The following is a 100,915-nucleotide window of genomic DNA, read 5'->3' as shown; positions in this document are numbered from 1 at the left end:
GCTGGTTCGAGATGTCGCCGGACAGGTCTTCCACGCCGCCGGAAATCACGGCGAGCGTTGCGATGCCGAGGCCGACGATGGCGGCGGTCAGCACGACCCAGTCAACGGTCACGGCGCCGTCTTCGTCATTGCGGAAGGATTTGATCAGGTTGAAGAGTTTCATGTTGGTCTCCAGAAGGGTGTTCTACCTAAGTTAAGCGCCGCTCCGGATCCGCTCGGGTCGGCCGTTCATTTGACCCGATCCCCTTCCTGGCATGAGCCTATATGGCCACCCGACTCGGGCAGGATTGCGGCGCAGATCGTACGTTTTCGGTGCCCGATCCCACCAATCCTGTGCAATATGCGCGGAATCAGTGAATTGGTGAGGAATCTCCGGGCGCTGCGAACAGCGGGGACGGCTTTCAGCGGAAAGCGGTCCGGATCTGGGAGACGCTGAGTTGGCCTGAGATATCGCCGGACAGATCGCCGACGCCGGTGGAGACGGTCGAGACCACGGCGATGCCGGTGCCCACGATTACCGCAGTCAGGACGATCCAGTCCACCGTCACCGCACCGGAGCATTCCTCTCGAAAGGTGCTGATCCGTTTCAGCAACTGCATGTGGCGTCTCCCTTGCCTCCGTTCGGGCCGAATCATAACCGGCACGAGTGGGTCCGACAAGCGCAGGGGCGGTTTGGTGTGGCCTTTGCACATTGTTTTGCGCGTTTGATGGCTCTGGAAACGCAGTAGGGCTGTGCGGCAGCGACGAAATCTGCGATCCTCACAAAAAAACAAAATCGAGAGCAGGCAAGAACAGGAGGCAGGCAGATGCGCCGCCTTGGATGGACCGCCCTGGTCGCGCTCTGCGTGGCAGCGGCGGCGGCCCCGGCCGAGCAGGCTGAGGGGTCAAAGGATTTTACCTTCAGACGGGTGAAGGTCGGCAGCGGGTTCGCTGGCGCGCGGCGTGGGCTGGTCCAGATCGACCCGATGGAACAAGCGCGGATTCTGAAGCTCAACCCTGCGGTGCCGGCGCCGCCTCCGCCCGGTGCGAAGATCGCCTCCGCGCCGGGGCCGGTGGGAACAGGGGCTCCGGCGGCGGCGCCGTCATCGCATTATGGCTGGTATTGGGATCTCGTCTCTCCGGCGATCTCCGACAGCGGGTCGGGGCGTTTGGAAATGGCAGAGGCGGCGCTCAGGCTCGGGCCAGCGGGAGCGACCGTCAAGGCGCCGCGGCTGGCCAGCCTGCAGGCGATCGCCGACCGGCACGGGGCAGACATACTCAAGGCGACGATCGGCACGAAGGTCTCGCCGGCGCTGGTGCTCGCGGTGATGGGGATCGAGAGCGCGGGGCGGGTCGATGCGGTGAGCCCGGCCGGCGCGACGGGCCTTATGCAGCTCATGCCGGCGACGGCGGAACGCTTCGGCGTCGCCAACAGGACGAACGCGGCGGAGAACATCCGCGGCGGCGTCGCCTATCTCGACTGGCTGCTGGATCATTTCGACCGCGACCCGATCCTCGCCCTGGCCGGATACAACGCAGGGGAGAACGCGGTGCGCAGCAATTCCGGCGTTCCTCCCTATGCCGAGACCCGCGACTACGTGCCGAAGGTGATTGCCGCGTGGAGCGTGGCCAAGGGGCTCTGCCTCACGCCGCCGCAGCTTGTTTCGGACGGCTGCGTGTTTCGGCGCGGGGCGCAGGTGGCACAGGTGGTGCAGAAACCGTGAGTGCGCTGGGAGGCTGGTCGCCCCCGAGATCAGCAATCGACCGACGAAGCCGCGTCAGATCGAAAGCTTGCGGAAGATGGGCTCCGGGACGGCGCGGATGATCATCATGATGTAGCGCCAGAAGAACGGCGTGTAGACGACGTTGCGCCGTTTCGACACGGATTTCAGGATCGTGTCGGCGACGGCCTCGGGTGACGCCACGAGAAACATGCCGTCCAGCCCCCAGGTCATCCCGGTATCGACGAAGCCCGGCTTCACGGTGATCGCATGAGCGCCGGCGCGGCCAAGGCGGTTGCGCAGGCCCGACATATAAGTCGTGAAGCCGGATTTCGCGGCGCCATAGACGTAGTTCCCGAGCCGGCCACGGTCGCCGGCCACCGAGCTCACGCCGACGATGGTGCCGGCACCGGCCGCCTCCAGGAGCGGCGCGAGGCCGTGCAGGAGGCGGGCCGGCCCGGTAAAGCTGTCGGCGACAACGCCGTCGAGCATCGCCGGGTCGTCGTCGATCTCAACCTGCGGTGGCATCGAGCCGACGAAGACGGCAGCGTTTGGCGTGCCGCCGAGCGCCTGCATTCGGGCGAGGATGGGTGGGAAACTCTCGGGGTCGCGCGCATCAAACCGGATCGCTTCGGCCGAGGTTGCACCACGGGCCGTGCAATCGGCGGCCGTCGCTTCGAGATCTTCCATGTCGCGGCCGGCGAGCAGCAGCGTGGCGCCGCGCCCGGCGAGCTTGCGCGCCAGCGCACGGGCCATCGAGGAGGTGGCTCCGAGGATCAGCCAGGTTTCGCGGGCCGTATCGGTCATGGCAGGCTCCTCAGGGACAGGCGGCGGACGAGGTCGGTGGCATAGGCCTCACCGGGATCGATGCTGTGAAGGATCCCGGCCCACTCGGCGCGTTCGGGATACATCGCGTCCATCTGGGAGGCCTCTGCAAAGGCGTCTTTGGCAAGATAGACCCGGCCGCCGGCCTCAAAACACATCGCGATCAGGCGGCGGATCATCTCGGGCGCCTCGGCGCGGGCGGGAAAGTCGATTGCGAGCGTATAGCCTTCGGTAGGGAAGGACATCATGCCGCCGCGCCCGGCGCCCATGCGCTTGATGACGGCGAGCGGGGACGCGAGGCCCGCCGTGCCGACATCCTTGAGCATGGCCCGCAGGATCTCGCGCTCGGCAAGCGGAACGACGCATTGGAACTGGTGGAAGCCGCGCTTTCCATAGAGGCGGTTCCAGTCGTGGATCTTGTCGAGCGGGAAGAAGAAATCCTCCAGCGGCTTGACCACCGTGCGCCCGCGCTCGGGAACGCGGCGGAAATAGGCAGCGTTGAAGCTGCGCACGACTGGACCGGAGAGCGCGGCATGCGGCGCGTCCAGCGGCACGCGCGTGCCGCGCTTGGCGGGCGGCACGAGGCCCGGGCCGGTCTCGCCCTCCTCGAGGATGCCGCGCCCCAGAGCCGCGCCGCGCGCCGTCGCGTCGATCCAGCCGACGGTGTAGGTCGCCTGGCTCGCGTCGAGATGGTCGAAATAGGAGGCGAGATCGGGGATGCGGCGCTCGGTCACCATCATCACGTCGCCGCGGATCTTCTGCATCCGGAGTGTCGCGCGGATGATCGGTCCGGTCTGGCCGAGGCCGCCGATGGTGGCCGCAAAGAGCGGGTCGCCGGGCGCGACCTCGCGCGGTCCGTCGGGCAGGGCGAGGGTGAGAGATTCGACATGCTGGCCGAAGCTGCCGACGTGGTGATGGTTCTTGCCGTGAACATCCATGCCGATCGCGCCGCCCACGGTGGCGAAACCGGTGCCGGGCAGAACCGCGGGCAGCCAGCCGCGGCGGCCGAAATGGGTGACGATATCGGCCAGCTTGCAGCCTGATTCCACCTCGAGCAGGCCGGTCTCCTCTTCGAAGCCGAGGAAACGGTCGAGCCGCTCGGTGAGCAGCGCGCGTCCGCCGTCGTTCAGGCAGCCATCCGCATAGGAACGGCGCTGGCCGATGGCGGGGCAGGGTGTCTGGCTGGCGATACGTGCGAGGGCCGATGCCCGCTCCGGGCGAGCAAGCTCGCCGCGGGCGTGATAGACACGGCCCCAGCCGGTATAGTCACATTGCTTCCAGGTCATGACGCGCCTTTTTTGACTGTCGCTCCGCGATCGGGAAGACAGCCAGTCCGATGAGAATGGCGAACCAGAGGGTGGTGAGCCGGATAACGGCGGTCGCCGGAACCGAGACCTCCAGCGGCACACCCTGCAGTTTCAGCAGGGCGATCATCGCGGCCTCTGCGCCGCCGACACCTCCCGGCGCACCGGTGAGCCCGCCGGCAAGCGTGGAGAAGACGAAGATCGCGACGGCGCTCCAAAGGCCGACCTCGGCGCCCATCCATCCGAGAAGGAGGTGAAAGGCGTAGCCCTCGGCAAGCCAGCCGGCGGTGCCGAGCGCCAGGGCCAGCGTCAGGATGCCGGGCTTGGAGAAATGCCGCAGCGAGCGGGCCGCCTGGCGGATGCGGCCGAAGATACGGGGCCAGCGGCCGAGCGCGCGGTAGGCCTGCGTGACGACCCAGGCCAGCAGGCGCGGATGGGTGGCAACATAGGCGGCGCCAAGCGCCAGCAGAACCACTGGCAGCGCTCCGCCGATTCCGACGGTCGAGAACGCCAGGGCAATGGCAAGGAGAATGCCCATTGCCGCGAGGTCCGACGCGCGGTCGACCAGGACGAGCGGAGCGGTCCGCTCGAAGCTCCAGCCGGTCTCGCGCCGGAGCCAGCGCATGCGGATCAATTCGCCCACCCGGCCCGGTGTCACCGTCATGGCGAAGCCGCCGAGGAAATGGCGGATGTCCTGGACGAGGCGGGTTGGCAGGCCGAGGCTGCGGGCAAAGACATGCCAGCGGGCGCTGCGCAGGAGGTAGTTGCAGAGCGAGAGGCCGAGCAGCGCGGCGACCTGGAGCCAGCTCAGGCGGCGGATCTGCTCCAGCGTTTCCTCCCACCCGGTCGCCGTGGCCAGCCCGGCAAGGCCGGCAAGGAACAGGCAGAGAAGCCCGCCCAGAAGCGCGACGTCGCGCCAGCCCTGGCTGGCGGGGGACTGGGGGGGAGGGAGTGAAGGGCTGCTCATGCTCGGTGTCATTATTTCCCGATTAGAGGGTAACTGAGGCTGTAATGTGAAATTGTTTATGATGGAAAAAGGAATTCCGGGGCGTTTGCTGTGGCACCATGGCGCCTCGTCGGGCCGGCGTAGGCGCTTCGTTCCGGCCGCGACCGGGAAAGAGTGACCCGGTCTCTACGCCTGTCGGTCTTGCGCAGATCGACCCGACGGAGCGGTTTCCGTCGGGCCAATGTCGTGTGCAGGTCTCAGACGATCGTCGCCTCGGTGGCGGCCAGAACCTCCTCGCGGGAGACGCCCGGCGCGAGTTCCTGAATGTGAAGCCCCTTGTGGGTCACGTCGAGCACGCAGAGATTGGTGATGATCCGGTCCACCACGCCCTTGCCGGTGAGCGGCAGGGTGCAGCGGTGCAGGATCTTCGATTCGCCCTTCTTGTTGGTGTGATCCATCACCACGACGACGCGGCCGACGCCGGCGACGAGGTCCATCGCACCGCCCATTCCCTTGACCAGCTTGCCCGGGATCATCCAGTTCGCGAGGTCGCCATTCTCGGCCACTTCCATCGCGCCCAGGATCGCCATGGCGATCTTGCCGCCGCGGATCATGCCGAAGGAGGTCGCCGAATCGAAATAGGCGGTCTGCGGCAGTTCGGTGATCGTCTGCTTTCCTGCGTTGATCAGGTCGGCATCCTCTTCGCCCTCGTAGGGGAAGGGGCCCATGCCGAGCATGCCGTTCTCCGATTGCAGCGTGACCTCGACGCCCTCGGGGATGTAGTTCGCCACCAGCGTCGGGATGCCGATGCCGAGATTCACGTACATGCCGTCTTCGAGTTCCTGTGCGGCCCGAGCCGCCATCTCGTTGCGATCCCAGGGCATCAGGCCTGCTCCTTCTTCCGTGTTGTGCGCTGCTCGATACGCTTCTCGTGCTCGCCCTGGATCAGGCGGTGAACGAAGATGCCGGGCAGGTGGATATGGTCGGGGTCGATCGAGCCGGTGGGCACGATTTCTTCGACCTCGACCACGCAGACGCGCCCGCACATTGCCGCCGGTGGGTTGAAGTTGCGTGCGGTCTTGCGGAAGACGAGGTTGCCGGTCGGGTCGGCCTTCCACGCCTTGACGATGGAGAGGTCGGCGAAGATGCCCTCTTCGAGGATATAGGTCTCGCCGTTGAACTCCTTGTGCTCCTTGCCCTCGGCAATCACCGTGCCGACGCCGGTCTTGGTGTAGAAGCCCGGAATGCCGTGCCCCGCCGCGCGCATCCGCTCGGCCAGCGTGCCCTGCGGGTTGAATTCCAGCTCCAGTTCGCCGGAGAGAAACTGCCGCATGAACTCCGCGTTCTCGCCCACATAGGACGACATCATCTTCCGGATCTGCTTGGTGTCGAGCAGCTTGCCGAGGCCGAACCCGTCGACGCCGCAATTGTTTGACGCCACTGTCAGATCCTTCACGCCGCTCGCCACGATGGCGTCGATCAGCAGCTCGGGGATGCCGCAGAGGCCGAAGCCCCCGGCGGCGATCAGCATGCCGTCGTGCAGCAACCCGTCCAGCGCTTCGGTCGCGCTGCCGTAAACCTTGTGCATGGAGAACCTCCCGTTGTGCCTTGAATCAAGGTTTGTGCCGGGAGAGTGCGTGGCTGTCAAATGAATGCTGCAATGCGGCGGTGCGCGGGTCGGGGCGAACCAGGCCGCGCGCCGTTTAAACCGCCATGTGATCGGGTGGATTGGTGAGCAGGTCGCGCAGAGTGGCCATCGCCGCCTCGAAGCGGTCGAGCGGGATCTGTCCGTTGACGGCGATGCGCACCGAGTGCGGCGCGCGCCCCTCGCGCAGGGTAAATTCCTCCGCCGAGCGGATCCGGATGCCGGCCCGCTCCGCCGCGAGGGAGAATTCCGCCGCGCGCCAGCCGCGCGGCAGGGAGAGCCAGAGAAAGGGAACGTCTTCGTGCCATGTGAGGTCGAACCCGCCCAGCATGTTCACCGCCGCCCGCACATAGGCGCCGACGCGGCTGCGGACGCGCTCGGTGATCGCCCGCGTCTCCGGATCGCTCAACACGATCCGCGCGACTTCCGCGAGCGGTCGGGCGAGGCCGAAGAAGCCGTATTCGGCGGCGCGGCGCAGCTCGGCATAGCGGCCCTCGGGCGCCACGGCGAAACCGATCCGCAAGGCCGGCGTGATGGTCTTGGAGATCGAGGAGATGTACCAGGCGCCCTCGGGCCAGAGCGCGCGGTAGCCCGGCGCGCGGGCCGGGCCGATCCGGTAGCAATCATCTTCCAGGATCTGGACGTTGTCGGCGCGCTGGCAGGCGGTGACGATCGCTTCGCGGCGGGCCCGCGGGGTGTGCAGGCCGGTCGGGTTGTGCACCTCGGCCGAGGTGCAGAGCAGGCGCGCGCCGGTCCGCCGGGCAAGTCGCCCGACCTCTTCGGGGATCAGGCCCTCACTGTCGCACGGAACGCCGACCACTTCGATGCGCAGCATTTCCGCCGCCCGCCGGAAGCCCGCATAGGAAAGATCCTCGACCAGGATGGTTGGATGCGGGTCGCGCAGTGCGGCCTGGAGCACCAACGATATCGCGTTCTGCCCGCCATGGCAGAGAACCACGTCCTTTTCCCCGATGCTGCCCAGCGGCATGTCCGCCAGCCAGGAGACGACCGCCTCACGTGCGGGCCTGAAGCCTGCGCGGTCGGGATATTCGACGAGGTCCTTGACCGGACCATCCGCGACTTCCCGTAACGCGCGCCGAACCGCCGCGACCTGCCCCATGTCGGGGAGGCGGGGGCTGAAGAGATTGATCGTTCCATCGTCCTGAAGCGAGGAGCGCGACCAGATGTCGTCGGCGACCGAGGCCCGCTTCGGCGCGACGAATGTGCCGCGTCCGACGACGGCTTCGAGATGCCCCGCATCAGTGAGCTGACCATAGGCGCGCGCCACCGTGCCCGGTGTAACCCCGAGATCCCAGGCCAGCTGACGCACCGGCGGGAGCTGGTGTCCGACCGGCAAAGACCCATCCTCTATGGATTTTTCAAGGTGGTCCGCCAGCGCCTTGTATTTCGAGCGCCCCGAGAGGTCGATTTCGGCATACCATTTTGTATCCGTCACAATACTTTCCTCGACGCGAGACAATTTCACAATTATCTCGATTGTTGCAGATAATGCAAGAATTGTGTCGATACAATAGGAGAGTCCCATGGCACAAGATTCTTCCACCACGGCAAGCCGGCTCGACAGCCTGAAGGCGTATCGCACGCGACCGCTTGCAGCCGATCTTCTGGTCTTGGTGGCGGCAACTTTGGTGAAATGGGACCGCAACCGACGTTCGCGCCGCGTCCTCGCGCAGCTCACTCCGCATCAGCTAAGGGATGTCGGCCTCACGCCCGAGATGGTCTCTGAAGAGTTGCGCAAGCCGTTCTGGCTGATCTGACGCCGCGCCGTCGGCGCGGCTACTTGGCGGCGTCCCCGGATGCCGCCGGTTTCGCCTTGGCCCCCGCCTTCTTCGGCGCGGCCTTCTTGCGGCCGCCCTTCTTCGATGCCTTGGCGGAAATCAACTCGAGCGCCTGTTCCAATGTGACTGTCTGCGGATCGGTCTCGCTGGGGAGCGTGGCATTGATTTTGTCCCACTTCACATAGGGCCCGTAGCGGCCCTCCATGACATTGACGGGTCCGCCCTTCTCGGGGTGCTCGCCAAGCTCTCTCAACGGCTTGGCGGCCGCGCCGCGCCCGCGGCCGCGCGGATTGGCGCGTTTCTCGGCAAGCAGTTCCACCGCCCGGTTCATGCCGATCTCGAACACCTCTGCGGGGTCCTTGAGATTGGCGTAGACGGGCTTTTCCTCGTCGGGCAGCTGGTGGGCGATATAGGGGCCGAAGCGGCCGAAATTCGCGGTGATCGTGCCGCCTTCGGGATGCGCGCCGATCTCGCGCGGCAGGCTGAGCAGGGTCAGCGCCTTCTCGAGGTCCATATCCTCGGCGCGCCACCCCTTGGGGAGGCTCGAGCGCGGCGGCTTCGGGTTGTCCTCGCTCGCGTCGCCTCGCTGCACATAGGGCCCGAACCGGCCGTCGCGCAGGGTGATCTTGTCGTCCTTGTCGTAGCCCAGAAGCTTGCCGTCCGGGCCGATGCCGCTCTCCTCCGTGCCGGGCGGGCCGAAGGGGCGCGTATAGCGGCATTCGGGGTAGTTCGAGCAGCCGATGAAGGCGCCGCCCGAACGCGCGGTGCGCATCGAGAGCCTACCCGAGCCGCAGTTCGGGCAGGCGCGCGGGTCCGTGCCCTCTTCGTTCGGGGGGAAGAGATGCGGCTCCAGCACCTCGTTGATCTTTTCCAGGACGTCCGTGATGCGCAGCTCGGATGTCTCGGAAATCGCGGCGGAGAAATCCCGCCAGAACTTCGCCAGGACCGCCTTGTAATCGGCGTCGCCGGCGGAAACGTGGTCGAGTTCCTCTTCCAGTCCGGCGGTAAAGTCGTAGCCGACATACTTGCGGAAGTAGTTCATCAGGAAGGCGATGACGAGCCGCCCCTTGTCCTCCGGGAAAAGCCGGTTCTTGTCCTTGCGGACATAGCCGCGCTCCTGGATCGTGGTGACGATCGAGGCATAGGTCGAGGGACGGCCGATGCCGAGTTCCTCCATCCGCTTGACCAGCGTCGCCTCCGTATAGCGCGGCGGCGGCTGGGTGAAATGCTGCTCGGGCGTGATCTCGCGCTTCTCGGCCTTCTCGCCCTGCATGACCTGGGGCAGACGCTTGTCGTCTTCGTCGCCGGTGACGTCGTCGCGGCCTTCCTCGTAGACGCGCAGAAATCCGTCGAAGAGCACCACCTGGCCGTTGGCACGCAGCTCAACCTGGCCGTCGGCGCTGGCCACGTCGACCACAGTCCGCTCGAGCCGCGCCGCTTCCATCTGGCTTGCCAGCGTCCGCTTCCAGATCAGGTCGTATAGCTTGCGCTGGTCAGGCTCGGAGATCCTCAATTCGCCGGCATCCCGCGTCATATCGGTGGGGCGGATACATTCATGCGCTTCCTGCGCGTTCTTAGCCTTGTTCTTGTAGATCCGCGGGCTCGCGGGAACGTAGTCCTTGCCGTAGCGCGCTGCGATCGCCTCGCGCGCCGCGGAGACCGCTTCGGGCGCCATATCGATCCCGTCGGTCCGCATATAGGTGATCAGTCCGGCTTCGTAGAGCCGCTGCGCTGCGCTCATCGTGGCCCTCGCGCCCATCCCGAACTTGCGGCTGGCCTCCTGTTGCAGGGTCGAGGTCATGAAGGGCGGCGACGGGTTGCGGCTGGCGGGCTTGGCCTCGACCCCGGTGACCGTGAGGTCGCGCGAGGTGATCGCCTGCACGGCGAGTTCGGCGGCGGGCGCGTTGCCGATATCGAACCGGTCGAGCTTCTTGCCCGCGAGCGTCACCAGCCGCGCCTCGTAGGTCTGGCCGCGCGGTGTGGCGAGGATCGCCTTCACGGTCCAGTATTCCTGAGCCCGGAACGCCTCGATCTCCATCTCGCGCTCGACGATGAGGCGCAGGCAGACCGATTGCACGCGGCCGGCCGAACGGGCGCCGGGAAGCTTGCGCCAGAGCACAGGCGAGAGGTTGAAGCCGACAAGGTAGTCGAGCGCGCGGCGGGCGAGATAGGCGTCGACCAGCGGCTGGTCGACCTGGCGCGGGTTCTTCATCGCCTCGGTCACCGCCGATTTGGTGATGGCATTGAAGACGACGCGGGAGACCGGCGTGTCCTTCTTGATCGCCCGGCGTTTGCGAAGCGCCTCCTCGAGATGCCAGGAGATCGCCTCGCCCTCGCGGTCGGGGTCGGTGGCGAGGATCAGCGCGTTGTCGTCCTTCAGCGCGTCGGCGATGGCCTTGATATGTTTTCGGGAATCGTTTCCGACCTCCCAGGTCATTTCGAAGTCGTGCTCCGGGTCGACCGAGCCATCTTTGGGCGGCAGGTCCCGGACATGGCCGTAGGACGCGAGCACGGTGAAATCGTCGCCGAGGTATTTGTTGATTGTCTTTGCCTTGGCGGGCGATTCGACGACGACAACGGGCATAAGGAAACCTGCAAGCGAAAGATCTGCGATTGGCGGCGGAACATGTGGTGACATCGGGGGCTTGTCAATGCGCCGCCGCCGCGGCTCGGCGCCACCCTACGGGTGGATTTTTTTGCCGTTCAAGCCGGTCGCGCCAAGAGCCCGCCCGGCTGGCGGTGGATCGCGCCTTCCAGTTCCAGCTCGAGAAGCAGGCCGGACACCGCCTCGCCAGGCAGCGTGAGATCGCGCCGGAGCTGGTCCTCGGCGATCGGCGCCGCGCCGAGCAGAGACAGGATGCGTGCGCGCATCGAGTCGTCCGCCACGGCAGGTGGTGGGACCGCCGCGGCTGCGGTCGCGTCTGGGCAAGCGCTGCGGTTCTCTGCGGCGGCGAAAGGCGCGAGCGCTTCCAGCACGTCCTCTGCGCCACGGACCAGCGTTGCGCCGTCGCGGATCAGCATGTTGCAGCCCGAAGCGCGGCTGTCGAACGGGTGGCCGGGGACCGCGAGCACGTCGCGGCCAAGGTCGAGCGCCTCGCGTGCCGTGATCAACGTGCCGGAGCGGGCGGCGGCCTCGACCACGACCACGGCCGCCGAGAGGCCGGAGACGATGCGATTGCGGCGCGGGAAATGGCGGGCCTGCGGGCGCATGCCGATGGGCATCTCTGACAGGATCAGGCCGTCTTCGGCGATCTGCCGCGTGAGCTCTGCGTTCTCGCGCGGGTAGACGACATCCACACCGCCGGCGACGACCGCGATGGTGCCGGTCTCGAGAGCGGCCGAATGGGCGGCCGCGTCGATGCCGCGAGCGAGGCCGGAGGCGATAACATGACCAGCGCGGCCGAGCCCCTGTGCCAGGGCGCGCGCGGTGCGCAGGCCAAGGCTCGAGGCGTTGCGGGCCCCGACAAGCGCGATTGCGGGGCGCCGTGCCAGGGCGCCGCGGCCGCGGACCCAGAGCATGGGCGGCGGGTCGGCGAGATCGGTCAACGCGTTGGGATAGTCGGTTTCGCCGATGAAGAGCGGCCGCGCGCCACATCTCTCGCCGGCGAGGAACTCGCGTTCCGCAAGCTCCGGCGGACAGGCCGCGTAGCCCGCGACGCCGGCCCGGGCGGCGACACCCGGGAGCGCGTCGAGCGCGGCCGCGGCATCGCCGGCATGGTCGTTCATCAATCTGTAGAAGGTCGCAATGCCCACCCGGCGAGAGCGCAAGAGACGAAGCCAGACCAGCCTGGTTCCTTCCGAGGTGGGTGGTGCGAGGGGGGGTGGGGAAGAAACTTTCTCCAAACCGTCGTCGCTCCATCTCTTGCTGGACCCATGGCTACGGGGAAACGGTTAACCGCCAGTAAATGGCTTCCGGAAAATGCTCGGCCCACCGAAATTTCCGGCCAGCGTCGCGCATTCATTTCGGGAAAACTGGACGTGCCGGCGCTCCGCGGAGTCGACCGCGGGTGTTATCTGGGCCAGGGCGTGTGCGCATGATCAGGCGAGACGCACAAGGGAAGACACCAACGAATGCTCCAGAAGTCGGAGAAGCGGCGGCATCAACCTACGGAACATGTCCAAACGACCAAATGCGTCCCGAGTCGGACGTTTGCGTTCCCGAGCTTGACACAGGTGCCGCGTTTTCACGCGACAACGTTCCCGGATCAGGCGGCTGAGCCGCCCACTGTGAGGCCGCCGATCCGCAGCGTCGGCTGGCCGACGCCGACCGGCACCCATTGCCCGGCCTTGCCGCAGTTACCGATGCCGGGGTCGAGCGCCATGTCGTTGCCGATGGCAGTGATGTGCCGCAGCGCAGTCGCACCGTCGCCGATCAGCGTCGCACCCTTCACGGGCGCGCCGACCTGTCCGTTCTTCACCCGATAGGCCTCGGTGCAGGAGAACACGAACTTGCCGGAGGTAATGTCGACCTGACCGCCGCCGAATCCCACGGCGTAGATCCCGTCCTTGAGGTCGGAGAGGATCTCGGCGGGCGACGCGTCACCGGCGAGCATGTAGGTATTGGTCATCCGTGGCATCGGCGGGTGGGCATAGCTCTCGCGGCGACCGTTGCCGGTAGGGTCCACGCCCATCAGGCGCGCGTTCTGCCGGTCCTGCATGAAGCCCACGAGGATGCCGTCCTCGATCAGCACGTTTCGGGCCGAGGGCGTGCCCTCGTCGTCGATGGTGATCGAGCCGCGGCGGTCGGGGAGCGTGCCGTCATCGACCACGGTTACGCCCGGCGCCGCGATGCGGCTTCCCATCAGCCCCGCGAAGGCCGAGCTTCCCTTGCGGTTGGCGTCGCCCTCGAGACCGTGGCCGATGGCTTCGTGCAAAAGGATACCGGGCCAGCCGGGGCCGAGGACCACATCCATGACTCCGGCCGGAGCAGGCTGTGCCTCCAGGTTGACCACCGCGATCCGCAGCGCCTCGCGCGCGACTGCCTGCCAGTGATCGGGCTCGAGCAGGCCGTCGAGGCCGGCCCGGCCGCCGCCGCCCGTCCCGCCTTGTTCGCGGCGGCCGTCCTGCTCGACGATCACGCTCACGTTCAGACGGCTCATTGGGCGGCTATCGGTCAGGATCGTGCCGTCGGGGCGCAGGATGGTGACTTCCTGAAGCGAGGCCGCAATCGTCGCGGAGACCTGCACGACCCTCGAGTCGAGCGCGCGAGCGAAGGCGTCGATCTCGCGCAAGCACTCAATCTTCACAGGGAATTCGGCGTCGCCGATCGGGTTGCCGTCGCCATAGAGGCGGCGATTCGTGGGCTTGGGGCCGAGAGCGAGCGTTCCGCCGCCGTCTCCGACGGCGAGGCGCGCCGTTTCTGCGGCCCGGGCTAGCGCCGGCAGGCTCACCTCGGTCGAATGCGCATATCCTGCGGTCTCGCCCCGCACGGCGCGCAGCCCAAAACCTTCAGCCGCGTCATAGCTCGCGGTCTTTACCCGGCCGTTGTCGAAGACCAGCGCCTCGGACCGCCGCCGCTCGAGAAAAAGCTCGCCGTCGTCAGCACCTTGGCAGGCGTCACGCAGGACGGCCAGGGCGGCGTCGCGGTCGAGATTGGTCTCGAAGGGGCGGAAAGGTGCATTTTCGGTCGAGGTCAAAGGGATGGCTCCTGCTATCGACATATTCGCAGAGATGCATAATTGGCAAAACTGCGACTTGTGCGGTTTTGCGTAATATGATCTTCTGCCGCGTGGAAACAATGGGCTCCATGCCCCGAAGGTGCGCGCCATCTGGGAGGAGGGTCCGTCTCGGCTTCGGCCGCAACGCGAACGGGACACATATTGATGCGATTTTCGACGCTGAAGAGCGGCCTTGTGGCTGCCCTTGCCGGCCTCTGCACGGCCGGCGCTGCCATTGCCCAGGATGCGGGCTCCCTCGAGGTCAAAGGCGCACCGGTGCCCGGCGGCATCGGATTCCAGCCCGCCGTGACCGAACTGGCAGCTGACATCCACTTCCTGGACGGGCTGCTCAACTGGATCATCTTTGCCATCGTGATCTTCGTCATGGCGCTGATGGCCATCGTCGTCGTGCGCCACAACCGCAAGGCGAACCCGGACCCCGCGCGTTTTACCCACAATTCGCCGCTCGAATTTGCCTGGACGGTTATCCCGATCGTCATCCTGATCTTCATCGGCTCCTTCTCGCTGCCGGTCCTGTTCCGCCAGCAGATCATCCCGGAGGCCGACGTCACCATCAAGGCGATCGGCAACCAGTGGTACTGGTCCTACGAATATTCCGACCACGATTTCGCCTTCGACAGCTACATGATCGGCCAGGATGCGGAGAACAAGCTGACGCCCGAGGTCGAGGCGAAACTGATCGAGGCGGGCTACGAGAAGGAGCATTTCCTGCTCGCGACCGACACGGCCGTTGTGGTGCCCGTGAACAAGACCGTGGTCGTGCAGGTCACCGCAAACGACGTGATCCATTCCTGGACCATTCCTGCCTTCGGCGTGAAGCAGGACGCGGTGCCCGGGCGGCTCGCGGAACTCTGGTTCAAGGCCGAGGAAGAAGGGATCTATTTCGGCCAGTGCTCGGAACTCTGCGGCATCGCGCATGCCTACATGCCGATCACGGTGAAGGTGGTGAGCCAGGAAGCCTATGAAGCCTGGCTCGACGGCGCGATCGAGCAGTATGCCGGCAAGCCGCGGGCGATCGACGTCGCCTCGGCCGAATGATCCTGCGGACAGCGCATGTCTGACACGTCTCTGCATACCATTTCCCGCGGCGCCGAGCCCGAGCTGAGGGACTATTTCGCGCTCATGAAGCCGCGGGTGATGTCGCTCGTTGTCTTCACCGCGCTGGTGGGGCTCCTGGTGGCTCCGGTTCACGTCCACCCCTTCATCACCTTCACGTCGGTGCTTTTCATCGCCCTCGGCGGCGGGGCGTCGGGCGCGCTGAACATGTGGTGGGATGCGGATATCGACCGGAAGATGCGCCGCACGGCGAAACGCCCGATCCCGGCCGGCAGGGTGAGCGAGGGCGAAGCGCTCGGCCTCGGTCTGGCGCTGTCTGGCCTGTCGGTGATGATGCTGTCGCTGTCGGCCAATCTCTTCGCCGCCGGGCTTCTGGCCTTCACCATCTTCTTCTATGTCGTGATCTATACGATGTGGCTGAAGCGCTGGACGCCGCAGAACATCGTCATCGGCGGCGCTGCGGGCGCCTTCCCGCCTATGATCGGCTGGGCCGTGGCCACCGGCGGCGTCTCCGTCGAGTCGCTGCTGATGTTCTCGCTCATCTTCATCTGGACGCCGCCGCATTTCTGGTCGCTGGCGCTGTTCATGAAATCCGACTACGACGACGCGGGCGTTCCGATGCTGACCGTCACCCACGGACATGACTCGACCCGCCGCCATATCCTTGCCTATACGATCCTGCTGACAGCCTGTTCGCTCGGGCTCGCTTTCACCTCGATCGGCGGCCCGGTGTATCTGGTGACCGCGCTGGTTATGGATTTCCGCTTCCTCGTCGGCGCCTGGAAGCTCCTTCGCCGCTCCACCGCACAGGCCGAGGCCGACGCCTATGGCGAGGAGAAACGCTTCTTCAAGCTCTCGCTCTGGTATCTCTTCGCGCATTTCACGGCGCTTCTCGCAGATGCAGCCCTCAGCGCGCTCTTCGGAGGTCTGGCATGATCCGCGCCACGCACGAACTCCACGATCGCCGTCGCGGCCGGAACTTCGGGCTCGGCCTGATCCTCGCCGCTTTCGTCGCCATCGTCTTCGGCATGACCATTGTCAAAGTCGGCGGCGGGCAGGACGTGCTTGGCACAGGCATGGTCTCGAAGGAGACGCCGCAATGATGTTCCCGCGGCTCACCGGCGCCCGACGTACCCTCGCCCAGACCCTGGGCGTGGTGTTGCTCATGGGCTCACTCGCCTGGGCCTCGGTGCCGTTCTACGATTTTTTCTGTCGGGTGACCGGCTATGGCGGCACGACCAACACGGCCGAGGCCGCCTCCGACCTGATCCTCGACCAGACAATCAAGGTGCGGTTCGATGGCAATCTCGCCGACGGCATGCCTTGGGAGTTCCGGCCGGTCGAGCGCGAGATGGAGATCCGCATCGGCGAGACCGGTTTGGCCTTTTACGAGGCGCACAACCCGACCGACCACCCCGTCGCGGGGCAGGCCGCCTACAACGTGGCGCCGTTCGATGCCGGAAATTTCTTCGTCAAGATCGAGTGCTTCTGCTTCACCGAACAGGTGCTGCAACCAGGCGAGACGGTGCTGATGCCCGTCTCCTTCTATGTCGACCCCGAGATCGTGAACGACCGCGATGCGAAGTTCACGCCGAGGATCACGCTCTCCTACACATTCTACGAAATCGACCTGCCGCAAGAGCAGGCGGCGCTGGACCTTCAGAACTGACGTCCGGCTCCGGCAAGAAACGCGCAAGGGACACGAACATGGCTCATACCAAGAACCACGACTACCACATCCTCCAGCCCTCGATCTGGCCCTTCGTGGGAGCGGTCTCGGGCTTCGTCATGCTCTTCGGGGCAGTCATGTGGATGCACGACATCACGCCCTTCATTTTCTTCATCGGGCTGGCGGGCGTGATCTACACGATGGTCGCCTGGTGGGGCGAGACGATTCACGAGGAGGAGGCGGGCGACCATACGCCGGTGGTCCTGATCGGCCTGCGCTACGGCTTCATTCTCTTCATCCTCTCCGAGGTGATGTTCTTCTCCGCCTGGTTCTGGATGTTCTTCAAGCACGCGCTCTACCCCGGCGGGCCGGAGCAGCCGGCGGAATATCAGACCTGGCCCCCGGCCGGGATCGAGACCTTCGATCCCTGGCACCTGCCGCTCATCAACACGCTGATCCTGCTGCTCTCGGGCTGCGCGGCGACCTGGGCACACCACGCGCTGGTGCACGAAAACAACCGCAAGGACATGGCAACAGGGCTGCTTCTCGCCGTCGTGCTCGGACTTCTGTTCACCTTCTTCCAGGCCTACGAATACAGCCACGCCGCCTTCGGCTTCTCCGGCAACATCTACGGCGCGACCTTCTTCATGGCCACCGGCTTCCACGGCGCGCATGTCATCATCGGGACGATCTTCCTGTTCGTGTGCTACCTGCGCGTGCGGGCGGGCCAGTTCACGCAGGAAAGCCACGTCGGCTTCGAGGCCGCGGCCTGGTACTGGCACTTCGTCGATGTCGTCTGGCTCTTCCTCTTCTTCGCCGTCTATATCTGGGGCAGCTGAGCCCACGACTCCCGCCACAGGCGGAGGTCGTCAGAAACGGAAGATGACGGGGCGCGGCGCGGGTCGCGCCCCGCTTGCATGAAACTGGGAGAGTCCGGTGAGACGCTACATCGCTCCGCTCCTCATCGGGCTCGTCGGAGCAGGCATCCTTGTCGCGCTCGGCCTCTGGCAGCTCCAGCGGCTCGCGTGGAAGGAAGCGATCCTCGACGAGATCGAGACCCGGATTCACGCCGCGCCGACAGCCATTCCGGCCGTGCCCGACCCGGCCCGCGACCAATACCTCCCGGTACGCGTCACCGGAACGACAGGACCGCGCGAGCTCGATGTCCTCGTCTCCACGCGCATGCTCGGCCCCGGCTTCCGCATCGTGACGGCGCTCGAGACGGAGGACGGACGCCGTCTGCTCCTCGACCGCGGCTTCGTGCCGGCCGAAGCCAAGACGACGCCACGTCCGCCGACCGTTCTCGAGGTGACCGGCAACCTCCACTGGCCCGACGAGCGCGACCGATTCACCCCCGACAACGACCCGGCGTCGAATTACTGGTATGCCCGTGAGGTCGACGTGCTCGCCGATGTCCTTGGCACCGAGCCGGTTCTGGTCGTCGCCCGCGCCACCGTTCCTGCCGATCCCGCCATCACGCCACTTCCGGTCGACACCGCTGGCATCCCCAACAACCATTTCGGCTACGCCATCCAGTGGTTCGGCTTCGCGGCTGTCTGGTTGGGGATGACAGCGCTGCTTCTGTGGCGTATCTCACGCCGGACTCCCTGATCCGCCCGGAAAGGCGCCGGCCCGCCAGCTTCTTCTGTTCCAAAATATCCCCGCCGGAGGCTCCTTTACCCGCACCCCGCAGGACGGTTTGGGGCGGACGCGCTCCGCGAACCACGAGAAAGACGCGATGAAATACATCTCCACCCGCGGCCAGGCGCCCGCCCTCAGTTTCGAGGAGGCCATGCTCACCGGGCTCGCCCGTGATGGCGGCCTCTATGTCCCCGAGTCGATCCCGGTGATGCCCGAAAGTGACATCGCGGCCCTCGCGGGCCTGACCTACGAAGAGGCCGCCTTCCGCGTCATGTGGCCCTTCCTTGGAGAGAGCTTCGGCGAAGCCGAGTTCCGCGCGGCCATTGGACGCGCCTATGCCGGTTTCGGCCACCCGGCCCGCGCGCCGCTCACCCAGCTCGGGCCGAACCATTTCCTGCTGGAGCTGTTCCATGGGCCGACGCTGGCCTTCAAGGACTTCGCCATGCAGCTCATCGGCCAGCTCTTCGAGGTGGCGCTGAAACGGCGCGGCGAGCGGGTCACCATCGTCGGCGCCACTTCCGGCGACACCGGCTCCGCAGCGATCGAGGCTTTCCGCGGTCTCGACGCGGTCGATGTCTTCATCCTCTTTCCGCACGGCCGCGTCTCCGAGGTGCAGCGCCGCCAGATGACGACGCCCACCGAGTCCAATGTCCACGCCCTCGCCGTGGACGGCGATTTCGACGCCTGCCAGGCGCGGCTGAAGGACATGTTCAACCATTTCGAGTTCCGCGACGAAGTGCGTCTCGCGGGTGTGAACTCGATCAACTGGGCGCGGGTCCTGGCGCAGGTCGTCTACTACTTCACCTCTGCCGTGTCCCTCGGCGCGCCGCACCGGCCGGTGTCCTTCACCGTGCCGACCGGCAATTTCGGCGACATCTTCGCCGGCTACATCGCCGGCCGCATGGGTCTGCCGATCCGGCAGCTCACCATCGCCACCAACCAGAACGACATCCTGCACCGCGCGCTGACCTCTGGCGGCTATGTCACTTCCGGTGTCACGCCGTCGATCAGCCCGTCGATGGATATCCAGGTCAGTTCCAATTTCGAGCGGGCGCTCTTCGACGCCTATGGCCGCGACGGCAATGCCGTCGCCCAGCTCATGGACGAGTTGAAGGGGCAGGGCGGCTTCACCATCTCGCAGGGTGCCATTGATATCCTGCGCGAGACCTTCGCCTCCGGCCGCGCCTCCGAGAATGAGACCTCGGCCGCGATCGCCACCACCTTCGCCGAGACTGGCGAGATTCTCTGCCCGCATTCGGCGGTTGGCGTGAAGGTCGCGCAGGAACAATCGGTCGACACGCCGATGATCACGCTGGCCACCGCCCACCCGGCGAAGTTCCCCGACGCGGTCGAGGCCGCCACCGGCCAGCGCCCGCCTCTTCCCAATCGCATGGCGGATCTGTATGAGCGTCCGGAGCGCGTCACCCGCGTCGCCAACGATCTCGACGCGCTGGAAAAAATCATCAGGGAAGGGCGCGCTTCTTGAGCGTCAGACTGGACAAGCTGCAAAACGGGCTGCGCATCGTCACCGAGCCGATGCCGGGCCTGGACAGCGCCTCGATCGGCCTCTGGGTCAATGCCGGCGGCCGCCACGAGCGGGTCGATCAGAACGGTATCGCCCATTTCCTCGAGCACATGGCTTTCAAGGGCACGAAACGGCGCACGGCGCTGCAGATCGCCGAGGAGATCGAGGATGTCGGCGGCTATCTCAACGCCTATACCTCCCGCGAGGCGACGGCCTATTACGCCCGCGTGCTCCGGGCGGATGTGCCGCTGGCGCTCGATATCGTCGCCGATATCGTCCTGAACCCGGTGTTTCACCCCTCCGAGATCGAGGTCGAGCGGGGCGTGATCCTGCAGGAAATCGGTCAGGCGCTCGACACGCCCGACGACATCGTCTTCGACTGGCTTCAGGAAGCGGCCTATCCGGACCAGCCGCTCGGCCGTACCATCCTCGGCCCCAGCGAACGCGTCAGCCACTTTGCGCGGGACGATCTCGCGCGATTCGTGGCCGAACATTACGGGCCCGGCCAGATGGTTCTGTCGGCCGCCGGCGCGGTCGATCACGACGAGATCATGCGGCTGGCGGAGACGGCCTTCGGCCACCTGCCGGCGCTGACGCTGAGCCGTCATGACCAGGCCCGCTTCCTCGGCGGCGAACGGCGCGAGATTCGCGATCTGGAGCAGGTTCACTTCACCTTCGCCCTCGAAGGCCCGGCCTATGACGACGAGGATGTCTACACCGCGCAGATCTATGCCTCGCTCCTGGGCGGCGGCATGTCCTCGCGGCTCTTCCAGGAGATCCGTGAGAAGCGCGGCCTCTGCTACTCGATCTTCGCCCAGGCGGGCGCCTATGCCGATACCGGCATGCTGACGCTCTATGCGGGCACCTCGGCCGACCAGATCGACGCGCTCGCGACGCTCACCGTCGACGAGCTACGGCGCGTGGCCTCCGACGTCACCGATGCCGAGGTCGACCGCGCCCGCGCTCAGATGAAGGCGGGCCTGCTGATGGGGCTCGAGAGCCCGTCTTCGCGCGCCGAGCGCCATGCGCGTCTGGTCGCAATCTGGGACCGGGTTCCGCCGCTGGAGGAGACGGTGGCCCGAATCGACGCGGTGGACCGCCAGGGTGTGCGCGACTTCGCCGGCAAGCTCATCGATTCACGGCAAGCGGCGCTGGCGCTCTACGGGCCGGCCGCACATGCGCCCGATCTGGGGACGCTGAAAGAGAGGCTCGCGGCCTGATGCGGCTCGGCCGGAAAAAGCTGCGGATCGTCACGGAGCGGATGCTGCTGCGTCCGCCAGTCCATGCCGACTTCCGCGCCTGGTCCAGCCTGCGCTCGGATTCGCGCGATTTCCTGGAGAAATGGGAGCCGCTCTGGGCGCCCGACCATCTCGGTCGCAAGGCCTTTACCAACCGCGTCTACTGGGCGCAGCGCGCGCTCTCCGCCGGCTCGGCGCTGCCGCTCTTTCTGATCCGGCGCGGCGACGAGGCGCTGCTCGGAGCGATCACGCTCGACAATATCCGCCGTGGCCCGGCCCAGGCCGGCACGCTCGGCTACTGGGTGGGCGCACCTTTCGCGCGGCAGGGCTACATGCGCGAGGCCATTCTGGCCGTCACCCACCATGCCTTCACGTCGCTCGATCTCAGCCGCGTCGAGGCAGCTTGCCTGCCCGAGAATGCCGCCTCCCGCGGCTGCCTCGAAACCTGCGGCTTCAAATACGAAGGTGTGGCGCAGAGCTATCTGCAGATCCACGGACGCTGGCGCAACCATGTGCTCTACGCCAATCTGCGCGCCGACCGCCGGGGCCGTTCGTCCGCAACCTGACCCCGCCCGCCGCGCCGACGCCCCGCCCGCGACTCTCGTGCGCGCACCGAGCACACGAATTTGTCATGCGGCGCCGCGGCCAATCCGTGGAAGACTTCGCCTCGCACACCTGAAACCAGACCAGTGAGACGTCTCCATGGCCCGATTTCTCGCCTGCCTCGCCGCCCTTCTTCTCGCAACGGCCGTTCACGCGCAGGATCGCCGGCCGAGCCACTGCATCGCTCTGGTCGAGAACACGCACGGACTCGAGGTGATCTGGCGCGCGGGCTACCGCGATCCGCTGCCGGAAGACACCGTCCGCCTCAGCTATATCGACCACTCGATGTATCTCCTGCAGACTCCGGGCGGCCTTGCGGCGGTGACCGACTACAACGGCTTTATCGGCGCGGACCCCCTCGTGCCCGACGTCGTCACCATGAATCATTCCCATTCCACCCACTGGACGGCGGCGCCGGACCCGGAGATCCCGCATGTGCTGCGCGGCTGGGACCCGATGGGCGGTCCGGCCGAACACCATCTCGACCTCGGCGAAATGCTGGTGCGCAACGTGACGACCGACATCCGTGGGCGCTTCGGAGGCGCGCCCGAGCCCGACGGCAATTCGATCTTCATCTTCGAGGTGGCGGGGCTCTGCATCGGCCATCTCGGCCATCTGCACCAGGTGCCTTCACCCGAGCAATACGCCGCCATCGGCCGGCTCGACGTGGTCATGGCGCCAGTCGATGGCGGCATGACCCTGCCGATACCGGTGATGATCGAGGTGCTGAAGCAGTTCCGCTCCTCGATCGTGCTGCCGATGCATTCCTTCTCCTCGGGATCGCTCGCGACCTTCCTGGCCGGCATGTCGGATGCGTTCCGGATCGACATGCGCAGGGAGCGCGCGCTCGAGGTCTCGCTCCGTAGCCTGCCCTCCGAGCCGACCGTGGTCGTGCTCGAGCCGCGCTTCCTTGGCTACGACGACGCTGATCTCTAAGCCATTCGGACCCTTGCGCCCTCCGCACCGGCGTGATTGACCGTTCCGGTGAAGGAGGCCCCGGCGATGCTGAACCCGGCCAGCGACAGCTTGGAAGATGACCTGCGCGCGGCGCTGCCCGCCGCCTGTTTCCGGCCGCTCGAATCGCGCTATCTCGACGAGCTGCGCGGCCGGTTCCACTGTGCCGACGCGCTTCTGGTTACACCGGGGACGACCGCCGAGGTCTCCACGGTCCTGCGCCAGGCTGGCGCGGCGCGGGTGCCGGTGGTGCCCTATGGCGGTGGCACCGGGCTGGTCGGCGGGCAGGTCGGAGAAGGGGTGCCGAGGCCGATCCTGCTGTCGATGGAGCGGATGGACCGGGTCCGGTCGGTGCATCCCGAGGAGCAGCTGCTGGTCGTGGAGGCCGGCGCGATCCTCGCCAATGTCCACGCGCGTGCCGAGGCGGCGGGCCTGCTGTTTCCGCTTTCTCTGGCCTCCGAGGGCAGCGCGCAGATCGGCGGGTTGCTGGCCACCAATGCCGGCGGTGTCAACGTGCTGCGCTATGGAAACGCGCGCGACCTCTGCCTCGGAATCGAGGCAGTGCTGCCGGACGGCGCGGTCCTCAACGGGCTCAAGCGGCTCCGCAAGGACAATACCGGATACGATCTGCGCAACCTGTTGGTCGGCTCGGAGGGTACGCTTGGCGTGATCACCGCAGCCTGCCTCCGGCTCTTTCCACGGCCGCAATCGGTCGGCGCGGCGCTGATGGTGGTTGCGGGGCCGCAGGCGGCGCTCGATATCCTCGCCATGGCGAAGGCGCGGCTGGGCGAGGGAATCACCGCCTTCGAACTGATCCATCGAACCGGGCTGGACTTTCTCGCCGAGACTATGCCGGAGCTGCACCAGCCCTTCGCCGATCCGCCGGAATGGAGCGCGCTGGTCGAGTTCGGCCTCTTTGCCGGGCTCGATGCCGATTCCGAACTCGAGGCGCTCTTTGCCAAAGCCGCCGAGGCCGGTCTTGCCTCGGATGGCCTGATCGCGAGATCGGAGGCGCAGCGCGCCGCCTTCTGGCGGATGCGCGAGGCGATACCGGAGGCGAACCGGCTGATCGGCGCGACCTCCTCCCATGACATCTCGGTTCCGATCGAGACCATTCCCGAGTTCATCCGCCGGGGCGACGAGATGATGGCCCGGCTGGGGCCGTTCCGGGTCAATTGCTTCGGCCATCTCGGCGACGGCAACCTCCATTACAACACCTATCCGCCGAAGGGTCACAGCCGCTCGGAGTTCCTTGGCAGGCGCGACGAGATCAGCCGCCGGATCCACGATCTCGTGCATGACCTTAACGGCTCGGTGAGCGCCGAGCATGGGATCGGCCGGCTCAAGGTGGGTGATCTCGAGCGCTACGGCGACCCGGCGCGGCTCGCCGCAATGCGGGCGATCAAGCAGGCGCTCGATCCGGCCGGCATCATGAATCCCGGTGCGGTGTTGCGCATGAAGTGAACGCGGGACCTCCGCCTCAGTCGCCCTCGAACTCGCAGAGCGTGTGGACGTCCATCCCCATCGCCTCGAGCCTTGTCCGGCCGCCGAGCGCTGGCAGGTCGATGACGAAGGCGCAGCCGATGACCTCGCCGCCGAGCCGCTCGACGAGCTTGATCCCGGCCTCGGCCGTGCCACCCGTCGCCAGCAGGTCGTCGACGACGAGCACGCGCGCGCCCGGCTCGATCGCGTCGTCGTGGATCTCCACCACCGCTTCGCCATATTCCAGCGTGTAGGCCTCGGAAATCACCGGACCGGGCAGCTTGCCCTTCTTGCGGACCGGCACGAAACCGATGCCAAGCTGGTGCGCCACCGCGCCTCCGAGGATGAAACCGCGCGCCTCGAGGCCGACGACGCAGTCGATCGGCGTGCCGGCATAGGGGTGCAGCAACTGGTCGACGGCGATCCGCAAGCCTCGCGGGTCGGCAAAGAGCGTCGTGACATCGCGGAACATGATCCCTTCATGGGGGAAGTCGGCGATGGTGCGGATATAGTCCCTGACCGATTTGTGATTGCCCATGGCGCGCGCTCCTTCCCGGTTTGCCGTCGCGTGATTGGCCGGCATCACTCAAGCGTCTTTGCGCCTTGCGAACAAGGGTGTGGCAGTGGATCGGCGACGCATTGCGCCACTGTGACGCCGGTTGCGGCGGCTCAGACCTGCTCGCCGGGCCGCGGCATCGAGAAGACCTCGGTGATCCGCGCGAAGTCGCGATACCCCATTCGGGTCAGCGGTTGGTAGCGCGTGACGTCGAAACGGCCGTCGACGATGCAGTCGTCGCGCAGGTGGACACCGACCACCTCGCCGAAGGCGACGAGGTTCGCCGGCCCCTCAAGCTCGACGATCTGCCTCAGCCGGCATTCGAGCGTTGCCGGCGCCCCGGCGATGCGGGCGCAATTGATTTCCTGGCACTCGGCGCGCTCGATCCCGGCCAGTTCCGCTTCGTCCACGTCCTTGTCCCAGGGGCCCGAGGTCAGGTTCATCGCCTCGCGCATGGCGTATTCGACGACATTTACGGCGAACACCCCGCTGTCGCGGATATTGGCCAGCGTGTCCTTGGTGCCCTCGCGATCATGCTTTTTGCCGGTAGTGGCGAACATGACCTGCGGCGGGGTGTAGGCCACGGCGTTGAAGAAGGAATAGGGCGCGAGGTTCTCCGTGCCGTCCGGGCCACGGGTCGAGATCCATGCGATCGGGCGCGGCGTGACGATGGCATTGAACGGATTGTGGGGCAGGCCGTGGTCGTCCTGGGGGCGGTAGAACATGCAGCGTCTCCTTTGCGGCTCCATGTAGCGCGCCGCCGGCGGCGATTCCAGCCGAAAGGGCGCAGGTCAGCCGCCGCTCATGAAGGATCTGAACCCCGTGAGGGCGAACTGAATGCCCATGGCAATAATGATCAGCCCCATATAGCGGCTCACCATGTCGTGGGCGAGGCCCTGGTGTTCGGGCAGCGGCCGTCGGGATTTCGCCACGAGCAGGATCCAGGTGACGGAGAGCACAACGGCGATGGCCACCAGCGCCGTGACCGGCAGGGAAGTGCCGCGATGCGCGGCGGTCAGGGTCATCACGCCGGTGATCGTGCCGGGGCTCGCGGCGAAGAGAACGAGCTTGCCGATATCGGGCGAAGCGCCGGGATCGGCGCTCGCGGCGGGCGTGCCGTCGCCCTTCATCATCGACAGCCCGATGAAGATCAGCACGCCACCGCCGGCCACCGAAAAGGCGTCGAGCGAGATGCCGAAGAGCTTCAGAAGCGGCGCACCGGCGAAGGCCGCCATCACCAGCACCGCGGCGACGGTGAGCATGGCGCCAGTGGCGCTGCGCAGGGCGGCGCCACGGCTCTGCCCGCGCGCGATACTCGCGAACATCAACGCGCAGACCAGCGGGTTCACGAGCGAAAACAGCGTGGCGATGGCCTGAAGGTGCTGTGACATCTTGGGTTTCTCCAACGGTCTCCGGACCGGCGCGATGCTCCCGCCGACCTGTCGCACCGTCAAGGCCCGCCAAGGCGGTTGCGGCAGCTTGCCTTTGCGGGCACCCGGGGAGCGTGCTAGGAGCGGGGTCGGTCGGGCGAAGGGACATCCGGTTGGAATTTGCGCAGGAGCGGAGCGAGGATTGGTGGGAGGTCGAGGCTCTGCTCGATCTCTGCTTCGCGCCGGGCCGCGAGGCGCTCTCCTCCTACCGTCTTCGCGAGGGCGTGGCGCCGCTGGCGCTCCTGTGCCTGGTCGCCCGTGAGGACGGTATCCTCGCCGGGGCGATCCGCGTCTGGCCGGTGCGCGTCGCCGGCCGCGATGCGGCGCTCATCGGGCCGGTGGCGATTCACCCCACGCGGCAGGGCGAGGGGCTCGGCGGGGTGCTGATCCGGGAAGTCATTTCGCGGGCCGAAGCCATCGGATGGACGCGGATGATGCTGGTCGGTGACGCGCCCTATTACGGGCGTTTCGGTTTCACCCGCCTCGACGGCGTGGAGATGCCGCCGCCCACCAACCCGGACCGGGTGCTCGGCATCGGCGACTGGGCCGGTATCACCGGCAAGGTGGAGCGGGCGGACGGCACAGCATGAGGGTCGCCTCCCGGCAGCACGGAACTGGGTAGATTTTCCCGGAAATGGATATCAGCGGTCGCAAGAGACGATAGCCCGACCAGATTCGCCGAGGTCTACTCCTGAAACAGCAGAAGGCGTCCCACGGCCGGTGTCAGTCCGGCGCTCCGGTATCGGGAGGCGTGTGATGATAGCAGGGGCGCACGCCCGTGCGGTCCGATTCCGCTGCGATCATCTCGCAGACCCGGTCAACGGCGCCCCAGACTGTCACGGAATCCCCCGCCAGCCGCCGGTTCCGGCGCAGCACCGAGCGGATGAGATCCACCTGGTCGGCGGGGACCTGCCAGAGCACGTTCGGGGTCCCGTCGGATTCGGGCGGCATGTACCCGCGCCAGGCAATCCGGGTCAGCACCCGGCGGGCGGAATCGCTGCGGCAGCGTGGAATCTCAAGTCGCAGAACGTCGCTCAACTCGTGCTGTCTCCCCAAAGTAGTCTGTACCGACCGGTACATTGATCATCGAGGTCGGCGCACACACCGATACGACCTGTCCGGATTCGCGGAGCAGGTTGGGGATGGGACGCGGACGCGCCGTCTCGGACGGCGTCCACGATCCTGATCCTGAAAGAAAATTCTATCTGCCCAATGCGATGGCCTCAACCCGCCGAAGCGTCGCTCCAGACTGGTCTTTTCGGCAGGTCCGCGCCGTTTCGGTGCGGGACGTCCGGGAGATCACCCCTGCTGGCGCAACCAGTCCATCACGGCCGGGCGCACCGATTGCGCGCCGCTGGCGCGGGCGTCGTCGATCACCTCGCGCACCTCGGCGAGGTTGGAGCGCCTGAGCAGGTGCTTGACCGGGCCGATCGAGGCCGGCCGCATCGACAGCGTGCGAAAGCCCATGGCGGCGAAGCAAAGCGCCTCGACGGGCCTGCCGGCATCCTCGCCGCAGAAGCTGAGATCGGTCTTGGTCTCGCCGCAGCGCATGACGATCCATTCGAGGAAGGTCAGGAAGGAGACGTTGAGTGTGTCGTAGCGCCGGCGCACCCGCTCGTTCTCGCGGTCGGCGGCGAAGAAAAACTGCTTCAGGTCGTTACCGCCAACCGAGATGAAGTCGGCCATTTCGAAGAACTGCTTCGGCGCGAAGGCGAGACTCGGTGTCTCGAGCATCGCGCCGATTTCGACCGTCTTGGGCAACGGATGTCCGAGCCGCTCCTCGCGGTCGAGTTCGTCCAGAAGCTGCCGCCGCGCCGCGCGGAACTCGTCGAATTGCGCGACGAAGGGGAACATGACGGTGAGCGGCCGCCCCTTGGCGCCGCGGATCAGCGCCTGGAGCTGCATCCGGAGCACGCCGGGCTTGTCGAGCCCTACTCGGATCGCCCGCCAACCGAGCGCCGGATTGGGCTCGTCCTGCGGCTTCATGTAGGGCAGCACCTTGTCGGAGCCGATGTCGAGTGTGCGGAAGGCAACGCGCTTGCCCTCGGCGGCGTCGAGCACGCGCGCGTAGTTCGCCGCGAGTTCGCCCCGGCTGGGGAATTTCGACCGCACCAGGAACTGCAGCTCGGTCCGGAACAGGCCCACGCCATCGGCGCCCGATGACCTGAGCGAGGGCAGGTCGGCCATCAGGCCCGCGTTCATGTCGAGCCGGATCGTCGGGCCGTAAACGGTGGTCGCGGGGACGCGGCGGATCGAGGCATAGCGCTCCTGCGCCTTGGTCATCATCGCCATCTTGTCGCGGAAAGCGGTGGCGACGGACTCCTCGGGGCGGAGATGGACCGTTCCCTGTTCGCCGTCGACCATGATCCGGTCGCCGTTCAGAGCTTCGGTTGTGATGCGGTCGCAATTGATGACCAGCGGGATCGCGAGCGCGCGCGCGATGATCGTCGCGTGGCTGCCGACCGAGCCTTCTTCGAGCACGATGCCTCGCAGCCCGCGGCCATAGGCCAGAAGCTCTCCGGGGCCGATGTTTCGGGCGACCAGAACCGGGTTCTCCGGCATCTCGACGCCGGTATTGCTGCCCTGTCCGGTCAACAGCCGCAGCAACCGGTTGGAGAGGTCGTCGAGATCGTGCAACCGGTCGCGCAGATAGGGGTCGGGCACCTGCTCCATCCGGGCGCGCGCCGCGGTCTGTTCCTTCTCAACCGCCGCCTCGGCGGAGAGGCCGCGGTTGATATCCGCCTCCATCCGACGCAGCCAGCCCTTGGAATTGGCGAACATTCGGTAGGCTTCCAGCACGTCGAGCTGGTCCTTGTCGCCGAGTTCGGTGACATTGAGCATCTCGTCGACCGACACGCGAAGCTTGTCGATCGCTTCTCGCAGCCGGTTGAGTTCCGCTTCGGCATCGTCGGCAAAGGGATTGGTGACGACCACGCGCGGCTCGTGCAGCAGCACTTGGCCCTCGCAGGCGCCTTCCTGGCCGACCTTCCCGCGCAGCATCACCGGATGCTGGTGCAGCGCAGCCATCGCCGCGCCCTCGCCGATGAAGGCGCCGAGCTCGGCCATCTCGGCCAGAACCATGGCGACCACTTCCAGCGCGTAGACCTCGTCCTCATCGAACGGCTCCTGGTCCTTCGACTGGACCACGAGCACGCCGAGGCGTTCACCAAGCCGCTGGATCGGCACGCCGAGGAAGGCCGAATAGATCTCCTCGCCGGTCTCCGGCATGAAGCGGAAACCCGCCTCGGCCGGCGCGTTGCCAGTGTTGACCGGTTTGGTGGAGGCGGCGACGCGGCCCACGAGGCCCTCGCCGAGTCGCATCCGCGTCTGGTGCACCGCCTCGGGTTTCAGGCCCTCGGTGGCACAGAGTTCGAGCGTAACGTCATCGCGGAAGAGATAGATCGAGCAGACAGGCTCGCCCATCTCCTCGGCGATCAGCCGGGTGATGCGATCAAGCCTTTCCTGTCCCTCGGCCGGTTCGGCGAGGGCCTGTTTCAGCCGCCCCAGCAGTCGCCTGCTGCCTGATTGGGTCTCGCTCACCTGTCCCGTCCCCTTGGGGAGACCGGCGGGATGCGATTATCCCGCCATCTCCAGCCCGAAGGCATCATGGAGCGCCTGCACGGCCAATTCCAGATATTTCCGGTCGATCAGAACCGAGATCTTGATCTCGGACGTGGTGATGACCTTGATGTTGATGCCTTCCTTGGAGAGGGCTTCGAACATCTTCGCCGCGACGCCCGTGTGCGAGCGCATGCCGATGCCCACGACTGAAACCTTGCAGACATCGTTGTCCACCACCAGGTCGTGGAAGTTGACCAGCCCCTTCTCGCGCGCCTGCTGCATCGCCCGGTCAGCCCGGGCGACCTGGTTGGTCGGACAAGAGAAAGTCATGTCCGTGCGGCCTTCCTCGGAGATGTTCTGGATGATCATGTCCACGTTGACGGCCGCCTCCGAGAGCGTGCCGAAGATGGCGGAGGCGATGCCCGGGCGGTCGGCGACCGAGATCAGCGTAACCTTGGCCTCATCGCGGCTGTAGGCCACGCCGGAGACGACATTGCTTTCCATGATTTCCTCCTCGTCGCAGACCAGCGTGCCTGCTGTGGGGTCATATTCCTCGAACGACGACAGCACCCGAAGGCGCACCTTGTAGCGCATGGCGAGTTCGACCGAGCGGGTCTGGAGCACTTTGGCGCCGAGGCTTGCGAGTTCCAGCATTTCCTCGAAGGCGATCCGGTCGAGCTTGCGTGCTTTCGACGAGATTCGCGGGTCAGTCGTGTAGACGCCGTCGACATCGGTGTAGATGTCGCAGCGCTCGGCGCCGAAGGCCGCGGCGAAGGCGACGGCGGTGGTGTCCGAGCCCCCGCGGCCGAGCGTGGTGATCCGTCCGTCCGCGGCGATACCCTGAAAGCCTGCGACCACGGCCACCTTCATGCCTTCGGCGAACTTGGCATTGATATTGTCTGTCGGGATCGCCTCGATCCGCGCCGCGGCATGGACCGGCGTCGTCTGCACCGGTACCTGCCAGCCCTGCCATGACCGCGCGGGGACGTCCATCTCCTGCAGCGTCAGCGCCATCAGGCCGGCGGTCACGTTCTCGCCGGAGCTGACCACCGCGTCGTATTCGCGGGCGTCGAAGAGGGGCGAGGTCTCCTCGACCCAGCCGACGAGTTCGTTGGTCTTTCCGGACATCGCCGAGACGATAACGATGACGTCATACCCGTTGGCGACCTCGCGACCGACGCGCTTGGCGGCACGCCGGATCCGGTCGAGCGTGGCGACCGAGGTGCCGCCGAATTTCATCACGAGAAGCGGCATGGCCCGCCCGTTCCTTCCGTCTGTTCCGGCGCCGGGATAGGGGAAGGGGGAACGGGACGCAAGAGGCGCGGCAATCCGACCGCAAGGCGGCGTCGTATTGCTCAGGTGGCGTGATCTCGGCGCTCCGAACCAGCCTCGCGCGACAACGCTTCGGCTGCCAGAACGGCGCCTTCTCGGACCGTCAGGATTGGTCGGGTGGAGATCATTTCGGTTGCAGTATCGGGTAGGTCCGGCGGGTCAAGTGGCGTCTCGTCGATCATGGACCGTGCGTCAGCACGCGGCGGTCGCGAGTTGCCGAGAACGTCGGTCTCGATCAGCGCCAGCGTCGTATTCCCCTGTCCAATTACCTGCCTCCGTCCGATCCAGCGGAGGGGCAGAGCGCCATCGTCCCGTGTCAGCACGAGGTCGCGGGGCCGAAGCGCCTCCACAGGCTTCCGTCCCGCCCCAGGATGCGGGACGACGCCGCCACTCTCTGGGAATGTTCGAAAAGGGATGGCCATGGCTTCGGGTTCGTCGATCTCGGGCAACCGGGGCCGATGTCTGCTACGTCAATCTTGCTGTGTAAGCTTGTTCGGCAACACGATAGATTATCGAAACTCCGAGCGGATCCAACTTCCACGCGACCGAGGGCCAGTCCGGCCTCAATATCGAATTTGTCCTACCTGCAAGAGAGCACTCTGCTGCCGAACACCTTCTTGCACATGCGCCCCTTGTACCAGAAATATCCCGGCGGCAGCTTGGCGCGATTGTTGCCGCTTGCTTTTTTCTGTGCCACGGGCGCGGCGGCAGCGGCGCTCTCGATGGTCTCGCGATTGGCCGGATCCTGGAGCCAGGCCGCGAAGGCCGGTTCGGATTGCTGCATCAGGATCGTCATCTGGATCTGGTCGAGATAGCCGCTCGCCGGAATGCCGTTGGCCTCCTGCCACGCCTTGAGCGCGGCGCGTGTGCCCTTGCCCGGCATGCCGTCGATGCCGTTCGGGTCATGGCCCATCACCATCAGACGGGCCTGGAGTTCGGCCTTCTCGCGGCGGGACAGCTCGAGATCCGCCTCGGTATCCGGAGTTCCCGGGAGCCAGCTCGCCGCGCCGGGGATCGGACCCTGCGGTGGAGGCGCGGGAACCGCGACCGTGCTGTCGGATACAAGGCGGACATCGTCCTCGGTGGCCGCCAGCCGGTGCCGACCCGCGCTTCCGGCGCCGTAAGGCGCGCAACTCTCGAGTGCCGTGACGAGATTGACGAAGATCAGGCGCTGTTCGACGGTTGGCTGTTCGGGTTCGACCAATTCCGGCAGGGAAGCGACCTTTCCTTCTGAATCGATCTCCACCTCGACGACGATCTCGGGGTCGCTGGCGGGGATGTCCTGGGCGATGTAGCAGCTTCCCACCCGTATCAGGTCCGACGCCTCGGACCCCGCGCCCTGTGGAGTGATCGCTCCGCCGCTTTCGGGCGCTGCCAGGTCGAATGTCGGAAAGGCCGGCGCGCCACCGGTGTCGGAAGGCGTCGTATCCGAGGAGTTGGGCGTGGTCATCTGGAAAGTCGGGAAGGCGCCGCCGCTGTCCGTGCCATCCTGCTGTGCCAGCACCGTAAAGCCGACCAGGCAGCCCACCGCGGCCAGAGTTCCCCCGGTCCAATACAGTCTTGTCCGTTCAACCATCCTCGCTGTCTCCTCATCGGCTACGCCCGTGTGTACCAACTTTCGACCACGCTCATATGTTCCAACAACTCACCGCCGCGGGCAATCGCCAAGCCCGGATCGCGCGGAATTGCGCCAGATCAAGGCGGCAGGTCGTGCGAGAGGCCTATCAATCAGGTCGCGGACGGCCGGGGCGCCGTGGCGGAGGCATGTTCGCATCGGAGGGTCCGCCAAAAGGAGGAGGAAGCCATGTCGCAGGTTCCGCACGAACTGGCAGAGGAATTTCCCGACCAGCGCGAGCTGATCGATGCGCTCGTCGTCGAGGACTCGCTCTTCGCTGCGCTGGTCGAGGAGTACAGGGCGCTGAACCTGCGTATCCACGCCGCCGAAACCTACGAACGCCCGATGGAGGAACTGGCGGAGCATCAGCTTCGCAAGCGGCGGATGCTCCTCAAGGACGAGATCTATCGCCGGCTCAGATCCGCCTCCTGATCCCCTTCACTCGCCGATCTCGTAGGGCAAGAGCTGCCGCCGGTTCTCCGGGAATCGCAACTGGCGCTCCAGCGGCGGGATCGAGCGCTGGTGGCAGTCGCGCCGCTCGCAGATCCGGCAGGAGGTGCCGATCGGCTCATAGGCAGCCGGATTGCCGGTGTCGAGCCCGTCGGCATAGACCAACTCGGCGGCATGGCCGACTTCGCATCCGAGCGCGATCGCGTGGCGGCGATCCGGGGTGCCCCAGGCGCCGGCGGGTTTCGAGACGTCGCGCGCGAGCAGCAGGTAGCGCACCCCGTCCGGGGTCTCGGCGAGTTGGCGCAGGAAGCGGCCCGGCGTCTCGAAGGCGCGGTGCACATTCCAAAGCGGGCAGGCGCCGCCGAACCGTGCGAACTGAAGCCGTGTCGCCGAATGGCGCTTGGTGATGTTGCCGGCCTGGTCGACACAGACGAAGAAAAACGGCACGCCCTTGTCGCCGGTCCGCTGCAGGGTCGAGAGCCGGTGCATGACCTGTTCGAGCGAGGCGTCGAAGCGGTGCGCCAGGCGCTCGATGTCGTGCCGCATCGTGCGCGCTGCTGCGCGAAAGCGGCCATAGGGCAGGAGCGCAGCGCCGGCGAAGTAATTGGCCAGTCCGATACGCGCAATGGAGCGCGAGTCCGCGCTTTGCAGGCGGGCCAGGTCGAGCGTGGCCTCGAGCAGGTCCCTTTGTGTGAAAAGTGCAATCTGGTGGAGAATCTGGAAGTTCCGTGTCGCCGGGCTGGCGCGCGCCGAGAGGGTCAGGCTGCGCGCCGAAGGGTCGTATGCGCGCACGACGGTTTCTTCAGAATACCGTGTGGTTATGCCACGTTTTTCGAGTTCCCTCTCGGCGGCCTTCATCGGGTCGTCGCCGGCGAAGAACTCTGCGGCGCGATCAACGGCATCGATATGATTGTCGATATAGTGAAAGAAGTCCCGGACCTCGTCCCATGGCGATGCGGCCACGACATCGGCCCGCTGGCCGATCGCGGCGTCGAGTGTGGCCATGCGTTCCTGGGTGCGGCGGTAGGCCGAGTGAAGCTCGAGAAAGGCGCGGGTCAGTGCGGGGGCGTTGGAGGCGGCCAGCCGAAGATCGGCGAGTGGAGGCGTGTCGGAAAAGACCGGGTCGGCGAGGATCTCGCGCATGTCGGCGACCAGCCTTTCGGTGTCGCCGGAACTGAGCTCGGTCACGTCGAGGCCGAACTCCTGCGCCAGCGCCAGTACGACGGAGGTCGAGACCGGGCGGTGATTGTTCTCCATCTGGTTGAGATAGGGCAGCGAAACCCCTAGCTTCGCGGCAAAGACCTTCTGTGTCAGCCCGAGCCGCGTACGGATCTCGCGCAGCTTTACGCCGACGTAGAGTTTCTTCTGGGCCATGGTTGCTTTGCAGCTTCGCTTTTAGCGATCTTCGCTTTGCAAAGCTCAGGGCGCAAGCTGCATGACGCGCTCCCGCCGGATTACCGCAAGGATCGAGGCGAGCGAGAGCGCGGCGGCCACGAACATCAGCCATTGAAGCGGCATCGGTGTCGCTGCCCCTTCGATGATATGTCCGGCGATCACCGAGAGCGCGGCGCCGCCGCCGACCATGATGAAACCGCCGAGGCCGCTCGCCGTTCCGGCAAGCTTCGGGCGCACCGAGAGCATGCCCGCGGTCGCGTTGGGAATGATCATGCCGTTTCCGACGCCAAGCGTGACAATAAGGCCAAAAAAGGCGAGGGGGCTGTGCAGCCCGAAGATGCCGAGGGCAAGCGACAGGCCGAGGCCCGCGGTCGAGAAGAGGGCGCCCCAGAGGATCATCGGGTTGATTCCGAACCGAGCGGAAAAGCGACCGGACAGATAGTTGCCAGCCATGTAGCCGATCGCCGGTGCGCCAAGGCACAGGCCGGTCATCTGAGGCGAGAGTTTGAAGATCTGGCCCGCGGCATAGGGGCCGCCGCCGAGAAAGGCGAAGAAGGCACCGGAGGTGAAGGCGGTTGCCAGCGCGTAGCCCCAGAATCGGGGAGAGACCAGAAGCTCGGGATAGTCGCGGACCTGTTGGGCGAGGGAGGCGCCCGTGTTGGTCGCCGTTTCACCGAGATCGCGCCAGGAGAGCCAGAGCATCGCCGCGCCCGCCAGCGTCAGGAAGACGAAGACCGAATGCCAGCCGAACAGCTCGTCCAGTGTGCCGCCCATCAGCGGTGCGACCATCGGGACAAGTGACATGCCCATGGTGACATAGCCGATCCGCGAGGCGGCCTCGTTCTGGGGGTAGGTGTCGCGGACGACGGCGCGGGAGAGCACGATGCCGACCACGACGGTCGACTGGAGCATGCGGAAGACGAGGAAGACCGCGGCATTCGGCGCGATCAAGCATCCGAGCGTCGCGACAATGAAAAAGCCGATGGACCAGAGGACGACCGGACGGCGGCCGAACCGGTCGGAGATCGAGCCGATGAGCAGTTGAAGAACCGCGGTCGTTGCGAGGTAGAGCGAAACCGAGAGCTGCATGACGGAATAGTCGGTTCCGAAATACTCTGTCATCGCGGGCAGCGACGGCAGGAAGATCGACATGTTCATCGCCGAGATCCCTGCGAGCAGGACCAGCGTGGAAATATGCGGCGGGGTGGAACGATCGAGAAAAGTGATCTTTACGGGCGTTGACATGAAGCGGAAATAGACGCTGGCGATCGTGCTGTCCATCCGCTCAGGCGGAGCGGGAAGCGCGGCCTTATGTTCGCAGTTTTGCGATTTGCAAAAGGCTGCTTGCCAAATATTTGCAAATTTCCCGTTTTTTTCTTTCCGAGAGGCGGCCTTGGACGTTACCACCGGTAAAACGATCAGGGGGAGGCGAAATGAGGGATATTCTTGAGGAACTCGAGGCGCGGCGGGCCTCGGCCCGGCTTGGTGGCGGCCAGCGCCGCATCGACAACCAGCACAAGAAGGGCAAGCTCACGGCGCGGGAGCGGATCGACCTTCTCCTCGACGAGGGGTCCTTCGAAGAGTTCGACATGTTCGTCACTCATCGCTGCACCGATTTCGGCATGCAGGCCGAACAGCCGGCGGGCGATGGCGTGGTCACGGGCTGGGGCACGATCAACGGTCGGCTCGTCTATGTCTTCTCGCAGGACTTCACCGTATTCGGCGGTTCGCTCTCGGAGAGCCACGCCCAGAAGATCTGCAAGATCATGGATATGGCGGTGCAGAACGGCGCGCCGGTGATCGGGCTCAACGATTCCGGCGGCGCCCGGATCCAGGAAGGTGTGGACAGCCTCGCGGGATATGCCGAGGTCTTCCAGCGCAATATCGACGCCTCGGGCATCATCCCGCAGATATCGGTCATCATGGGGCCATGCGCGGGGGGCGCTGTCTATTCCCCGGCGATGACAGACTTCATCTTCATGGTGCAAGACACCTCCTACATGTTCGTCACCGGGCCCGACGTGGTAAAGACGGTGACCAACGAGGTGGTGACCGCCGAGGAACTCGGCGGCGCCTCGACCCACACGCGGAAATCCTCTGTGGCGGACGGCGCCTTCGAGAACGACGTCGAGGCGCTGGTCGAGATCCGGCGCCTGTTCGATTTCCTCCCGATGAACAACCGGCAGAAGGCGCCGGTGCGGCCGTTCTTCGACGATCCGAGCCGCGCCGACGAGAGTCTCGACACGCTGGTGCCGGACAACGCGCATACGCCCTACGACATGCACGAGCTGGTCACCAAGGTGGCCGACGAGGGAGATTTCTTCGAGATTCAGGCGGAGCACGCGAAGAATATCATCACCGGCTTCATCCGCATCGAGGGGCAGACGACTGGCGTCGTGGCCAACCAGCCGATGGTGCTGGCGGGCTGCCTCGACATCGACAGTTCCAAGAAGGCGGCGCGGTTCGTCCGGTTCTGCGACGCGTTCGAGATCCCGATCCTGACCTTCGTCGACGTGCCGGGCTTCATGCCGGGGACCGACCAGGAATATGGCGGCGTCATCAAGCACGGGGCCAAGCTCCTGTTCGCCTATGGCGAAGCGACGGTGCCGAAGGTGACGGTGATTACCCGCAAGGCCTATGGTGGGGCCTACGACGTTATGTCTTCGAAGCACCTGAAGAGCGACATCAACTACGCCTGGCCCACGGCCGAGATCGCGGTGATGGGGGCCAAGGGCGCGGTGGAGATCCTGCACCGGTCCGAACTCGGCGACCCGGAGAAGATCGCGGCACGGACGGCGGAATACGAACGGCGCTTCGCCAACCCCTTCGTGGCCGCCGAGCGCGGTTTCATCGACGAGGTGATTCAGCCGCGGCGGACCCGGAAGCGGGTGGCGCGGGCCTTTGCGAGCCTGCGGCACAAGAAGCGGGCGATGCCGTGGAAGAAGCACAGCAACATTCCGCTCTAGCGCGGCGGCGCGGTCGGGAGCGCCGCGTTCCAAAGCATGTCCGGACAGATAGCACGAGGATGGATGACGACGATGAATCGGCAGGGGAATCGGGAGCGATGCCGGTGAGCGGGACGCTGTGGCATGTGCGGCGCGAGGGGGCGCGGCTGACGCTGGCGCGGCATTTGCCGGCGCGGTTCGATATCGCGGCCGAAACGATCCTTCCGCATGCGGCGCGCGAGCGCGTGGCGCAGCAGGTTCGTCAGGACATCTGGCGGGCGCTGGCGCGGCAGCGGGGCTTCTCGCCGGTGGTCGAAGTGACCGCGGGCGCAGACGGGCTGGCGGTGCGGGCCGGCGGTCGCGTCGCGACGGCGCGCTTCGACCGGTCCGGGCTCGAGGCTCGGATCGCCGAGGTCCTGGAGGCGCCGGCGAACCGGCGGCGGTGGGTGCGAATGGCAGGAGGCGTGCGGGGATGAGATGGCTGACAGTCAGCCTCGCCCTCTGGACAGGTGCGGCGGCCCAGGCGCAGGAAATCGTGATGCCCTCTGGGCTCACGGTGGCGTTTCTCGACCGGTTCATCGAGGCGCAGTCCGGAGGCGAGCGATGGCTCACCCTGCGCTACGTCACCACGCGGATCGGCGCGGGAGAGGGCAAGCTGGGATATGACGACGTGGTCGACGACATCGACGCGCTGTGTGACGGCGAGGGGCTGGCGGCTGCGTCCGAGGTCGGCGACGTGGACCAGGTGGTGATCACGCTCATGGACCGAGCGGTCGAGCGCGGCGTGCACGACCCCGATGCCACGATGTTCATCGGCGCGTACCGGCCGACCGAAGACGGATGTGTCTGGGAATGACGCGGGCAGGGGCATCATCGGCGCAGGTCGGCGCCGGCTGGAGGGCGCCATGCTGAAGCACCGGGGGTTCCCGAGCCGGCTGGCCGGGACAGATTACCAGTTCACGCTGCGACGGGCGAACAAGGGCGGCGCCACGCCGCTGCGCGCGCGTGAGCGCTATGCCGACCGCAGGCCGGCGGACCGGCGCGCCGACGCGGCATTCCTCGAGGCGATCCTCGAGCATTTCGGAGACGCGCCTTTCGAGCGGGGCAATCTCGATGCAGGCCGGCTGAGCTGGCTCTTCGGGCGCGAGATCTTGCCGGCGGAAGAGAATTTCGATGATGCGAGCTACGAGGCGCTGCTTCGGGTCGACCTGAAGGCGGTGCAACGCGCCTTTCCCGATGTGCTCGACGGGTTCGAGATCGTCGACGATCCCGAGAGCGGGCCGGAAGACGACGAGGATTGGGCATGATTTCGCCGGTCCGCGATGCAAAACGGCGGGAATCGGCCCAGATCGGGGCTGCGGCAAGCTGTGCCTGTGCCGGCGCCGCGACTCGGGGCAGCAATGGCGCAGATGCGGCGCATCCCACTACAGCCGCCGTGTCCGGGATCTTGACAAGTACCCCTTCCGACTTTCGGCAGCCGCGCCCCCCCAAGGCACGGCTGCCTTTTTTCTTTTCTGAGAACGACTTGCGGAATATCGCCGATCGTCGTCGTCGGGTCTTCCAACTCCGCTCCCGCAGGATCATTCTGCGGCCGCAAACATTGCGGAACGGAGAACAAGAATGGCAAGAAGCTTCTGGATCGTGCCTGTCGTCGTCGGAACCGGCCTGCTGGCCGGCTGCGTTCAGGGCACGGATCTGCAACGCGCCGGAGTGGGCGCGGCGGCGGGGGCTGGTGTGGCGGCAGTCGCCGGCACCAGCGTCGCGACAGGCGCGGTCGTCGGTGCGGCGGCCGGGGCGCTGGCCGACGACGTCGCCTACGCGCTCGATTGAGCAGAGCGGACTGGCTCCTGCAGGCCAGTCCATACGTAACAACACGACGGCCACCGGCGCGGATCGCGCCGGTGGCCGCTTTCATGTCCGCATGCGGGATGGGCAGAACTGCCCCGCGTGGAGGAAGAGACGACAGGGGGAGGGACAATGTTCAAGAAATTGCTGATCGCCAACCGGGGTGAGATCGCCTGCCGCGTCATCCGTTCGGCCAGGGCGATGGGGATCAAGACAGTCGCCATCTATTCGGATGCCGACAAGAACGCGCTGCATGTGCAGATGGCCGACGAGGCGATCCATATCGGCCCGTCCCCGGTGAACCAGTCCTATATCGTCATCGACAAGGTGATGGACGCCATCCGCAAGAGCGGCGCGGAGGCGGTGCATCCCGGCTACGGCTTCCTGTCGGAGAACCGGAAATTCGCCGAGGCGCTGGAGGCCGAGGGCGTGGCCTTCGTCGGTCCGCCGGCCTCGGCGATCGAGGCCATGGGCGACAAGATCACCTCCAAGAAGCTCGCCATGAAGGCCGGCGTCAACACCGTTCCCGGCTATATGGGGCTGATCGAGGATGCCGACGAGGCAGTCAGGATCTCGCGCGATATCGGCTATCCGGTCATGATCAAGGCCAGCGCCGGTGGTGGCGGCAAGGGGATGCGGATCGCCTGGGACGATGCACAGGCGCGCGAGGGATTCCAGTCCTCGAAGAACGAGGCCGCGTCATCCTTCGGCGACGACCGGATCTTCATCGAGAAATTCGTGACCCAGCCGCGGCATATCGAGATCCAGGTGCTGGCCGACAAGCACGGCAACTGCATCTATCTCAACGAGCGCGAATGCTCGATCCAGCGGCGCAACCAGAAAGTGATCGAGGAGGCGCCGAGCCCCTTCCTCGATGCCGAGACCCGAGCTGCGATGGGCAACCAGGCCTGCGCGCTGGCCAGGGCGGTCAACTATGCCTCCGCCGGCACGGTGGAGTTCATCGTCGACGGCCAGAAGAATTTCTATTTTCTCGAGATGAACACCCGGCTCCAGGTCGAGCACCCGGTGACCGAACTGACCACCGGCATCGACCTCGTCGAACAGATGGTCCGCGTCGCCGCGGGAGAGGAACTCGGCATCGAGCAGGAGGATGTCGGCATCAAGGGCTGGGCGATCGAGAGCCGCCTTTATGCCGAGGACCCCTATCGCGGCTTCCTGCCCTCGATCGGCCGGCTCACCCGCTATCGCCCTCCGGCGGAGGCCGCGACCCAGGACAAGGGGGTTCGCAACGACACTGGCGTCTACGAAGGCGGCGAGATCTCGATGTTCTACGACCCGATGATCGCCAAGCTCTGCACCTGGGGGCCGACCCGGGCAAAGGCGATCGACCATATGCGCGACGCGCTCGACGCTTTCGAGGTCGAGGGGATCGGCCACAACATCCCCTTCCTCTCCGCGGTGATGGATCACCAGCGCTTCATCGACGGCAATATCACCACCGCCTTTATCGACGAGGAGTATCCCGACGGTTTCGCCGGCGTAGAGCTGGACGAGGCGGGCAAGAAGCGGGTGGCGGCCTGTGCGGCCGGCATGTTCCGCGTTGCCGAGATCCGGCGCACGCGGATCTCCGGCACGATGGACAACCACAAGCGCAAGGTGGGCACCGAGTGGATCATTCAGGTCGATGGCGAGGAATTCCCTCTGACGGTGGAAGCCAACAGGCACGGCACCACCGTCGTTTTCGACGACCGCCGCATCGGCATGAAGAGCCGCTGGACGCCGGGCGACACGCTGGCCGAGGTCGACATCGCCGGGCGCAAGCATTTCTTCAAGGTGGACCGGATCGCGACCGGCTACCGCATCCGCTACCGCGGCGCCGACTACCGGGTCCAGGTCTTCACGCCGCGGCAGGGCGAACTCGCGCGGCTGATGCCGAAGAAGGTACCGCCCGACACGTCCCGCATGCTGCTCTGCCCGATGCCCGGACTGGTGGTGAAGCTCGACATCAACGTCGGCGACGAGGTGCAGGAGGGCCAGCCGCTCTGCACGATCGAGGCGATGAAGATGGAGAACATCCTGCGCGCCGAACGTCAGGGCGTGGTTTCGAAGGTCAATGCCCGGCCCGGTGACAGCCTCGCCGTAGATGATGTCATCATGGAATTCGAGTGACCGGAGCGGCGACACGGACGCATGCGACGCCCGCGAGGCTGCCGCTCGCCGCGATGGCGAGCGTGCTCGCGGGGTTCGCGGTTCTCCAGTTCGCCGCCTATTTCAACGCCGGCGTCTTCGAATACCCGCTTGACGACGTCTATATCCACCTTGCTGTGGCCGAGCAGATCGCTTCGGGCGGCTACGGTGTGAATCCGGGCGAATACGCCTCGGCCTCCTCCTCGCCGCCCTCGGTCTCGATCCGCTGCCGAGTTCGGTCCAGGCCAAGCTCGGCGATGATGGTGCCACCCATGATCTCGCCGGCCTGATCGTCCGTCTGATACGCGCCGCCGCGCAACAGAATATCTGGATCATGGTCACGGCAATCGGCGCGACCGCCGCTCTCTGCTTCGCCGTGCCGGAGATCCGCCGCTCGCCGCGCCGCTGGCTCCTGCTGGTTCTGTTCCTCGCCCTCTTGGCCCATGCCATCGGCTGAAGGCTCGGCTGGATGAACCGCTACGAGGGCTATATCCTCGCCGCGACCTCTGCCGGGCTTCTGGCGCTGGTGGTGCAGGCGGGGCGCTTGCACGGCTCCTCGCGCTGCTTCCAGCGCTGGCCGCCGGCGTGGTCTATGCGCCGCATTTCTTCCTTCACTATCCCACCGCCACCCGGACCATCGATCGCCAGCAGGCGCAGATGGCCCGCTTCGCGAAGGCGTTTCACCAGGGACCTGTTGCGGTCAACGACCTGGGATGGGTGGCCTGGCGCAATCCCGACTATGTACTGGACATCTGGGGCCTGGGATCGCTCGAGGCACTGGACTACCGCCGGAACGGCGGGCCGGAGCGCTGGGTGGGGCAGTTGGTAGCGGCGCGCGGCGCAGACCTGGCGATGATCTATGATGGCTGGTTCGGCAAGGAGATCGGCAAAGACTGGGTCCGGCTCGGGCAACTCAAGATCGACGGGCCCTGGCACTACGCCGCCCGTCCCGAGGTCGCCTTCTACGCCACCACGCCCGACGCGGTCCCGGCCTTGCGTGCAAAACTCGCCGCCTGGGGAGTGGGCCTGCCGGCGGGCGCGCGGTTCGTCCACGAGAGAGAAGCGGACCGGTGATGCAAACGGCCCCCTGTCACTGGCCGATCGAGCCGCTCCTGCTGCGGATCTCGTCGCGCCTGAGCGGGGTCTTGTCGATCGATCGGGCGATCTCGCGGGTCGACCAGGGCAGCGGCTTGCGCAGTTTCACCCCCCCGTCCTTGTCGACCAGCACCAGTGCAAAGCCGCGCGGGCGCAGTTCCTTGCGCACCGCGCTGCGGTCTTTCGGTGCGGTGTCGACCACCACCACGACCTCACGTTCGAGAAGATCGCGTGGCCGTTCAGTGATCAGCTTCATCTGCTCGATGAACCGCGGGTCGGCCGGTGTATCGGCGAAGACCACGAGCACCCGGTTGACCCAGAGAAACTCGTCAATCTCCACGCCCTCGGCGGGCAGGATCTGCAACCCCGCCGGGTCGCTCGCGCCCTCGGCCGCCGCGGCCTCCTGCGCCGGAACGGCAAAGGGCAGCGCGGCAAGCACGGCGGCCAGCAGAAGGCGAATGGGCATGCGGGACACGTCGATCACTCCAGGCATCGGCTCAGATATAGGCGAGCGTGGACGGAATTCTAAGGGGAAATCGCCTGCGCGCCCGCCGTATCGCGCCAAGCTTAACGGCCCGGCAACGGGCAATGGGATATGGCTGGTCGCGATCCCCCCTGCGGGCGCCCTGAGGCCGCCTGCGCATGCCGGAGCAAAACGCCACATGCATGTGACCCTCCATCTCGGCGCGCATCGCACCGCTGCCACGACGTTGCAGCGCTTCCTTGCGCTCAACGCGAAAAGCCTCGCTGCGGAGGGTGTGGCGATCTGGATCCCGTCCGAGACCCGGCGCGGCCTGTTCTCTGGGCTCGTCCGCCGGCCCGACTCGGTGACACTGCAACTGGAACGGCTCGGCCGCCATTCGGTGGGCCGGCTTCGGATGCGCCAGCACGGGCTCGAGCGCGCCGGAGCCACCCGGCTGCTCGTCTCGGAGCAGAACCTCATCGGCACCGCGGAAGATTGTTTGCGCAGCGAACGGCTCTATCCTTTCGCCTTCGAGCGTCTCGACCGGATCGTCCCGGCCTTCCACGAACGCTGCGACCGGATCCTGTTCGGTATCCGCGCCTATGACCGGTTCTGGTCTTCGCTCCTGTCGCAGGCGGTGATGAACGGTCACCCCGTTCCCGAGATCGCCGCGCTCGACCGGCTCGTCACCCAGCCGCGGCGCTGGCGGCGGGTGATCGAGGAGATCTCAGCCGCCTTTCCCCGTGCCGATCTCATCATCTGTCCGTACGAGCGTTTTGCGGGTCGCGTGGAGCGGCAATTGGCCGCCATGGTCGGATTTGCTTTGACGCCGGGTTTCGCCGCCCGCATGGCGGGTGTGCGCAACTGGGAGGCGCGCGGGTCGTCGCCGGACGGTATATGTGAGGTATCGGCAGATCGTGGCCACCTCGAACCGATTCCGATCAGCAGCTCAGAACGCTGGCTGCCATTCGACCGAAATCAGCGAGCCGCCCTGATTGCGCAATATGCCGAAGACCTCGCCTGGCTGCGTGCAGGCGCGAACGGGCATGCTAGGCTGATGGAACGCGCGGATGCGGAAGAACTGCGCAGGATGGACATGACAGGAGGACCTTTCCCCGATGACCGACACCAAGACACCGAAAGACTGGGCTGAGCTGGCCACCAAGGAGCTCCGGGGCAAGCCCCTCGACGCGCTCACCTGGGAAACGCTCGAGGGTATCAAGGTCAAGCCGCTCTACACCGCCGAGGACACCGCCGAACTGCCGCACCTGGGCTCGCTGCCCGGCTTCGAGCCGTTCACCCGCGGTGTGAAGGCGACGATGTATGCCGGCCGTCCCTGGACCATCCGCCAATATGCCGGCTTCTCGACGGCCGAGGAATCGAACGCCTTCTACCGCCGTGCGCTTGCCGCCGGCCAGCAGGGCGTCTCGGTCGCCTTCGACCTGGCCACTCACCGCGGCTATGACAGCGACCATCCCCGCGTCGAGGGCGATGTCGGCAAGGCCGGCGTGGCGATCGACAGCGTCGAGGACATGAAGATCCTCTTCGACGGCATCCCGCTCGATAAAATCTCCGTCTCGATGACCATGAATGGCGCCGTCATCCCGGTGCTGGCCAACTTCATCGTCGTCGGCGAGGAGCAGGGTCACGACCGCTCGCTGCTCTCCGGGACCATCCAGAACGACATTCTCAAGGAGTTCATGGTCCGCAACACCTATATCTACCCGCCGGAACCGTCGATGAAGATCATCGGCGACATCATCGAATACACCGCCAACGAGATGCCGAAATTCAACTCGATTTCGATCTCGGGCTACCACATGCAGGAAGCTGGCGCGAACCTCGTGCAGGAGTTGGCCTTCACCCTTGCGGATGGCCGCGAATATGTCCGCGCCGCGATCAAAGCCGGCATGCCGGTCGACAAGTTCGCGGGTCGGCTCAGCTTCTTCTTCTGCATCGGCATGAACTTCTTCATGGAGATCGCCAAGCTGCGCGCCGCGCGCACGCTCTGGTCGCGGATCATGACCGATCTCGGCGCCAAGGATCCGCGCTCCAAGATGCTGCGGACACACTGCCAGACCTCGGGCGTCAGCCTCGCCGAGCAGGATCCCTACAACAACGTCATCCGCACTGCCTACGAGGCGATGTCGGCGGCCCTCGGCGGCACTCAGTCGCTGCACACCAATGCGCTGGACGAAGCCATCGCCCTGCCGACGGATTTCTCGGCCCGTATCGCGCGGAACACTCAGATCATCCTTCAGGAAGAGACCCAGATCACCAAGGTGGTCGACCCGCTCGCAGGCTCCTATTATGTCGAGAGCCTGACCAACGAACTGATCGAGAAAGCCTGGGCGCTGATCGAAGAGGTCGAGGAACTCGGCGGAATGACCGCGGCGGTCAATTCCGGCATGCCCAAGCTCCGGATCGAGGAATCTGCGGCCAAACGGCAGGCGATGATCGACCGCGGCGAGGAAGTGATCGTCGGCGTCAACAAATACAAGCTGGCCAAGGAAGACGACCTCGAGATCCTCGACGTCGACAACATGGCGGTGCGCCAGTCGCAGATCCGGCGGATCAACCGCGTGCGGGAGACCCGCGACGAGGCGGCTTGCCAGGCGACGCTCAAGGAGCTGACGCGGCGTGCAAAGGAGGGCGGCAACCTGCTCGAAGCCGCCGTCGAGGCGGCCCGTGCCCGGGCAACCGTTGGAGAGATCAGCATGGCGATGGAGGAAGTGTTTGGCCGCCACCGCGCCGAGGTCAGGACGCTCGCGGGCGTCTACGGCGCCGCCTACGAAGGTGACGACGAGTTCAACAAGATCCAGAAGTCGGTCGAGGAATTTGCCGAGCGCGAAGGCCGCCGGCCTCGGATGCTGGTGGTCAAGATGGGGCAGGACGGACATGACCGCGGCGCCAAGGTGATCGCCACCGCCTTTGCGGATATCGGCTTCGACGTCGATGTGGGCCCGCTCTTCCAGACCCCGGAAGAGGCCGCGCAGGACGCGATCGACAACGATGTCCACATCGTCGGCATCTCCTCGCTGGCCGCCGGCCACAAGACGCTCGCCCCGCGCCTCGTCGAGGCGCTCAAGGCGCAGGGCGCCGAGGACATCATCGTGATCTGCGGCGGCGTGATCCCGCATCAGGATTACGAGTTCCTCTACAATTCCGGCGTGAAGGCGATCTTCGGCCCCGGCACAAACATCCCGGTTGCCGCGCATGAGATCATGAACATCATCGGCCAGAAGAAGGACAGTGCTGCCTGAGACGTCGGGCGGTCTGACAACGTGGATAGGCGGGCCGGCTTGGCCCGCCTTTTTCGTGCGGTGCCGATGCCCCGAGGCGGACCGCCATCCGCTCTTTCCCGGAGACCGCGACCGTCGTGCAATACCTCTTTGAGATGTTGATCAGGGTGGGTTTCCGGGGCAGCATGACCTTGCGGCATGCCCCTGGGGAATACCGGAGGACCACCGCTTCACTGACAGCACTGAAAGGGACTGGCATGGCCGACGACTACCCCTACGGCAGCGCGAACACGACGCCGCACATTCACCGCTATTCCGGAGGCGATTGCCATCTGAAGATCGCGACCGGAACCAAGGTGTCGCGCTTCGATCTGATCGAGGGAGGGCGTCGGGTGAAACAGTCCCGGCTGAACGAAGCCTATGACGTGGTTCGGGACGTCTACCCGTTGGCGACCAATGCAACCCGGGTCGGCCTGTTGGCAGCGATGAGCGGGCTTCTGCGCAACGCGACGCCGCATTCCACCGATATCCAGGGCTGAATTCGCCTCGACATCTTTGGCGAGCGCTGACGTGTCGCGCGGCAGGTCCCTGTCGGATCGCGCCGGCTCCGGCTAGGCTCCGCCCATGTCGATCTGGTCCCGCATATCCGCCGCGCTCGCGGCGCTGGCCTCTGGCGAGGCGCTCTCGGCGGTCTTCGACCGTCTGCGCACCCCGCCCGAGAAGTCCGTCGCCTTCGCCATCGCCGTCATCGCGCTCGGCGCCAAGCTCGCCAAGGCCGATGGGACGGTGACCCGCAACGAGGTCCGCGCTTTCCGCGAGGTCTTCGTCATTCCCGAGGCGGAGGAGGCGAACGCCGCCCGAGTCTTCAACCTTGCCCGGCAGGACGTCGCCGGGTTTGACGTCTATGCCCGGCGCATCGCAGCGCTCTTCGAGGACGGCCACGCCGTGCTTCAGGACCTCATGGAGGGCCTCTTTCACATTGCCACCGCCGATGGCGACTATCACGAGGCCGAAGATGCCGTGCTCCACCAGGTTGCCGACATCTTCGGGCTCAGCGAACGGGAGTTCCGCAGCCTGCGCGCGCGCTGCGTGCCCGACGCCGATCCCGACCCCTACGAGGTGCTCGGCGTGACCCCCGACATGCCGATCGCGGAGATCCGAAGCGCCTGGCGCCGCGCGGTGCGCGACAGCCATCCAGACGTCATGATGGCCCGCGGCGTGCCGGAGGAGGCGATCCGGATGGCAGAGCAGCGACTCATAGCGCTCAACCGCGCCTGGGAAGAGATCTCGGGCTGAACCGCGTCAACCGTGGCGGCGAAACGCTTCCTTCTCGATGGCGAGCCGCGTCTGCAGGTCGGCGAGTCGCCGCATCTCCGCGGTGCGCTCGGCCGGATCCTTCAGGTCCGCCAGCCGCTTCTGGCTCTCAGAAATGCGCTTGAGGAAGGTCACGGCAGGCGGCTCGGCCCGCGCCTCGCGGAGGATGCGCCCCAGAGTGGCGTCATCCTGCTGGTCCACAGGCGGGAGCGGCTTGCCGGCACCCGGCAGGTCGTCGAATGCGCCGGCCGCTTCGGCGTTCCGAAAGGCGGATTCGACCAGGAAGTTTAGAATGTCGGCCATCGGACGCTCTCGTCTGCTCGGGTGTGGCCACCCTACACCCACGAAGCTGCCGATCAACCCGGAACGCCGCCCCGAATGACGGGCTTCGCGCGGGTGCATGGCTCGGGCCGTCGCGTCGACAGGGAGCAGGCATTGCATCGTGTCGCCTTTCGCGGCAGCGTTTGAATGCCGGCCGGAGGAGCGCCATGCGGATCGCGACCTACAATGTCGAATGGATGAATGCGCTCTTCGACGACGACGGTCGGCCGCTCACCGATGACCAGTGGTCGGCACGCCACAAGATCACGCGAGCGCAACAGCTCGAGGCACTTGGGGTTGTTTTCACCGCGTTCGATGCCGACGCGGTGCTGATCGTCGAGGCGCCGGACCAGAACCGGCGTCGCGATGCCGTGGTGGCGCTCGAATCCTTCGCCCGCGCCTTCGACCTCAGACAGCGGCGGGCTGCCATCGGTTTCGCCAACCAGACCGAGCAGGAAATTGCGCTGCTCTACGACCCGGACCGGCTGAGCGTGCGGCACGATCCGCTTGGCGATATCACGGGCGGAAAAGGCAACGGCGTCGCGCCGCGCTTCGACAGCACCTTCCGGATCGACCTAGATATCGACGCGACGCTTGACCAGGTGACCTTTTCAAAGCCGCCGCTCGAGCTTGCGGTGGAGACGCCGGATGGCATGCGATTCCGCATGATTGGCGTGCATGTGAAGTCCAAGGCGCCGCATGGCGCCCGCAATCCGGCCGACATCATGCGGATATCGATCGCCAACCGGCGCAAGCAACTGGCGCAATGCATCTGGCTCAGGGCCCGAATAGCGGAGCACCTTGCCGCCGGCGACCCTCTAATCGTGCTGGGGGATTTCAACGACGGCCCCGGTCTCGACGAATACGAGCGGCTGTTCGGCCGGTCCGGGCTCGAGATCGTCGCCGGGCAGGGCGAACCGCCCGAGGGCCGGTTGTTCGACCCGCATGCACGTCTGGTGCCCGAGGTTCAGAGCTCGGCCCGCCCGCCGGCCACCGCGCGGTTCTACAACGAGGCCGAGAAGAACTTCAAATCGGCGCTGATCGATTTCATCATGATTTCACCGGATCTCATGGCGCGCCGCCCGGCCTGGCGGATCTGGCATCCGTTCGACGACCCGAAGATCTACGTAGTCCCCGAGCTTCGTGATGCGCTTCTCGCGGCCTCGGATCACTTCCCCGTGACGCTCGATATCGAACTGGAGGGTTCCGCACGGCCTGCCGCGGGCGTATGATGGCGCCATGACCCGCATCACCGCCATCCTCTTCGCCGCCGCGCTCGCCGCAGTGCCCACTGCCACCCCTGCCCAGGATAGCGAGGTGAAAGACGGGTTTAACCTCATCGAGGAGGGGGCGAAGCTGCTGCTCAAGGGGCTCGCCGACGAGATGCAGCCGATGATGGAGGATCTGGCGACCGAGATGGAACCCAAGCTGCGCGCGTTCGCCGAGGAGATGGCGCCAATGCTCGAACGGTTCTCGGATCTGGTCGACGATCTCGACGCCTACCACCCGCCCGAACGCCTTCCCAATGGCGACATCATCCTGCGCCGCAAGACACCGCAGGAGATGGAAGAGGTGGAAGAGGGCGGCAAGATCGACATCTAAGCGCCCCGAACTCCGAGCCTATTCCCGCGTATAGGTCACCTTCGTCTCCACCCCCATCGCCTGTGCGAGCGAGGCGAGCCGCGCCGCGGCGACTTCTCCATAGAGCGCCGCGGATGCTGGCGGCAGACGCAGTTCCAGCACGCCCTTTTTCGGCCGGTACCGGAACGAGCCCATGCCCTCGGGATTGGCGAAGGAGAACATCGCCCCGAAGCGCATCGCCTTGCCGAGGATCTCGGCTTCCTTGACCTGCGCGTCCGAAATCAGGCCGAGCAGCGGCTCGAAACGGTCGCCGGGCCGCGCGTTTCGGTAGCGATGCGCCAGCGCCAGTCCGAGATAGACCCGTCCGTGATGGTCGATGCCCGAGAGGTTGCCGCGGGTGGCGCTGTCGAAACAGACCTCTGCGCGATAGTCGGGATGCGCCCGCCAGTTCACATCATGCAGCAGGCAGGCCGCCCTGATCCAGCGCGGGTCGCCCTTCGGCCGGCCGAAGAGCGGCGCGATGAAGGTGTGCAAAATGCGGCCAAAGCCGGGAATGCGGGCGGAGGTCATCTGCGAGAACCGCGCCGCCTCGATGAGCGGGTCGCGGGAACGGAGCCTGTGCGGCATCTGCTCGTAGAGCAGGCCCTCTCGGATGCCGTAGCCGGAGGTGACGACTTCGCGGATGCGGAAGGACGAGAGCAGCCGGCGCAGGACTTCGCCTGCGGTCGGCACCAGCGAGATCCGCGCCATCGAGAGTCGTGCCCGCTGGCGCAATTCCTCGAGATCCTGCCCGGCGATCCAGTCGAGCGTCTCGCGGATCGAGGTCGGCGTCATCCGATAATCGTGCAGCACCGAGAGCGGATAGTCGCGCCGCACCATGTCGAGCCGGGCGATCGCCCGCCAGGAACCGCCGACGAGGTAGAGCCGTTCGTGGCGCGGGATCTTTTCGCAAAGCCCTTCCATGACCAGCATGATCTCGCGATCGCGCCGCTTGCGGCCGCCCTTCATCGTCTCGAGCCGGAGCGGACCGAGCGGCGTCGAGGCGCGTTCCCAGACACGGCCGTCCGCGATCCGCGCGAGCTCCATCGAAGAGCCGCCGATATCGCAGACCAGCCCCTCGCCCTCGGGCCAGCCGAGCAGCACGCCCTGGGCGGAGAGGCGTGCCTCCTCTTCCCCGTCGATGACGTGGATCTTCTGGCCGGTCTCCGACTCGATCTCGTGCCGGAACTCCTCTCCGTCCTCGGCGACCCGGACGGCGGCGGTCGCGACGGCCGTCAGCGGGGCGATTCCCATGCCGCGGGCGAGCGTCGTGAAGCGGCGGATCGCGGCGAGCGCGCGCGTGCGGCCCTGAGGGTTCAGCCTTCCGGTCTGGTCCATGCCTGCGCCGAGCCCGGCCATGACCTTTTCGTTGAAGAAATAGGCCGGGCTGCGGGCGGCGCCGTCAAAGACGACGAGGCGCACAGAGTTGGAGCCGATGTCGATCACGCCGACGCGGGCGAGCGCCCGGGCGGCGGGATCCTCGAAGATCGGTCTCCCGAAGGGGCCCCAGTCCTGCGGCGTCTCAGGTATCCCGTCGTCCATGTCGGCCTCCGTCTGCCCATGTCCGACATTGTCCATGGGCGGCCCCGGAGGTCAATCGGGCCATGCGGCGATCGCGCCTCTCGGGGGTGCGACGGGTGGTCCGTGATGCGGGCCTCTCCGATGCCGGCGCACGCTGCGGGGCCGCCGGCACGCGCCCGGCACATCGGTCCGGCCCGCTCAGTCCTTGCTGTGCGCCAGTTCCGGCACGTCCGCCGCGCCGGCCGAGCCGCGACCCGACAGCGAGGGGTATTCCATGAAGAACCTGTGGCAATTGAAAAGGCTCTGGCCCTCCCGTGCGGCGGGCCGTTCGAAACTGCCATCGGGCCGCAACAACCAACTCTGCGCCTCGTCGGCCATGTTGGCGGCCATGATCTGGCCGACGATCTGCGCTTTCACCGTCGCGTTGCAGATCTCGACCAGCGTTTCCACCCGGCGGTTGAGGTTCCGTCCCATCCAATCGGCCGAGGAGATGAAAACCTTGGCGCGTTTCGACGGCAGCCCCGTGCCATTGCCGAAGCAGACGATGCGGGAATGCTCGAGGAACCGCCCGACGATGGATTTCACCCGGATGTTCTCCGACAGCCCCTTGATGCCGGGCCGGATGCCACAGATGCCGCGGATGACGAGGCTGATCTTCACTCCCGCCTGGCTCGCGGCATAGAGCGCGTCGATCACCTCCGGTTCGATCAGCGAGTTCATCTTGGCCCAGATCTCGGCTGGCTTTCCCTCGCGCGCCAGCTCCGCCTCCCGCGCGATCAACTCGAGGAGCCGCGGCTTCAGTGTGTGCGGCGATATCGCGAGGTTCTCCAGAACTGCCGGTCGCGCATATCCCGACAGGTAGTTGAACACTTTCGTGGCATCCCGCCCGAGCGCCGCGTCGCAGGTGAAGAAGCTGAGGTCGGTATAGATCTTGGCCGTGATCGGGTGGTAGTTGCCGGTGCCGTAATGGGTATAGGTCACGAGCCGGTCGCCCTCGCGGCGGACCACGGTGCTGATCTTGGCGTGCGTCTTGTAGTTCGTGAAGCCATAGACGACATGCGCGCCGGATCGTTCCAGCTTGCGCGATTGCTGGATATTCGCGGCCTCGTCGAACCGCGCCTTGAGTTCCACCAGCGCGGTGACCGACTTGCCGTCTTCTGCCGCCTCGCAGAGCGCGGTGACGATCGGGCTGTCTTTCGAGGTCCGGTAGAGCGTCTGCTTGATCGCCAGCACGTTGGGGTCGCGTGCCGCCTGGGCGAGAAAGCGGATCACCATGTCGAAGGTCTCGTAGGGGTGATGCAGCAGCATGTCCTTCTGCTTGATCGCCTCGAACATGTTGCCGTCGTGGTCCTGCACCCGCTCCGGAACCCGCGGCGTGAAGCTCGGCCAGAGCAGGTCGGGCCGGCTGTCGAGCACCAGTTCCTTGAGATCGGCAAGACCGAGCAGGCCCTTGACCTCGACCACCTCGTCCCCGGTGACATTGAGCTCCCGCGTGATCGTGTCGCGCAGCGCCTTGGGCGCGCCGGCGGTCATCTTCATCCGGATCACCTCGCCGCGGCGCCGCCGCTTCAGCGCCACTTCGAATTCGCGCACCAGGTCCTCGGCCTCCTCCTCGACCTCGAGGTCGCTGTCGCGCAGCACCCGGAAGGCACAGTGACCGTCGAGCCGGTAGCCCGGGAAGAGCGAGCCGAGATGCATGATCAGCAGATCTTCGAGCGGCAGGAACCGATGTGTCCGGCCCTCGGAGGGCAGCGAGATGAACCGGTCAACCTGCGCCGGGATCGGCAGCAGCGCCTGCCGGCTGACGCGATCGGCCTCGCGGGTGAGCTGGAGCGCGAGGCAGAAGCCCGTATTCGGAATGAACGGGAAGGGATGCGCGGGGTCGATCGCCAGCGGGGACAGCACCGGGAACACCTGGGAGAGGAAATGCGCCTCCAGGTGCGCCTTGTCGGTGCGGGTGAGGCGGGAGCGGACGAGCTGCTCGATGCCCTCCTCCTCCATCTCCTTGCGGAGCCGGGTCCAGGCCGTCTGCTGCGCGGCCAGCAGGCGGCGGGCGTTCTCGTTGATCCGCTCGAGCTGTTCGGACGGCGTCAACCCGTCGGCGGCCGGTGTCATGTGGCCCTCGCGGGCAAGTTCGCGCAGGCCGGCGACGCGGACGGTGTAGAACTCATCGAGATTGGTCGCCGAGATCGACACGAAGCGGACCCGTTCCAGCGGCGGAACGGCCGGGTTCTCTGCCTCCTCGAGCACCCGCCAGTTGAACGCCAGCCAGCTCAGCTCGCGATTGAAGAAGCGCTTCGGTCCGGAAAGCTGGGGGGCCGGGATGTCAACCGGATCGGCAAAGGGGGTCTTGAGGAAATCGGCTTTGGTCATTGGAGCTTCCGGTCTGGAACGGGCGGGCAGGGGGCGATGCTACCGCTCTTCCGATCCTGCCTTCAAGATCTCCGCCGCCAGTTTGAGCCCGATCGGCCGTCCTGTGGCAAGCGCTCGCGCGTCGAGCGCGGCGACGACGCGGCCGGCCTCGGCAAAGGAACGATCCATGCGTTTTGCCAGCCACGGGATCAGGCTCGGCGGCGGGATGATCTGCCGGTCGGCGAAGAGCTTGAGCAGGACTGCCTCAAGTAGCGCGTCGTCGGGCAGGTCGAGCCGCGCCGTGGGCGTCGCCTGCAGGCGGCTGGCGAGATCCGGCAGGGCGATGGGCCAGTGGCTTGGTGCATCGGTGCCGGTGAAGAGCAGCCGGCCGCCCTCGGCGAGCGCAAAATTGTGCAGGTGAAACAGCGCGCGTTCGGCCTCCGGGTCGCCGGCGATCTCCGGCACGTCCTCGATGGCGAAATTGCCCGGGCGCGGCACCCACGCGGCGACGTCTTGCTTCCGCAGGATCTCCGCGCCGGCCTGGGCTGCCCAGACATGTGCGAGATGGCTCTTGCCGGCGCCTTCGGGGCCGTAGAGCGCCAGCTTGCCGGTGGGCCAGTCGGGCCAGAGGTCAATCGCCGCTACGGCGGTCGCATTCGACGGCGACAGGAAGAAATCCCCGCGCCCCGTGGCGGGCCGCACCGGGAGGTCGAACGGGATCTGTTCGGCCATCAGAGTTCCTCAAGGTCCTGCGAGGAGGGTTGGCTGGAGACGCCAAGATAGAGCCGGCCCTGCTTGTATTGCCCTGTGGCGAAGCGGACGATGACACCGATGCTTGCGGCGAGGGGAACCGCCACGAGCATGCCGACGAAGCCGAAGAGCGTGCCGAAGACAGAGAGCGCAAGCAGCAGCCAGACCGGGTGAAGCCCGACCGAGGAGCCGACGAGTCGCGGCGTGATCACGTTGCCCTCGAGCATCTGGCCGGAGAAGAAGATTCCGGCGACGAGGGCCATCTGGGTCCAGTCGCCCCAGAACTGGAACAGCGCGAGCCCGATGGCAAGCCCGCCGCCGACCAGCGCGCCGATATAGGGGATGAAAGTGAGGAGCCCCGCCAGCGCACCGACGACGAGGCCGAAATTGAGCCCGACCGCAGTGAGGCCAATGATGTAATACAGACCGAGCAGGAAACAGACCAATCCCTGGCCGCGGATGAAGGCGGCAAGCGTCCGGTCGATCTCGGAGGCCAGGAATCGGATCGTGGGCGCGTGGTCGCGCGGCAGCAGGTCGTCGACCTCCGCAACCATCCTGTCCCAGTCGAGCAGCAGGTAGAATGCGACGACGGGAACGATAAGCAGCAGCGTCAGGATCGAGACGACGCCGGAGACCGAGGAGAGCGCGGTGTTCAGCAGCTCGGCCCCGCGTGAGGAGAGCGTTTCGCCGATCGCGGCCAAGGACTGCCGGATCGGCGATTCCGCGTCGACCAGCGACGGGAAGCGCTTGGTGAGGAAGTCCTCGAGGTTACGGGCGAGATCCGGAAGTGTGGCGAAGAGATCGGCCGTCTCGCGGATCAGCATCGGGATCACCAGCAGGATCGCCATCGCGAAAAGCAACAGCGCAAAAAGCATGATGATCGAAACGCCGAGCGGTCGGGAGAGGCCGCGGGCCTCGAACCAGTCTGCGATCGGGTCCAGCAGATAGGCGATGGCCGCACCCAGGACGAAGGGCAGGATGACACCGCCCAGGAACCACAGCACGACCAACAGGACGACAGCGGCCGTCCCCCAGATCTTGACCTGCGACGATGCGGGCAGCGCCATGGCGTTTCCTTTCCGGCCCCGTGTCGCCCAGTTGCGCGCGTTTTGCAAGCGGGAGGGCGGCAAGAGCGCCCGCGGCGCCACGTCTTCTGCCGGCAAGTCCGCTTCCCGGGCGCCGGGGGCTGGAAAACCGCCCGGCCTTTGCGTAACGGGAGACGGACAGAGACAAGGGATTCGACACATGCGCCTGAGCCGCTACTTCCTGCCCGTCCTCAAGGAGACGCCCGCGGAAGCCCAGATCGTCAGCCACCGCCTCATGCTGCGCGCCGGCATGATCAAGCAGGAGAGCGCCGGGATCTATGCCTGGCTGCCGATGGGCTACAGGGTGCTGCGCCGGATCGAGCAGATCGTGCACGAGGAGCAGCAGCGCGCCGGACACATCCCGCTTCTGATGCCGACACTCCAGCCTGCCGACCTGTGGCAGGAGAGCGGCCGCTACAACGCCTATGGGCCGGAGATGCTGCGTATTCGAGACCGGCACGACCGCGACATGCTCTACGGGCCAACCAACGAGGAGATGATCACCGACATCTTCCGCAGCTATGTCCGCTCCTACAAGGATCTGCCGCTGACCCTCTACCACATCCAGTGGAAATTTCGCGACGAGATCCGCCCGCGTTTCGGCGTCATGCGAGGGCGCGAATTCCTGATGAAGGACGGCTACAACTTCGACTTGACGCGCGAGGACGCACTGCATGCCTATAACCGCCACCTGGTGAGCTATCTGAGGACCTACGAGCGGATGGGGCTCCAGGCGATCCCGATGCGGGCCGAGAGCGGGCCGATTGGTGGCGACGACACGCATGAGTTCCTAGTGCTGGCGGAGACGGGCGAAAGCGAGGTCTTCTACGACAGCGAGATCACCGATCTGCGGTTCGGTGACCGGGAAATCGACTATGACGACGTCGCGCAATGCCGCGCCGTGCTCGAGGAATTCACCTCGCGCTATGCCCGCACCGACGACACACATGACGCGGCCGTCTTCGAGGCGCAAGTGCCCGAAGCGCGCCGGCGTCAGGCGCGCGGTATCGAGGTCGGCCAGATCTTCTATTTCGGCACGAAATACTCCGAACCGATGGGCGCGACCGTGGCCGATGCCGATGGCCGGCAGGTGCCGGTCCACATGGGCTCGCACGGGATCGGCGTCTCGCGGCTGCTCGGTGCGCTGATCGAAGCCAATCACGACGACGCAGGCATCATCTGGCCCGAAGGCGTCACGCCGTTCCATTGCGGCATCGTCAACCTCAAGCAGGGAGACGCGGCCACAGATGCGGCCTGTGATGGTCTTTATAGGGGGCTCGTCGCGAAGGGGCTCGAGCCGCTCTATGACGACCGTGAGGAGCGCGCGGGCGGCAAGTTCGCGACTATGGACCTGATCGGTCTGCCCTGGCGGATCACCGTCGGTCCGCGCGGTCTGAAGACCGGCATAGTCGAGCTGACGTCGCGTCGCACCGGCGAGAGTGAGGAACTGACGCCGGAACTGGCCGTGGCGCGGGTTGCGGAAATCTACGCTGGGCTCTGAAGGAGCGCGGGAAGGCGCCGCGGCCCTACGGTGGCGGCGCGCCGCGGCGGGTTTCTGCCGTTTTCCCAAAGTGCTTTCTTGCCGGCGGTGGGCCGCGTATGATGCCTAGAACCGGCATTCCTGTCCTGATGTCCCGCGGAGGCACCCATGAGCTCGACATCCGATATTCTTTCACGACTGCACGGCGTGGTCCGCTCGCTCGAGGAAATGCGCAGGGAAATCAGTGACGACCTTGTCAAGCCGGTCGGAGCCACATCCATCAGCGCGCAGGACCGGGCGCAGTTGTCGAATCTTCACCGGCGCATCTCAGCCGCTCTTGCCGAGCTCTCCGCCGAAGAACGCCACATGTAGCCGTCGCGTCGCGGCCATCGAGCACTCCTCACGGCAGGAGAGCGAGTGATGGACGCAGCGTCTGCGGATACGACGCGCGTACGAGAAATCCACCGCCCGGAGACCGGCAGCCCCTCGGGCAGAGGACGAGCCGGCCGACATTCCGGATCGCCGGAAAATGCGGCATCTTGCGAGGGGGGGCTGTGGCTGTTGACGCCCTCCCTATTCCCCGGCATGCAGTCGTCCGATAGCGGAGCAGCGCCTTGGCCCAGAACCCACCCCCTTTTGCCGGATTCGAATGGATGATCGCCTGGCGCTACCTGCGGGCGCGGCGGGCCGAGGGCGGCGTGTCGGTGATGACCTGGATCAGCCTCGTTGGCATCACGCTGGCGGTCTTCGCGCTGGTGGCCACGTTGGCCGTGCGGTCGGGGTTCCGGGCCGAATTCGTCGACACGATTCTGGGCGCCAACGCCCATGTCACGATCTATCCCTCGGTCGCGGTGACCGAGGACGGCCAAGCCAACCGGGTCATCGACGACTACGCCGCGATGGCAGAGCGGGTCCGGCAGGTTCCCGGCGTCACGCGCGTTGCCCCGCTGGTCAAGGGCCAGGTGATGGCGAGTTTCAAGGGGCGGAATGCGGGTGTGGAAGTGTTCGGCATCGCCGCCGAAGATCTCGACGGCATCCCGCGTATCGCGCATCCCCAGCAGAGCCTCGGCGATATCGCCCGTTTCGAGGAGGGGATCGCGATTGGCTGGGGCGTGGCGCAGGAACTCAACGCGAGCGTCGGTGACCGGATCAAGCTGATCTCGCCGGATGGCGCGAAAACACCATTCGGTACCTCGCCGCGGGTCAGCGTCTACGAGGTGGTCTATATCTTCCAGGCGGGGCGTTACGATATCGACCGCACTCGCGCCTACATGCCCTTCGCCGAGGCCCAGGTCTATTTCAACCGCGAGGGCGTGGCGGACGAACTCGAGGTCATTGTGGCCGATCCCGACCAGGTGGGCGAGATGATGCTGCCTCTGCTGCGCGCGGGCGGGGAGCGGGTGTTGCTCTGGACCTGGCGCGACGCCTCGGGCGCCTTCCTGAGCGCGCTCGAGGTCGAGGACAACGTGATGTTCATCATCCTGTCGATCCTGGTCCTGATCGCGGCGATGAATATCATCTCGGGCCTCATCATGCTTGTGAAGAACAAGGGGCGCGACATCGGCATCCTCCGCACGATGGGGCTCACCGAAGGGTCCGTGATGCGGGTCTTCTTCATCTGCGGAGCCGCGGTCGGCACGGTCGGCACGCTCGCCGGGGTGATCCTCGGCTGTCTCTTCGCGATCTATATCGACCCGATCTTCTCCTTCGTGAACTATGTCGCCGGTGGCGGCGTCTGGGATCCGTCGATCCGCGGCATCTATAACCTGCCGGCGAAGCTCGAGGCGGGCGATGTCCTCTCGGCGGTCCTGCTGTCGCTTGGGCTCTCCTTCGGCGTGACGTTCTTCCCTGCGCGTCGGGCGGCGCGGATGAACCCGGTGGAGGCGCTGCGCTATGAGTGAGCCGGCGCTGCAACTGCGGGGGATCGCCAAGGGCTACAATATTGGCACGCCCGGCGAGGTGCGGGTGCTGGAAGGGTGCGATCTCGATGTCTCGGCGGGCGAGATCGTCGCATTGGTAGCGCCCTCGGGGGCGGGCAAGTCGACGCTGCTGCACATCTCGGGCCTGCTCGACACGCCTGATGACGGGCAGGTCCTGCTCGGCGGGGAGGAGATGACCGCTCGGGGCGAACAGGCGCGGACCATCGCCCGGCGGCGCGAGGTCGGCTTCGTCTACCAGTTCCACCACCTGTTGCCCGAGTTTAGCGCCGCGGAGAACATTGTGCTGCCGCAGCTCGCCAACAGCGTGCCCGCATCCGATGCGCAGGCCCGCGCCGCCGCGTTGCTGGAGAGCGTCGGCCTGACAGCGCGGGCGACGCACCGGCCGGCACAGCTTTCGGGCGGCGAACAGCAGCGTGTCGCATTCTGCCGGGCGCTCGCCAACGCGCCGCGTCTGCTGCTCGCCGACGAACCAACCGGCAATCTCGACCCGGCGACTTCGGAAACGGTCTTTGCCGCGCTGATCGCGCTTGTGCGTGAGACCGGGATGGCGGCGCTCATCGCGACGCATAATCTTGAGCTTGCGGCGCGGATGGACCGCGTGGTTCGGCTCGAGTCGGGGCGGATCGCGGCGGGATGAGGCGGCCCGTCTGACCCAGATCATGGACGCGAGCGCCACGGCGGCGACAGACTGGCGCCGGGGAGGTCCGTTCCATGATCGTTTCCGTTGCCCGTCTATCACTCCTCGCCGCCGCATTCGGCCTCGCGACCGGGCCGGCGGCCGCCCAGACCAGTGCCGACGAGGGCGCGCGCGTTTTTCTGGAGGCCTGCGCAGGCTGCCACGGCGCCGATGCCCGCGGCAACGGGCCGACCGCGGCGCTACTGAGCGTTCCGGTGCCGGACCTGACGCTCTTTGCCAGCCGCAACGACGGCCGCTTCGACGCCGAACGCATGGTGCGGATCATCGACGGTCGCGACGGGCTGACCGCGCATGGCGGGCCGATGCCGATGTTCGGCGGCCTGCTTGCCGGTCCGTCGGTTCTGCTCGACGCATCCGATGGCTCGCCGTTCACCACGGCCGAACCGATTCTCGGCATCGTGCTCTGGCTCGAGTCCGTTCAGACGGAGCCGGATCCGTGAGACCGATCGCCCTCCTTGCCCTGCCGCTGCTCGTGTTCGCGCCACCTCTTCTGGCCAAAAGCGACGTTGCGGCAGGAGCGGCACTCTACAGCCGCTATTGCGCGACCTGCCATGGAGCGACGGGTGCGGGGGACGGCCCGACGGCGCAGATCGTCCTGCTGCCGCCACCCGACCTGACCGGGCTCGCGGCCGAAAACGGCGGCAGCTTCCCGTTCCGCCAGGTGATCCTGCGTATCGACGGGCGCGAGGCGCTGATCGCGCATGGCAGCCCGATGCCGATTTACGGTGCCTTCTTCGAGGGCGACGACCGGCAGCGGATCGAAACCGCGGACGGGCCGGTGGACGTCGCTCCGCCAGTGCTGGCCATCGCCCGCTATCTTGCAACATTGCAGACCGAGTGACACCGGCTGAGCGAGATGATTGCTTGAATGTCGCTGCACGCCCTCTATCCTTGACCAACACTGCTTGACTGCCGATTCGGGATCCTATCGTGACGCTCGCTGCCACCCTTTCATTCGCTGCTCTGACGGCGACGGTGCTTTTCGCGCTCCTTGTCAATCCCGTGCAGGCGCAGGAGATGGCGCCGTTAGCACCGGTGGAGGAGGGTGCTCCGACCGCGGCCGTGGCCCCGCCGGTCAATCCCGCACTGCGGATCGACCCGACGAAGAATTTCGTTCTGAGATACGACATTCGCGCCGGCGCGCTGGCCCGGCCGGCCTATTTCGGCTCCGACGAATACATTGCCGCCCCCGATTTCGCCCTGCATTTCGACTATGCCCGTCTCAGGGGGCTCGGCGAGTATGGCAGCACCAATGGCGGCCCTCCGCGCGCCGTCGGCATTCGCGGCTCGCTGCGTTTCATCAGTGCTCGGACATCGGAGGATTACGAGGAACTCGAGGGGCTCAAGGATATCGACTCCGCGCTCGAACTCGGAATGGGCCTTGTCTATCGACAGAAGCATTTCGAGGCTTTCGGGGACGCACGCTACGGCGTGATCGGGCACAACGGCTGGGCGGGCGAACTCGGTGTCGATGCGATCGCTTTTCCGACCGATCGCTGGGAGCTGCGTGTCGGCCCGCGCATGAGTTTCGGCAACACGCAATTCGCCGAGACCTATTTCGGCGTGACCGATTCCGAGGCCCAGGCCAGTGGCCTGTCTGCCTTCGACGCCGAGGGCGGCCTACTGGGAGCAGGCATCGAGGCCACGGCGCGCTATCGGTTCAACGATCTTTGGGGGTTGGAAGCCGGGCTTCGGGCAGATCGTCTGCTGAACTCCGCCGCCGATTCCCCGATCACCGAGATGGGCACTCCGGATCAGTTCCGCTTCCGCCTCGGGATCACGCGGGAACTCGTTCTGCAGTTCTGATCCCGGCCGGGGCGGGCGCCAGCGCCACTCCGACGAATTTTCCAAGCGTTAAAGACTAGCTGCTATCGCTGCGCGCGGGTTGCTCTCCAATGGGAGGTGACTCGGGGACAGGCGCGCGCAACGCAACATGATCGGAGTTCTGAATGCGGTTTCCGAAGAGCCGCACCGAGAAGCCGGACGGGCCGTCGACTCGGCCGCCGCCGAGGATGATCACCGTCTTTTTCCTGCTGGCCGGCGGTCTGGCGCTGATACGCCTGGTGCAGTTCGGCCCCTCGCCCTTGCTGCTGGTCCAGGGCATTGCCAGCCTTGTGCCGACCGTTCCGGCGGCGTTCCCTGCCGGACCGGATCGCGCTGCGTGGTTGCCGGTTACTCTGGCCGCGCTGGTGGTTCTGGCGGCGACCGGCATGATCGGTTTCGGCCTCGCCGCGCCGTCGATCTTCGGCCTTGTCGCTGCCGTCATCCTTGCCGCCGCCTATGTCGACGTCCGCCTTGCCCGGGCGATCATGGCCGTCGAAAGCCTGCTCGTGCTCGGCATCGGCGGGCTCTTTGCCGCCGGCTGGTTGCAGGCGGTGACGGATCTCGACGCATTGAACGCGGGGTTTGGGAATTGGGTGCTGCTGGCGCTCGTGCTGGTTACGGTTCAGGCCGTTAGCCTCCATCTGATAGAAACGTTCCGGCGACGCTGGCAGATTGCGAGCGTCGATCTTCTGGGCCGTCAAAGCCGGCTCGAGAGCCTGATGCGGGACGCTGCCGAGGACATCGCGATCCGGGACGTGGCGAGCGGGATCTCTACCGAGCTCACTCCGACCGCGCAGAGGCTGCCGGACGACGAGGCGGCCGAGTTCGTCGGGCACCGCGGGGGGCTCGACGTCAGCGCCGAGTTGCGGCCGGACGCACGTCGGTCGCGGGACATTGCGCCGGAGCTGTTCGAGGCCAGGAGTCGCGGTGGCGGCTCTGCCATTCGCTACAGCGGTGAGGTCGGCCTGCACGCGCGGGACCGAGGGCGCCTTGTCCACGACCTGCAGGGAGGGGTGGCGCGCGGAGAGTTCCGGCTTCTCTATCAGCCGGTGGTCGAGCTCACGTCCGGAAGCGTGTCCACGGCGGAGGCCCTGATCCGGTGGCAGCATCCGGAGTTGGGCGAGATAGGTCCGGACCGGTTCGTGCCACTGGCCGAAGCGGCCGGGCGGATCGATGCACTGGGCGACTGGGCGCTCCGACAATGTTGCACCGACCTGCCACAGATGAAGAGGCGGTTCGGCGCGGGCTTTCAAGCCAGCGTGAACGTCTCGCCGCTGCAATTGGGGGAGAGCGTCCTCAACCGCGTCGAGACCTGGCGCGCGCTCATTTCCGAGGCCGCGAGCGCGGAGGGCGGGCTGATCCTCGAGATCACCGAGAGTGCGCTGCTCGACCCGGGGCCCGCCACCGTCGCCCGGCTGAACGAATTCCGCGCCGCGGGTGCCAAGATCGCGCTCGACGATTTCGGTGCCGGGCACACTTCGCTGCTCTATTATCTCACGCATGATTTCGACTACCTGAAGATCGACCGCGATTTCGTCTGCAACCTGCCCGAGAGCGCGCGGGCGCTGGCGCTCTGCGAGTCTATCCTCGATTTTGCTCAGCGGCTCGATGCCGTGGCTATAGCCGAGGGAATCGAGTCGATGGCGCAGGCAGAGACGCTGCGCCACGCCGGCTGTGCGTTCGGACAGGGCTATCTCTTCGCGCCGCCGCTGCCTCTGGAGCGGCTGCTGGAGCTTCCGTTGACCCTGCCGGTGCCCAAATGGGCGCCCCGCAGCGGGTAGAACAGCTCGCAAACGTGGGTTTGCGTTTCAGCCGCGCAACGTGCAAACCCTGCAATCGACTCGCAGCGACCGCCAGGATCCCCGGAACCGCAGATGCAAGGCCCGACAGACCCGCTTTCCGACGCCGCGCGCCTCTCCGTCGCGCCCATGATCGACTGGACGGATCGGCATTGCCGGTTCTTTCACCGGCAGATGTCGGCGCGCGCACTGCTTTATTCCGAGATGGTGACGGCGCCCGCATTGGTGCGCGGTGGCGCGCGGCATCTGCTCGACTTCGATCCGGCCGAGTCCCCGGTGGCGCTGCAGCTTGGCGGGGCGGATCCGCGCGAGCTCGCCGAGGCCGCGCGGATGGCCGAAGACGCGGGGTATGACGAGGTCAACCTGAACCTCGGCTGCCCGTCGGATCGAGTTCAATCCGGCCGCTTTGGTGCAGTGCTGATGCAGAAACCGGCGCTGGTGGCTGAGTGCCTTTCGGAGATGGTGGCGGCGGTGCGCCTGCCGGTCACCGCGAAATGCCGGATCGGTGTCGACGTCCAGGATCCGGAAGACGTCCTTCCGGCGTTTCTCGAGGCGGTGCGCGCGGCCGGCGTGCAACGGGTCATCATCCACGCACGCAAGGCCTGGCTGAGCGGGCTGAGCCCGAAGGAGAACCGGGACATTCCGCCGCTCGACTACCCGCTGGTGCGGGAGATGAAGCGCCGTTTCCCTGAGATGCACCTTTCGATCAACGGCGGGGTCCAGACGCTGGAGGAGGCCGAGGCGCATCTGGCGGCCGGGATGGATGGGGTGATGATCGGCCGTGCTGCCTACCAACGGCCGGCCGATATCCTGCTTGCGGCAGACCAGCGGATCTTCGGCGAAACGGCTCCGGCGATCACGGCGCGGGACGTGGCAGAGCGGATGCGCCCCTATATCGCGCGCCATCTCGAGGCGGGCGGCAGCCTGCACCAGGTGACGCGGCACATGCTCGGGCTCTTTGCCGGACAGACAGGCGCGCGGGGATGGCGTCGGGTTCTCAGCGAAGGGGCGGTGCGGCCGGGCGCGGGGCTGGAGGTTCTGGAGGCGGCCCTGGAGCGGGTTCCCGCCTCGGGTGACGGGATCTTGGAGGCGCGCTCCTCCTAGACGAGTCCGGCAGCGTCGATGCGCGCGCCTAGGATTTGTCCGATGCCCGCGCCGTCGAAAGTCGCGCCGCGCGCCCGCCGCGCCGGCGCTTCAGGAGCGCGGCACGATCCGGAAGCTCCGCCATCAGTGCCCGCCGCGCCTCCGGCGAAAGCCGGGTCCAGCTGGCGATCTCCGCCGTCGTCCGGTAGCAGCCGGTGCAGATCCGCGCCTCGGGGTGGATGAGGCAGATCCTGTTGCAGGGCGAGTCGATCTCGTCGCGTTTCCAGATCTCGTCAGCCATTGCCACGCCTCAGATGTCCGATCCGGTCCAGCGCGCCCTGCAGGATGAACCCCGCCGCGACATGGTCGATCACCTCGGCGCGGCGCTTGCGCGAGGTGTCCGCCTCCAGCAGCGCCCGCTCGGCGGCCACCGTCGAGAGACGCTCGTCCCAGAAGCCGATCGGCCGGTCCGTGAGCCGCGAGAGATTGCGCGCGAAGGCGCGGGTCGACTGGCAGCGCGGGCCTTCGCTGCCGTCCATGTTGCGCGGCAGGCCAAGGACGATGCTGCCGGCCTCGCGGGCGTCGAGCAGCGCCAGCAGCCGCTCCGCGTCGAGACCGAATTTCTTGCGTCGGATGGTCTCAAGCGGCGTCGCCGTGCCGAGCAGACGGTCCGAGAGCGCCACGCCGATGGTCGCCGTGCCTAGGTCCAGCCCGGCGACCGGGCGGCCCGGCGGCAAGGCCGCGGCGAACTCCTCGATGCTCTCGAAGATCATGTAGCTACCCGTCCAGACCGGCGGCCACTGCCGCTGCACGGATGATCGCAAGCTGGTCGGGGTCCTGGAAGCGCTGCTGCGCCTCTTCCCAGATCGCCGCGGCCCGCTCGGTCTCGCCGAGCACGCCGAGCGAGGAGATCAACCGCGCCCAGTCCTGCGGCGGGCCACCCTCGGTCGCCAATCGTTCGCTGAGTTGGTCGACCATCGAGCGGATCATCTCCTGCCGCTCCTCGGGTGTCATCTCGGCCGCGGCCTGCATGTCCTCGGCCGTGGGGCCGGGCGCCGCGGCTGCAGCCTCGAGCCCAATCGCCCGGGCGGCGTCGCCGATGATGGCAAGCTGGGCGGGGTCTTGGAAGCGCTGCTGCGCCTCTTCCCAGATCGCCGCGGCGCGCTCGGTCTCGCCGATGACGCCGAGCGAGGAGATCATCCGCGCCCAGTCCTGCGGCGGGCCGCCTTCGGTCGCCAGCCGCTCGCCAAGCTGGTCGACCATCGAGCGGATTATCTCCTGCCGTTCCTCGGGCGTCATGTCGGCCGCCGCCTGCATGTCCTCCGCGGAGAGGCCGGGCAGGGCGTTCGGGTTCGCGGGCCTTGCAAAGGCCGGCAGCGTGTATTGGATGCCGGCCAGTGCCGCCACCGCCTCGAGCTGGCTGCGGATGATCCGCACCCAAGGCGCGTCCGGCGCGCTGTCGCGCAGGAGCGGCTCCCAGAAAGCGAAGGTCAGGTCCGGGCGCCCGGTCTGCAGGTGCATGAGACCGGCGTAATAGCGTGCGAGCGGATTGTGCGGGTCGCGCGTGAGCGCCGCGTTGAGCGCCGCGTCCGACTCCTTCGAGACATTGCCACCGGCCGCCTGGATCATGAGCGTCGCGAGCGCGGAGTAGTCCTGGCTCGTGGCGTCCTCACCCTTGAGTTCGATCGCCTCGCGCTGCGCCGCGTGGGCTTCGGGGAAGTTCCCGAGCCGCGCCTCGTTGCGCGCCAGCAGCATCCATCCCTCGAGCTCCTCGGGGTTCTCGGCCACGGCCGCGCGCAGCTTCTCGACGAGATCGGCATATTCCGGATCCACATCTCGCGCCGCACTGGCCGGCATCATCGCCTCGAACTCCTCCTGGCTCGGCCGCGAGTCCCGCGCAGCCTCTGCATCGGCAATCCGCTTCTTCAGCGGCTGGTCGGGATAGCCCGGCGCGCCGATGCGCTCATAGAGCAGGACGCTGCCGCCGATCAGAGCGAGACCGGTCGCCGCGGCGACGGCGAAGCTGAGCGTCTGCGGTGCGGCGCCCGTCCCCGGACCCCGCGCCTTGTCTGCGTCGAGGAGGCGCCGTTTGATCTCGGTCCGGAGCCGTTCGGCTTCTTCGGCGGACACCACGCCACGGGCGAGATCCTTCTCGACGCCTCTGAGCTGATCGCGGTAGACCTGCATGTCGCGCGGCTCGGCCCCCGGTCCAGAGGCGCGCGGCACCAGCAGGGCCCTGCCGATGAGCAGTGCAACCAGCAGCGCAAGGCCGCTCGAGATGATCCAGAATGTCATGCGCCCTCCCCGCGGCGTCCTTTCCGTTCCGGCCATGATCTAACCGGGAACGCCGGCGGGGCAAAGCCCCCGCGACACCCGGTCTCGCGGTGAGGTGGTCACAAGGTCGTTTCCCGGCCCCAAGATGCCGCAGGCGGGCAGATGCCCTTTTCGAAAGCTTCGCAAAAGGAATATCGTGCCGAGGTGTGCCGATCGCGCCCTTCCGCCAGCAGCGACGAGGAATGCCATGCGCCGTTATTCCGCATTTGCTATCGCCCGCGAGGCGCTTCGCTTCCATTCGGGCTGGGCGCGCGCGTGGCGCTCTCCTGAGCCAAAAAGGCACTACCAGGTGATTGTGATCGGCGCCGGCGGGCACGGGCTGGCGACGGCCTATTATCTGGGCAGGAATTTCGGCATCCGCGATGTCGCAGTCTTGGAGAAAGGGTGGCTGGGGGGCGGCAATACCGGCCGGAACACCACGATCATCCGCTCGAACTACCTGCAGGATCCTTCGGCGGCGATCTACGAGAAGTCTCGGTCGCTCTACGAGACCTTCAGCCAGGATGTGAATTTCAACGCCATGTTCAGCCCGCGCGGGGTGATCATGCTGGCCCAGACCCATCATGAAGTGCGGGGCTATCAGCGAACGGCGCGCGCCAATGCCCTACAGGGGGTCGAGACGGAGTTCATTTCGCCCGAGCGGGTGAAGGAGATCGTGCCGATCATCAACATCGACGGCCCCCGTTACCCGGTGCTCGGCGGGCTCTGGCAGCCGCGCGGCGGCACGGCGCGGCATGATGCGATCGCCTGGGGCTATGCGCGGGCCTGCTCGGGCATGGGCATGGATATCATCCAGCAATGCGAGGTCACCGGCATCCGGTCCGAGGGCGGCGTCGTCCGAGGCGTCAGCACGACCAAGGGCGAGATCGACTGCGACAAGCTCGCCATCGTGGTGGCGGGCCATTCGGGGCGGCTCGCGGAGATGGCGGGCTTCCGGCTGCCGATCGAGTCGGTGGCATTGCAGGCGCTGGTGTCCGAGCCGATCAAGCCCTGCATGGACTGTGTCGTCATGGCCAACACGGTGCATGGCTACATGAGCCAATCCGACAAGGGCGAGATGGTGATCGGAGGTGGCACGGACGGGTTCAACAGTTACGTCCAGCGCGGCAGCTTCCATCACATCGAGGAGACGGTCCGGGCGCTGGTTGAGACCTTTCCGATGATATCGCGGCTCAAGATGATGCGGCAATGGGGCGGTATCGTCGACATGACGGGAGATCGCTCACCGATTCTGTCGACCACGCCGCTCGGAAACTGCTTCATCAATTGCGGCTGGGGGACGGGTGGTTTCAAGGCAATCCCTGGTTCGGGCTGGGCGATGGCGGAACTGGTGGCCAAGGGCGCGCCGGGGCCGCTGGCGGCCGAGTTCGGGCTCGACCGGTTCCGCGAGGGGCGGATCATCGACGAGAGCGTGGCGGCGGGGGTGGCGCATTGATGAGGCCCGCCGAGATGTCACGGATCGTAGAACAGCGCCTTGGTGGCCGAGTTGTCGGTTGTGGCCGTATCCTTGCCGAGAGTGCTGTCATGGCGGCTGGGCCGACGTGGGGGGGGCGTCGCGTCCCGGCGGATTTCCCGGCGCAGAAACAGCAACACGAGGCCGGCGATCACGGCAAGCGTAACGATGGCGACAAGACCGAGGCGCAGGGCTTCCATGGCGCAATGATGGTCTTCGGCACCGAGCCGGGTCAATTGCTTGTTCGCGACACACTTCCGCTCGGACAGGTCCGGCCTGTCCCGCGTGGGCGCGGATGTTCGCAGGCGGCGAGGGAGGCGTCCTGATGCCTTATTCGGAACTCAACGCGGAAACGATGCGTGAGGATCTTGGAATGGAGCCCGGGCTCTCGGAAAAGCGGATGTTCGGCGGCATCGCCTTCCTGCTGCATGGCAACATGGTCTGCGGCGTCATCGGGGAGGGAGCCATGTTCCGGGTCGGCAAGGAGCGCGAGGCGGCGGCGCTGGAGCTTGGCGCGCAACCGCTCTCCTTCACCGGCCGCAAGATGGGTGGGATGGTCGAGCTTGATGCCGGCGCCTTTGCCGATGACGACCTCCGGCGCTCCCTCGTGGAAATGTCCCTCCTCAATGCGGCGAGCCTGCCGGCGAAAGGATGACGACATGCTGATCCTCACCTGCCCCTATTGCGGCATCCAGTGCGACGAGACCGAACTTGCTCCTGGCGGCGAGGCGCATCTGAAGCGCGAAGGCCCCGGATCGAGCGACGCGGCCTTTGAGGCCTATCTCTTCGAACGCGCCAACCCGATGGGCGTGCATTTCGAGCGCTGGCGCCATGCCAATGGTTGCGGCAAGTGGTTCCTTGCGGTGCGATCGACCACGACGCTCGAAGTCTACGGCACCTACAAGGCACAGACACCTGAACCGCCGGCCGAGATCGTCGCGGCGATCCGGGCGCGAGTTCCGGGCTGGGGAGGGCGCGCATGAGCTTCCGGCTGGAACAGGGCGGCCGGCTGGTTGACCGGCAGGTGCCCCTGGACTTCCGCTTCGACGGCAAGCGCCACTCGGGCTTCGCGGGCGACACGCTGGCCTCGGCGTTGCTCGGCGCAGGACAGATGCTGGTCAACCGCTCCTACAAATACCACCGCCCGCGCGGCATCGTCGCCAGCGGGCCGGAGGAGCCGAACGCGCTCGTGGGGCTGGGGCAGGGCGCACGGTTCGAACCGGACCAGCGCGCCACGACGACGGAACTTTTCGACGGGCTGACGGCGATGAGCCAGAACGCCTGGCCCTCGCTCGGCTTTGACATGATGGCAGTGAACGGCTGGTTCTCGGCGATGATGCCGGCGGGGTTCTACTACAAGACCTTCCTCTGGCCGCGGCCGTTCTGGAAACATGTCTACGAGCCGTTGATCCGCGAGGCCGCGGCGTCCGGCCGGCCCCCGCAGGAAGAGGATGCCGACCGCTACGAGCATTTCTACGCCTTCGTGGATGTGCTCGTCATCGGCGGCGGAATCGCCGGGTTGCAAGCGGCGCTCGCTGCGGGCGCGGGTGGCGCCCGGGTGCTGCTGATCGAACAGACACCGCGTTGGGGTGGCCGCGCGCCCGTCGACGGCGCCGAGATCGACGGCAAGCCGGCCGAGGCCTGGATCGCCGAGACAGTTGCGGCGCTCGAGGCGATGAAGAATGTCACCCTCTGCGCCCGTTGCATGGGGGCCGGGATCTATGACCACGGGTTCGCGCTCGGCTACGAGCGTCTGACGGATCACGCGCCGAAGATGGGCGGCCCGAGACACCGGCTCTGGAAGATCCGCGCCAAGCAGATCGTCACTGCCACCGGCTCGATCGAGCGACCGCTGAGCTTTGCCGGCAACGACGTGCCGGGCGTCATGCTGGCGTCGGCGGTGCGCGACTATGTGGTCAATTACGGCGTCGCGCCGGGCCGGCGAACCGTTGTGGTGACCAACAACGACGACGCCTATCGCACGGTCCTGGCGCTGGTCGATGCGGGGCTCGAGGTGCCGGTGGTGGTCGACGCGCGCGAGCGCAGCGACGGGCCATTCGCGCGCGAGGCCATCCGGCGCGGCGTGGCGGTGGAATGCGGCGCCGCGATCATGAAGGTGAAGGGGACCAGACAGGTCGAGGGTGTCATGCTCTGCCGCGGCAATGGCACCGGCGCGGCCGGCGCCATGGTCAAGTGCGACGCGGTGGCGATGTCGGGCGGCTGGTCGCCGGTCGTCCACCTCTGGTCACATTGCGGCGGCAAGCTCCTCTGGTCCGAGACGAACGCGCATTTCTACCCCGATTTCTCTCGCGCGCCCACCGGCGCGGACGGGCGGCCCTTCGTTCGCACTGCCGGCGGCGCGTCGGGCGCCATGGGCACGGGCTCGGTGCTTGTCGACGCGGCGGCCGCGGGAGCGGATGCGGCACAGGCGGCGGGCTCCGGCGCGACGAAAGCGATCGCGCCCGCCCAGGCGCGGGACGAAGAAGAACGGCCGATGAGGCCCGTCTGGGTGATGCCGGAGCAGGCGCTGCCGGAACTGCGCGCGAAGATGTTCCTCGATTTCCAGAACGACGTGAAGGTAAGCGATGTTCAGCTTGCCGCGCAGGAGGGCTACGAGAGCGTCGAACACGCCAAGCGATATACCACGCTCGGCATGGCCAACGATCAGGGGAAGCTCAGCAATATCAACGGACTGGCGATTCTCGCCGACAGTCTCGGAGCGCCCGTCCCGGAGGTCGGCACGACGACGTTCCGCCCGCCCTACCAGCCGATCTCCTTCGGCGCGATCGCCGGCGAGGCGCGCGGGGACCTGTTCCAGCCGCTCAGGCGCACGCCGATCCACGCCTGGCACGAGGCGGCCGGCGCCTATTGGGAGCCGGTCGGCCATTGGCGGCGACCCTATTGCTACCCGAAGCCGGGCGAGAGCCATGGCGACGCGATCGCGCGCGAGGTTCAGGCGACGCGCGGTTCGGTGGGGATGCTGGACGCCTCGACGCTGGGCAAGATCGTGGTCAAGGGGCCGGATGCCGGCCGCTTCCTCGACATGCTCTACACCAACAAGATGTCGAGTCTGAAACTGGGCCGCTGCCGCTATGGGCTGATGTGCTCGGAGAACGGCTTCCTGATCGATGACGGAGTCGTGGCGCGGATCGATGAGGAGACATTCCTGTGCCACACCACCACGGGCGGGGCGGATCGCATCCACGGGCACATGGAGGACTGGCTGCAATGCGAATGGTGGGACTGGCAGGTCTATACCGCCAATGTCACCGAGCAATGGGGCCAGATCGCCGTTGTCGGGCCGAAGGCACGGGCGCTTCTGGAGACGCTCGGCGGGATTGATGTGTCAAAAGAGGCGCTGCCGTTCATGGGCTGGGTCGACGGAGAACTGGCGGGCGTGCCGGTGCGGATCTACCGGATCTCCTTCTCGGGTGAGCTCTCCTTCGAGATCGCGGTCAAGGCGGGGCAGGCGCTGGCGCTCTGGACGCGGCTGATGGAGGAGGGGCGGGCGTTCGGCGTCACGCCCTACGGCACCGAAGCGCTGCATGTGATGCGGGCCGAGAAGGGCTTCATCATGATCGGAGACGAGACCGACGGGACGGTGATCCCGCAGGATCTCGGGCTGGACTGGGCGATTTCGAAGAAGAAGGCGGATTTCCTCGGCAAGCGGGCGCAGGAGCGCGTGCACATGCGCGACCCGGAGCGCTGGAAGCTCGTCGGGCTTGAGACGCTCGACGGCTCGGTCCTTCCCGATGGTGCCTATGCGCCGGGCGAAGGTGAGAACGCCAATGGCCAGCGGCGGACCATCGGCCGGGTGACCTCGAGCTACATGTCGCCAGTGCTCGGGCGCGGCATCGCGATGGGGCTGGTGGCCCGAGGGCCGGAACGGATGGGCGAGGTGATCGGGTTCATGGGGGAGGACGGGCAGATGATCGAGACCAGGATCGTCAGCCCGGTCTTCTATGACCCGGACGGGGAGAAACAGGATGTCTGATGCGGTGACGGCGCTCGGCGGGGCGCGTGCGGGCGGGCCGCTGGCAACGGTCGAGGAGGCGCCGCTCAGGGGCATGGTGACGTTGCGCGGCGACTTTGCCCGAGTCGGCGGCGCGGTGCGCGAGGCGGTTGGGCTCGGCATGCCGAAGACGCGCCAGATCCTGACGATGCGCGACCGGGCGGTGGCCTGGATGTCGCCGGACGAACTCCTGCTCCTGATGCCCTATGGAAAAGCCGGGGCGGTCGTGACACTGCTCGAAGGGGCTCTGGAGGGCGCGCACTTCCTCGCCGTCGATGTCTCGGACGCCCGCGCCTGCTTTCGCATCAGCGGCAGCGGCAGCGGCGCGCGCGAGGTGCTGGCCCGGCTCTGCCCGGCAGACCTGTCACCCTCAGTTTTCGGCCCCGGCGAGGTGCGTCGTACCCGGCTGGCGCAGGTCCCGGCGGCTTTCTGGATGGACGACAGCGGCGATGTCACGCTGATTTGCTTCCGGTCGGTGGCGCGCTATGCCTTCGACCTGCTGGCCAATGCGGCAGAGGGCGATGCGGTGGGCTTTTTCCCTGCGTCGTAGTGGCGGCTGGCGTGGCCCGGTAAGTGCGCAAAACCAAACTCTCGTGGCCTGTCGGCTCTTGGCAGCGTGTGCTTGAATGTCATCAAATGACCGCATTGCGGCGCGACCCTGTCGGCAAGAGCCGACGCGCGCGGCCGGAAGAGGAGAGGCGACGTGAGCGAGGGGGATCGGGAGAGCGGAAACGCGGGCCGGGCGACGGCCAATCTCGTCGATGGAACCTATGCGCGGCTTGTGCATCGGGCCGGGACGGAGCAACCGGCCTGGGTCGTCTTTGGCGACGAGGAGCGTGGTCCGCAAGGTGTCGCGGCGGCGGCGTTGGGTCTCGACCTGGCCGGGGCCGACCTCTACGAGATCCTGCCGCGTGGCAAGCACTGGTATCCGGCCTCCGAGACCGGCCCGATGGCGGAAACGCTGTCGCGGGTGAAGGCGGGCAAGATCGCGGTGGCGGTGGGCGCCTCGATGGGCGGCTATGGCGCATTGCGCTACGGTGCGCGGGCCGGCTGCACGACGGTGCTGGCCTTTGCACCTCAGGCACGGATCACGCCGGGAATGCGCGGTATCGGCGCGCGACACGCCGAGCATTACCGGGCCGATCTGCATGCCGGAATGGAGATCGAGCCGGAGGACCTGCCCGAGCGGGCCTATGCGGTGATCGATCCCGCAAACCCGCACGATCTTCTTCACGCGGAACTTCTGCGCCACGAGGCCGGCGTCGAGGTGATCGCGCTGCCGCATATGGGGTCGCATCCCGAACGGGCGATGGCGTCGCCCGACATCGCCCGGACCGCGCTTGCGGCTGCGGCAGCGGGAGACCGGGAAGGGCTGGCGCGGGCGCTCCGGCGCGGACGGCGCCAGGACAAGGGCTTTCTGGCGCGGTTGTCGATGACCTGTTCGGAACGTGGCCACCCGGCCTGGGGCGAGAGCATCGCACGGATGTCCGGCGTGGCGGAGGACCCGGCAGCGCCGATTCTGCACCTCGCGCTCGCCATGGCGCGGGCCCGGCTCGGCCGGCCGCTGGAGGCACTGGAGGACATCGAGGCGCTGATCGTCGCCGCGCCGCGGAACCTGCGCTACTGGAACGCGTTGGCCGGGCAATACCAGGTGATGGGCTTTCCGGAGGCCGCTGCGGAGGTCTATGAACTGGCGCTCGGCGAGACAGAGCATTTCTCCTTTTGCTGGAAGCTGATCCTCAACCGGATGGCCGCCGGCGCGGTGGACGAGGCGCGCCTGCTGACCGATCTGGCGCTCGAACACTGGCCGGATCGGGCGGCCCAGATTGCGCGGGTCCGGGCGCGGCTGGACGCGGCCGCCTGAGGCCCCGGCTGCACTGTGCTAGGTGGTATCGCGCCACGCGACGGGTTGACGCCGCGCCGGAGGACATACAAGTAAAGTCACGGAAACGTTGCACCGAAAGGATCTTGCACCATGGCTTTCGAACTTCCCGACCTGCCCTATGCCCATGACGCGCTCGCCGCCAAGGGCATGAGCAAGGAGACGCTGGAATACCACCACGACCTGCACCACAAGGCCTATGTCGACAACGGCAACAAGCTGATCGCCGGCACCGAGTGGGAAGGCAAGTCGGTCGAGGAGATCATCAAGGGCACCTACGACGCCGGCGCGGTGGCGCAGAACGGCATCTTCAACAACGCGTCGCAGCACTGGAACCACTGCCAGTTCTGGGAGATGATGAGCCCGTCGAGCGCCGGCATGCCGGGCGAGCTCGAAAAGGCGATCAATGAGGCCTTCGGCTCGGTCGACGAGTTCAAGTCCGCCTTTGCCGCCGCCGGCGCCGGCCAGTTCGGCTCGGGCTGGGTCTGGCTGGTCAAGGACACCAACGGCACTCTCAAGATCACCAAGACCGAGAACGGCGTGAACCCGCTCTGCTTCGGACAGACGGCGCTGCTGGGCTGCGACGTGTGGGAACATTCCTACTACATCGACTACCGCAACAAGCGACCCGCCTATCTCTCGAACTTCCTCGACAACCTGGTGAACTGGGAAAACGTGGCCGCGCGCCTCGGCTGATCCCGGTCCCATCGGATCGATATCCCCGCTGCCTGAAAGGGCGGCGGGGTTTTTCGTGGCTGCGTCGCGCCTCGCAACGGTGCGAAGGTCTTGCAGCTTCCAGCGCGGCGTGATCGACGGGTCCCGAAAGGGACGCCCATGAACGACAGCCAGCGCGGCCTTCTGGCCATGACGGGGGCCTGCCTCATCTGGGGGCTCTCGCCGCTTTATTACAAGCTCGTCGAGCATGTGCCGCCGCTCGAGGTGCTGTGCTACCGCACGCTCTGGTCGCTTGTCTTCTTCGGTGCGGTGGTGGTCGCGCAACGGCAGGTCGGCCGTTTCCGTCACTTCATTGCCGGGAATTGGAAGGTGGCGGGGCTGGCCGCGGTGCTGATCTCGCTCAACTGGGGCTTCTTCATCTGGTCAATCCAGGCCGGGCGCGTGATGGAATCCTCGCTCGGCTACTACATCTTCCCGCTGGTCGCGGTGCTCATCGGCGCGGTGTTCTTCCGCGAGACGCTGACGCCGCTGCAATGGCTCGCCGTGGGCTTTGCTGCGGCAGGGGTTGCGGTGCGGACCTACGGCATCGGCGTCGTGCCCCGGCTGGCGCTGGTGTTGGCGATCACCTTCAGCCTCTACGGTATCATCAAGCGGCAACTCAGGGTCGGCGCCATTCTCTCGGTGACCGGCGAGGTGCTCCTGCTCGCGCCGCTGGCAGCCGCCTGGCTTCTCTGGACCGGAACCGGCCATGCCGGCGGTGCCGGAGCGTCGGACTTGCGCTCACAGCTCCTGCTGTCGCTTTCCGGTCCGCTGACGGCCGGTCCGCTGATCCTTTATTCCTTTGCCGCACAGCGGGTGCGGCTGGCGACGCTGGGGCTGCTGCAATACCTCAACCCGACGCTGCAATTCCTCTGCGCGGCGCTGGTCCTCGCCGAGCCGTTCACCCGGTGGCACGGGATCACCTTCGCGCTGATCTGGGTAGCCCTGGCGCTCTATTCCGCTCAAGGCCTGTTCATGGATCGCGCCGCCCGGAGGCGCTCGATCAGCGTCGGCACGTCGGGCACGCTCTGAACGAAGCCGAGCAGGGTCGGCTCCGCGAACCCCTGTGCCACCACGTGCTCGAGCAATGCGGTGAGCTGCGTCCAGTAGCCCGCGGTGTCGAGCAGCAGGATCGGCTTGGAGTGAAGCCCGAGCTGTGCCCAGGTCAGCGCTTCGAAGAATTCGTCGAGCGAGCCTGCGCCGCCCGGAAGCACGACGATGGCGTCGGCATTCATGAACATGACCTTCTTGCGCTCGTGCATCGTCTCGGTGACGATGAAGCTCGTCAGGTCCCGCTTGCCGACCTCGCGCTGGAAGAGATGCGTCGGGATGACGCCAAAGGTTTCGCCGCCGCCGGCTTGCACGGCGCGCGCGACGCGTCCCATCAGCCCGACATCGCCGGCGCCGTAGACGATCCGCCAGCCTTCGGCGGCGATCGCCGCGCCGAGCGCTTCGGTGGCCACGGCGTAGTCGGGGTTCGCGCCGTCGCGCGAGCCGCAATAGACGCAAATGGAAAAGTTTTGTGACATTGCTGCAAGACCTTGGAGGCGGGTACTTCGGCTCACTGATAGCGGGCTTGATATTGTCTCACAACCCGCGCAGGGGTTTGATTGGGGATGTCACTGGGAAGAAGAAGGATGCCGGAAAAGGGGATGCTCCGCGGTGCGGGCGGCGTGGCTGCGATCGGCGCTGTCGCGGTGGCCGGTCTTGCCGGATATTTCCTGCTGACCGGGCGTTCGGACGGTCCGCCGCCGCCCCCAGCACCACCGGCTCCGCCCGAGGTGAGCGCGCCGGCCACCGACCTCCCCGCACCCCAGTCCGCCCCCGCCGACGCGGCCGATGCCACCACCGAGCCTCCTGCGGAGGCGGAAAGTGCCGCGGTGCCCGCACCTGCGCCCGAGCCTTCCGCTGACAGTGCGGACGATGCAGCGAAAGAGCCCGCTGTAGAAGCGGGGAGTGTGGCGGCGCCTGAAGAGGCGACAAAGACGACCACCGCCGAGCCGCCAGAGGCGCAGCAATCGCAGACGGTCGCGGCCCCTGTCGGGTTGCCGCGCTTCGGCGATGTCCGTCTCGATTCATCCGGCCTTGCCGTGATCGCCGGCACCGCGCCGCCGGGCTTCGAGGTGCTGGTTCGCGAGGGATCGGTCGACCTGGCGCGCGCCCTGGCCAACCAGGCGGGCGATTTCGCGACGATCTTCGATCTCGACCCGACCGGCGCCGCCCGTGTGCTTTATCTCGTGGCGATCGGTCCCGACGGCACCGAATACCGCTCCGAGCAGAGCGCGATCCTGACCCCACCGCTGGAGCCCGCGCCCGACGCGGTCGTGGCTGAAGCGGAAACGGGTCCCGAGGAGGCGGACACGACCGGAAGCGAGGAAGTTGCGGCGTCCGAGGACTCCATGCCGGGACAGGCCGACACGCAGGACAGTTCGGAGGGCTCGCTCGATCTCGCGGAAATCCGGCCGCAGGTTCCGGAGTTTCCGGCTGTCGGTGCGGAGCCCGAGCCCGCAGTGGTGGAGACCCTCGAGACGCCCACGCCCGACGCCGTCGCACTCGACACTATGTCGGAGCCTGAGACCGAGCCGGAACCGGAGACCGAGCCGGAACCGGAACCTGAGACCGAGCCGGAACCGGAACGTGAGACCGAGCCGGAACCGGAGCCGGTGACGGAGCCAGACACGGAAACTGTGCCGGAGCCCCAGTCAGAGCCGGCGCTCGAAATCGCCGCGGTAGAGACCGAGACGCCGACCGGTCCGGAACCGCAGGCTGAAGCGCTGCTGCCGGAAGTCGAGGCGGAGCGCCCGGCGGTTGCGGAACCCGGGACGGTGTTGGCAGAGCCGAGCGATGCCGAGGACACGAGTCGGGACTCGGTGGAAGCGACGCGGGAGGCCACGCCGACGGTTCTGCTTGCCGACCGCAGCGGAATCGAACTCCTGCACCCTGCCGCGGCGGCCGAGCGGTTGTCTGACCGGGTGGTGATCGATGTCATCAGCTATTCCGACGACGGCTCGGTGTCGCTTGCCGGGCGGGCGGCGGCGGCGATGGAGCGGGCGGATCGGGTGCGGGTCTATCTCAACAACCGGCCGGTGCAGACGGCCAGGATCGCGCCCGACGGAAGCTGGCGGATGCGGCTGCCGGCGGTGAAGCCGGGCCTCTACACGCTTCGAGTGGATCAGGTGGACGCCGCCGGCGTGGTCGTGGCCCGCTTCGAGACTCCGTTCAAGCGGGAGGATCCGGGCGAGATCGCGCGAATGACACCGTCCGATCTGGCAGAGGGCGGCGTGGCGGCCTCGGTGATCACGGTGCAGCCGGGCTACACGCTCTGGGGGATCGCTACGGATCGCTATGGCAGCGGATATGAGTATTGGCAGATCTTCCGCGCCAACCGTAGCCAGATCCGCGACCCCGACCTGATCTATCCCGGGCAGGTCTTCGAGCTTCCGGAAACGGCTGAGTAGTTTCTGCGCAACGGTTTCATTAACAGGCCGGATACCACCGAATTCCAAGTGCGAGCCATCGCCCGGCACCGGCAATCCCCTCCCGATCGCAAGTTTCCCACGCGATGCCCTGGGCGCCGCGGACCTATCTTGGCTTGACCGACTCGGCAATCGTTCTCAACCTGTCTGCGGGAAACGCATTTGGACGACAATTCCGTTCACCGGGCCGCGCGGCTCCGCGCCGGGACCGGCAGGTAGATTTCGGTGAAGGGTGTGTATTGGGAGGCCTCGACACTGATGACCAACAAGAACATTTCCGTAATGTGCTACGATTTTTGGGCGATCAGCCGGTTTTTCCGGTCCTGCGCCCTGGCGGTTGCCACGCAGCAGACCACGCAGATCGAGTGGCAGACCTACAAGGACAGCAGCGTTTTGAACGCGGTCTATTCCGTGTTGTTCTGGAAAGAGCCGCCGGGCACCGTCGCGGTGAAGACCGCAACGAAGGCCGAGATCGAGCGCCGCGCAGACGACATGCATATGGACTTCATGCTCAACTGGATCCGGATCCTGGCCGAACAAGGACCGCAGGCGGCGCATTCTTATGTCACCCGGATGGAGCGCGTCCGCGACGTCGCCCGCGACGCCGTTCAGGAACTCTTTCGCGAGGCACATGACATCAACGCCGAAATTGCCGGGGTCACCAACGAGGCGATCCGGGATCTCGCTCGCATCAAGCTTGGTGCGCAGGTTGGCGTGGCGGTGCTCGGCGCGGTCGTCGGGGTCGGTTTCGTCGCCGCCGCGGCGGGCGGCGGCACGGCAGGAGCGAGCCTGACGATTCTTGGAGTGGAGGCGGGCGCCGGCGGAACCGCCTTTGGCGTGGCAGGGGCGGCGCATTCGGTGACCCATTCGGTGATCAAGAACTGGGAGGCCGGCCCGAACGCCCAGGTCGCCGGTATCTCGATGGAGGCGGGCAAGGCCGTGACCAGCGAAGTCGGCGGCAACATCGCCGGGCGGTCGATGGAGAAGGCGCTCGAGGGCACCGTCAAGTCGCAGCAGATCATTCGCAGCTGCGAGGGACAGATCCGGAAATATTCCGAGCGGCTGACGCAGGAGGGCTTGAAGAAGGCGGCACGGCGGAAGGCGCAGAACATCGTCGGCGCCAACACCGCGCGGGTCGCCAGCGAGAAGGCGGCGATCCAGGGCTACGGACGGACGGCGTCCAACGCCGCGCGCGTCGGCATGACGATCCCGGTTCTGTTCGCGGCCTGGGATGTCTGGGACGCGGTCGGGGATTACAACGAGACATTGGCGTCGCTGCGATAGAGCGGTCGCCCGCGCTCAGCGAACCGCCTCGATCGGTCCCTCGGCGCGGCCATGGATGAATTGCTGGACGTAGGGGTCGGCGCATCCGTCCATGTCCGCCACCGGTCCGCTCCACTGGATCACCCCGTCATGCAGCATGGCGACGTCGTCGGCGATGGCGCGGACCGAGGTCATGTCGTGGGTGATGGTCATCGCCGTGGCGCCCATCTCGACCACGATCTCGCGAATGAGATCGTTGATGACTCCGGCCATGATCGGGTCGAGCCCGGTCGTCGGCTCGTCGAAGAAGATGATCTCCGGTTCGGCGGCGATGGCGCGTGCGAGCCCGACGCGCTTCTGCATGCCGCCCGAGAGCTCCGCGGGGAAAAGATCGGCGACCTTCGAGCCGAGGCCGACCCGGCGAAGCTTCTCGATGGCGATCTCGCGCGCCTCGGCCTTTGGCCGCTTGAGGCGGCCACGGAGGAGACGGAAGGCGACGTTCTGCCAGACAGGGAGCGAGTCGAAGAGGGCGGCCCCCTGAAAGAGCATGCCAAAGCGGGCGAGGAAGGCGTCGTGGTCGCCGCTCTCCACCGGCTGGCCGTCAAGCGTGATGAGGCCGCTGTCGGGGCGAGTCAGGCCGAGGATGCACTTGAGCATCACCGACTTGCCGGTGCCAGAGCCGCCGATGATGACCATCGATTCTCCCTTTGGCACCTCGAGCGTGACGCCGCGGAGCACGGCGTTATCGCCAAAGGACTTATGCACGTTGTCGAGGCGGATCATGCGGAGAAGAAAAGCTCGGTGAGCAGGTAATTGGAGGCGAGGATGAGGACGGAGGCCGAGACAACGGCGAGTTTCGTGGCTTTGCCGACGCCCTGCGCGCCACGGCCCGAATGCATGCCGTAATAGCAGCCCATGAGCGCGACCAGGCAGCCGAAAACGGCGCCCTTGGCGATCCCCGAGCCGACATCGGCGACTTCGAGGAAGTCGATCGTGTTCCTGAGATAGGCGGTCGAATTGAAGTCGAGCCGGTTCACGCCCACCAGCCAGCCCCCCATGATGCCGATGGAATCGCCGACCGCAACGAGAATGGGCACGGTGAGCGTGGCGGCGAGCACGCGCGGAACGGCAAGGTATTTCAATGGGTCGGTGGAGAGCGTCACGAGGGCGTCGATCTGTTCGGTGACCTTCATCGTGCCGATCTCGGCGGCGATGGAGGAAGCGACGCGGGCTGCGACCATGAGGCCGCCGAGCACCGGGCCGAGCTCGCGCACCATGCCGATGGCTACGATTTGCGGCACCGCGGCCTCGGCGGAGAAACGCGAGGAGCCGTCATAGATCTGCAACGCCAGCGCGCCGCCGGTGAAAAGTGCGGTTAGCCCGACGACGGGGAGGGAGTACCAGCCGATCGTCATGACCGCGTGGGTGAATTCGCGGAAATACCAGGGCGGGCGGAGGATGTGGCTGAAGACGGCGGCCGCGAAGAGCGTCATCCGGCCGACCGAGGCAAGCGCGGCGAGAACCGGACGGCCGATGGCCGCGAGCGGTCGGGTCAGGATGCGGGTTGTCACGCGAAGCCGCCGATCGCCTTGCGCTGGTAGCGCGCCCCGAGCGATGTCAGGATCTCGTAGCCGATGGTGCCGGCCGCCTCCGCGAGCGTGTCGACGCCCTGCTCGGAGCAGAGAATGTCGAGCGCCGGCGGAACCTCGGGCAGGCCGGTGATGTCGACGGTGATGAGGTCCATCGAGACGCGGCCGACAATCGGGCAGGGGGTTCCCTCACAGTAAAGCATCGCCTTTCCCGACAGGGCGCGCAGCAGGCCGTCGGCATAGCCGGCGGCGACGGTGGCGATGATGCGCGGTTCCGACGCGGTCCAGGTTGCATTGTAGCCGACGCTCTCGCCGGCGGCGACCTCGCGGGTCTGGATGACCGGCAGTGAGACATGCGCGACGGGCCGCGCTTCGGCGAAGGGCAGGCCCCCATAGAGCCCGATGCCGGGACGGGTGAGGTCGAAATGATAGTCCGGGCCGAGCAGCGTGCCTCCGGTGGCCGACAGCGAACGTGGCCGGTCGGTGCCGTCGGTCATCTCGTGGAAGCGGCGGAGCTGGGCGTCGTTCTGCGGGCTTTCGGTGTCGTCGGCACTGGCGAGGTGGCTCATCAGCAGGCGCGGCGACTGGCTCAGCGCGAGCGTCGCGACGGCCTCCCATTCGGCGGGTTCGAGGCCGAGACGATTCATGCCGGTGTCGAGCTGGATGCCAAACGGGGCGCCGGGCAGGGACTCGAAATGGCGGGTGAGCTGGTCGATGGAGTTCAGCAACGGGACCAGGTCGAGGTCGTGGATCATGTCGGTGTCGCCGGCCATGTGGCCGCCGAAGACATAGATCTCCGCGTCCCGCCCGAGCGCTTCCCGGATGGCCGCGCCTTCCTCGGGAATCGCGACGAAGAAGCTGCGCGCGCCGGCCTTGGCCAGAGCGCGCGCCACTCGCGCGGCGCCGAGCCCGTAGCCGTCGGCCTTGACCACCGCGCCGGTCTCGACCGTGTCGGCGGACAGGGAGTTGAGCGACTGCCAGTTGGCGGCAATCGCGTCGAGATCGATCGTGAGTGTTCCGGTGCCCATGGTGCCGGTTCTGCCATCCCGGCCGGGGAGGTCAAGGGGAAAGCACGCGCGCGGCGCGTCTGCGCCGGGTTTCCCGGGGCGTTCGCCGCTGATAGGGTCGCGCCAACTCACAGGGGAGGTTGGGATGCATGATTTGGATTTGCCGATCGAAGGCCGGTGCCGATGCGGCAAGCTGCGAGTCGAGCTTTCCGCGCCACCGCTGATGACTTCGGCCTGTCACTGCACGGGGTGCCAGCGCATGAGCGCCAGTGCATTCTCGCTGACGGCGATGGTGCCCGTTGATGGCTTCCGCGTCCTCGAGGGCGAGCCGGTGAAAGGCGGCATCAAGGGGCCGCAGCTCGACCATTATTTCTGCCCAGACTGCCTGACCTGGATGTTCACCCGCATCAACGGCTTCGACGGTTTCCTCAACATACGTCCGACGATGTTCGACGCGGCCGTCTGGGCCGAGCCGTTCATCGAATGCATGACCGAAGACAAGCTGCCCTGGGCGCGGACCGGTGCGCGCCACAGCTATCCGGGCTTCCCGTCTGAAGACGACTATCCACGCCTGCTCCGGGAATTCGCCGAAAGCCTATAGGCCCGGCCGCGCGCGTCAGGTCCGGTTTTCGCCCTGTTGCCAGGGCTGCACGAGGTCGCTGAACTTGGTGAACTCCGCTTCGAAGGCCAGCGGCACGTCGCCGATCGGCCCGTGACGCTGCTTGCCGATCATCACATCGGCCTTTCCGTAAAGCGCTTCCATCTCGGCCTGCCATGTCGCCATCGCCTCGAGATTGTGGTCGGCAGGCTTCTCGCGTTCCTTGTAGTATTCGGCGCGGTAGACGAACATCACCACGTCCGCGTCCTGCTCGATCGAGCCGGACTCGCGGAGGTCGGAGAGCTGCGGCCGCTTGTCGTCGCGGTTCTCGACCTGGCGCGAGAGCTGGGAGAGGGCGACGACGGGGATATCGAGCTCCTTTGCAATGGCTTTCAGGCCCTGCGTGATCTCGGAAACCTCGTTTACGCGGCTGTCCTTGGCAGTGGCCGGCCGGACGAGCTGGAGATAGTCGACGAAGAGCGCGTCGAGCCCGTGTGTCCGTTTGAGCCGTCGCGCGCGGGCGGCGAGCTGGCTGATCGGGAGAGCGGCAGTGTCGTCGATAAAGAGCGGGCAGGCTTCCAGCTCCTTGGCCGCGCTCACGAAGCGGCGGAATTCCTCCTCCGTCATCTCGCCGCGGCGGACCTTGTTGCTGGGGATGCGGGAGGCTTCCGAGAGCAGCCGCAGTGCAAGTTGCTCGGCGGACATCTCCAGTGAGAAGAACCCGACCACGCCGCCGTTGACGGCGCCTTCGCGGCCGTCGGGCCGGAGGCCGCGCCGATAGGCCCGGGCGATGTTGAAGGCGATGTTGCAGGCCAGCGAGGTCTTGCCCATCGAGGGACGGCCGGCGAGGATCAGCAGGTCCGACGGGTGCAGACCGCCGAGCTTCCGGTCGAGATCCACGAGCCCGGTGGAGAGCCCCGCGAGCCCGCCGTCGCGCTGGAACGCGGCATTGGCCGACTCGACCGCACCGGTGACGGCCTTGAGGAAGCTCTGGAACCCGGTATTGGCCTTGCCCGCTTCGCCGAGCTTATAAAGCGCCTGTTCGGCCTCGACGATCTGCTCGCGCGGCTCGGACGCCATGTCGACATTGGCCGCCTTGGCCTCGATGTCCTTGCCGAGCGCCATGAGCTCGCGGCGGATCGCAAGGTCGTAGATAATCTGCGCGTAATCGGCGGCCGCGAAGCTCGCGATGGCGCTTCCGGCCAGCTTGGCGAGATAGGCCGGCCCGCCGAGTTCCCGGAGCCCGGGGTGGTCCTCGAGGAAAGCCTTCAGCGTGACCGGCGTCGCCTGAAGGTTTCTCGCGATCCGCGTGCGCGCGACCTCGTAGATCTTCGCGTGGACCGGGTCGTAGAAATGTTCTTCGGAAAGTATGGACGCGACCCTGTCGAAGATATCGTTGTTAGTCAGGATCGCGCCCAGCAACTGCTGCTCGGCCTCGATATTGTGCGGAACCGTTTGCCCCGCGTCACTGCCCGTTTCTGCCTTCGCTGCCAAGTCCGGGGCGGTCAAGTCCGGGGCGGTTCTCGCGACCGCCGTCACTTCGTTCATTTTGCACTGCCCGTATCTGGTGGATGGAAGCTCTACCCCTCGGCCCTATGCGGGTCAAAATGTATAAAATTGGGGATAAGCTGTGGGTGGCTCGGTGCTTGCCGCATATTGCGACAAGGAGACGCCATGCGTCAACATGTGGTGGCGCGGCGCGGGGCGTCTGGCGCGTTACTGTGCGATAAATCGCCCCGGCCGGAGCGGGATGCCGCCGGTCGCGGCAGGCTCAGATTCGCGCGTTTTGCCAGGCGCGCGGGTCGCTCAGGAAGGACTCGACCTCCGCGAGGGTCCCGGATTCGAAGGAGCCCTGCGTCCGTGCCGCGGCCAGAACATCGTGCCAGGTGCAGAGCGAATGGAGGGAAACGCCATGGTCTCCCAGCGTTTTTTCGGTCTCGGGGAAGATACCGTAGTAGAAGATCACCGCGGTATGGGCGCAGCTAGCACCGGTGGCGCGGATCGCGTCGACGAAGCTCAGCTTGGAGCCGCCGTCGGTGGTGAGGTCCTCGACCAGCAGGACGCGGTCCGATTCGCCCATCACCCCCTCGATCCGCGCGTTGCGGCCATAGCCCTTGGGCTTCTTGCGGACATAGCTCATCGGCAGCCCCATCCGCTCGGCCACGAGCGCGGCAAAGGGGATGCCTGCAGTCTCGCCGCCGGCGATGTTGGTGAAGGCCTCGAAGCCCGCATCCCGCATCACCTTGGCGGTGAGGAAGTCCATCAGCGTGGCGCGGATGCGCGGGTAGGAGATCAGCTTCCGGCAATCGATATAGGTCGGCGAGGGCAGGCCGGAGGCAAGCGTAAAGGGCTCGGTCGCGTTGAAATGCACCGCGCCGATCTCGAGCAGCATGCTGGCCGAGATCCGGGCCATGGTCGCGTCGTCGGGATGGGTGGTGGGAATCGGCATCGCTCGTCCTCGCTGTCGGGTTGCTCAGGCGATACCGAAACCGCCGGGGGATTGCCAGTTCAACCGGTTCGGTTGCAGGCTCCACGAGTGAGAGCGGGAGGATGCGATGAAGAGCCTCTATCTGGAAGAGCATGACGCTTTCGTGCGCTGGCAGGCCGTGGGGGCGGGCGAGGAGGTGTTGCTCTGCCTTCCGGGGCTGAACGTGCCGGCGGCCTGGGAGTTTCTCGATTTCGCCTGCGCGGTGGATCTCGAACGCCACAGCGCGGTTCTTCTGGATTATATCGGCTCGGGCGACAGCGATCCCTCGCCCTGGTTTCCGGGCAGCCTCGAGTCGCATGTTGGCGTTCTGGTCGCGGTGCTTGAACATCTCGGTGGCACGCCCTGCCGAGTGATCGGTCATTCCTTCGGCGGCACGGTCGGGATCGCGCTGGCGCTGTCGCGGCCCGATCTCGTGGCACGGCTGGTCGTTGCCGAGGGCAACCTGACACCCGGCGGGGGTGTCGCGAGCCGGAAGTTCGCGGCGATGTCCCTGGAGGAATTTGAGGGCGGCGGGCTCGCCGGGATCACGGACCGCCTACGGGCAAAGGCGATCGCCGGCGATGTGCGGGCGGCGATGCTCTACGGCGCCTGGCGGCTGGCGGATCCGCGGGCGCTGCATGCCAATGCGCGCGCGCTGGCAGACCTGCCGCTGACTTTTGCCCACGACTTCTTTGCCCTGCCGATGCCGCGGTGTTTCGTCTTTGGCGAGTCGGGATACGCGGCCGCTCAGACGGCACCGCAGCCAGATACGCCGGATCCGGCATGGCTGCGAGCCAATGGCATCGACGTGAGGGTGGTTCCGGGCACGGGCCACGGCATGGTGCGCGAGAGCCCAGCGGGCTTTGTCGCCGCGCTGGCCGCCGCCGGCGTTCTGGAACGGTGACGCCTCAGCCCACCACTCGCCAGAGCACGGGCCGTCCGGGGTCGAAGACGATGACCGGGCCGTCGCCAGTCGCCAGCGGGGCAGGAATCTCGAGCGGTTCGCCTTTCTCCAGGGTCATCGTCCCTGCGTTCGGCGCCATCCCGTAGAAGGCCGGGCCGTTCAGCGAGGCGAAGGCTTCGAGCCGGTCGAGCGCACCTGCGTCCTCGAAGACCTGCGCCAGGCAGGGCATGGTGACGGGCGCGGAGTAGATGCCGGCGCAGCCGCAGGCGGTTTCCTTGTTGGCTTGTGTGTGAGGCGCCGAATCGGTGCCGAGGAAGACACGGTCGAAGCCGGAGGTGGCGAGGTCGACCAGCGCTTCGCGGTGGCGCTCGCGCTTGGCGACTGGAAGGCAGTAGTAGTGCGGCCGGATGCCACCGACGAGGATGTGGTTGCGGTTGATCATCAGGTGATGCGTGGTGATCGTCGCGCCGAGCGTCTCGCCGCCGTCTCGGAGATAGGCGCAGGCGTCGGCGGTGGTGATATGCTCCATGACCACGCGGAGACCGGGCGTGCGCGTGCGAATCGGGTCGAGCACCTCCTCGATGAAAACCGCCTCGCGGTCGAAGATGTCGATTTCGGGTCGGGTCACCTCGCCATGCACGCAGAGCGGGATGCCGGCCTCGGCCATGGCCTCGAAGACCGGTTGGACCTTTCGCATGTCGCGAACACCGGAGTCAGAATTGGTGGTGGCGCCGGCGGGATAGAGCTTCACCGCAGTGACGAGCCCCTCCGCATGGGCGGCGACGACGTCGGCGGGATCGGTCGTTTCGGTCAGGTAGAGCGTCATCAACGGCGTGAAATCGGCGCCCTCGGGCAAGGCGGCGCGGATACGGTCGCGATAGGCTGCGGCGTCGGCGGCGGTGACCACCGGCGGCACGAGATTCGGCATGATGATGGCGCGGGCGAAATCGCGCGCGGTATCGGGCAGGACGGCCTTCAGCATCGCGCCGTCGCGCAGGTGCAGGTGCCAGTCGTCGGGGCGGCGGAGCGTGAGCGTCTGAGTCATTATAGAGGCGGCTTAGCCGAGGATCGGCGCGCAGACCAGTCCGCGTGCGGCCGCAGAGCGCGGGGATGCCTGCCTGAAAATGAGGCCATGAGCGGAAAAATGTGCAACCACGGCGCGGGATCCGCTATGCCGCGTTGCAGCATTACGCAGATCGCGCTAGGGTCTGTGCAACCGAGGGCATCCATGTTCGATCACGATCCGGCAGATCAGAGGCTTCAGCGCGCCCGTGGACGGGCCGAGGCGGCGTTTTCCCTGCGCGAGGGGAAAGCGCGCCTGAGTCATCTGCATCAGTCGGGATCAGCCAAGGCAATGCTGCCACGCGGTCCGGACGACCCGGAGGTCGTCTTTCTGAACACGGCAGGCGGGCTCACGGGCGGCGACCGGATGCGCTACCGGCTCGATCTCGCATCGGGCACGCGGGTGACGGCAACGACGCAGACTGCCGAGCGGGTCTATGCCGCCGCCTCGGGCGTGGCGGAGGTCACCTGCGAGATGACTGCCTGTGCCGGCGCAGCGCTCGACTGGCTGCCGCAGGAGACTATCCTCTACGACCGCGCGGCGCTGGCGCGCGAGACCCGGATCGACCTCGCGAGCGATGCGCGACTGCTCTTTTGCGAGACGCTGGTGTTCGGTCGGGCAGCGATGGGCGAAAAGGTCGGGACGCTCGCACTTCTGGATCGCCGCGAGATCCGGCGGGACGGCCGGCCGGTGATGGTCGACACGGTGCGGATGGACGGGCAGAGCCTTGCCATGGCGGGCGATCCGGCGATGCTCGGAGATGCGCGCGCGGTGGCGCTTGTCGCACTGGTGGCGCCGGGGGCTGAGGATGCGCTGGACCCGATCCGGCGGTTGCTCGGGCAAGAGGGCGTCGTGGCCTTCGCCTCGGCCTGGGATGGGCGCTGCGTCGTGCGGATGATGGCGCGCGACGCCTGGCCGCTCCGGCGGCTGATGGTGGCGCTGTTGACACAAATCAGAGGCACGGTTCCGCCGCGCGTCTGGCAGATCTGAGGTACGACATGAACCTGACACCTCGCGAAAAGGACAAACTCCTGGTCAGCCTCGCCGCCATGGTGGCGCGGGGACGGCTCGAGCGTGGCGTGAAGCTCAACCATCCCGAGGCGATTGCGCTCATTACCGATTTCGTGGTCGAGGGCGCGCGCGATGGCCGGTCGGTCGCCGATCTGATGGAGGCTGGCGCGGGCGTGGTCCGGGCCGAGCAGTGCATGGAGGGGATCGCCGAGATGATCCACGAAGTGCAGGTCGAGGCGACCTTTCCCGACGGCACCAAGCTCGTCACCGTGCATCACCCGATCCGCTGAGGCGCCATGATCGCGAGCTTCTTCTTCTCTCTTCTGGCCGGCCTGTTGGTGGTTCATGTCGAACCGCCGCTGAAGGCGCTCGTCGAGAAGAACGACCGCTACGAGATGCGGCTCGACCCGCTGGAATTCCGTGTGTTGACCTTCGCCCTCTTGCTGCTCTGCGCGGCGATCGCCACATGGGCGGTGGGCGCCGACAGCTCGGCGTATCTTACGGTGGCCGGCGGGCTGCTCGGCTATTTCGCAAGCGATCTCTATGCCTTCCTGCGCGACCCGCAGGCGGCGGAGAAGGACGATCCGGACGATTGGGACGGTGACGTCCGGGAGCCGGGGCGCTCCGAGGCCGAAGCCGCGCCCACAGGCGATACCGACGCAGACGATACCGAAGAGACACTGGCCGCCGTCAGGACGGCGGTGCAACAGGATGACCGGCCCGAAGAGGAGAGACAGCGATGATCCCAGGCGAAGTGATTACCGCTCCCGGCGAGATCATTCTCAATGAGGGCAGCGATGTGACCGTGCTGATGGTTTCCAATACCGGTGACCGCCCTGTGCAGGTCGGCAGCCACTACCATTTTGCCGAGACGAACTCGGCGCTGGAATTCGACCGCGAGGCCGCGCGCGGCCTCCGGCTCGACATCGCCGCGGGGACCGCGGTGCGTTTCGAACCCGGCCAGAGCCGGGATGTGAACCTGGTGCCGCTCAAGGGCGCGCGTCGGGTTTACGGATTCAACCAGGCTGTGATGGGTACGCTCTGAGGCGTGCCGCGCGGCCACAGGCCCGACAGGGCCAGAGACTTACCAGGAGAGAGAGATGTTCCAATACATGACTCCGGCCGACTACATGAAGACAAGCATGGCGCTGTGGAGCCGCACCGCGGAACTGCAGCTCGAGATCATGCGCATGTCCATGGGAATGGCCAACACGTGGACCGGCGGGATGGTCAATCCCGACACGTCCTTTATGAAGGTCTTCACGCCGGGCGGATCGACGCCTTCCGGCAAGGCGACCAAGGCGAAGGCGCCGGCTCAGACGACGAAGCCGGCCCCCAAGGCGCCGGCGCGCAAGCCCGCCCGCCTGACCCCGGCTGCGAAGCCCGCGGCCAAGGTCGTGCCGCTTGGCGCCGCCAAGCCGGAAGGGGCGAAGGCCGACGCCGCTCCGAAGCCCGCCCCCAAGGCCGAGGCGGCTCCGAAACCCACCCCGGCACCCGCAGCAAAGGCCGAAGTCGCGCCGAAGGCCGCGGCTGCTCCGGCACCGAAATCCGAGGTGAAGGCGGCAGCCGATGCGACGAAGAAACCGACGTCGCGCCGCCGTGCACCGTCCAAGCCCAAGACGCCCAACGGACTGACGGAAGCGGTCGCTTCGGTGGATGCGGCCGCGAAACCCGCGCGCGCGACCCGTCGCCGCAGCGCGGCGAAAGCGAAGCCCGCTGCCGCAACCGAGACCAAGCCGAAGGATGCCGCAGCGCCGTCGAAAGCGCCGGCCAGTGGGAAGGACGAGGCGTGATCGGCGGATCCTCGGAATGGGCCCTTGCGCTTTCCGGCGCAGGGGCTACTTTAAGAGTTAATCAGCAATTGCCCGACAAGGCCTCTCATGCCTCTGAAGACATTGATCGACCGTCTCCTCGGATTGCTGGCGCCCGCGCCGCAGCCGATTCCGATCCCGGTTCGGGATCCGAAGGGACCGCGTCGCTGATCCTCAGCCCGGGGGGCGCATGAGCCGCCCCGAAGATATTGCCGCCGACCTGACGCGCGACCTTCTCGAGATCGGGATGGAGACTGCCATGCTTGCCGTCGAAGCCGGCGTGGTCATTGCCTATCGTTCCGGTGCCTTCTGCGGTTTCCGTCCCTACGTGGGGACCGAGACCCATCGCATGTTCGCCGAGAAACCCCCCGCATTCTTCGCAGCGGCGCTTGCAGCCGGTCTGACCGCCCTGGGCGGCCAGCGGCCCGATCGCGTGATGGCCGCCGCGCTCCATCCGATCCGCTCCGAGACCAATCGCAACCTTCGCCGCCTCGGCGGCGTGGACCCAGACAGCTGACCGACCGAGGAGGCCGCCATGCCCGCCACAATTTCCCGTGCTGCCTATGCCGCGATGTTCGGCCCGACCACCGGCGACCGTGTCCGGCTTGCTGATACGGACCTGGTCATTGAGGTCGAGAAGGATCTTACGACCTATGGCGAGGAGGTGAAGTTCGGTGGCGGAAAGGTGATCCGCGACGGCATGGGGCAAAGCCAGGCGACCCGCGCCGAGGGTGCCGTGGACACGGTCATCACCAATGCGCTGATCCTCGACGCGACTGGCATCTACAAGGCCGATGTCGGGCTCAAGGACGGTCGGATCGCCAAGATCGGCAAAGCTGGCAATCCGGACACTCAGCCTGGCGTGGACATTATCGTCGGCCCGGGTACCGAGGCGATTGCCGGCGAGGGCAAGATCCTGACGGCCGGCGGGTTCGACAGCCATATCCATTTCATCTGCCCGCAGCAGATCGAGGATGCGCTGCATTCCGGTCTGACGACTATGCTGGGCGGCGGCACCGGCCCGGCGCATGGCACGCTGGCCACGACCTGCACGCCGGGGCCGTGGCATATCGGACGGATGTTGCAAGCGGCGGACGCCTTCCCGATGAACCTCGCCTTTGCCGGCAAGGGCAATGCGAGCCTTCCGGCGGCGCTTGAGGAGCAGGTGAAGGCAGGCGCCTGCGCGCTGAAACTGCACGAGGATTGGGGAACGACCCCCGGCGCGATCGACTGCTGCCTGTCGGTCGCCGACGCCATGGACGTGCAGGTGATGATCCACACCGACACGCTGAACGAGTCGGGCTTCGTCGAGAACACGATCAAGGCGATGAAGGGCCGGACGATCCACGCCTTCCACACCGAGGGCGCCGGCGGGGGGCATGCGCCCGACATCATCAAGGTCTGCGGCGAGGAATTCGTCATCCCCTCCTCGACCAACCCGACCCGGCCCTACACGGTAAACACGCTGGAAGAACATCTCGACATGTTGATGGTCTGCCACCATCTCGACAAGTCGATCCCCGAGGACGTTGCCTTTGCCGAGAGCCGGATCCGCAAGGAGACCATCGCGGCAGAAGACATCCTTCACGACATGGGCGCCTTCTCGATCATCGCCTCCGACAGCCAGGCGATGGGGCGCGTCGGCGAGGTCATCATCCGGACCTGGCAGACGGCGCACAAGATGAAGGTGCAGCGCGGTCGTCTGGCCGAGGAAACCGGCGACAACGACAATGTGCGCGTCAAGCGCTATGTCGCAAAATACACCATCAACCCTGCCATCGCGCACGGGATGTCGGCGCATATCGGGTCGGTCGAGGAGGGCAAGCGGGCGGACCTCGCGCTCTGGTCGCCGGCCTTCTTCGGCGTGAAGCCGGAGATGGTGCTTATCGGCGGCAGCATCGCCGTGGCCCAGATGGGCGACCCCAACGCCTCGATCCCGACGCCGCAGCCGGTCTATACCCGGCCGATGTTCGGCGCCTATGGGCGCGCTGTCGAACGGTCCGCGGTGATCTTCGTTTCGGGCGCCGCGCAGGCGGACGGGATCGGGACTTCGCTGGGGCTGGCCAAGGACACGCTCGCGGTCGGCGACACCCGCGGGATCGGCAAGGCCGACATGGTGATGAACGATACCCGGCCGAAGATCGAGGTCAATCCCGAGACCTACGAGGTGCGTGCCGATGGCGAGTTGCTGACCTGCGAGCCGGCACAGGAACTGCCGATGGCGCAGCGCTACTTCCTGTTCTGAGGCATCCGCGGGTTATGCGGGTGCGGCATGGTGGCTTTGCGCTTGCAGCGATAGCGCTAAAGGTAATTGGTCATTACTCTTGACCCAAGTGAAGACGCACTTGGAGCAGGAGTAATTCATGTCCGATTCAACCTTTGTCACGACCCGCCCGGAGCTCCTTCGCCCGGCACGGAGAGCGCTTCGCGGCGTAGTGGCATTTTTCGACACCTTCGATACCGCGATCAGGGTCGCCAGGCGCTACGAGTCGCTCAACCGGCTCAGCGATGCGGAACTCGCGCGGCGGGGCTTGGACCGCGCAGATCTCGCACGGACGGCGTGGTCGGAATCCTTCTGATAGGGCCGCTGAGGCCATCGGTACTGTCGTGCGCGGTCTCCCGCGCGCGTCTGGTTATTCGGTCCGTCAACGTGCTGCGGCTGGCGTCGGGTGGGCGTATCGTTCCGCAGTTTTCCGAACAGAAGACGCCGCTGGGGCCGGGTTTACCGAGCTTTAACACGTCTGTCGCTTTCCCGGCAAATCGCTAGACATGAGTGGACGGCCGATCGCACGGATCGCGAACCCGTACCCTTCCCCGTCGCCTTGCCCGGCACGCCATGATAACCTCCGGCCGAGAGGCGGCAAAAAGGGTCCGCCGAGGCAAGGACATGCGCTCACTGACATTCCTCGCGCTCATAGCGCTGACCGGGACAGCCGCCGCCCAATGCCCCACCCGTGACGCGCTGGAGACGGGCCGCACCGCCTATGTCACCTATCCCGACGGCGGGACGGTTGGGCTGCGCTGGCTCGGCGCGCGAATGGTCGAGGAGACCACGCGTTACCCCGATGGCGAGCGGGAATTCCGAATGATCTCGATGGGCGGTGTCTTCATCACCGACGAGGTCGATCTCGACGGCGTGGCCGAACTGGCGGAGACCCGGATCACCAGCCGTTATCCCGGCTGGCTCTATGACAGGTTGCCGATCGGACCCGAGATGGATGTCACGGTCACCGCGACCAATTCATTTGCCGATGGTGCGCCGCCGGAGGACGAAGAGGTAGAGCTCCATACCGGTATGCAGGCGGAGTTTGAGATCGCCGGTTGCCGCTACGAGGCGTTCCCGATGCTGCTTACGTATCATTGGGCGGACGAGAGCTTCACCTCCATGATGACACATCTGCCGGCGCTTGGCCTGTCCCTGGAGCTTGCCCGGATCGACGCGGAGACCGGCCCGCTGCCCTTTGCGCCGAGCCGTTTCAGCCTCACGCCGCCCTGATCGGGGGCTTTCCTTGCCGCAGCGCGGCGGCTAGGCTCCGAAGGTCTGGAGTCCAAGCCGGTGGAGAAGGAATGAGCACAATGGAGCGGGCGCATCGTGTCGCCCGGAAGGCCGGGGAGGGCGCACCGGAGCGGGTGCGGCTCGACTACGAGGGGCGCTTTCTCCGACGCAGGCGGCTGGTCGCCGAGAGCGGCCTTGAGATCCTTGTCGACCTGGCCGAGACGGTCTCGCTCGATCATGGCGATGCGCTGGTGCTGGAGAGCGGCGTGCATGTCGGCATCGTCGCGGCCGAGGAGCCGCTGCTGGCGATTGCCGGTAAGAACCTCGCGCGCCTCACCTGGCATATCGGCAACCGTCATACACCCTGCCGGATCGAGGAGACCCGTCTGCTGATTCGCGAAGACCCGGTGCTGGCGCGGATGCTCGAGGGTCTGGGCGCGACGGTCGAACCGATCTCGGCGCCCTTCGCGCCCGAGGGGGGCGCCTATGGCCATGGCCGGACGCTCGGCCATTCGCATGGCGAGCACGCGGATCACACGCATGGGGCCCATGAGCACTGAGGCAATCCTGACGCTCACCCAGTGGCTCTCGCCCGCTTTCCCAGTCGGGGGCTTCGCCTATTCGCACGGGCTGGAGGCGGCGATTGCGGCGGGCGAGGTGTCCGACGCGGCGAGCCTCGAGCGCTGGCTTCGGGCCGTCTTGGAGCAGGGGGCGGGGCGCTGCGACGCGATCCTGCTCTGTCACGCGATGCGCGGTGTGCCGGAGGCGACGGAACTCGCTGCGCTGGCCGAGTCGCTGGCCGCGTCGCGCGAGCGCTGGCTGGAGGCGCGCGAACAGGGCGCGGCCTTTATGCGGGCGGTCAATGCCCTGACCGGGGCGGAGCGGGACGCGTATCCGTTGCCGGTTGCCGTGGGCGCGGCAGCGGCCGGGCTCGAGCTCGGGGCGGCCGAGGTCGCTGCGTTCTATCTTCAGGCTTTTGCCGCCAATCTGGTCTCCGCCGGCGTGCGGTTCGTGCCGCTCGGCCAGACCGAGGGGCAGGCGGTGCTCGCCCGGCTCCGCCCGCGGATCGTCGCGCTGGCCGGGGCAGCGGCGGAAGCCGGCCTCGACGAGATCGGCAGCGCCGCCTTCGGCGCGGATATCGCCGCGATGCGGCACGAGACGATGGATGTACGGCTCTTCAAGAGCTGAGAGGAGAGAGACATGCCCAGCCCCAACGGACCCTTGCGCGTCGGCATCGGCGGCCCGGTCGGCGCCGGCAAGACGACGCTGACTGAGAAACTCTGCCGGGCACTCTCGGGCGAACTGTCGATGGCGGTGGTGACCAACGACATCTACACGCGCGAGGATGCCGAGTATCTTATGCGCGTCCAGGCATTGCCGGCTGAGCGGGTGCGGGGCGTCGAGACCGGCGGCTGCCCGCATACCGCGATCCGCGAGGATGCCTCGATCAACCTCGCGGCGATCGACGCGCTCACGCGCGACTTCCCCGATCTCGACCTGGTACTGGTCGAATCAGGCGGCGACAATCTCGCGGCGACCTTCAGCCCGGAACTGGCCGACCTGACGCTCTACGTGATCGACACAGCGGCCGGGCAGGACATCCCGCGCAAGCGGGGGCCGGGCGTGACGCGGTCCGACCTTCTGATCGTCAACAAGACGGATCTCGCGCCGCATGTCGGCGTCGACCCCGTGCGGCTGGAAACCGACACGGCGGCGGCGCGCGCCGGTCGACCCTATGTCATGGCGTCGCTCGGGCGGGGGGAGGGGATCGCGGAAGTTGTTGCCTTCCTCCGCGCGCAGGGCGGGTTCTAGCAAAAGACCTACCCTCGGCGGGCCGCCACTGGACGCTCTCCGTGCGGTTGCCCGGGAGGCCACGCCTCCAAGGCCTGTCGCGGAAATGCCCGGAACGCCACGCCCTGAGCTGGGCTTTCAGCGCGACATTGCTTTCCACAAGGTGCCCCTGCAGACTTGGGCTGCCGGAGGCCGGAAACGGACGAAGCGCGCGCGCTGCGCCTCATTCCTGCCCGATCTCCGGTATAGTCAGGCGCATTACCTGTCGGAGGAGCCATGCTGCGTCTTCTGTTTCTCGTCCTGCTGCTCTTCGCCCCGCTCGCCCGGGCCGAAGAGGCGAGCCGCCTGACGGAGCTCGACACGCTCGACAAGACCCGTGGCTGGGAGGGCGTGGGCCGGATCGACATGGGGTTCGGCAGTTTCTGCACAGGTGCGTTGATCGCGCCGGACCGCGTGCTCACCGCCGCGCATTGCCTCTTCGATTCCGAGACTGGCGCGCGCATCCCGGTCGAGCGGATGGAGTTCCGCGCCGGGTGGCGCGACGGACGTGCCGAAGCCTTCCGCGGCGTGCGTCGCGCGGTCGCTCATCCCGAATACGACTACGGCTCCAGCCGGAAGGTCGCCCGGGTCGCCCGCGACCTCGCGCTGCTGGAACTCGACCGCCCGATCCGCTCCAGCCATGTCACGCCCTTCGCCACGGCCAAACTGTCGCTGCGGCGTGGCAACGAGGTGACCATCGTGTCCTATGCCGAGGACCGTTCCGAAGCGCCCTCGCTGCAGAATGTCTGCCATGTTCTGGAGAGCTTCGGCGGTGTCGGCATGCTCTCCTGCTCAGTCGATTTCGGCGCCTCGGGGTCACCGATCTTTGTTGTCGGCGCGGCCGGCCCGGAGATCGTCTCGGTCGTCTCCGCCAAGGCCGAGGCGGATGGCCGACCGGTCGCATTGGCGGGTGAACTGCGCCCGTCCATCGCCGAGCTTGAGGCCGAGTTCAGCCAGGAAAGGGTCGAGCCCCTGAAGCCCGGCCTGCGCCTGCTCGGCAGTCCCGACACCGGGCGGCTTGGCGCGAAGTTTGTCCGCCCGTGAGGTTGCGTTGCGCTGTTTCCGCTTCCTCGCCATCGCCGCTGCGCTGCTCGCCTGCCTGCCAGCGCACGCCGACAGCCCGCTCAAGCGACTGACGCTGCGCCAGGACCTGCTCGGCTGGGAGGCGGTCGGCCGGCTCGATATCGATGAAAACGGTTTCTGCACTGGCGCGCTGATCGCGCCGGACCTCGTGCTGACGGCGGCGCATTGCCTCGTCAATCCACGCAGCGGCGGGCGGATCGACCCCGCACGCATCACCTTCCGCGCCGGCCTTCGTGACGGCGAGGCGATCGCCGAACGAAAGGGTTTCCGCGCCGTGGCCCATTCCGCCTACGATCCAGATGACACGGACGGTCTGCGCCAGCTTCTATCCGACGTCGCGCTTCTCGAACTCGCCGAACCGATCCCCGCCGGCCACGCCGCGCCTTTCGCGACCTCGTCGCGCAGTGGTGAGGGGCGCAGCGTGACCGTCGTCTCCTTCGCGCGCGGGCGGAGTGACGCACTGAGCTGGCAACGCGCCTGCCGGACCATTATCGCGGCCCAGGGTGCGCTCGGCTTCTCCTGCGACACCGATTTCGGCTCCTCCGGCGCGCCGATTTTCGATCTTTCCGCCGGCCGGCCGCGGATCGTCTCGATCGTCTCGCGCGGGCGCCGCGTCGAGGGAAGCACCGAAGTCTACGGCATGGAGATTGCTGGCCCGCTGGACGACCTGCGGCGCGCGTTGCAGAGCGGCCGCGGCGTCTGGAGCAGCGAGACGACGGGCGCCGCGGGGCGCACGGATCGGCCGGAAATCGGTGCGCGATTCCTGCGTCCCTGACCCTTGAAATCGAAAAATCACCTCCATACCTGAATTGCGTCCGGATGCCTCTGAACGGGTCCGGACGGAAATGAACCGGCGCCTGTCCCTTGTGGAAGGCGCGTTATGACAACATCGCTCAAGAGAGGATGACTCCATGCGTACGTTTGACTTTGCCCCGCTTTACCGTGCCACCGTCGGCTTCGACCGCATCGCCGACATGATGGACCGGGTGATGGAAACCGAAGTTTCCACGCCGAGCTACCCGCCCTACAACATCGAGAAACTCGACGAGAACTCCTACCGGATCTCGATCGCGGTCGCCGGCTTTGCCGAGGCCGAGCTTTCCGTCGAGGTGAAGGAAGGCGCGCTGATCGTCTCCGCCCGCAAGGCCGAGGATGACAAGGAGCGCACCTATCTGCATCGCGGTATCGCCACCCGTGCCTTCGAGCGCCGTTTCCAGCTTGCCGACCACGTCCGCGTGAGCGGCGCGAGCCATGTCGACGGCATGCTGCATATCGACCTCGTGCGCGAGGTGCCCGAGGCGCTGAAGCCGCGCAAGATCGAGATTTCCGGCGGCTCGAAGACCGCCGCCGCGATCGAGGCGGAGACCGTCGAGGCCTGACAGCCGCCGCTCCGGCGTCGTCCGACAATGTGAATGCCTCCCGACGTCGGGAAGGGCGCGCTCCCAAGGGGCGCGCCCGTTTTTTTGTGAGCCTCTGTCTCAGGCCGAAATTCACGTAACTCGGCCAGCGATCCTCGCCGTATTGCCGTCCGCCCCCATCGGCGAAGTCCGTCCATGGCTCAACGGTTCAAAGGCAGTCGAGAATCCACCCCGACCCGCCGATTTCCAGTTGACCCCGCCTGTCCGCTTGGCTATCCCCGGCCGGCGTCGGGCGACGTGCTGCAAGGTGCGGCAGCGGACTGTAACTCCGCCGGGGAGACCCATGCCTGGTTCGATTCCAGGGTCGCCCACCATTCCCCGTAAAACCAACGAGTTGAATGGTGGATCCGCATAGTAGGCCGCAATGGTGAGACACATACCTTGCGCCACGCCGCCTATCTCGGCACCTCCCGGCACGGAGTGTTCTGTGCCTGCGGCCTCGCCTCCGGCAGCGGCGTTCTTCGCTGTTCGCGAAAATGGGGAGGCATTCCAAGGACATCAACGACAAATGGCGGCCGTCGCTGTGATAGAGCACAGAAACAGCCGCCTGAAGGCGGTCGAGGGATTACGCTACGTTCTTGATCTTAATGGTCGGAGTGAGAGGATTCGAACCTCCGACCCCTGCCTCCCGAAGACAGTGCTCTACCAGGCTGAGCTACACTCCGACCGTGACGCAGGCGATTACAGAACCTTGGTGGGAATGGCAAGATCTCCCGCTCATCCTTTTGACGGATCGACGGGATTTTTCTCCTGTGTCTTCGAGCGCGCCAGAAAGCCGCTCACCCGCAGGTAGGTTCCGGTCTCCGGACGAGTACGCGTGCGCAGGACCGGGCGGTTGGCGCTGGTATGGCCGCGGCTTTCGCGCATCAGGATGTAGACGCCGCTGGCGATGATCAGGCCCGCGCCAGCGACGGTGGGGAGGCCGGGCCACTCGCCGAAGAGCAGCACGCCGTAGAATGTCGCCCAGAGGATCTGGGAATACTGCATCGGCGCGACGACCACAGCCTCGCCGGTCTTGTAGGCGGCGATCGTCCCGAGCGTTCCGCCGAAAGCCAGGATCGCGATGGCGGCCTGGGCGGCGAAGTCGATCCCGGCGGGTGGGACATAGACGAAGGGCAGGGCGGCGCCCATGAGGAGCACATTCGCGACCATCGGGTAGAGCAGCAGAACGACGTTGCGCTCGTCGTGGCCGATCTTGCGCACCACGACCGAAGCGAACGCGCCGGAAAAGGCCGCAACGAGCGCCGCGGCATGGCCGAGAGAGAGCGCCGCCGATCCCGGTTGCAGCACGATCAGAACGCCCACGAGGCCCGCCACAACCGCCAGGGCGCGGTGCAGCCCGACCCGCTCGCCGAGCAGCGGGATCGACAGCAGCGTGATCAGCAGCGGCATGGTGAAGACGATCGCGTAGAATTGCGCCAGCGGCAGCCTCGACACCGCATAGAAGCCACAGAGCCCGGTCATCACCACGGCGACCGTGCGGAGCGCCACCCAGCAGGGCCTGCGCGGGCGCAGGTTGGCGTCGGTCACGTCCCGCATCAGCATGAGCGTCGCCAGCGGGAAGCCAAGCAGCGCGCTGAAGAACAGGATCTGGAAAGTCGAATAGGCGCCGCCGAGGTATTTCACCAGGACGTCGTGGGTGGAGAACAGACCGAAGGCCAGCAGCGCGATCAGCGCGCCCTTGAGATTGTGATGCATGGGGGCATCCCGATACACGGGTGAACAGGGATGCCCTTCCGTTACGCCCGTTCGAGCCGCCTGAAAAGGGGGAAGGGCGGTTTCAGGGCGAAAATTCGGGGGCGGGCGGGTTTCCGCTCCCCGAAACCGGGTGGATCAGAGCGACGCGTCGAGGGCTGCGAGGATCGCGTCGCCCATCTCGCCGGTGGAGACCGGCGTGCCGCCCTCGGCCTGCATCAGGTCCGCTGTGCGCTTGCCGCTTGACAGCACCGCCTCCACCGCCTTCTCCAGCCGGTCGGCCTCTGCGCCCTGGTCGAAGGAATAGCGCAGCGCCATGGCGAAGCTGAGGATGCAGGCGATCGGGTTGGCCTTGCCCTGTCCCGCGATGTCCGGAGCCGAGCCGTGGACCGGTTCGTAGAGCGCTTTCGGCCGGCCGTTGGCCATCGGCGCGCCGAGGCTGGCCGAAGGCAGCATGCCGAGCGACCCGGTCAGCATTGCGGCAACGTCCGACAGCAGGTCGCCGAAGAGGTTGTCCGTCACGATCACGTCGAATTGCTTTGGCCAGCGGCAGAGCTGCATTCCGCCGGCATCGGCGTACATGTGGCTGAGTTCCACGTCGGGATATTCCTCGTCGCGCACCTTCTGGACAACCTCGCGCCAGAGGATGCCCGATTCCATCACGTTGGCCTTCTCCATCGAGCAGACCTTGTTTGACCGTTTCCGCGCCAGTTCGAAGGCCGAGCGCGCCACCCGGGCGATCTCGCTCTCGGTGTAGCGCTGCGTGTTGAGGCCGACGCGCTCGTTGCCTTCGGTAATGATGCCGCGCGGCTCGCCGAAATAGATCCCCGAGGTCAGCTCGCGGACGATCATGATGTCGAGCCCGGCGACCACGTCGCGCTTGAGCGAGGAGAAATCGGCCAGCGCGTCGAAGCACTGGGCGGGGCGGAGGTTGGCGAAGAGGTCCATCTCCTTGCGCAGCCGCAGGAGGCCGCGCTCGGGCTTCACCGAGAAATCGAGATCGTCGTATATCGGTCCGCCCACGGCGCCGAGCAAGACGGCGTCGACCTCCTGCGCCTTCGCCATCGTCGCGTCGCTGAGCGGTGTGCCGTGGGCGTCATATGCGGCGCCGCCGACGAGATCCTCGCTCACCTCGAATGCGAGCCCGCGCCTGGCGCCGAACCAGTCGATGATCTTGCGGACCTCGGTCATGACTTCGGGGCCGATGCCGTCGCCGGGCAGGATGAGGAGGGATGGGGTGCTCATGAGGGTCGTATCCTTCGAAGATGTGTCCCGGCGGGGTTACGCGCGTCGCGACGGGCGGTCAAGAACCGCGCCCGGCCGGCGGCGCGAGATGTGCGCGCAGGCCGTCTGCCAGCAGGTCCCAGACCCGCCGGATCCGCGGCACCCTGCGCATCGCGTCGGGCGCCGTGAGCCAGACCGGCAGGCTGGGGAGCGGCAGCTCCGGCAGCAGGCGCTCGACGAGCGGATCGGCCTCGCCCACGCGGAGCTGCCCGAATCCGAGCCCGCATCCGGCCCTGATTAGTTCCCAGAGCACGTTGTGGTCGTCGCAGCGCAGGTCGAACCAGTCCTGTTCGGCGGGCAGGCCCATCTCCCGCATGCCGCGGATGAGCGTTTCGTCGGCGTCGTACCCGACGAGATCGTGGTGGCGCAGGTCTTCCGGGCGCGTGGGGCGGCCGCGGCGATCGAGATAGGTCTTGGCGGCGAACAGTCCCAACTCGATTTCGCCGAGATATTGCGTCACGACGTCGAGCTGTTCGGGACGATACATCCGGAGCGCGAGGTCGGCCTCGCGAAATAGGAGGTTCCGGCTCTGGTCCGAGGGAACCAGCTCGATCTGGATCTCCGGCTCGGCCGTGCGGATCCCGGCGAGGAGCCCCG

Annotated in this window: 107 protein-coding genes and 2 tRNA genes (1 of these 109 running past the window's edge); 67 read left to right on the top strand and 42 right to left on the bottom strand. The window is 66.6% G+C overall.

The window, feature by feature from the left end; genetic code table 11:
• Positions 1-163: Flp family type IVb pilin (locus tag EU800_RS27510; protein WP_129630439.1), on the bottom strand; the 163-nt coding region annotated here is incomplete at its 3' end.
• Positions 164-401: 238 nt separating this feature from the next.
• Positions 402-599 (bottom strand): pilus assembly protein, encoded by a 198-nt coding sequence (locus tag EU800_RS08200; RefSeq protein ID WP_129630437.1) that lies wholly within the window; start codon positions 597-599, stop codon positions 402-404.
• Between the two features lie 207 nt (positions 600-806).
• On the opposite strand from EU800_RS08200, the gene EU800_RS08195 reads away from it, so the two are divergent.
• Complete coding sequence (locus EU800_RS08195) at positions 807-1,703, top strand: lytic transglycosylase domain-containing protein (RefSeq protein WP_129630435.1); 897 nt, start codon at positions 807-809, stop codon at positions 1,701-1,703.
• A gap of 54 nt (positions 1,704-1,757) precedes the next feature.
• Here the strand turns inward: EU800_RS08195 and EU800_RS08190 are convergent, their stop codons facing one another.
• The 6 genes from EU800_RS08190 to EU800_RS08165 form a co-directional block, all read right to left on the bottom strand.
• Positions 1,758-2,507 (bottom strand): SDR family NAD(P)-dependent oxidoreductase, encoded by a 750-nt coding sequence (locus tag EU800_RS08190; protein WP_129630433.1) that lies wholly within the window; start codon positions 2,505-2,507, stop codon positions 1,758-1,760.
• Positions 2,504-3,811, bottom strand: a complete 1,308-nt coding sequence (locus EU800_RS08185; RefSeq protein WP_129630431.1) for an FAD-binding oxidoreductase — start codon at positions 3,809-3,811, stop codon at positions 2,504-2,506. Before EU800_RS08185 ends, EU800_RS08190 begins: the two co-directional genes overlap by 4 nt.
• Entirely contained in the window at positions 3,792-4,796 is a 1,005-nt protein-coding gene (locus EU800_RS08180; protein WP_129630429.1) for a lysylphosphatidylglycerol synthase transmembrane domain-containing protein, read from the bottom strand. The genes EU800_RS08185 and EU800_RS08180 overlap by 20 nt, the downstream gene beginning before the upstream one ends.
• Positions 4,797-5,032: 236 nt before the next feature.
• Positions 5,033-5,659 carry a CoA transferase subunit B gene (locus tag EU800_RS08175; RefSeq protein ID WP_129630427.1) on the bottom strand — a complete coding sequence of 209 codons (627 nt, stop codon included), beginning with the start codon at positions 5,657-5,659 and terminating at the stop codon, positions 5,033-5,035.
• The gene (locus EU800_RS08170; RefSeq protein ID WP_129630425.1) at positions 5,659-6,363 is read right to left on the bottom strand and encodes a CoA transferase subunit A; all 705 of its coding nucleotides are present in this window, start codon (positions 6,361-6,363) and stop codon (positions 5,659-5,661) included. The genes EU800_RS08175 and EU800_RS08170 overlap by 1 nt, the downstream gene beginning before the upstream one ends.
• A gap of 115 nt (positions 6,364-6,478) precedes the next feature.
• Positions 6,479-7,876 (bottom strand): PLP-dependent aminotransferase family protein, encoded by a 1,398-nt coding sequence (locus tag EU800_RS08165; RefSeq protein ID WP_242500439.1) that lies wholly within the window; start codon positions 7,874-7,876, stop codon positions 6,479-6,481.
• Positions 7,877-7,964: 88 nt separating this feature from the next.
• On the opposite strand from EU800_RS08165, the gene EU800_RS08160 reads away from it, so the two are divergent.
• On the top strand, positions 7,965-8,198 hold the full coding sequence (locus tag EU800_RS08160; protein WP_129630421.1) for a DUF1127 domain-containing protein: 234 nt from the start codon (positions 7,965-7,967) through the stop codon (positions 8,196-8,198).
• A gap of 19 nt (positions 8,199-8,217) precedes the next feature.
• Here EU800_RS08160 and topA read toward each other — a convergent pair whose 3' ends face one another.
• The 3 genes from topA to tldD form a co-directional block, all read right to left on the bottom strand.
• Positions 8,218-10,803 (bottom strand): type I DNA topoisomerase, encoded by a 2,586-nt coding sequence (gene topA / locus EU800_RS08155; protein ID WP_129630419.1) that lies wholly within the window; start codon positions 10,801-10,803, stop codon positions 8,218-8,220.
• Between the two features lie 119 nt (positions 10,804-10,922).
• A complete protein-coding gene (dprA, locus tag EU800_RS08150) occupies positions 10,923-12,062 on the bottom strand; it encodes a DNA-processing protein DprA (protein ID WP_371685599.1) in 1,140 nt (379 codons plus the stop codon).
• 362 nt (positions 12,063-12,424) lie between these two features.
• Positions 12,425-13,855 carry a metalloprotease TldD gene (gene tldD, locus EU800_RS08145; protein WP_371685598.1) on the bottom strand — a complete coding sequence of 477 codons (1,431 nt, stop codon included), beginning with the start codon at positions 13,853-13,855 and terminating at the stop codon, positions 12,425-12,427.
• A gap of 186 nt (positions 13,856-14,041) precedes the next feature.
• Between tldD and coxB the strand changes: the two genes are divergently transcribed.
• The 11 genes from coxB (at position 14,042) to EU800_RS08095 (ending at position 24,047) form a co-directional block, all read left to right on the top strand.
• Entirely contained in the window at positions 14,042-14,935 is an 894-nt protein-coding gene (gene coxB / locus EU800_RS08140; RefSeq protein ID WP_129630413.1) for a cytochrome c oxidase subunit II, read from the top strand.
• 15 nt (positions 14,936-14,950) lie between these two features.
• Positions 14,951-15,889 carry a heme o synthase gene (gene cyoE / locus EU800_RS08135; protein ID WP_129630411.1) on the top strand — a complete coding sequence of 313 codons (939 nt, stop codon included), beginning with the start codon at positions 14,951-14,953 and terminating at the stop codon, positions 15,887-15,889.
• Complete coding sequence (locus EU800_RS26750; protein ID WP_165354592.1) at positions 15,886-16,056, top strand: hypothetical protein; 171 nt, start codon at positions 15,886-15,888, stop codon at positions 16,054-16,056. The genes cyoE and EU800_RS26750 overlap by 4 nt, the downstream gene beginning before the upstream one ends.
• Positions 16,053-16,622 carry a cytochrome c oxidase assembly protein gene (locus tag EU800_RS08130; protein WP_242500437.1) on the top strand — a complete coding sequence of 190 codons (570 nt, stop codon included), beginning with the start codon at positions 16,053-16,055 and terminating at the stop codon, positions 16,620-16,622. Before EU800_RS26750 ends, EU800_RS08130 begins: the two co-directional genes overlap by 4 nt.
• A 38-nt stretch (positions 16,623-16,660) precedes the next feature.
• Entirely contained in the window at positions 16,661-17,461 is an 801-nt protein-coding gene (locus EU800_RS08125; RefSeq protein WP_129630409.1) for a cytochrome c oxidase subunit 3, read from the top strand.
• Between the two features lie 97 nt (positions 17,462-17,558).
• Positions 17,559-18,233 carry an SURF1 family protein gene (locus EU800_RS08120; RefSeq protein ID WP_129630407.1) on the top strand — a complete coding sequence of 225 codons (675 nt, stop codon included), beginning with the start codon at positions 17,559-17,561 and terminating at the stop codon, positions 18,231-18,233.
• Between the two features lie 127 nt (positions 18,234-18,360).
• A complete protein-coding gene (gene thrC / locus EU800_RS08115) occupies positions 18,361-19,749 on the top strand; it encodes a threonine synthase (protein ID WP_129630405.1) in 1,389 nt (462 codons plus the stop codon).
• Positions 19,746-21,008, top strand: a complete 1,263-nt coding sequence (locus tag EU800_RS08110) for a pitrilysin family protein (RefSeq protein WP_129630404.1) — start codon at positions 19,746-19,748, stop codon at positions 21,006-21,008. Before thrC ends, EU800_RS08110 begins: the two co-directional genes overlap by 4 nt.
• Positions 21,008-21,592: a GNAT family N-acetyltransferase gene (locus EU800_RS08105; RefSeq protein ID WP_129630401.1), complete on the top strand. Its 585-nt coding sequence runs from the start codon at positions 21,008-21,010 to the stop codon at positions 21,590-21,592. Before EU800_RS08110 ends, EU800_RS08105 begins: the two co-directional genes overlap by 1 nt.
• A gap of 136 nt (positions 21,593-21,728) precedes the next feature.
• A complete protein-coding gene (locus EU800_RS08100; protein ID WP_129630399.1) occupies positions 21,729-22,565 on the top strand; it encodes an MBL fold metallo-hydrolase in 837 nt (278 codons plus the stop codon).
• Between the two features lie 66 nt (positions 22,566-22,631).
• Complete coding sequence (locus EU800_RS08095) at positions 22,632-24,047, top strand: FAD-binding oxidoreductase (protein WP_129630397.1); 1,416 nt, start codon at positions 22,632-22,634, stop codon at positions 24,045-24,047.
• 16 nt (positions 24,048-24,063) lie between these two features.
• Here the strand turns inward: EU800_RS08095 and EU800_RS08090 are convergent, their stop codons facing one another.
• The 3 genes from EU800_RS08090 to EU800_RS08080 form a co-directional block, all read right to left on the bottom strand.
• A complete protein-coding gene (locus EU800_RS08090; RefSeq protein WP_129630395.1) occupies positions 24,064-24,603 on the bottom strand; it encodes an adenine phosphoribosyltransferase in 540 nt (179 codons plus the stop codon).
• A gap of 131 nt (positions 24,604-24,734) precedes the next feature.
• Complete coding sequence (locus EU800_RS08085; protein WP_129630393.1) at positions 24,735-25,346, bottom strand: flavin reductase family protein; 612 nt, start codon at positions 25,344-25,346, stop codon at positions 24,735-24,737.
• 66 nt (positions 25,347-25,412) lie between these two features.
• A complete protein-coding gene (locus EU800_RS08080) occupies positions 25,413-26,012 on the bottom strand; it encodes a MarC family protein (RefSeq protein WP_129630391.1) in 600 nt (199 codons plus the stop codon).
• Positions 26,013-26,164: 152 nt separating this feature from the next.
• Here EU800_RS08080 and EU800_RS08075 point away from each other — a divergent pair, with 152 nt between their 5' ends.
• Positions 26,165-26,641, top strand: coding sequence for a GNAT family N-acetyltransferase (locus EU800_RS08075; protein ID WP_129630389.1), 477 nt, complete (start codon positions 26,165-26,167; stop codon positions 26,639-26,641).
• Between the two features lie 133 nt (positions 26,642-26,774).
• Here EU800_RS08075 and EU800_RS08070 read toward each other — a convergent pair whose 3' ends face one another.
• The 5 genes from EU800_RS08070 to EU800_RS08050 form a co-directional block, all read right to left on the bottom strand.
• Positions 26,775-27,089: a hypothetical protein gene (locus EU800_RS08070; RefSeq protein ID WP_129630387.1), complete on the bottom strand. Its 315-nt coding sequence runs from the start codon at positions 27,087-27,089 to the stop codon at positions 26,775-26,777.
• 261 nt (positions 27,090-27,350) lie between these two features.
• Entirely contained in the window at positions 27,351-29,591 is a 2,241-nt protein-coding gene (ptsP, locus tag EU800_RS08065) for a phosphoenolpyruvate--protein phosphotransferase (RefSeq protein WP_129630385.1), read from the bottom strand.
• Between the two features lie 36 nt (positions 29,592-29,627).
• Positions 29,628-30,866, bottom strand: a complete 1,239-nt coding sequence (locus tag EU800_RS08060; protein ID WP_129630383.1) for an aspartate kinase — start codon at positions 30,864-30,866, stop codon at positions 29,628-29,630.
• 101 nt (positions 30,867-30,967) lie between these two features.
• On the bottom strand, positions 30,968-31,294 hold the full coding sequence (locus EU800_RS27905) for a hypothetical protein (RefSeq protein WP_371685596.1): 327 nt from the start codon (positions 31,292-31,294) through the stop codon (positions 30,968-30,970).
• Between the two features lie 230 nt (positions 31,295-31,524).
• Positions 31,525-32,520 carry a peptidoglycan-binding protein gene (locus tag EU800_RS08050; protein ID WP_129630379.1) on the bottom strand — a complete coding sequence of 332 codons (996 nt, stop codon included), beginning with the start codon at positions 32,518-32,520 and terminating at the stop codon, positions 31,525-31,527.
• 228 nt (positions 32,521-32,748) lie between these two features.
• Here EU800_RS08050 and EU800_RS08045 point away from each other — a divergent pair, with 228 nt between their 5' ends.
• Complete coding sequence (locus EU800_RS08045) at positions 32,749-32,991, top strand: YdcH family protein (protein WP_129630377.1); 243 nt, start codon at positions 32,749-32,751, stop codon at positions 32,989-32,991.
• 6 nt (positions 32,992-32,997) lie between these two features.
• Here the strand turns inward: EU800_RS08045 and EU800_RS08040 are convergent, their stop codons facing one another.
• Both EU800_RS08040 and EU800_RS08035 read right to left on the bottom strand, forming a co-directional pair.
• Complete coding sequence (locus EU800_RS08040) at positions 32,998-34,383, bottom strand: short-chain fatty acyl-CoA regulator family protein (protein WP_129630375.1); 1,386 nt, start codon at positions 34,381-34,383, stop codon at positions 32,998-33,000.
• Positions 34,384-34,428: 45 nt separating this feature from the next.
• On the bottom strand, positions 34,429-35,685 hold the full coding sequence (locus tag EU800_RS08035) for a multidrug effflux MFS transporter (RefSeq protein ID WP_242500436.1): 1,257 nt from the start codon (positions 35,683-35,685) through the stop codon (positions 34,429-34,431).
• Positions 35,686-35,837: 152 nt separating this feature from the next.
• Between EU800_RS08035 and EU800_RS08030 the strand changes: the two genes are divergently transcribed.
• From EU800_RS08030 to EU800_RS07995, 9 genes are all read left to right on the top strand, one after another.
• Positions 35,838-37,370, top strand: coding sequence for an acyl-CoA carboxylase subunit beta (locus EU800_RS08030; protein ID WP_129630373.1), 1,533 nt, complete (start codon positions 35,838-35,840; stop codon positions 37,368-37,370).
• A gap of 98 nt (positions 37,371-37,468) precedes the next feature.
• A complete protein-coding gene (locus tag EU800_RS08025; protein WP_129630457.1) occupies positions 37,469-37,825 on the top strand; it encodes a hypothetical protein in 357 nt (118 codons plus the stop codon).
• Complete coding sequence (locus EU800_RS08020; protein ID WP_129630371.1) at positions 37,822-38,205, top strand: DUF6497 family protein; 384 nt, start codon at positions 37,822-37,824, stop codon at positions 38,203-38,205. The genes EU800_RS08025 and EU800_RS08020 overlap by 4 nt, the downstream gene beginning before the upstream one ends.
• 49 nt (positions 38,206-38,254) lie before the next feature.
• Complete coding sequence (locus tag EU800_RS08015; RefSeq protein ID WP_129630369.1) at positions 38,255-38,656, top strand: hypothetical protein; 402 nt, start codon at positions 38,255-38,257, stop codon at positions 38,654-38,656.
• Between the two features lie 313 nt (positions 38,657-38,969).
• Positions 38,970-39,179: a hypothetical protein gene (locus EU800_RS08010; protein WP_129630367.1), complete on the top strand. Its 210-nt coding sequence runs from the start codon at positions 38,970-38,972 to the stop codon at positions 39,177-39,179.
• A gap of 147 nt (positions 39,180-39,326) precedes the next feature.
• Entirely contained in the window at positions 39,327-41,324 is a 1,998-nt protein-coding gene (locus tag EU800_RS08005; RefSeq protein WP_129630365.1) for an acetyl/propionyl/methylcrotonyl-CoA carboxylase subunit alpha, read from the top strand.
• On the top strand, positions 41,321-41,632 hold the full coding sequence (locus EU800_RS08000) for a hypothetical protein (protein ID WP_129630363.1): 312 nt from the start codon (positions 41,321-41,323) through the stop codon (positions 41,630-41,632). Before EU800_RS08005 ends, EU800_RS08000 begins: the two co-directional genes overlap by 4 nt.
• 44 nt (positions 41,633-41,676) lie before the next feature.
• Positions 41,677-41,799, top strand: coding sequence for a hypothetical protein (locus EU800_RS27900; protein WP_256369760.1), 123 nt, complete (start codon positions 41,677-41,679; stop codon positions 41,797-41,799).
• 128 nt (positions 41,800-41,927) lie between these two features.
• Positions 41,928-42,416, top strand: coding sequence for a hypothetical protein (locus tag EU800_RS07995; RefSeq protein WP_129630361.1), 489 nt, complete (start codon positions 41,928-41,930; stop codon positions 42,414-42,416).
• 16 nt (positions 42,417-42,432) lie between these two features.
• Here the strand turns inward: EU800_RS07995 and EU800_RS07990 are convergent, their stop codons facing one another.
• On the bottom strand, positions 42,433-42,903 hold the full coding sequence (locus tag EU800_RS07990) for a DUF4174 domain-containing protein (RefSeq protein ID WP_129630359.1): 471 nt from the start codon (positions 42,901-42,903) through the stop codon (positions 42,433-42,435).
• A 196-nt stretch (positions 42,904-43,099) separates the two neighbouring features.
• On the opposite strand from EU800_RS07990, the gene EU800_RS07985 reads away from it, so the two are divergent.
• The 4 genes from EU800_RS07985 (at position 43,100) to EU800_RS07970 (ending at position 47,438) form a co-directional block, all read left to right on the top strand.
• Complete coding sequence (locus EU800_RS07985) at positions 43,100-44,053, top strand: hypothetical protein (RefSeq protein ID WP_129630357.1); 954 nt, start codon at positions 43,100-43,102, stop codon at positions 44,051-44,053.
• Positions 44,019-46,163, top strand: coding sequence for a methylmalonyl-CoA mutase (scpA, locus tag EU800_RS07980; protein WP_129630355.1), 2,145 nt, complete (start codon positions 44,019-44,021; stop codon positions 46,161-46,163). Before EU800_RS07985 ends, scpA begins: the two co-directional genes overlap by 35 nt.
• Positions 46,164-46,399: 236 nt before the next feature.
• Positions 46,400-46,681 (top strand): hypothetical protein, encoded by a 282-nt coding sequence (locus EU800_RS07975; protein ID WP_129630353.1) that lies wholly within the window; start codon positions 46,400-46,402, stop codon positions 46,679-46,681.
• An 85-nt stretch (positions 46,682-46,766) separates the two neighbouring features.
• On the top strand, positions 46,767-47,438 hold the full coding sequence (locus EU800_RS07970) for a molecular chaperone DjiA (protein WP_129630351.1): 672 nt from the start codon (positions 46,767-46,769) through the stop codon (positions 47,436-47,438).
• A 6-nt stretch (positions 47,439-47,444) separates the two neighbouring features.
• Here the strand turns inward: EU800_RS07970 and EU800_RS07965 are convergent, their stop codons facing one another.
• Positions 47,445-47,759, bottom strand: a complete 315-nt coding sequence (locus EU800_RS07965) for a DnaJ family domain-containing protein (RefSeq protein WP_165354591.1) — start codon at positions 47,757-47,759, stop codon at positions 47,445-47,447.
• Between the two features lie 185 nt (positions 47,760-47,944).
• Between EU800_RS07965 and EU800_RS07960 the strand changes: the two genes are divergently transcribed.
• Positions 47,945-49,009, top strand: a complete 1,065-nt coding sequence (locus EU800_RS07960; RefSeq protein ID WP_129630347.1) for an endonuclease/exonuclease/phosphatase family protein — start codon at positions 47,945-47,947, stop codon at positions 49,007-49,009.
• A gap of 7 nt (positions 49,010-49,016) precedes the next feature.
• Positions 49,017-49,379 carry a hypothetical protein gene (locus tag EU800_RS07955; protein WP_129630345.1) on the top strand — a complete coding sequence of 121 codons (363 nt, stop codon included), beginning with the start codon at positions 49,017-49,019 and terminating at the stop codon, positions 49,377-49,379.
• An 18-nt stretch (positions 49,380-49,397) separates the two neighbouring features.
• Here EU800_RS07955 and EU800_RS07950 read toward each other — a convergent pair whose 3' ends face one another.
• The 4 genes from EU800_RS07950 to EU800_RS07935 all read right to left on the bottom strand — a co-directional run bounded on the left by EU800_RS07950 (position 49,398) and on the right by EU800_RS07935 (position 55,087).
• The gene (locus EU800_RS07950) at positions 49,398-50,939 is read right to left on the bottom strand and encodes a Ppx/GppA family phosphatase (RefSeq protein ID WP_129630343.1); all 1,542 of its coding nucleotides are present in this window, start codon (positions 50,937-50,939) and stop codon (positions 49,398-49,400) included.
• 177 nt (positions 50,940-51,116) lie between these two features.
• Positions 51,117-53,291, bottom strand: coding sequence for an RNA degradosome polyphosphate kinase (locus tag EU800_RS07945; RefSeq protein ID WP_129630341.1), 2,175 nt, complete (start codon positions 53,289-53,291; stop codon positions 51,117-51,119).
• A 39-nt stretch (positions 53,292-53,330) separates the two neighbouring features.
• Positions 53,331-54,002: a chromosomal replication initiator DnaA gene (locus EU800_RS07940; protein WP_129630339.1), complete on the bottom strand. Its 672-nt coding sequence runs from the start codon at positions 54,000-54,002 to the stop codon at positions 53,331-53,333.
• A complete protein-coding gene (locus tag EU800_RS07935) occupies positions 54,002-55,087 on the bottom strand; it encodes an AI-2E family transporter (RefSeq protein ID WP_129630337.1) in 1,086 nt (361 codons plus the stop codon). Before EU800_RS07935 ends, EU800_RS07940 begins: the two co-directional genes overlap by 1 nt.
• Before the next feature lie 178 nt (positions 55,088-55,265).
• Between EU800_RS07935 and proS the strand changes: the two genes are divergently transcribed.
• The 9 genes from proS to dusA all read left to right on the top strand — a co-directional run bounded on the left by proS (position 55,266) and on the right by dusA (position 63,949).
• Positions 55,266-56,606 (top strand): proline--tRNA ligase, encoded by a 1,341-nt coding sequence (gene proS / locus EU800_RS07930; RefSeq protein ID WP_129630335.1) that lies wholly within the window; start codon positions 55,266-55,268, stop codon positions 56,604-56,606.
• A gap of 147 nt (positions 56,607-56,753) precedes the next feature.
• The gene (locus tag EU800_RS07925) at positions 56,754-56,957 is read left to right on the top strand and encodes a hypothetical protein (protein WP_129630333.1); all 204 of its coding nucleotides are present in this window, start codon (positions 56,754-56,756) and stop codon (positions 56,955-56,957) included.
• Positions 56,958-57,199: 242 nt separating this feature from the next.
• Positions 57,200-58,486, top strand: coding sequence for a lipoprotein-releasing ABC transporter permease subunit (locus EU800_RS07920; RefSeq protein ID WP_129630331.1), 1,287 nt, complete (start codon positions 57,200-57,202; stop codon positions 58,484-58,486).
• Positions 58,479-59,162, top strand: coding sequence for an ABC transporter ATP-binding protein (locus tag EU800_RS07915; RefSeq protein WP_129630329.1), 684 nt, complete (start codon positions 58,479-58,481; stop codon positions 59,160-59,162). Before EU800_RS07920 ends, EU800_RS07915 begins: the two co-directional genes overlap by 8 nt.
• 74 nt (positions 59,163-59,236) lie before the next feature.
• Positions 59,237-59,662 carry a cytochrome c gene (locus EU800_RS07910; protein ID WP_129630327.1) on the top strand — a complete coding sequence of 142 codons (426 nt, stop codon included), beginning with the start codon at positions 59,237-59,239 and terminating at the stop codon, positions 59,660-59,662.
• A complete protein-coding gene (locus EU800_RS07905) occupies positions 59,659-60,063 on the top strand; it encodes a cytochrome c (protein ID WP_242500435.1) in 405 nt (134 codons plus the stop codon). The genes EU800_RS07910 and EU800_RS07905 overlap by 4 nt, the downstream gene beginning before the upstream one ends.
• Positions 60,064-60,152: 89 nt before the next feature.
• Complete coding sequence (locus tag EU800_RS07900; protein ID WP_129630325.1) at positions 60,153-61,028, top strand: MipA/OmpV family protein; 876 nt, start codon at positions 60,153-60,155, stop codon at positions 61,026-61,028.
• 143 nt (positions 61,029-61,171) lie between these two features.
• Positions 61,172-62,827, top strand: a complete 1,656-nt coding sequence (locus tag EU800_RS07895) for an EAL domain-containing protein (protein WP_129630323.1) — start codon at positions 61,172-61,174, stop codon at positions 62,825-62,827.
• A 93-nt stretch (positions 62,828-62,920) separates the two neighbouring features.
• Positions 62,921-63,949, top strand: coding sequence for a tRNA dihydrouridine(20/20a) synthase DusA (gene dusA, locus EU800_RS07890; protein WP_129630321.1), 1,029 nt, complete (start codon positions 62,921-62,923; stop codon positions 63,947-63,949).
• Between the two features lie 28 nt (positions 63,950-63,977).
• On the opposite strand, the gene EU800_RS07885 is transcribed toward dusA, so the two are convergent.
• From EU800_RS07885 to ccmI, 3 genes are read right to left on the bottom strand one after another with little or no spacing between them, the layout of a single operon-like run.
• Positions 63,978-64,229 (bottom strand): DUF1289 domain-containing protein, encoded by a 252-nt coding sequence (locus EU800_RS07885; protein WP_129630319.1) that lies wholly within the window; start codon positions 64,227-64,229, stop codon positions 63,978-63,980.
• Entirely contained in the window at positions 64,222-64,701 is a 480-nt protein-coding gene (gene ruvX / locus EU800_RS07880; RefSeq protein WP_129630317.1) for a Holliday junction resolvase RuvX, read from the bottom strand. The genes EU800_RS07885 and ruvX overlap by 8 nt, the downstream gene beginning before the upstream one ends.
• Before the next feature lie 4 nt (positions 64,702-64,705).
• Positions 64,706-66,223, bottom strand: coding sequence for a c-type cytochrome biogenesis protein CcmI (gene ccmI / locus EU800_RS07870; RefSeq protein WP_242500434.1), 1,518 nt, complete (start codon positions 66,221-66,223; stop codon positions 64,706-64,708).
• Between the two features lie 226 nt (positions 66,224-66,449).
• On the opposite strand from ccmI, the gene EU800_RS07865 reads away from it, so the two are divergent.
• Positions 66,450-67,697 (top strand): sarcosine oxidase subunit beta family protein, encoded by a 1,248-nt coding sequence (locus tag EU800_RS07865; RefSeq protein WP_129630315.1) that lies wholly within the window; start codon positions 66,450-66,452, stop codon positions 67,695-67,697.
• 17 nt (positions 67,698-67,714) lie between these two features.
• On the opposite strand, the gene EU800_RS07860 is transcribed toward EU800_RS07865, so the two are convergent.
• Positions 67,715-67,951 carry a hypothetical protein gene (locus EU800_RS07860; RefSeq protein WP_129630313.1) on the bottom strand — a complete coding sequence of 79 codons (237 nt, stop codon included), beginning with the start codon at positions 67,949-67,951 and terminating at the stop codon, positions 67,715-67,717.
• Between the two features lie 89 nt (positions 67,952-68,040).
• On the opposite strand from EU800_RS07860, the gene EU800_RS07855 reads away from it, so the two are divergent.
• The 7 genes from EU800_RS07855 to rarD all read left to right on the top strand — a co-directional run bounded on the left by EU800_RS07855 (position 68,041) and on the right by rarD (position 75,355).
• Positions 68,041-68,370: a TfoX/Sxy family protein gene (locus tag EU800_RS07855; protein ID WP_129630311.1), complete on the top strand. Its 330-nt coding sequence runs from the start codon at positions 68,041-68,043 to the stop codon at positions 68,368-68,370.
• A 4-nt stretch (positions 68,371-68,374) separates the two neighbouring features.
• The gene (locus EU800_RS07850; RefSeq protein ID WP_129630309.1) at positions 68,375-68,698 is read left to right on the top strand and encodes a sarcosine oxidase subunit delta; all 324 of its coding nucleotides are present in this window, start codon (positions 68,375-68,377) and stop codon (positions 68,696-68,698) included.
• Positions 68,695-71,709, top strand: coding sequence for a sarcosine oxidase subunit alpha family protein (locus EU800_RS07845; RefSeq protein WP_129630307.1), 3,015 nt, complete (start codon positions 68,695-68,697; stop codon positions 71,707-71,709). Before EU800_RS07850 ends, EU800_RS07845 begins: the two co-directional genes overlap by 4 nt.
• Complete coding sequence (locus EU800_RS07840; protein WP_129630305.1) at positions 71,702-72,277, top strand: sarcosine oxidase subunit gamma; 576 nt, start codon at positions 71,702-71,704, stop codon at positions 72,275-72,277. The genes EU800_RS07845 and EU800_RS07840 overlap by 8 nt, the downstream gene beginning before the upstream one ends.
• 153 nt (positions 72,278-72,430) lie before the next feature.
• Positions 72,431-73,591, top strand: a complete 1,161-nt coding sequence (locus EU800_RS07835) for a hypothetical protein (RefSeq protein ID WP_129630303.1) — start codon at positions 72,431-72,433, stop codon at positions 73,589-73,591.
• 111 nt (positions 73,592-73,702) lie between these two features.
• Complete coding sequence (locus EU800_RS07830) at positions 73,703-74,305, top strand: superoxide dismutase (protein WP_129630301.1); 603 nt, start codon at positions 73,703-73,705, stop codon at positions 74,303-74,305.
• A 138-nt stretch (positions 74,306-74,443) separates the two neighbouring features.
• The gene (gene rarD, locus EU800_RS07825; RefSeq protein WP_129630299.1) at positions 74,444-75,355 is read left to right on the top strand and encodes an EamA family transporter RarD; all 912 of its coding nucleotides are present in this window, start codon (positions 74,444-74,446) and stop codon (positions 75,353-75,355) included.
• Here rarD and EU800_RS07820 read toward each other — a convergent pair.
• A complete protein-coding gene (locus tag EU800_RS07820) occupies positions 75,286-75,852 on the bottom strand; it encodes a TIGR00730 family Rossman fold protein (RefSeq protein WP_129630297.1) in 567 nt (188 codons plus the stop codon). The two genes, rarD and EU800_RS07820, sit on opposite strands and share 70 nt — an antisense overlap.
• 123 nt (positions 75,853-75,975) lie before the next feature.
• On the opposite strand from EU800_RS07820, the gene EU800_RS29020 reads away from it, so the two are divergent.
• Together EU800_RS29020 and EU800_RS07810 are read left to right on the top strand one after the other, a co-directional pair.
• A complete protein-coding gene (locus EU800_RS29020; protein ID WP_129630295.1) occupies positions 75,976-77,781 on the top strand; it encodes a LysM peptidoglycan-binding domain-containing protein in 1,806 nt (601 codons plus the stop codon).
• Positions 77,782-78,057: 276 nt separating this feature from the next.
• Positions 78,058-79,083: a hypothetical protein gene (locus EU800_RS07810; protein ID WP_129630293.1), complete on the top strand. Its 1,026-nt coding sequence runs from the start codon at positions 78,058-78,060 to the stop codon at positions 79,081-79,083.
• 15 nt (positions 79,084-79,098) lie between these two features.
• Here EU800_RS07810 and EU800_RS07805 read toward each other — a convergent pair whose 3' ends face one another.
• From EU800_RS07805 to alr, 3 genes are read right to left on the bottom strand one after another with little or no spacing between them, the layout of a single operon-like run.
• Entirely contained in the window at positions 79,099-79,845 is a 747-nt protein-coding gene (locus EU800_RS07805) for an ABC transporter ATP-binding protein (protein WP_129630291.1), read from the bottom strand.
• Positions 79,842-80,633, bottom strand: coding sequence for an MlaE family ABC transporter permease (locus tag EU800_RS07800; protein ID WP_371685595.1), 792 nt, complete (start codon positions 80,631-80,633; stop codon positions 79,842-79,844). Before EU800_RS07800 ends, EU800_RS07805 begins: the two co-directional genes overlap by 4 nt.
• Positions 80,630-81,679 (bottom strand): alanine racemase, encoded by a 1,050-nt coding sequence (gene alr / locus EU800_RS07795; RefSeq protein WP_129630289.1) that lies wholly within the window; start codon positions 81,677-81,679, stop codon positions 80,630-80,632. Before alr ends, EU800_RS07800 begins: the two co-directional genes overlap by 4 nt.
• A gap of 124 nt (positions 81,680-81,803) precedes the next feature.
• Between alr and EU800_RS07790 the strand changes: the two genes are divergently transcribed.
• Positions 81,804-82,259, top strand: coding sequence for a GFA family protein (locus EU800_RS07790; RefSeq protein ID WP_129630287.1), 456 nt, complete (start codon positions 81,804-81,806; stop codon positions 82,257-82,259).
• A gap of 15 nt (positions 82,260-82,274) precedes the next feature.
• Here EU800_RS07790 and EU800_RS07785 read toward each other — a convergent pair whose 3' ends face one another.
• On the bottom strand, positions 82,275-83,804 hold the full coding sequence (locus tag EU800_RS07785; protein ID WP_129630286.1) for a replicative DNA helicase: 1,530 nt from the start codon (positions 83,802-83,804) through the stop codon (positions 82,275-82,277).
• 223 nt (positions 83,805-84,027) lie between these two features.
• Positions 84,028-84,705 (bottom strand): orotate phosphoribosyltransferase, encoded by a 678-nt coding sequence (locus tag EU800_RS07780; RefSeq protein ID WP_129630284.1) that lies wholly within the window; start codon positions 84,703-84,705, stop codon positions 84,028-84,030.
• Between the two features lie 106 nt (positions 84,706-84,811).
• On the opposite strand from EU800_RS07780, the gene EU800_RS07775 reads away from it, so the two are divergent.
• The gene (locus tag EU800_RS07775; RefSeq protein ID WP_129630282.1) at positions 84,812-85,627 is read left to right on the top strand and encodes an alpha/beta fold hydrolase; all 816 of its coding nucleotides are present in this window, start codon (positions 84,812-84,814) and stop codon (positions 85,625-85,627) included.
• Between the two features lie 4 nt (positions 85,628-85,631).
• Here the strand turns inward: EU800_RS07775 and pyrC are convergent, their stop codons facing one another.
• On the bottom strand, positions 85,632-86,672 hold the full coding sequence (gene pyrC / locus EU800_RS07770) for a dihydroorotase (protein WP_129630280.1): 1,041 nt from the start codon (positions 86,670-86,672) through the stop codon (positions 85,632-85,634).
• A gap of 183 nt (positions 86,673-86,855) precedes the next feature.
• Here pyrC and EU800_RS07765 point away from each other — a divergent pair, with 183 nt between their 5' ends.
• The 16 genes from EU800_RS07765 (at position 86,856) to EU800_RS07690 (ending at position 97,653) form a co-directional block, all read left to right on the top strand.
• Positions 86,856-87,680, top strand: coding sequence for an urease accessory protein UreD (locus tag EU800_RS07765; RefSeq protein ID WP_129630278.1), 825 nt, complete (start codon positions 86,856-86,858; stop codon positions 87,678-87,680).
• A gap of 8 nt (positions 87,681-87,688) precedes the next feature.
• Positions 87,689-87,991, top strand: a complete 303-nt coding sequence (locus EU800_RS07760; RefSeq protein ID WP_129630276.1) for an urease subunit gamma — start codon at positions 87,689-87,691, stop codon at positions 87,989-87,991.
• 6 nt (positions 87,992-87,997) lie between these two features.
• Complete coding sequence (locus tag EU800_RS07755) at positions 87,998-88,444, top strand: hypothetical protein (RefSeq protein ID WP_129630274.1); 447 nt, start codon at positions 87,998-88,000, stop codon at positions 88,442-88,444.
• Complete coding sequence (locus tag EU800_RS07750) at positions 88,441-88,746, top strand: urease subunit beta (RefSeq protein ID WP_129630272.1); 306 nt, start codon at positions 88,441-88,443, stop codon at positions 88,744-88,746. The genes EU800_RS07755 and EU800_RS07750 overlap by 4 nt, the downstream gene beginning before the upstream one ends.
• Positions 88,747-88,801: 55 nt before the next feature.
• Entirely contained in the window at positions 88,802-89,494 is a 693-nt protein-coding gene (locus EU800_RS07745; protein ID WP_129630270.1) for a hypothetical protein, read from the top strand.
• A gap of 208 nt (positions 89,495-89,702) precedes the next feature.
• The gene (locus tag EU800_RS07740; protein ID WP_129630268.1) at positions 89,703-90,029 is read left to right on the top strand and encodes a hypothetical protein; all 327 of its coding nucleotides are present in this window, start codon (positions 89,703-89,705) and stop codon (positions 90,027-90,029) included.
• An 18-nt stretch (positions 90,030-90,047) separates the two neighbouring features.
• Positions 90,048-91,757, top strand: a complete 1,710-nt coding sequence (ureC, locus tag EU800_RS07735) for an urease subunit alpha (RefSeq protein ID WP_129630266.1) — start codon at positions 90,048-90,050, stop codon at positions 91,755-91,757.
• A gap of 118 nt (positions 91,758-91,875) precedes the next feature.
• The gene (locus EU800_RS07730) at positions 91,876-92,091 is read left to right on the top strand and encodes a hypothetical protein (protein WP_207209873.1); all 216 of its coding nucleotides are present in this window, start codon (positions 91,876-91,878) and stop codon (positions 92,089-92,091) included.
• 308 nt (positions 92,092-92,399) lie between these two features.
• Entirely contained in the window at positions 92,400-93,008 is a 609-nt protein-coding gene (locus tag EU800_RS07725) for a hypothetical protein (RefSeq protein WP_129630264.1), read from the top strand.
• A gap of 71 nt (positions 93,009-93,079) precedes the next feature.
• Positions 93,080-93,568: an urease accessory protein UreE gene (locus EU800_RS07720; RefSeq protein WP_129630262.1), complete on the top strand. Its 489-nt coding sequence runs from the start codon at positions 93,080-93,082 to the stop codon at positions 93,566-93,568.
• Positions 93,558-94,196, top strand: a complete 639-nt coding sequence (locus tag EU800_RS07715; RefSeq protein WP_129630260.1) for an urease accessory protein UreF — start codon at positions 93,558-93,560, stop codon at positions 94,194-94,196. Before EU800_RS07720 ends, EU800_RS07715 begins: the two co-directional genes overlap by 11 nt.
• Before the next feature lie 12 nt (positions 94,197-94,208).
• Positions 94,209-94,820, top strand: coding sequence for an urease accessory protein UreG (ureG, locus tag EU800_RS07710; protein WP_129630258.1), 612 nt, complete (start codon positions 94,209-94,211; stop codon positions 94,818-94,820).
• A gap of 255 nt (positions 94,821-95,075) precedes the next feature.
• Positions 95,076-95,882, top strand: a complete 807-nt coding sequence (locus EU800_RS07705) for a serine protease (RefSeq protein ID WP_129630256.1) — start codon at positions 95,076-95,078, stop codon at positions 95,880-95,882.
• A gap of 7 nt (positions 95,883-95,889) precedes the next feature.
• Positions 95,890-96,696 carry a serine protease gene (locus tag EU800_RS07700; RefSeq protein WP_165354590.1) on the top strand — a complete coding sequence of 269 codons (807 nt, stop codon included), beginning with the start codon at positions 95,890-95,892 and terminating at the stop codon, positions 96,694-96,696.
• Positions 96,697-96,832: 136 nt separating this feature from the next.
• On the top strand, positions 96,833-97,300 hold the full coding sequence (locus EU800_RS07695) for an Hsp20 family protein (protein WP_129630252.1): 468 nt from the start codon (positions 96,833-96,835) through the stop codon (positions 97,298-97,300).
• Between the two features lie 269 nt (positions 97,301-97,569).
• A tRNA-Tyr gene (locus tag EU800_RS07690) sits at positions 97,570-97,653 on the top strand.
• Between the two features lie 274 nt (positions 97,654-97,927).
• On the opposite strand, the gene EU800_RS07685 is transcribed toward EU800_RS07690, so the two are convergent.
• The 4 genes from EU800_RS07685 to EU800_RS07670 form a co-directional block, all read right to left on the bottom strand.
• Positions 97,928-98,004: transfer RNA gene (locus EU800_RS07685), tRNA-Pro, on the bottom strand.
• Between the two features lie 52 nt (positions 98,005-98,056).
• Complete coding sequence (locus tag EU800_RS07680) at positions 98,057-99,037, bottom strand: DMT family transporter (RefSeq protein ID WP_129630250.1); 981 nt, start codon at positions 99,035-99,037, stop codon at positions 98,057-98,059.
• 135 nt (positions 99,038-99,172) lie between these two features.
• A complete protein-coding gene (gene leuB / locus EU800_RS07675) occupies positions 99,173-100,279 on the bottom strand; it encodes a 3-isopropylmalate dehydrogenase (protein ID WP_129630248.1) in 1,107 nt (368 codons plus the stop codon).
• A 58-nt stretch (positions 100,280-100,337) separates the two neighbouring features.
• On the bottom strand, positions 100,338-100,915 hold the 3' portion of the coding sequence (locus tag EU800_RS07670) for a LysR family transcriptional regulator (RefSeq protein ID WP_371685592.1). It continues 328 nt past the right edge of the window; only the last 578 of its 906 coding nucleotides appear in the window; the start codon falls outside the window, past its right edge — the gene reads right to left on this strand; the stop codon is at positions 100,338-100,340.

This window comes from Tropicimonas sp. IMCC6043 (genome assembly GCF_004146235.1).
GTDB lineage: Bacteria > Pseudomonadota > Alphaproteobacteria > Rhodobacterales > Rhodobacteraceae > Tropicimonas.
Note: the sequence above shows the minus strand (reverse complement) of the source record. Positions and strands in the feature narration are given on the sequence as shown.

Bases quoted from the DNA above. Each gene is read 5' to 3' on its own strand.
- EU800_RS08200 (WP_129630437.1), bottom strand. From the start codon at position 599: ATGCAGTTGCTGAAACGGATCAGCACCTTTCGAGAGGAATGCTCCGGT.
- EU800_RS08195 (WP_129630435.1), top strand. From the start codon at position 807: ATGCGCCGCCTTGGATGGACCGCCCTGGTCGCGCTCTGCGTGGCAGCG.
- EU800_RS08190 (WP_129630433.1), bottom strand. From the start codon at position 2,507: ATGACCGATACGGCCCGCGAAACCTGGCTGATCCTCGGAGCCACCTCC.
- EU800_RS08185 (WP_129630431.1), bottom strand. From the start codon at position 3,811: ATGACCTGGAAGCAATGTGACTATACCGGCTGGGGCCGTGTCTATCAC.
- EU800_RS08180 (WP_129630429.1), bottom strand. From the start codon at position 4,796: ATGAGCAGCCCTTCACTCCCTCCCCCCCAGTCCCCCGCCAGCCAGGGC.
- EU800_RS08175 (WP_129630427.1), bottom strand. From the start codon at position 5,659: ATGCCCTGGGATCGCAACGAGATGGCGGCTCGGGCCGCACAGGAACTC.
- EU800_RS08170 (WP_129630425.1), bottom strand. From the start codon at position 6,363: ATGCACAAGGTTTACGGCAGCGCGACCGAAGCGCTGGACGGGTTGCTG.
- EU800_RS08160 (WP_129630421.1), top strand. From the start codon at position 7,965: ATGGCACAAGATTCTTCCACCACGGCAAGCCGGCTCGACAGCCTGAAG.
- topA (WP_129630419.1), bottom strand. From the start codon at position 10,803: ATGCCCGTTGTCGTCGTCGAATCGCCCGCCAAGGCAAAGACAATCAAC.
- coxB (WP_129630413.1), top strand. From the start codon at position 14,042: ATGCGATTTTCGACGCTGAAGAGCGGCCTTGTGGCTGCCCTTGCCGGC.
- cyoE (WP_129630411.1), top strand. From the start codon at position 14,951: ATGTCTGACACGTCTCTGCATACCATTTCCCGCGGCGCCGAGCCCGAG.
- EU800_RS26750 (WP_165354592.1), top strand. From the start codon at position 15,886: ATGATCCGCGCCACGCACGAACTCCACGATCGCCGTCGCGGCCGGAAC.
- EU800_RS08130 (WP_242500437.1), top strand. From the start codon at position 16,053: ATGATGTTCCCGCGGCTCACCGGCGCCCGACGTACCCTCGCCCAGACC.
- EU800_RS08125 (WP_129630409.1), top strand. From the start codon at position 16,661: ATGGCTCATACCAAGAACCACGACTACCACATCCTCCAGCCCTCGATC.
- thrC (WP_129630405.1), top strand. From the start codon at position 18,361: ATGAAATACATCTCCACCCGCGGCCAGGCGCCCGCCCTCAGTTTCGAG.
- EU800_RS08105 (WP_129630401.1), top strand. From the start codon at position 21,008: ATGCGGCTCGGCCGGAAAAAGCTGCGGATCGTCACGGAGCGGATGCTG.
- EU800_RS08100 (WP_129630399.1), top strand. From the start codon at position 21,729: ATGGCCCGATTTCTCGCCTGCCTCGCCGCCCTTCTTCTCGCAACGGCC.
- EU800_RS08095 (WP_129630397.1), top strand. From the start codon at position 22,632: ATGCTGAACCCGGCCAGCGACAGCTTGGAAGATGACCTGCGCGCGGCG.
- EU800_RS08090 (WP_129630395.1), bottom strand. From the start codon at position 24,603: ATGGGCAATCACAAATCGGTCAGGGACTATATCCGCACCATCGCCGAC.
- EU800_RS08085 (WP_129630393.1), bottom strand. From the start codon at position 25,346: ATGTTCTACCGCCCCCAGGACGACCACGGCCTGCCCCACAATCCGTTC.
- EU800_RS08080 (WP_129630391.1), bottom strand. From the start codon at position 26,012: ATGTCACAGCACCTTCAGGCCATCGCCACGCTGTTTTCGCTCGTGAAC.
- EU800_RS08060 (WP_129630383.1), bottom strand. From the start codon at position 30,866: ATGCCGCTTCTCGTGATGAAATTCGGCGGCACCTCGGTCGCCACGCTC.
- EU800_RS08050 (WP_129630379.1), bottom strand. From the start codon at position 32,520: ATGGTTGAACGGACAAGACTGTATTGGACCGGGGGAACTCTGGCCGCG.
- EU800_RS08045 (WP_129630377.1), top strand. From the start codon at position 32,749: ATGTCGCAGGTTCCGCACGAACTGGCAGAGGAATTTCCCGACCAGCGC.
- EU800_RS08040 (WP_129630375.1), bottom strand. From the start codon at position 34,383: ATGGCCCAGAAGAAACTCTACGTCGGCGTAAAGCTGCGCGAGATCCGT.
- EU800_RS08035 (WP_242500436.1), bottom strand. From the start codon at position 35,685: ATGGACAGCACGATCGCCAGCGTCTATTTCCGCTTCATGTCAACGCCC.
- EU800_RS08030 (WP_129630373.1), top strand. From the start codon at position 35,838: ATGAGGGATATTCTTGAGGAACTCGAGGCGCGGCGGGCCTCGGCCCGG.
- EU800_RS08025 (WP_129630457.1), top strand. From the start codon at position 37,469: ATGCCGGTGAGCGGGACGCTGTGGCATGTGCGGCGCGAGGGGGCGCGG.
- EU800_RS08020 (WP_129630371.1), top strand. From the start codon at position 37,822: ATGAGATGGCTGACAGTCAGCCTCGCCCTCTGGACAGGTGCGGCGGCC.
- EU800_RS08015 (WP_129630369.1), top strand. From the start codon at position 38,255: ATGCTGAAGCACCGGGGGTTCCCGAGCCGGCTGGCCGGGACAGATTAC.
- EU800_RS08010 (WP_129630367.1), top strand. From the start codon at position 38,970: ATGGCAAGAAGCTTCTGGATCGTGCCTGTCGTCGTCGGAACCGGCCTG.
- EU800_RS08005 (WP_129630365.1), top strand. From the start codon at position 39,327: ATGTTCAAGAAATTGCTGATCGCCAACCGGGGTGAGATCGCCTGCCGC.
- EU800_RS27900 (WP_256369760.1), top strand. From the start codon at position 41,677: ATGGTCACGGCAATCGGCGCGACCGCCGCTCTCTGCTTCGCCGTGCCG.
- EU800_RS07990 (WP_129630359.1), bottom strand. From the start codon at position 42,903: ATGCCCATTCGCCTTCTGCTGGCCGCCGTGCTTGCCGCGCTGCCCTTT.
- EU800_RS07985 (WP_129630357.1), top strand. From the start codon at position 43,100: ATGCATGTGACCCTCCATCTCGGCGCGCATCGCACCGCTGCCACGACG.
- scpA (WP_129630355.1), top strand. From the start codon at position 44,019: ATGACCGACACCAAGACACCGAAAGACTGGGCTGAGCTGGCCACCAAG.
- EU800_RS07975 (WP_129630353.1), top strand. From the start codon at position 46,400: ATGGCCGACGACTACCCCTACGGCAGCGCGAACACGACGCCGCACATT.
- EU800_RS07970 (WP_129630351.1), top strand. From the start codon at position 46,767: ATGTCGATCTGGTCCCGCATATCCGCCGCGCTCGCGGCGCTGGCCTCT.
- EU800_RS07965 (WP_165354591.1), bottom strand. From the start codon at position 47,759: ATGGCCGACATTCTAAACTTCCTGGTCGAATCCGCCTTTCGGAACGCC.
- EU800_RS07960 (WP_129630347.1), top strand. From the start codon at position 47,945: ATGCGGATCGCGACCTACAATGTCGAATGGATGAATGCGCTCTTCGAC.
- EU800_RS07955 (WP_129630345.1), top strand. From the start codon at position 49,017: ATGACCCGCATCACCGCCATCCTCTTCGCCGCCGCGCTCGCCGCAGTG.
- EU800_RS07950 (WP_129630343.1), bottom strand. From the start codon at position 50,939: ATGGACGACGGGATACCTGAGACGCCGCAGGACTGGGGCCCCTTCGGG.
- EU800_RS07945 (WP_129630341.1), bottom strand. From the start codon at position 53,291: ATGACCAAAGCCGATTTCCTCAAGACCCCCTTTGCCGATCCGGTTGAC.
- EU800_RS07940 (WP_129630339.1), bottom strand. From the start codon at position 54,002: ATGGCCGAACAGATCCCGTTCGACCTCCCGGTGCGGCCCGCCACGGGG.
- EU800_RS07935 (WP_129630337.1), bottom strand. From the start codon at position 55,087: ATGGCGCTGCCCGCATCGTCGCAGGTCAAGATCTGGGGGACGGCCGCT.
- proS (WP_129630335.1), top strand. From the start codon at position 55,266: ATGCGCCTGAGCCGCTACTTCCTGCCCGTCCTCAAGGAGACGCCCGCG.
- EU800_RS07925 (WP_129630333.1), top strand. From the start codon at position 56,754: ATGAGCTCGACATCCGATATTCTTTCACGACTGCACGGCGTGGTCCGC.
- EU800_RS07915 (WP_129630329.1), top strand. From the start codon at position 58,479: ATGAGTGAGCCGGCGCTGCAACTGCGGGGGATCGCCAAGGGCTACAAT.
- EU800_RS07910 (WP_129630327.1), top strand. From the start codon at position 59,237: ATGATCGTTTCCGTTGCCCGTCTATCACTCCTCGCCGCCGCATTCGGC.
- EU800_RS07895 (WP_129630323.1), top strand. From the start codon at position 61,172: ATGCGGTTTCCGAAGAGCCGCACCGAGAAGCCGGACGGGCCGTCGACT.
- dusA (WP_129630321.1), top strand. From the start codon at position 62,921: ATGCAAGGCCCGACAGACCCGCTTTCCGACGCCGCGCGCCTCTCCGTC.
- EU800_RS07885 (WP_129630319.1), bottom strand. From the start codon at position 64,229: ATGGCTGACGAGATCTGGAAACGCGACGAGATCGACTCGCCCTGCAAC.
- ruvX (WP_129630317.1), bottom strand. From the start codon at position 64,701: ATGATCTTCGAGAGCATCGAGGAGTTCGCCGCGGCCTTGCCGCCGGGC.
- ccmI (WP_242500434.1), bottom strand. From the start codon at position 66,223: ATGACATTCTGGATCATCTCGAGCGGCCTTGCGCTGCTGGTTGCACTG.
- EU800_RS07865 (WP_129630315.1), top strand. From the start codon at position 66,450: ATGCGCCGTTATTCCGCATTTGCTATCGCCCGCGAGGCGCTTCGCTTC.
- EU800_RS07855 (WP_129630311.1), top strand. From the start codon at position 68,041: ATGCCTTATTCGGAACTCAACGCGGAAACGATGCGTGAGGATCTTGGA.
- EU800_RS07850 (WP_129630309.1), top strand. From the start codon at position 68,375: ATGCTGATCCTCACCTGCCCCTATTGCGGCATCCAGTGCGACGAGACC.
- EU800_RS07845 (WP_129630307.1), top strand. From the start codon at position 68,695: ATGAGCTTCCGGCTGGAACAGGGCGGCCGGCTGGTTGACCGGCAGGTG.
- EU800_RS07840 (WP_129630305.1), top strand. From the start codon at position 71,702: ATGTCTGATGCGGTGACGGCGCTCGGCGGGGCGCGTGCGGGCGGGCCG.
- EU800_RS07830 (WP_129630301.1), top strand. From the start codon at position 73,703: ATGGCTTTCGAACTTCCCGACCTGCCCTATGCCCATGACGCGCTCGCC.
- rarD (WP_129630299.1), top strand. From the start codon at position 74,444: ATGAACGACAGCCAGCGCGGCCTTCTGGCCATGACGGGGGCCTGCCTC.
- EU800_RS07820 (WP_129630297.1), bottom strand. From the start codon at position 75,852: ATGTCACAAAACTTTTCCATTTGCGTCTATTGCGGCTCGCGCGACGGC.
- EU800_RS29020 (WP_129630295.1), top strand. From the start codon at position 75,976: ATGCTCCGCGGTGCGGGCGGCGTGGCTGCGATCGGCGCTGTCGCGGTG.
- EU800_RS07810 (WP_129630293.1), top strand. From the start codon at position 78,058: ATGACCAACAAGAACATTTCCGTAATGTGCTACGATTTTTGGGCGATC.
- EU800_RS07805 (WP_129630291.1), bottom strand. From the start codon at position 79,845: ATGATCCGCCTCGACAACGTGCATAAGTCCTTTGGCGATAACGCCGTG.
- alr (WP_129630289.1), bottom strand. From the start codon at position 81,679: ATGGGCACCGGAACACTCACGATCGATCTCGACGCGATTGCCGCCAAC.
- EU800_RS07790 (WP_129630287.1), top strand. From the start codon at position 81,804: ATGCATGATTTGGATTTGCCGATCGAAGGCCGGTGCCGATGCGGCAAG.
- EU800_RS07785 (WP_129630286.1), bottom strand. From the start codon at position 83,804: ATGAACGAAGTGACGGCGGTCGCGAGAACCGCCCCGGACTTGACCGCC.
- EU800_RS07780 (WP_129630284.1), bottom strand. From the start codon at position 84,705: ATGCCGATTCCCACCACCCATCCCGACGACGCGACCATGGCCCGGATC.
- EU800_RS07775 (WP_129630282.1), top strand. From the start codon at position 84,812: ATGAAGAGCCTCTATCTGGAAGAGCATGACGCTTTCGTGCGCTGGCAG.
- pyrC (WP_129630280.1), bottom strand. From the start codon at position 86,672: ATGACTCAGACGCTCACGCTCCGCCGCCCCGACGACTGGCACCTGCAC.
- EU800_RS07765 (WP_129630278.1), top strand. From the start codon at position 86,856: ATGTTCGATCACGATCCGGCAGATCAGAGGCTTCAGCGCGCCCGTGGA.
- EU800_RS07760 (WP_129630276.1), top strand. From the start codon at position 87,689: ATGAACCTGACACCTCGCGAAAAGGACAAACTCCTGGTCAGCCTCGCC.
- EU800_RS07755 (WP_129630274.1), top strand. From the start codon at position 87,998: ATGATCGCGAGCTTCTTCTTCTCTCTTCTGGCCGGCCTGTTGGTGGTT.
- EU800_RS07750 (WP_129630272.1), top strand. From the start codon at position 88,441: ATGATCCCAGGCGAAGTGATTACCGCTCCCGGCGAGATCATTCTCAAT.
- EU800_RS07745 (WP_129630270.1), top strand. From the start codon at position 88,802: ATGTTCCAATACATGACTCCGGCCGACTACATGAAGACAAGCATGGCG.
- EU800_RS07740 (WP_129630268.1), top strand. From the start codon at position 89,703: ATGAGCCGCCCCGAAGATATTGCCGCCGACCTGACGCGCGACCTTCTC.
- ureC (WP_129630266.1), top strand. From the start codon at position 90,048: ATGCCCGCCACAATTTCCCGTGCTGCCTATGCCGCGATGTTCGGCCCG.
- EU800_RS07730 (WP_207209873.1), top strand. From the start codon at position 91,876: ATGTCCGATTCAACCTTTGTCACGACCCGCCCGGAGCTCCTTCGCCCG.
- EU800_RS07725 (WP_129630264.1), top strand. From the start codon at position 92,400: ATGCGCTCACTGACATTCCTCGCGCTCATAGCGCTGACCGGGACAGCC.
- EU800_RS07720 (WP_129630262.1), top strand. From the start codon at position 93,080: ATGAGCACAATGGAGCGGGCGCATCGTGTCGCCCGGAAGGCCGGGGAG.
- EU800_RS07715 (WP_129630260.1), top strand. From the start codon at position 93,558: ATGAGCACTGAGGCAATCCTGACGCTCACCCAGTGGCTCTCGCCCGCT.
- ureG (WP_129630258.1), top strand. From the start codon at position 94,209: ATGCCCAGCCCCAACGGACCCTTGCGCGTCGGCATCGGCGGCCCGGTC.
- EU800_RS07705 (WP_129630256.1), top strand. From the start codon at position 95,076: ATGCTGCGTCTTCTGTTTCTCGTCCTGCTGCTCTTCGCCCCGCTCGCC.
- EU800_RS07695 (WP_129630252.1), top strand. From the start codon at position 96,833: ATGCGTACGTTTGACTTTGCCCCGCTTTACCGTGCCACCGTCGGCTTC.
- EU800_RS07680 (WP_129630250.1), bottom strand. From the start codon at position 99,037: ATGCATCACAATCTCAAGGGCGCGCTGATCGCGCTGCTGGCCTTCGGT.
- leuB (WP_129630248.1), bottom strand. From the start codon at position 100,279: ATGAGCACCCCATCCCTCCTCATCCTGCCCGGCGACGGCATCGGCCCC.